General features: G+C 68.0%; 99 protein-coding genes (2 of these 99 running past the window's edge). 63 read left to right on the forward strand and 36 right to left on the reverse strand.

Going from position 1 to position 114,088, the window contains the following annotated elements:
* The 12 genes from fabF to nagZ all read left to right on the forward strand — a co-directional run.
* Positions 1 to 1,120: the 3' portion of a beta-ketoacyl-ACP synthase II gene (gene fabF, locus PFX98_RS13765; RefSeq protein ID WP_285231072.1), read on the forward strand. The gene continues 125 nt to the left of window position 1, outside the view; 1,120 of the gene's 1,245 nt are visible here — the last part of the coding sequence; the start codon falls outside the window, past its left edge; the stop codon is at positions 1,118 to 1,120.
* A gap of 89 nt (positions 1,121 to 1,209) precedes the next feature.
* Positions 1,210 to 1,593: a hypothetical protein gene (locus PFX98_RS13770; protein ID WP_285231073.1), complete on the forward strand. Its 384-nt coding sequence runs from the start codon at positions 1,210 to 1,212 to the stop codon at positions 1,591 to 1,593.
* A gap of 113 nt (positions 1,594 to 1,706) precedes the next feature.
* Positions 1,707 to 3,086: a DegQ family serine endoprotease gene (locus PFX98_RS13775; protein WP_285231074.1), complete on the forward strand. Its 1,380-nt coding sequence runs from the start codon at positions 1,707 to 1,709 to the stop codon at positions 3,084 to 3,086.
* 524 nt (positions 3,087 to 3,610) lie between these two features.
* Positions 3,611 to 5,419 carry a translation elongation factor 4 gene (gene lepA / locus PFX98_RS13780; RefSeq protein ID WP_285231075.1) on the forward strand — a complete coding sequence of 603 codons (1,809 nt, stop codon included), beginning with the start codon at positions 3,611 to 3,613 and terminating at the stop codon, positions 5,417 to 5,419.
* Positions 5,420 to 5,436: 17 nt separating this feature from the next.
* Complete coding sequence (gene lepB, locus PFX98_RS13785; RefSeq protein ID WP_285231076.1) at positions 5,437 to 6,411, forward strand: signal peptidase I; 975 nt, start codon at positions 5,437 to 5,439, stop codon at positions 6,409 to 6,411.
* A 41-nt stretch (positions 6,412 to 6,452) separates the two neighbouring features.
* The gene (locus PFX98_RS13790; RefSeq protein WP_285231077.1) at positions 6,453 to 6,806 is read left to right on the forward strand and encodes a DUF4845 domain-containing protein; all 354 of its coding nucleotides are present in this window, start codon (positions 6,453 to 6,455) and stop codon (positions 6,804 to 6,806) included.
* 8 nt (positions 6,807 to 6,814) lie between these two features.
* Positions 6,815 to 7,519, forward strand: a complete 705-nt coding sequence (gene rnc, locus PFX98_RS13795) for a ribonuclease III (protein WP_285231078.1) — start codon at positions 6,815 to 6,817, stop codon at positions 7,517 to 7,519.
* A gap of 48 nt (positions 7,520 to 7,567) precedes the next feature.
* Positions 7,568 to 8,494, forward strand: a complete 927-nt coding sequence (gene era, locus PFX98_RS13800; RefSeq protein ID WP_285231079.1) for a GTPase Era — start codon at positions 7,568 to 7,570, stop codon at positions 8,492 to 8,494.
* Positions 8,495 to 8,569: 75 nt separating this feature from the next.
* On the forward strand, positions 8,570 to 9,346 hold the full coding sequence (recO, locus tag PFX98_RS13805; RefSeq protein WP_285231080.1) for a DNA repair protein RecO: 777 nt from the start codon (positions 8,570 to 8,572) through the stop codon (positions 9,344 to 9,346).
* Positions 9,347 to 9,358: 12 nt separating this feature from the next.
* The gene (locus tag PFX98_RS13810) at positions 9,359 to 10,147 is read left to right on the forward strand and encodes a pyridoxine 5'-phosphate synthase (protein WP_285231081.1); all 789 of its coding nucleotides are present in this window, start codon (positions 9,359 to 9,361) and stop codon (positions 10,145 to 10,147) included.
* Entirely contained in the window at positions 10,144 to 10,539 is a 396-nt protein-coding gene (gene acpS / locus PFX98_RS13815; protein WP_285231082.1) for a holo-ACP synthase, read from the forward strand. Before PFX98_RS13810 ends, acpS begins: the two co-directional genes overlap by 4 nt.
* Before the next feature lie 27 nt (positions 10,540 to 10,566).
* Positions 10,567 to 11,625: a beta-N-acetylhexosaminidase gene (gene nagZ / locus PFX98_RS13820; protein ID WP_285231083.1), complete on the forward strand. Its 1,059-nt coding sequence runs from the start codon at positions 10,567 to 10,569 to the stop codon at positions 11,623 to 11,625.
* Between the two features lie 101 nt (positions 11,626 to 11,726).
* Here nagZ and PFX98_RS13825 read toward each other — a convergent pair whose 3' ends face one another.
* Positions 11,727 to 14,657 carry an Rne/Rng family ribonuclease gene (locus tag PFX98_RS13825; RefSeq protein ID WP_285231084.1) on the reverse strand — a complete coding sequence of 977 codons (2,931 nt, stop codon included), beginning with the start codon at positions 14,655 to 14,657 and terminating at the stop codon, positions 11,727 to 11,729.
* A gap of 834 nt (positions 14,658 to 15,491) precedes the next feature.
* Here PFX98_RS13825 and PFX98_RS13830 point away from each other — a divergent pair.
* Genes PFX98_RS13830 through PFX98_RS13845 form a run of 4 tightly spaced genes read left to right on the forward strand, consistent with a single transcriptional unit; the run spans position 15,492 to position 18,523 of the window.
* Complete coding sequence (locus PFX98_RS13830) at positions 15,492 to 16,445, forward strand: RluA family pseudouridine synthase (RefSeq protein WP_285231085.1); 954 nt, start codon at positions 15,492 to 15,494, stop codon at positions 16,443 to 16,445.
* The gene (locus tag PFX98_RS13835; protein WP_285231086.1) at positions 16,442 to 17,101 is read left to right on the forward strand and encodes an HAD-IA family hydrolase; all 660 of its coding nucleotides are present in this window, start codon (positions 16,442 to 16,444) and stop codon (positions 17,099 to 17,101) included. The genes PFX98_RS13830 and PFX98_RS13835 overlap by 4 nt, the downstream gene beginning before the upstream one ends.
* Complete coding sequence (locus tag PFX98_RS13840; protein WP_285231087.1) at positions 17,094 to 17,480, forward strand: Rieske (2Fe-2S) protein; 387 nt, start codon at positions 17,094 to 17,096, stop codon at positions 17,478 to 17,480. The genes PFX98_RS13835 and PFX98_RS13840 overlap by 8 nt, the downstream gene beginning before the upstream one ends.
* 5 nt (positions 17,481 to 17,485) lie before the next feature.
* A complete protein-coding gene (locus PFX98_RS13845; RefSeq protein WP_285231088.1) occupies positions 17,486 to 18,523 on the forward strand; it encodes a S49 family peptidase in 1,038 nt (345 codons plus the stop codon).
* A gap of 24 nt (positions 18,524 to 18,547) precedes the next feature.
* Here PFX98_RS13845 and PFX98_RS13850 read toward each other — a convergent pair whose 3' ends face one another.
* Positions 18,548 to 19,990 (reverse strand): aldehyde dehydrogenase family protein, encoded by a 1,443-nt coding sequence (locus tag PFX98_RS13850; protein WP_285231089.1) that lies wholly within the window; start codon positions 19,988 to 19,990, stop codon positions 18,548 to 18,550.
* A gap of 52 nt (positions 19,991 to 20,042) precedes the next feature.
* Positions 20,043 to 20,249, reverse strand: a complete 207-nt coding sequence (gene hemP, locus PFX98_RS13855; protein ID WP_285231090.1) for a hemin uptake protein HemP — start codon at positions 20,247 to 20,249, stop codon at positions 20,043 to 20,045.
* Positions 20,250 to 20,373: 124 nt separating this feature from the next.
* Between hemP and bfr the strand changes: the two genes are divergently transcribed.
* The 3 genes from bfr (at position 20,374) to PFX98_RS13870 (ending at position 21,530) form a co-directional block, all read left to right on the forward strand.
* Entirely contained in the window at positions 20,374 to 20,850 is a 477-nt protein-coding gene (gene bfr / locus PFX98_RS13860) for a bacterioferritin (RefSeq protein WP_285231091.1), read from the forward strand.
* 89 nt (positions 20,851 to 20,939) lie between these two features.
* Positions 20,940 to 21,149, forward strand: coding sequence for a (2Fe-2S)-binding protein (locus PFX98_RS13865; protein WP_285231092.1), 210 nt, complete (start codon positions 20,940 to 20,942; stop codon positions 21,147 to 21,149).
* A gap of 3 nt (positions 21,150 to 21,152) precedes the next feature.
* Complete coding sequence (locus PFX98_RS13870) at positions 21,153 to 21,530, forward strand: VOC family protein (RefSeq protein WP_285231093.1); 378 nt, start codon at positions 21,153 to 21,155, stop codon at positions 21,528 to 21,530.
* Here PFX98_RS13870 and PFX98_RS13875 read toward each other — a convergent pair.
* From PFX98_RS13875 to PFX98_RS13905, 7 genes are all read right to left on the reverse strand, one after another.
* Positions 21,527 to 22,750: a hypothetical protein gene (locus PFX98_RS13875; RefSeq protein ID WP_285231094.1), complete on the reverse strand. Its 1,224-nt coding sequence runs from the start codon at positions 22,748 to 22,750 to the stop codon at positions 21,527 to 21,529. The two genes, PFX98_RS13870 and PFX98_RS13875, sit on opposite strands and share 4 nt — an antisense overlap.
* A gap of 5 nt (positions 22,751 to 22,755) precedes the next feature.
* Positions 22,756 to 23,487: an outer membrane lipoprotein-sorting protein gene (locus PFX98_RS13880; protein WP_285231095.1), complete on the reverse strand. Its 732-nt coding sequence runs from the start codon at positions 23,485 to 23,487 to the stop codon at positions 22,756 to 22,758.
* A gap of 10 nt (positions 23,488 to 23,497) precedes the next feature.
* Positions 23,498 to 24,706: an ABC transporter permease gene (locus PFX98_RS13885; protein WP_285231096.1), complete on the reverse strand. Its 1,209-nt coding sequence runs from the start codon at positions 24,704 to 24,706 to the stop codon at positions 23,498 to 23,500.
* The gene (locus PFX98_RS13890; RefSeq protein ID WP_285231097.1) at positions 24,703 to 25,398 is read right to left on the reverse strand and encodes an ABC transporter ATP-binding protein; all 696 of its coding nucleotides are present in this window, start codon (positions 25,396 to 25,398) and stop codon (positions 24,703 to 24,705) included. Before PFX98_RS13890 ends, PFX98_RS13885 begins: the two co-directional genes overlap by 4 nt.
* Complete coding sequence (locus PFX98_RS13895; RefSeq protein WP_285231098.1) at positions 25,395 to 25,964, reverse strand: hypothetical protein; 570 nt, start codon at positions 25,962 to 25,964, stop codon at positions 25,395 to 25,397. The genes PFX98_RS13890 and PFX98_RS13895 overlap by 4 nt, the downstream gene beginning before the upstream one ends.
* Positions 25,965 to 26,129: 165 nt before the next feature.
* Positions 26,130 to 26,408 (reverse strand): hypothetical protein, encoded by a 279-nt coding sequence (locus PFX98_RS13900; RefSeq protein ID WP_285231099.1) that lies wholly within the window; start codon positions 26,406 to 26,408, stop codon positions 26,130 to 26,132.
* 64 nt (positions 26,409 to 26,472) lie between these two features.
* Positions 26,473 to 26,805, reverse strand: a complete 333-nt coding sequence (locus PFX98_RS13905) for a hypothetical protein (protein WP_285231100.1) — start codon at positions 26,803 to 26,805, stop codon at positions 26,473 to 26,475.
* Between the two features lie 186 nt (positions 26,806 to 26,991).
* Here PFX98_RS13905 and PFX98_RS13910 point away from each other — a divergent pair, with 186 nt between their 5' ends.
* The 3 genes from PFX98_RS13910 (at position 26,992) to PFX98_RS13920 (ending at position 30,901) form a co-directional block, all read left to right on the forward strand.
* On the forward strand, positions 26,992 to 28,617 hold the full coding sequence (locus PFX98_RS13910; protein ID WP_285231101.1) for a gamma-glutamyltransferase family protein: 1,626 nt from the start codon (positions 26,992 to 26,994) through the stop codon (positions 28,615 to 28,617).
* Positions 28,618 to 28,932: 315 nt separating this feature from the next.
* Positions 28,933 to 30,294 (forward strand): MFS transporter, encoded by a 1,362-nt coding sequence (locus tag PFX98_RS13915; protein WP_285231102.1) that lies wholly within the window; start codon positions 28,933 to 28,935, stop codon positions 30,292 to 30,294.
* Positions 30,295 to 30,322: 28 nt separating this feature from the next.
* Positions 30,323 to 30,901 (forward strand): GNAT family N-acetyltransferase, encoded by a 579-nt coding sequence (locus tag PFX98_RS13920; protein ID WP_285231103.1) that lies wholly within the window; start codon positions 30,323 to 30,325, stop codon positions 30,899 to 30,901.
* Positions 30,902 to 31,338: 437 nt separating this feature from the next.
* Here PFX98_RS13920 and ugpQ read toward each other — a convergent pair whose 3' ends face one another.
* Genes ugpQ through ugpB form a run of 5 tightly spaced genes read right to left on the reverse strand, consistent with a single transcriptional unit; the run spans position 31,339 to position 36,223 of the window.
* A complete protein-coding gene (gene ugpQ / locus PFX98_RS13925) occupies positions 31,339 to 32,079 on the reverse strand; it encodes a glycerophosphodiester phosphodiesterase (RefSeq protein ID WP_285231104.1) in 741 nt (246 codons plus the stop codon).
* On the reverse strand, positions 32,076 to 33,140 hold the full coding sequence (locus PFX98_RS13930; RefSeq protein ID WP_285231105.1) for a sn-glycerol-3-phosphate import ATP-binding protein UgpC: 1,065 nt from the start codon (positions 33,138 to 33,140) through the stop codon (positions 32,076 to 32,078). The genes ugpQ and PFX98_RS13930 overlap by 4 nt, the downstream gene beginning before the upstream one ends.
* A gap of 12 nt (positions 33,141 to 33,152) precedes the next feature.
* Positions 33,153 to 34,004, reverse strand: a complete 852-nt coding sequence (gene ugpE, locus PFX98_RS13935; RefSeq protein ID WP_285231106.1) for a sn-glycerol-3-phosphate ABC transporter permease UgpE — start codon at positions 34,002 to 34,004, stop codon at positions 33,153 to 33,155.
* 1 nt (position 34,005) lies between these two features.
* The gene (gene ugpA / locus PFX98_RS13940; protein WP_285235592.1) at positions 34,006 to 34,887 is read right to left on the reverse strand and encodes a sn-glycerol-3-phosphate ABC transporter permease UgpA; all 882 of its coding nucleotides are present in this window, start codon (positions 34,885 to 34,887) and stop codon (positions 34,006 to 34,008) included.
* Between the two features lie 28 nt (positions 34,888 to 34,915).
* Positions 34,916 to 36,223 (reverse strand): sn-glycerol-3-phosphate ABC transporter substrate-binding protein UgpB, encoded by a 1,308-nt coding sequence (gene ugpB, locus PFX98_RS13945; RefSeq protein ID WP_285231107.1) that lies wholly within the window; start codon positions 36,221 to 36,223, stop codon positions 34,916 to 34,918.
* A gap of 296 nt (positions 36,224 to 36,519) precedes the next feature.
* On the opposite strand from ugpB, the gene PFX98_RS13950 reads away from it, so the two are divergent.
* Positions 36,520 to 40,446, forward strand: a complete 3,927-nt coding sequence (locus PFX98_RS13950; RefSeq protein ID WP_425334605.1) for a DUF3683 domain-containing protein — start codon at positions 36,520 to 36,522, stop codon at positions 40,444 to 40,446.
* A gap of 6 nt (positions 40,447 to 40,452) precedes the next feature.
* Here the strand turns inward: PFX98_RS13950 and PFX98_RS13955 are convergent, their stop codons facing one another.
* Both PFX98_RS13955 and PFX98_RS13960 read right to left on the reverse strand, forming a co-directional pair.
* Positions 40,453 to 41,256 (reverse strand): substrate-binding periplasmic protein, encoded by an 804-nt coding sequence (locus PFX98_RS13955; protein ID WP_285231109.1) that lies wholly within the window; start codon positions 41,254 to 41,256, stop codon positions 40,453 to 40,455.
* Positions 41,253 to 42,224: a Bug family tripartite tricarboxylate transporter substrate binding protein gene (locus PFX98_RS13960; protein WP_285231110.1), complete on the reverse strand. Its 972-nt coding sequence runs from the start codon at positions 42,222 to 42,224 to the stop codon at positions 41,253 to 41,255. Before PFX98_RS13960 ends, PFX98_RS13955 begins: the two co-directional genes overlap by 4 nt.
* A gap of 65 nt (positions 42,225 to 42,289) precedes the next feature.
* Here PFX98_RS13960 and PFX98_RS13965 point away from each other — a divergent pair, with 65 nt between their 5' ends.
* The gene (locus PFX98_RS13965; RefSeq protein WP_285231111.1) at positions 42,290 to 42,733 is read left to right on the forward strand and encodes an HIT family protein; all 444 of its coding nucleotides are present in this window, start codon (positions 42,290 to 42,292) and stop codon (positions 42,731 to 42,733) included.
* Between the two features lie 27 nt (positions 42,734 to 42,760).
* Here PFX98_RS13965 and PFX98_RS13970 read toward each other — a convergent pair whose 3' ends face one another.
* Positions 42,761 to 44,806, reverse strand: a complete 2,046-nt coding sequence (locus tag PFX98_RS13970) for a M13 family metallopeptidase (protein WP_285231112.1) — start codon at positions 44,804 to 44,806, stop codon at positions 42,761 to 42,763.
* A gap of 99 nt (positions 44,807 to 44,905) precedes the next feature.
* Here PFX98_RS13970 and PFX98_RS13975 point away from each other — a divergent pair, with 99 nt between their 5' ends.
* The 15 genes from PFX98_RS13975 (at position 44,906) to PFX98_RS14045 (ending at position 60,217) form a co-directional block, all read left to right on the forward strand.
* Positions 44,906 to 45,331, forward strand: a complete 426-nt coding sequence (locus tag PFX98_RS13975; protein ID WP_285231113.1) for a gamma-butyrobetaine hydroxylase family protein — start codon at positions 44,906 to 44,908, stop codon at positions 45,329 to 45,331.
* Positions 45,332 to 45,352: 21 nt separating this feature from the next.
* Positions 45,353 to 46,084 (forward strand): bifunctional demethylmenaquinone methyltransferase/2-methoxy-6-polyprenyl-1,4-benzoquinol methylase UbiE, encoded by a 732-nt coding sequence (ubiE, locus tag PFX98_RS13980; protein WP_285231114.1) that lies wholly within the window; start codon positions 45,353 to 45,355, stop codon positions 46,082 to 46,084.
* A 343-nt stretch (positions 46,085 to 46,427) separates the two neighbouring features.
* Complete coding sequence (locus tag PFX98_RS13985) at positions 46,428 to 47,420, forward strand: EpsD family peptidyl-prolyl cis-trans isomerase (protein ID WP_285231115.1); 993 nt, start codon at positions 46,428 to 46,430, stop codon at positions 47,418 to 47,420.
* Positions 47,417 to 48,265: a polysaccharide export protein EpsE gene (epsE, locus tag PFX98_RS13990; protein WP_285231116.1), complete on the forward strand. Its 849-nt coding sequence runs from the start codon at positions 47,417 to 47,419 to the stop codon at positions 48,263 to 48,265. Before PFX98_RS13985 ends, epsE begins: the two co-directional genes overlap by 4 nt.
* A gap of 12 nt (positions 48,266 to 48,277) precedes the next feature.
* Positions 48,278 to 49,711 (forward strand): chain length determinant protein EpsF, encoded by a 1,434-nt coding sequence (epsF, locus tag PFX98_RS13995; RefSeq protein ID WP_285231117.1) that lies wholly within the window; start codon positions 48,278 to 48,280, stop codon positions 49,709 to 49,711.
* 35 nt (positions 49,712 to 49,746) lie between these two features.
* Positions 49,747 to 50,613 (forward strand): polysaccharide biosynthesis tyrosine autokinase, encoded by an 867-nt coding sequence (locus PFX98_RS14000; protein WP_285231118.1) that lies wholly within the window; start codon positions 49,747 to 49,749, stop codon positions 50,611 to 50,613.
* Positions 50,614 to 50,683: 70 nt separating this feature from the next.
* The gene (xrtB, locus tag PFX98_RS14005; protein ID WP_285231119.1) at positions 50,684 to 51,523 is read left to right on the forward strand and encodes an exosortase B; all 840 of its coding nucleotides are present in this window, start codon (positions 50,684 to 50,686) and stop codon (positions 51,521 to 51,523) included.
* A complete protein-coding gene (gene epsI, locus PFX98_RS14010; protein WP_285231120.1) occupies positions 51,520 to 52,209 on the forward strand; it encodes an exosortase-associated protein EpsI, B-type in 690 nt (229 codons plus the stop codon). The genes xrtB and epsI overlap by 4 nt, the downstream gene beginning before the upstream one ends.
* A 13-nt stretch (positions 52,210 to 52,222) precedes the next feature.
* Complete coding sequence (gene gmd, locus PFX98_RS14015) at positions 52,223 to 53,344, forward strand: GDP-mannose 4,6-dehydratase (RefSeq protein ID WP_285231121.1); 1,122 nt, start codon at positions 52,223 to 52,225, stop codon at positions 53,342 to 53,344.
* Between the two features lie 14 nt (positions 53,345 to 53,358).
* Positions 53,359 to 54,303 (forward strand): GDP-L-fucose synthase, encoded by a 945-nt coding sequence (gene fcl / locus PFX98_RS14020; RefSeq protein ID WP_285235593.1) that lies wholly within the window; start codon positions 53,359 to 53,361, stop codon positions 54,301 to 54,303.
* 10 nt (positions 54,304 to 54,313) lie between these two features.
* Entirely contained in the window at positions 54,314 to 55,828 is a 1,515-nt protein-coding gene (locus PFX98_RS14025; RefSeq protein WP_285231122.1) for a lipopolysaccharide biosynthesis protein, read from the forward strand.
* Complete coding sequence (locus tag PFX98_RS14030) at positions 55,829 to 57,244, forward strand: O-antigen ligase family protein (RefSeq protein WP_285231123.1); 1,416 nt, start codon at positions 55,829 to 55,831, stop codon at positions 57,242 to 57,244.
* Positions 57,245 to 57,253: 9 nt separating this feature from the next.
* On the forward strand, positions 57,254 to 58,171 hold the full coding sequence (locus tag PFX98_RS14035; protein WP_285231124.1) for a glycosyltransferase family 2 protein: 918 nt from the start codon (positions 57,254 to 57,256) through the stop codon (positions 58,169 to 58,171).
* 6 nt (positions 58,172 to 58,177) lie between these two features.
* Entirely contained in the window at positions 58,178 to 59,050 is an 873-nt protein-coding gene (locus PFX98_RS14040) for a glycosyltransferase family 2 protein (protein WP_285231125.1), read from the forward strand.
* Between the two features lie 42 nt (positions 59,051 to 59,092).
* A complete protein-coding gene (locus PFX98_RS14045; protein WP_285231126.1) occupies positions 59,093 to 60,217 on the forward strand; it encodes a glycosyltransferase family 4 protein in 1,125 nt (374 codons plus the stop codon).
* A 28-nt stretch (positions 60,218 to 60,245) separates the two neighbouring features.
* On the opposite strand, the gene PFX98_RS14050 is transcribed toward PFX98_RS14045, so the two are convergent.
* Positions 60,246 to 62,168 (reverse strand): heparinase II/III domain-containing protein, encoded by a 1,923-nt coding sequence (locus tag PFX98_RS14050; RefSeq protein WP_285231127.1) that lies wholly within the window; start codon positions 62,166 to 62,168, stop codon positions 60,246 to 60,248.
* Between PFX98_RS14050 and PFX98_RS14055 the strand changes: the two genes are divergently transcribed.
* Positions 62,158 to 62,592, forward strand: a complete 435-nt coding sequence (locus PFX98_RS14055; RefSeq protein ID WP_285231128.1) for a hypothetical protein — start codon at positions 62,158 to 62,160, stop codon at positions 62,590 to 62,592. The genes PFX98_RS14050 and PFX98_RS14055 overlap by 11 nt on opposite strands.
* Positions 62,593 to 62,744: 152 nt before the next feature.
* Here PFX98_RS14055 and PFX98_RS14060 read toward each other — a convergent pair whose 3' ends face one another.
* Both PFX98_RS14060 and wecB read right to left on the reverse strand, forming a co-directional pair.
* Entirely contained in the window at positions 62,745 to 63,539 is a 795-nt protein-coding gene (locus tag PFX98_RS14060; RefSeq protein ID WP_285231129.1) for a WecB/TagA/CpsF family glycosyltransferase, read from the reverse strand.
* Between the two features lie 12 nt (positions 63,540 to 63,551).
* On the reverse strand, positions 63,552 to 64,658 hold the full coding sequence (gene wecB, locus PFX98_RS14065) for a non-hydrolyzing UDP-N-acetylglucosamine 2-epimerase (RefSeq protein ID WP_285231130.1): 1,107 nt from the start codon (positions 64,656 to 64,658) through the stop codon (positions 63,552 to 63,554).
* Between the two features lie 220 nt (positions 64,659 to 64,878).
* Between wecB and PFX98_RS14070 the strand changes: the two genes are divergently transcribed.
* Together PFX98_RS14070 and PFX98_RS14075 are read left to right on the forward strand one after the other, a co-directional pair.
* Entirely contained in the window at positions 64,879 to 65,886 is a 1,008-nt protein-coding gene (locus PFX98_RS14070; RefSeq protein WP_285231131.1) for an NAD-dependent epimerase, read from the forward strand.
* 83 nt (positions 65,887 to 65,969) lie between these two features.
* Positions 65,970 to 67,316, forward strand: a complete 1,347-nt coding sequence (locus tag PFX98_RS14075) for a UDP-glucose dehydrogenase family protein (RefSeq protein WP_285231132.1) — start codon at positions 65,970 to 65,972, stop codon at positions 67,314 to 67,316.
* Here PFX98_RS14075 and rfbC read toward each other — a convergent pair.
* The 9 genes from rfbC to PFX98_RS14120 are packed head-to-tail and all read right to left on the reverse strand — an operon-like array spanning position 67,308 to position 77,122.
* Positions 67,308 to 67,859, reverse strand: a complete 552-nt coding sequence (gene rfbC, locus PFX98_RS14080) for a dTDP-4-dehydrorhamnose 3,5-epimerase (protein ID WP_285231133.1) — start codon at positions 67,857 to 67,859, stop codon at positions 67,308 to 67,310. The genes PFX98_RS14075 and rfbC overlap by 9 nt on opposite strands.
* Positions 67,856 to 68,740 (reverse strand): glucose-1-phosphate thymidylyltransferase RfbA, encoded by an 885-nt coding sequence (gene rfbA, locus PFX98_RS14085; RefSeq protein WP_285231134.1) that lies wholly within the window; start codon positions 68,738 to 68,740, stop codon positions 67,856 to 67,858. The genes rfbC and rfbA overlap by 4 nt, the downstream gene beginning before the upstream one ends.
* Before the next feature lie 11 nt (positions 68,741 to 68,751).
* Positions 68,752 to 69,633, reverse strand: a complete 882-nt coding sequence (gene rfbD / locus PFX98_RS14090; protein ID WP_285231135.1) for a dTDP-4-dehydrorhamnose reductase — start codon at positions 69,631 to 69,633, stop codon at positions 68,752 to 68,754.
* Position 69,634: 1 nt separating this feature from the next.
* Positions 69,635 to 70,693 carry a dTDP-glucose 4,6-dehydratase gene (gene rfbB, locus PFX98_RS14095; RefSeq protein WP_285231136.1) on the reverse strand — a complete coding sequence of 353 codons (1,059 nt, stop codon included), beginning with the start codon at positions 70,691 to 70,693 and terminating at the stop codon, positions 69,635 to 69,637.
* Positions 70,694 to 70,714: 21 nt separating this feature from the next.
* Positions 70,715 to 71,995, reverse strand: a complete 1,281-nt coding sequence (locus PFX98_RS14100; RefSeq protein ID WP_285231137.1) for a nucleotide sugar dehydrogenase — start codon at positions 71,993 to 71,995, stop codon at positions 70,715 to 70,717.
* Between the two features lie 38 nt (positions 71,996 to 72,033).
* Positions 72,034 to 73,485, reverse strand: a complete 1,452-nt coding sequence (locus PFX98_RS14105) for a mannose-1-phosphate guanylyltransferase/mannose-6-phosphate isomerase (RefSeq protein WP_285231138.1) — start codon at positions 73,483 to 73,485, stop codon at positions 72,034 to 72,036.
* Positions 73,482 to 74,501 (reverse strand): UDP-glucose 4-epimerase GalE, encoded by a 1,020-nt coding sequence (gene galE, locus PFX98_RS14110; protein WP_285231139.1) that lies wholly within the window; start codon positions 74,499 to 74,501, stop codon positions 73,482 to 73,484. Before galE ends, PFX98_RS14105 begins: the two co-directional genes overlap by 4 nt.
* Before the next feature lie 7 nt (positions 74,502 to 74,508).
* Positions 74,509 to 75,717, reverse strand: coding sequence for a hypothetical protein (locus tag PFX98_RS14115; protein ID WP_285231140.1), 1,209 nt, complete (start codon positions 75,715 to 75,717; stop codon positions 74,509 to 74,511).
* Positions 75,718 to 75,727: 10 nt separating this feature from the next.
* Positions 75,728 to 77,122 (reverse strand): undecaprenyl-phosphate glucose phosphotransferase, encoded by a 1,395-nt coding sequence (locus PFX98_RS14120; protein ID WP_285231141.1) that lies wholly within the window; start codon positions 77,120 to 77,122, stop codon positions 75,728 to 75,730.
* Between the two features lie 191 nt (positions 77,123 to 77,313).
* On the opposite strand from PFX98_RS14120, the gene PFX98_RS14125 reads away from it, so the two are divergent.
* The 8 genes from PFX98_RS14125 (at position 77,314) to PFX98_RS14160 (ending at position 86,869) form a co-directional block, all read left to right on the forward strand.
* Positions 77,314 to 77,847 (forward strand): hypothetical protein, encoded by a 534-nt coding sequence (locus PFX98_RS14125; RefSeq protein WP_285231142.1) that lies wholly within the window; start codon positions 77,314 to 77,316, stop codon positions 77,845 to 77,847.
* Positions 77,844 to 79,400: a ubiquinone biosynthesis regulatory protein kinase UbiB gene (gene ubiB, locus PFX98_RS14130; protein ID WP_285231143.1), complete on the forward strand. Its 1,557-nt coding sequence runs from the start codon at positions 77,844 to 77,846 to the stop codon at positions 79,398 to 79,400. Before PFX98_RS14125 ends, ubiB begins: the two co-directional genes overlap by 4 nt.
* A 100-nt stretch (positions 79,401 to 79,500) precedes the next feature.
* Positions 79,501 to 80,979 carry a high affinity choline transporter 1 gene (locus PFX98_RS14135; RefSeq protein ID WP_285231144.1) on the forward strand — a complete coding sequence of 493 codons (1,479 nt, stop codon included), beginning with the start codon at positions 79,501 to 79,503 and terminating at the stop codon, positions 80,977 to 80,979.
* A 32-nt stretch (positions 80,980 to 81,011) separates the two neighbouring features.
* Entirely contained in the window at positions 81,012 to 81,320 is a 309-nt protein-coding gene (locus PFX98_RS14140) for an FmdB family zinc ribbon protein (protein ID WP_285231145.1), read from the forward strand.
* 45 nt (positions 81,321 to 81,365) lie between these two features.
* Positions 81,366 to 82,022, forward strand: coding sequence for a DUF502 domain-containing protein (locus PFX98_RS14145; RefSeq protein ID WP_285231146.1), 657 nt, complete (start codon positions 81,366 to 81,368; stop codon positions 82,020 to 82,022).
* A 114-nt stretch (positions 82,023 to 82,136) separates the two neighbouring features.
* Positions 82,137 to 83,930 carry an aspartate--tRNA ligase gene (gene aspS, locus PFX98_RS14150; protein ID WP_285231147.1) on the forward strand — a complete coding sequence of 598 codons (1,794 nt, stop codon included), beginning with the start codon at positions 82,137 to 82,139 and terminating at the stop codon, positions 83,928 to 83,930.
* Between the two features lie 97 nt (positions 83,931 to 84,027).
* On the forward strand, positions 84,028 to 84,819 hold the full coding sequence (locus PFX98_RS14155) for a CsgG/HfaB family protein (protein ID WP_285235594.1): 792 nt from the start codon (positions 84,028 to 84,030) through the stop codon (positions 84,817 to 84,819).
* A 64-nt stretch (positions 84,820 to 84,883) separates the two neighbouring features.
* Entirely contained in the window at positions 84,884 to 86,869 is a 1,986-nt protein-coding gene (locus tag PFX98_RS14160) for a hypothetical protein (protein ID WP_285231148.1), read from the forward strand.
* 58 nt (positions 86,870 to 86,927) lie between these two features.
* Here PFX98_RS14160 and PFX98_RS14165 read toward each other — a convergent pair whose 3' ends face one another.
* Entirely contained in the window at positions 86,928 to 88,727 is a 1,800-nt protein-coding gene (locus PFX98_RS14165) for an amylo-alpha-1,6-glucosidase (RefSeq protein ID WP_285231149.1), read from the reverse strand.
* A 230-nt stretch (positions 88,728 to 88,957) separates the two neighbouring features.
* Complete coding sequence (locus tag PFX98_RS14170; RefSeq protein WP_285231150.1) at positions 88,958 to 89,995, reverse strand: AraC family transcriptional regulator; 1,038 nt, start codon at positions 89,993 to 89,995, stop codon at positions 88,958 to 88,960.
* Positions 89,996 to 90,134: 139 nt separating this feature from the next.
* On the opposite strand from PFX98_RS14170, the gene PFX98_RS14175 reads away from it, so the two are divergent.
* From PFX98_RS14175 to PFX98_RS14230, 12 genes are all read left to right on the forward strand, one after another.
* Entirely contained in the window at positions 90,135 to 91,064 is a 930-nt protein-coding gene (locus tag PFX98_RS14175) for a bile acid:sodium symporter family protein (RefSeq protein WP_285231151.1), read from the forward strand.
* Complete coding sequence (locus tag PFX98_RS14180) at positions 91,061 to 92,047, forward strand: SDR family oxidoreductase (RefSeq protein WP_285231152.1); 987 nt, start codon at positions 91,061 to 91,063, stop codon at positions 92,045 to 92,047. The genes PFX98_RS14175 and PFX98_RS14180 overlap by 4 nt, the downstream gene beginning before the upstream one ends.
* Entirely contained in the window at positions 92,044 to 92,850 is an 807-nt protein-coding gene (locus PFX98_RS14185; protein ID WP_285231153.1) for an SDR family oxidoreductase, read from the forward strand. The genes PFX98_RS14180 and PFX98_RS14185 overlap by 4 nt, the downstream gene beginning before the upstream one ends.
* 9 nt (positions 92,851 to 92,859) lie before the next feature.
* Positions 92,860 to 94,635, forward strand: coding sequence for a Vgb family protein (locus tag PFX98_RS14190; RefSeq protein WP_285231154.1), 1,776 nt, complete (start codon positions 92,860 to 92,862; stop codon positions 94,633 to 94,635).
* Complete coding sequence (locus PFX98_RS14195) at positions 94,632 to 95,822, forward strand: MFS transporter (protein ID WP_285231155.1); 1,191 nt, start codon at positions 94,632 to 94,634, stop codon at positions 95,820 to 95,822. Before PFX98_RS14190 ends, PFX98_RS14195 begins: the two co-directional genes overlap by 4 nt.
* Before the next feature lie 20 nt (positions 95,823 to 95,842).
* The gene (nudB, locus tag PFX98_RS14200) at positions 95,843 to 96,322 is read left to right on the forward strand and encodes a dihydroneopterin triphosphate diphosphatase (RefSeq protein WP_285231156.1); all 480 of its coding nucleotides are present in this window, start codon (positions 95,843 to 95,845) and stop codon (positions 96,320 to 96,322) included.
* Positions 96,319 to 97,134, forward strand: coding sequence for an endonuclease/exonuclease/phosphatase family protein (locus PFX98_RS14205; RefSeq protein WP_285231157.1), 816 nt, complete (start codon positions 96,319 to 96,321; stop codon positions 97,132 to 97,134). The genes nudB and PFX98_RS14205 overlap by 4 nt, the downstream gene beginning before the upstream one ends.
* Complete coding sequence (gene clsB / locus PFX98_RS14210) at positions 97,127 to 98,407, forward strand: cardiolipin synthase ClsB (RefSeq protein WP_285231158.1); 1,281 nt, start codon at positions 97,127 to 97,129, stop codon at positions 98,405 to 98,407. The genes PFX98_RS14205 and clsB overlap by 8 nt, the downstream gene beginning before the upstream one ends.
* 76 nt (positions 98,408 to 98,483) lie before the next feature.
* Positions 98,484 to 99,209, forward strand: coding sequence for an ABC transporter ATP-binding protein (locus PFX98_RS14215; protein ID WP_285231159.1), 726 nt, complete (start codon positions 98,484 to 98,486; stop codon positions 99,207 to 99,209).
* A 13-nt stretch (positions 99,210 to 99,222) separates the two neighbouring features.
* Positions 99,223 to 101,589, forward strand: coding sequence for an ABC transporter permease (locus PFX98_RS14220; protein WP_285231160.1), 2,367 nt, complete (start codon positions 99,223 to 99,225; stop codon positions 101,587 to 101,589).
* Between the two features lie 5 nt (positions 101,590 to 101,594).
* Positions 101,595 to 102,803, forward strand: a complete 1,209-nt coding sequence (locus PFX98_RS14225) for an efflux RND transporter periplasmic adaptor subunit (RefSeq protein ID WP_285231161.1) — start codon at positions 101,595 to 101,597, stop codon at positions 102,801 to 102,803.
* A gap of 101 nt (positions 102,804 to 102,904) precedes the next feature.
* Positions 102,905 to 103,402: a nuclear transport factor 2 family protein gene (locus PFX98_RS14230; RefSeq protein ID WP_285231162.1), complete on the forward strand. Its 498-nt coding sequence runs from the start codon at positions 102,905 to 102,907 to the stop codon at positions 103,400 to 103,402.
* Between the two features lies 1 nt (position 103,403).
* On the opposite strand, the gene PFX98_RS14235 is transcribed toward PFX98_RS14230, so the two are convergent.
* From PFX98_RS14235 to PFX98_RS14250, 4 genes are read right to left on the reverse strand one after another with little or no spacing between them, the layout of a single operon-like run.
* Positions 103,404 to 104,486, reverse strand: a complete 1,083-nt coding sequence (locus tag PFX98_RS14235; protein ID WP_285231163.1) for an ABC transporter substrate-binding protein — start codon at positions 104,484 to 104,486, stop codon at positions 103,404 to 103,406.
* 24 nt (positions 104,487 to 104,510) lie between these two features.
* On the reverse strand, positions 104,511 to 105,281 hold the full coding sequence (locus tag PFX98_RS14240; protein ID WP_285231164.1) for an ABC transporter ATP-binding protein: 771 nt from the start codon (positions 105,279 to 105,281) through the stop codon (positions 104,511 to 104,513).
* Between the two features lie 20 nt (positions 105,282 to 105,301).
* Entirely contained in the window at positions 105,302 to 106,081 is a 780-nt protein-coding gene (locus tag PFX98_RS14245) for an ABC transporter permease (RefSeq protein ID WP_425334606.1), read from the reverse strand.
* The gene (locus PFX98_RS14250; protein WP_285231165.1) at positions 106,078 to 107,034 is read right to left on the reverse strand and encodes an ABC transporter substrate-binding protein; all 957 of its coding nucleotides are present in this window, start codon (positions 107,032 to 107,034) and stop codon (positions 106,078 to 106,080) included. Before PFX98_RS14250 ends, PFX98_RS14245 begins: the two co-directional genes overlap by 4 nt.
* A 152-nt stretch (positions 107,035 to 107,186) precedes the next feature.
* Here PFX98_RS14250 and PFX98_RS14255 point away from each other — a divergent pair, with 152 nt between their 5' ends.
* On the forward strand, positions 107,187 to 114,088 hold the 5' portion of the coding sequence (locus PFX98_RS14255) for a GAF domain-containing protein (protein ID WP_285231166.1). It continues 886 nt past the right edge of the window; only the first 6,902 of its 7,788 coding nucleotides appear in the window; the start codon lies at positions 107,187 to 107,189; its stop codon lies off the right edge, out of view.

A 114,088-nucleotide genomic window follows, 5' to 3' on the forward strand; every position in this document is an offset into this window, starting at 1 on the left:
TGCCTCGGCCTATGCCTGCCAGTTCGCAGGCGAGGTCAAGGGCTTCGACGTGGCTGAATACATGTCCACCAAGGAAGCGCGGACCATGGACCGCTTCATCCACTACGGATTGGCGGCATCGATTCAGGCGGTGCAGGATGCGGGCTTGCCGACCGGCGACGCCCTCACCGAAGAGCAGGCCGAGCGCATCGGCGTGCTGGTTGGATCGGGCATCGGCGGCCTGCCGATGATCGAGGAAACGCATGCGGAGTTGACGGCGCGGGGTCCGCGCCGCATCTCTCCGTTCTTTGTGCCGGCCTCAATCATCAACATGATCTCGGGTCATGTGTCGATCAGGTTCGGTTTCCAGGGACCCAACCTGGGCATCGTCACGGCCTGCACCACCGGCTTGCACAGCATCGGTGAAGCCGGGCGGCTGATTGAATACGGCGATGTGGACGTGATGGTGGCCGGCGGTGCCGAGTCGACCGTCTCGCCGCTGGGCGTGGGCGGCTTTGCGGCCGCACGCGCGCTCTCCACGCGCAACGACGATCCCAAGACGGCCTCGCGCCCCTGGGACAAGGACCGCGACGGCTTCGTGCTGGGCGAGGGCGCCGGTGTGGTGGTGCTGGAAGAGTACGAGCACGCCAAGAAGCGCGGCGCCAAGATCTATTGCGAGCTGGTCGGTTTCGGCATGGGCGCGGATGCCTACCATATGACCGCTCCCAATGTGGACGGCCCCAAGCGCTCGATGCGCGCGGCGCTGCGCAATGCCGGGCTGAACCCCGACCAGGTCAACTACATGAATGCCCACGGCACCTCGACGCCGCTGGGTGACGTGAACGAAACCAATGCCATCAAGCTGGCCTTTGGCGACCACGCCAAGCAGCTGGTGGTCTCGTCCACCAAGTCCATGACCGGCCATCTGCTGGGTGGCGCGGGTGGCATCGAGTCGGTGTTCACGGTGCTGGCGGTGCGCGATCAGATCGCGCCGCCCACCATCAATCTCTTCAACCAGGATCCCGAGTGCGACCTGGACTACTGCGCCAACACCGCGCGGGAGATGAAGATCGAATATGCGGCCAAGAACAATTTCGGCTTCGGCGGCACCAACGGTACGCTGATCTTCAAGCGCATCTGAGGCCGTGGGCGATGCGGTCGGCCCTGCGCCATCCGCCCGCCTTCAGCGTCACGCTCAACCCAGATCCTGCTTGGCGGGCTCTGGGTTGCGTGCTTTCAGGGCTGGCTGTTGCGGGCCTGGTGGCGACGCTGCTGCAACACCTGACCCCGACCCTGGCTGCCTCGGTATTTGCCGCTGCGCTGCTGCTGGCGGCTGCCACCGCGGCCTGGCTGGCGCGCACCCTGGGCTGCCGGGACTACCGCTACCGCCTGCGCTGGGACGGGCAGGCCTGGTGGCTGGCCAGCGGCGAGCAGCCGGAATTGCCGGTACGCGTTAGTGTCGCGATGGATCTGGATCACTGGCTGCTGTTGCGGGCGCAGCGCCCCGGTTGGCGCCTCGCCTGGCGGCCGCTCTATCTGCCCCTGGCTGAGGTGGCGGCGCAAGCGCATTGGCCGGAACTGCGCGCCACGCTGTTCTCCGCCGGCCAGGCATGACTTCGGTGCACCGGGGGGTGAGTGCCGGCACAATCGGCCTACCAGTTTTTGCGAGGCCATGTGCCATGTTGCTCAGCCAGCCGGTCCGACGCTTTTTCCTTCTCCTGCCGCTGATGGCCGCCACCCTGCAGCTGCAGCCCGTGCAGGCGCAGACCGCGCCCGTCCAGCCGGCCTTGCCCGACTTCACCCAGCTGGTGGAGCGCGTGGGCCCGGCGGTCGTCAACATCCGCACCTCGGAGCGGCTCAAGGCCAACCCCAATATGCCGGAGCTGGACGAGCAGATGCTCGAGTTTCTGCGCCGCTTCGGCATCCCGGCGCCGAACCAGCGCCGCGGTGCGCCGCGCGGCGACGACGATCAACCGCAACGCCGCGGGGTCGGCTCCGGCTTTCTGATCAGCACCGACGGTTATGTGATGACGAATGCCCATGTGGTGGACGGTGCCGACGAGCTGCTGGTGACGCTGACCGACAAGCGCGAGTTCAAGGCCAAGCTGATCGGCACCGATGCCCGCACGGACGTGGCGGTGGTGAAGATCGAGGCCGCCGGCCTGCCGGCGGTGAAGCTCGGCGACGTCAGCAAGCTCAAGGTGGGCGAATGGGTGCTGGCCATCGGTTCGCCCTTTGGTTTCGACAACACCGTCACCGCCGGCATCGTCAGCGCCAAGGCACGCGACACCGGCGACTTCCTGCCCTTCATCCAGACTGATGTGGCCATCAACCCGGGCAACTCGGGCGGGCCGCTGCTGAATATGCGCGGCGAGGTGGTGGGCATCAACTCGCAGATCTACAGCCAGTCTGGCGGCTTCATGGGCATTTCCTTCGCGATCCCGATCGACGAGGCGCAGCGCGTGGCCGAGCAGCTGCGCAACGGTGGCCGCGTCATCCGTGGCCGCATCGGCGTCGACCCGGTGGATGTCAGCCGCGAGGTGGCCGAAGCCATCGGCCTTGGCAAGGCGACGGGGGCAATGGTGCGGCGTGTCGTCGAGGGCAGCCCGGCGGAGAAGGCCGGCGTGGAAGGCGGCGATGTGATCGTCAAGTTCGACGGCAGGGCGGTGGAGAAGGCTAGCGATCTGCGCCGCGTCGTCGGCGGTACCAAGCCCGGCAGCAAGGTCAGCCTGCAGGTATTCCGCCGCGGCGCTTACAAGGATCTGCCCATCGTCGTTGGCGAACTGGAGGACGAGAAGCCGCAGCGCGCCAGCGAGGCCGCCCCGAAAGTGGCGCCGGCCCTGGGCCTGACGGTGTCTGATCTGTCCGATGTACAGAAGCGCGAGCTGAAGCTCCGCGGCGGCGTGCGCGTGGATGCGGCCGAGGGCGCGGCAGCACGCGCGGGCCTGCGCGAGGGGGATCTGATTCTGGCCCTGGATAATGCCGAGATTGCCAGCGTCAAGCAGTTCCAGGCGGCCATTGCCAAGCTGGACAAGGCCAAGATCGTGAGCCTGCTGGTGCGGCGCGCCGATGCGGTGAATATCGTGCTGCTGAAGCCGGGGCGCTGAGTGCCGGCGTCCGAGTCTGGTGGCGGGTCTTTCCGTAATGTGGAAATTCAGCGCTGACGGCGGGGCTGGCGCGGCGGTTGCGGCAGGCCGGGTTGGGCCCGATCTGGCTTCACCGACTGCCTGAGACGGGCGATTGATTCATCGATCGGATAGAATCCTGGCCTTCCAGGGCCGCTTTGCACGCATCGGGACGGGACAATGCGGGCAGGCTCGGACCCCGCCTCAAACATCCACAGGAAATCCAGACGGAATTGTGGATAAGTTGTGCATAAGTTTGATGTTGGCGGCCCGCAACGACGGGAAATGCAGCAACGGTGCGGTTTCCAGGCGGGGGCTTTTGGCTACAATGAAGGCCCAACAAGCAGTTGCCATACGTTTTGTTGGAAGGCGCGTCACCGTTTCGACGTGCCTTTTTTTTATGTTCGGCACGGCCCTCCGGGCCTTCACATCGCTTCGCGATATGAGCCTTCCATGCAACGGCTTCGCCGTTGAAGATTCCGGCCGAACAGACCGCGATTGAGTCCATGAATCACATCCGCAATTTCTCCATCATCGCCCACATCGACCACGGCAAGAGCACGCTGGCGGATCGCATCATTCAGCGTTGCGGGGGGCTCTCTGATCGGGAGATGGAAGCGCAGGTGCTGGACTCGATGGACATCGAGCGCGAGCGCGGCATCACCATCAAGGCGCAGACCGCCGCGCTGCAGTACACCGCCAAGGACGGCAAGACCTACAACCTCAACCTCATCGACACACCCGGGCATGTGGACTTTTCGTATGAGGTGAGCCGCTCGCTCTCGGCCTGCGAGGGCGCCTTGCTGGTGGTGGACGCCAGCCAGGGCGTGGAGGCGCAGACGGTGGCGAACTGCTACACCGCGCTGGACCTCGGCGTCGAGGTGGTGCCGGTGCTCAACAAGATGGACCTGGCCTCGGCCGATCCGGAGAATGCCAAGGCCGAGATCGAGGACGTGATCGGCATCGATGCCACCGACGCCATTCCCTGCAGCGCCAAGACCGGCATGGGCATCGACGAGATCCTCGAGGCCGTGATCGCGCGCATGCCGCCGCCCAAGGGCGTGGTGGAGGCGCCGCTGCGCGCCATGATCATCGACTCCTGGTACGACGCCTATGTGGGCGTCGTGATGCTGGTGCGCGTGGTCGACGGCACCCTGAAGAAGGGCGAGCGCATCCGCATGATGGCCTCCAACGCCGTCTACCCCGCCGAGCACCTGGGCGTGTTCTCGCCCAAGTCCGAGCCGCGCGAGCAGCTGAATGCGGGCGAGGTGGGTTTCGTCATCGCCGGCATCAAGGAGCTGCAGGCCGCCAAGGTGGGCGACACCATCACGCTGGAAAAGAAGCTGCCCAACAACCTCGGCCCGGCCGAGGAGGCGCTGCCCGGCTTCAAGGAAATCCAGCCCCAGGTGTTCGCGGGCCTGTACCCGACCGAGGCGAGCGAGTACGACTCGCTGCGCGACGCGCTCGAGAAGCTCAAGCTCAACGACTCCTCGCTGCGCTACGAGCCCGAGGTCAGCCAGGCGCTGGGCTTCGGCTTCCGCTGCGGCTTCCTGGGCCTGCTGCACATGGAGATCGTGCAGGAGCGCCTGGAGCGCGAGTTCGACCAGGACCTGATCACCACCGCGCCCAGCGTGGTCTACCAGGTGGTGATCGGCGACGGCACGGTGATCGAGGTCGAGAACCCGTCCAAGATGCCGGAGCTGGGCCAGATCGCCGAGATCCGCGAGCCCATCGTCACCGTGCACCTCTACATGCCGCAGGACTACGTCGGCCCGGTGATGACCTTGGCCAACCTGAAGCGCGGCAGCCAGATCAATATGGCCTACCACGGCCGCCAGGTCATGCTCACCTACGAGATGCCGTTGGCCGAGATCGTGCTGGACTTCTTCGACAAGCTCAAGAGCGTGTCGCGCGGCTACGCCTCGATGGACTACGAGTTCAAGGAATACCGGGCCTCCGATGTGGTGAAGGTCGACATCCTCATCAACGGCGACCGGGTCGACGCGCTGTCCATCATCGTGCACCGCGCGCAGAGCCAGTACCGCGGCCGCGCGGTCGCCGCCAAGATGCGCGAGCAGATCCCGCGTCAGATGTATGACGTGGCGATCCAGGCGGCGATCGGCGCCAACATCATCGCGCGCGAGAACATCAAGGCGATGCGCAAGAACGTGCTGGCAAAATGCTATGGCGGCGACATCACCCGCAAACGCAAGCTGCTGGAAAAGCAGAAGGCGGGCAAGAAGCGCATGAAGCAGATCGGTACCGTCGAGGTGCCGCAGGAAGCCTTCCTCGCCATCCTCCAAGTCGACGATTGAACGAACCACAGGACTCCATGAGTGCGCTGACCGGAATTCTTTACGCTGTCCTGATCGCCTACCTGGGTGGCTGGTACACCGGCTACTGGAGCGGCAACTTTTCGCTGCTGCTCTTCATCCTGACCGCGGTGACGATGGCCTATTGGCTGGCGGAGCGCTTTCACTTCCAGCCGGCGCGCGAGCGCGCCGCGGCCGATCTGCTGGCCAGCGATACCAAACGCCGCGAGGCCCTGGCCGCGCAGGGCATTGCGCGTGTGGATGGCAATGTGGAGGGCGCGCGCGAGGAGATCCTGCGCCAGCCCTGGTGGCTGGACTGGACCGCCGGCCTGTTCCCGGTGATCCTGATCGTCTTTCTGCTGCGCTCCTTCCTGTTCGAGCCCTTCAAGATCCCCTCGGGATCGATGGTGCCGACCCTGCTGGTGGGCGACCTGATCCTGGTGAACAAGTTCCACTACGGCGTGCGCCTGCCGGTGATCAACAAGAAGATCATTGCCAACCACGACGTGGCGCGCGGCGACGTGATGGTGTTCCGCTACCCCGAGGACACCAGCATGGACTTCATCAAGCGCGTGGCTGCCGTCCCCGGCGACGAGGTCAGCTACCTGAACCAGCGCCTCTACATCAATGGCCAGCTGGTGCCGGTGCAGTCCCAGGGCGACTATTACGACGAAGACTCGATGCAATACCGCCAGCGCTTCAGCGAGAAGCTGGGCGAGAAGGAGCATCAGCTGCTGGTGAACACGCAGCGCCAGCCGCTGTTCCGCCCGGATCGCAAGGATGGGCCGTTCCCCTTCCAGGAGAATTGCAAGTACAGCCCCGAGGGCGTGACTTGCAAGGTGCCGGCCGGCCATTACTTCATGCTGGGCGACAACCGCGACAACTCGCGCGATTCGCGCTTCTGGGGCTTCGTGCCGGACGAGAACATTGTGGGCAAGGCCTTCTTTGTTTGGATGAATTTCGGTAATCTGAAACGCATTGGCTCCTTCAACTGAGCCGCATCAGCACAAGACGGGGGATGAGATCCATGAGGCCTATGCGCAGACACCAGCAGCGTGGTTTGAGCCTGCTCGGCTTGTTGTTCTGGGGAGCGTTGCTCGGCGTCACGGCCGTCGTGGGTCTGCGCGTCGTGCCCACGGTGATCGAGTTCTACACCATCCAGAGTGCGGTCGATCGCATCGCCAAGGGCAACCCGGCCACCGTGCCGCTGGCGCGCGCCGAGTTCGAGCGCATCAAGGAGGTCGAATACTCGATCACCAGCATTGACTCCAAGGATCTGGTGATCACCAAGGAAAACGACAAGGTGCTGATCAGCTTCGCCTATGCGAAGCAGGTGGAGCTTGGCGGCCCGGTCTCGCTGGTGATCAAGTACGAAGGACGTTCGCACTGAGCAAGCTCATGAAGACGCCGCTGGATTCCCTGCAGCAAAGGCTCGGCTATCAGTTTGCCGATCCGGGCCTGCTGGTGAGGGCGTTGACGCATCGCAGCTTTGGCGCCGATCACAACGAGCGCCTGGAGTTCCTGGGCGACGCGGTGCTGAGCCTGGCGGTTTCGAGCCTGCTGTACGCGCGTTTCGCGGGCTCCGACGAGGGCGACCTGACGCGCATACGCGCCCATCTGGTGCGCGAGGACAGCCTGCACCGCCTGGCCCTGGGCATAGGTCTGCCCGAGGTCTTGCGCATGAGCGAGGGCGAGGCGCGCGGCGGCGGCGCCCAGCGCCCCTCGATCCTGGCGGATGCCACCGAGGCCATCATTGGCGCGGCCTTTCTGGACGGTGGATACGCCGCCGCGCTCGAACTGGTGCGCGGCCTGCTGGGCGATCTGATCAATGGTTCGGTGAGCGACAACTGGGCCAAGGATGCCAAGACCGCGCTGCAGGAGTTGCTGCAATCGCGCCGTCTGGCGGTGCCCACCTACCGCATCACCGAGACCCGCGGCCAGGCACATGCCCAGACCTTTGCGGTCGAATGCGCGGTGCCGGCGCTGAATCTGGCCAAGAGCGGCGAGGGCCGCTCGCGGCGCGCCGCCGAGCAGGACGCGGCACGGCGTATGCTTGATGAATTGATGGCGCGTGACAAGCCCGGCACCGGCTTGCGCGACTGAGACCCTGACGACTCCTTTTTGCCTGGGGCGGCCACCAGCCGTCACACCATGAACAACATCACCAACACCCCCGAGTCCGAGCAGGGCGCGAGCCCGGCGCAACGCTGCGGGCTGATCGCCATCGTCGGCCGCCCCAATGTGGGCAAGTCGACCCTGCTGAACGCGCTCGTCGGCCAGAAGGTCAGCATCACCTCCAACAAGGCGCAGACCACCAGGCACCGCATCACCGGCGTGCGCACCGTCGACGAGGCCCAGTTCGTGTTCGTCGATACGCCCGGCTTCCAGACCAAGCACAACGCGGCCCTGAACCGCAATCTGAACCGCACCGTACATGGCGTGCTGTCCGATGTGGACCTGGTGCTGTTCGTGGTCGAGGCCGGCCGTTTCGGCCTGGACGACGCCAAGGTGCTGGCCCTGCTGCCCGATGACAAGCCGGTGGTGCTGATCGCCAACAAGCTCGATGCCGTGCATCGCCGCGCCGAGCTGGCGCCCTGGCTCAAGGGCATGCAGGAGCGCCGCAACTTCAGCGAGTTCGTGCCGCTCTCGGCCAAGAAGGAGGCCGACGTGCAGCGCCTCTTCAAGATCCTCAAGCCTTATCTGCCCGAGCAGGGCTGGTTCTACGACGAAGACGCGCTGACCGACCGCAGCGAGAAATTCCTCGCCAGCGAGATCATCCGCGAGAAGCTGTTCCGCCTCACCGGCGACGAGCTGCCCTACACCTCGACGGTGGTGATCGACAAATGGGAAGACGAGGGCGAGCTGCGCCGCATCTCCGCCTCCATCGTGGTCGAGCGCGATGCCCACAAGGGCATGGTGATCGGCCAGGGCGGCGAGTTGCTCAAGCGCATCGGTTCCGAATCGCGCCAGGAGCTCGAGCACCTGATGGACGGCCGCGTGTTCCTGGAACTGTGGGTCAAGGTGCGCTCCGGCTGGGCCGACAGCGAGGAACACCTGCGCTCCTACGGCTACGAGTGAGTTCGTGAGCCCCCCAGTCACTTCGCTCCTGCCCCCGAGGGGCGCCGCCCGGCTTGGGGCGGCCCGGCGCCGGGCATGAACGCACGTGCCACGCGTGCTCCCGCCGCGCAGCTGGCCTATGTGCTGCACCACTACGACTGGAGCGAATCCAGCCTGATCCTGGACCTGTTCACGCGCGAGCAGGGCCGGCTGGCGGTGGTGGCCAAGGGTGCCAAGAGGCCTTACTCGCAGCTGCGCGCCGTGCTGCTGCCCTTCCAGCGCATCCAGGTCAGCCTGTCCAAGCCCAGCAAGGGCGATGGCGGCCCCGAGGTGCAGACGCTGCGCGGCGCCGAATGGGCCAGCACCCACGCCATGCCGGCCGGTGCGGCGCTGTTCTCGGGCTACTACCTGAACGAGCTCTTGCTCAAGCTGCTGGCGCGCCAGGACCCGCACCCCCAGCTCTTCGATGCCTATGCCCAGACTCTGCCGCTGCTGCACGCCAGCGAGGATGCGCAGTCGCAGGCGGCCCTGCGCGCCTTCGAGCTGCGCCTGCTGAACGACAGCGGCCTCCTGCCTGATCTTAGCGTCGTCACGCCCACCCAGCTGCCGCTGGAGCTGGAGCGCAGCTATGTGCTGACGGCCGAGTCCGGTGTCGTGCCGCCCAGTCATGCGGGCGCGCACTTCAAGGGCGCCGAGCTGATACAGCTGCAGGCCGCCTTGCTGCATGGCAGCGTCGAAGCTCTGCAGCAGGCCTGCATGGGGGCGCTGCCCGCACTCAAGACGGCGCTGCGCGGCCTGCTTCACTATCATCTGGGCCACAAGCCCCTGCGCACGCGTGGCGTGATGCTGGATGTGCAGAAACTCCTCGCCTGAGTCGATCCGACCATGAACCCTTTGGTGGCCCCCGAGGCCTCGCGTCATCGCGACGCGCGCTGCGCCCTCTCCGTCAACGTCAACAAGGTGGCCCTGCTGCGCAATACCCGGCATCTGGGCATTCCCAGCGTGATGCGCGCCGCCGAGCTGTGCCTGCTGGCGGGCGCGCAGGGTATCACCGTGCATCCGCGCCCCGATGCCCGCCATATCCGCAGCGAGGATGTGCATGAGCTGGCCGCCCTGCTCAAGACCTGGCCCCAGGCCGAGTACAACATCGAGGGCAACCCGACGCAGAACCTGATGGATTTCGTGCGCGCGCTGCGTCCGCAGCAGGTCACTTTTGTGCCGGACAGCGAAGACCAGTTCACCTCCGACCATGGCTGGAACTTGCCCGCCGATATGGCGCGGCTGCGCCCGCTGATCGCCGAATGCAAGGCGCTGGGCGTGCGCGTGAGCCTGTTCATGGATCCGCTGCCGCTGGCCATGCCGCTGGTGGCCGAGCTTGGTGCGGACCGCATCGAGCTCTATACCGAGACCTATGCGAGCGCCTATGGCACACCGCGCCAGGCCGAGGTGCTGGCCGGCTTCACGGCCACCGCCAACGCGGCGCTGGCGGTGGGCCTGGGGATCAACGCCGGCCACGACCTGAGCCGCGACAACCTCACGACCTTTTTGCGCGAGGTGCCCGGTGTGCAGGAGGTCTCGATCGGCCATGCCCTGATCGCCGACGCGCTCGAACTGGGCTACACGGAAACGGTGCGCGAGTATCAGCGCGCCATTCAACGCGCTTACAGCCTGTGATCTACGGCATCGGCACCGACGTCTGCGACATCCGCCGCATCGCCGACACCCTGGCGCGCCGCGGCGAGCGTTTCGCCGAGAAGGTGCTCGGTCCGCACGAGCTGGAGGTCTTTCGCGCGCGCCGCGCCAAGGTCGAATCCCGCGGCATTGCCTACCTGGCCACGCGGTTCTCGGCCAAGGAGGCCTTCTCCAAGGCCATCGGACTGGGCATGCGCATGCCGATGAGCTGGCGTGCCTGCGAGATCGTCAAGGCGCCCAGCGGCAAGCCCGAGCTGCGGCTGCATGGTGCACTGGCGCAATGGTTCGAGGCCAAGGGCCTCAGGGCCCATGTCAGCGTCAGCGACGAGACCGACTACGCCACCGCCTTCGTGGTGGTGGAAACCAAGGAATGAACAAGAAATGAACAATCAATGAACGATATGCCGCACGCCCCCGTGGTGCTGGACATTGCCGGCACCCAGCTGAATGCCGACGACCGCCGCCGCCTGGCCCATCCGCTGGTGGGGGGCTTGATCCTGTTCGCGCGCAATTTCGAAAGCCGCGACCAGCTCACCGGGCTCACCGCCGAGATCAAGGCCATACGCCCCGACATCCTGATCGCCGTCGACCAGGAGGGCGGCCGCGTGCAGCGCTTCAAGACCGGCGGCTTCACCCATCTGCCGCCGGCACGCCGGCTTGGCGAGCTGTGGATGGAAGATGCGATGCAGGCCACGGCGGCCGCCACGGCCACCGGTTATGTGCTGGCCGCCGAGTTGCGCGCCTGCGGCGTGGACCTGAGCTTCGCGCCGGTGCTGGACCTGGACCATGGCGAGAGCAGCGTGATCGGTGACCGCAGCCTGCACCGCGATCCGCGCGTGGCGGCCCTGCTGGCCAAGAGCCTGGCCCATGGCCTGCTGCTGGCCGGCATGCACAGCTGCGGCAAGCATTTCCCGGGGCATGGCTTCGTCACGGCCGACAGCCATGTGGACGTGCCGGTGGACAAGCGCAGCCTCAAGGCCATCCTGGCCGAGGATGGCCAGCCCTTTGCCTGGCTGAGCCTGAGCCTGGCCGCGGTGATGCCGGCGCATGTGATCTATCCCAAGGTGGACAGCCGCCCGGCGGGCTTCAGCGCGCGCTGGCTGCAGGAGGTGCTGCGCGAGCGCCTGGGCTTTGGCGGCGCCATCTTCAGCGACGACCTGGGCATGCGCGGCGCGCGCGTGTTGGAAGGCCGCGAGATCGGCTACACCGAGGCCGCGCTGGCGGCCCTGCAGGCCGGTTGCGACATGGTGCTGCTGTGCAACCAGAGCCTGGTGGATGCCGGTGCCGCGCTGGACGAGTTGCTCGACGGCCTGGTGCAGGCGGCCGCGCGCGGCGACTGGCTGCAGGAGCCCGACAGCGAGTCGCGCCGGCTCGACCTGCTGCCGCAGACCGTGCCGCTGACCTGGGACGAGCTGATGCGCAATCCGCGCTACCTGGCCGCGGTGGAGCAGCTGGGCTGAGCCGCAAGACCTGACCCCGCCAAAAGAAAACGCCGCTGAGCGCAAGCCCAGCGGCGTTTTTGTCGTTGCGGGGCCGCGCGGGGCTTTAGCCCCGCCTGCCATCAGCGCTGCTCGAAGGGCAGGGTGATCTGTGCCAGATCCTTGCGCGTCTCCACCAGCACCAGCGGGCCTGCGTCGATCTCGACCAGAGGCGGGCGCTCGCGCGGCACATGCACGGGCTTGGGTTCGGCGGCAATCGCCTCCTGCACCACACGCACCTTGTCTGCGTCGGAATTGACCCATTGCAGGCCCGCGCCCTCGGCGATGGCTTGCAGATCGTTCACCGGCAGCTCGAAGGCCGGCACCACCGGCGCGGCGAGCGGCGCCACGGGTGCTGCGACCACCGGCGTTGCCGGGGCGGCGATCGCTGCGGGAGCGGGTGCCGGCGGCGGTGCGGCGGGTTCGGCCGGCGCGGCCAGTTCCATCTGCTGCGGTGCCTGGGCGGCCGGGCCCGGCTCGGCCATGCCTTCGGCCTGCGCCTCATCGGCCGCCATGCCTTCGCCGCGCTCGCGGCGGTTGCGGCCACCACGGCGGCGGCGGCCATCGCGGGCCTGGGGTTCACCGGCCTCGTCGGCAGCGGCGGGGGCCTCGGTGCCTTCGACGGCTTCGGCCGGCTCGGCAGCAGCGGCTTCGGCCTGCTCCTGGTTCAGCTCGGTGCCCTCGACGCCTTCGGCGGCGCGGTCATCGCGGTCGCGGCCACCACGGCGGCGGCGGCGGCGGCCCTGGCGCTCTTCGCTGCCGGCCTCGTTCGCTGCCAGGCCTTCGGGCAGTGTGTCCTGGAAGGCCGGGTTGTCGAGTTGCGCATCGCTGGGCTCGGCCTGCAGGGCCGCGCTGTCCACACGAGCTTCTTCGTTGCGCTGCGGGCGCTCGGCACGCTCGCCGCGCGGGCGACGGCCTTCGCCGCCACGCTCGCCGCGCTCGGCACGTTCCGTGCGCTCGGGGCGCTGCTCGCCAAGCGCCAACTCGGGCTTGTCGTTGCCGCGCTCATTGCGGCGGCCGGCGCGCTCCTGGCGCTCGGGGCGCTCGCCACGCTCCTGGCGCTCGCCGCGTTCGGCGCGCTGGCCGTCCTGCGGCTTGCCATCGGCGCGGGCCTCGCCGCGCTTGCTGCGCTCGCCACGTTCGGCGCGCTCGCCGCGTTCGCCACGACCACCGCGGTCGCCGCGATCACGGCGGCCATCGCGGCCACCTTCGCGCTTGCCGTCCTTGCGGCCTTCGGCAGCCGGCTTGGCTTCCACGGCCGGGGCCGGAGCCTCGGCCGGTGCAGCCACGAACAGCTTCTTGATCCAGCCGAAGAAGCCACCGCCGGCGGCCGGCGCGGCCACCGGTGCAGCCACGGGCTCCACCGCCACGGGCTTGGGCGCCGGTGCGGTGGGCATGGGTGCGGCGCCTTCGGGCATGATGCCCTTGACCACCGGCTCCTGCTTGCTCTTGCCCTTGTCGTCGCTGCCGCGGCGGGTGATGCCCACCTCGTCCTGCGGCTCTTCGATCATGGTGTAGCTGGCCTGCAGGTTTTCCAGGCGCGGATCGTCGTGGCGCAGGCGCTCGAGCTTGTAGTTGGGCGTCTCGAGATGCTTGTTGGGCACCAGCAGCACGGTGACGCGCTGCTTCAGCTCGATCTTGGTGATCTCGGTGCGCTTCTCGTTCAGCAGGAAGCTGGTCACTTCCACCGGCACCTGCACATGCACGGCGGCGGTGTTGTCCTTCATCGCTTCTTCCTGGACCATACGCAGGATCTGCAGCGCCGAGGACTCGGTGTCGCGGATGTGGCCGGTGCCATTGCAGCGCGGGCAGGTGACGTGGTTGCCTTCGCTCAGCGCCGGGCGCAGGCGCTGGCGCGAGAGCTCCAGCAGACCGAACTTGCTGATGGAGGCGAACTGCACGCGGGCGCGGTCGCTGCGCAGGGCGTCGCGCAGGCGCTGCTCCACCTCGCGGCGGTTCTTCGACTCTTCCATGTCGATGAAGTCGACCACGATCAGGCCGCCCAGATCGCGCAGACGCATCTGGCGCGCGATTTCGTCGGCGGCTTCCAGATTGGTGCGGGTGGCGGTTTCCTCGATGTCGCCGCCACGGGTGGCGCGCGCCGAGTTCACGTCCACCGAGACCAGGGCCTCGGTGTGGTCGATCACGATCGCGCCGCCCGAGGGCAGGTTGACGGTGCGGCTGTGCGCGGTCTCGATCTGGTGCTCGATCTGGAAACGGCTGAACAGCGGCGCGTCGTCGCGGTAGCGCTTCACGCGATGGCCCTGGTCGGGCATCACGTGGTTCATGAACTGGTGAGCCTGCTCGAACAGGTCGTCGGTATCGATGAGGATCTCACCGATGTCGGCGGTGAAGTAATCGCGGATGGCGCGGATCACCAGCGAGGATTCCTGGTAGATCAGGAAGGCGCCCTTGCCACCCTTGGACGCGTCGTCGATCGCGGTCCAGAGCTTGAGCATGTAGTTCAAGTCCCACTGCAGCTCGGCGGCGCTGCGGCCGATGCCGGCGGTGCGCGCGATCAGGCTCATGCCCTTGGGGTACTCGAGCTGGTCGAGGTTTTCCTTCAGCTCTTCGCGGTCCTCGCCCTCGATACGGCGGCTCACGCCACCGCCGCGCGGGTTGTTGGGCATCAAGACCAGGTAGCGGCCGGCCAGCGAGACGAAGGTGGTGAGCGCCGCACCCTTGTTGCCGCGCTCTTCCTTTTCCACCTGCACCAGCAGTTCCTGGCCTTCCTTGATGGCGTCCTGGATCTTGGCATTGCGCACATCCACGCCGTCGCGGAAGAACTGGCGCGAGATTTCCTTGAAGGGCAGGAAACCGTGGCGGTCTTCGCCGTAGTCCACGAAGCAGGCTTCGAGCGAGGGCTCGACCCGCGTCACCACGGCCTTGTAGATATTGCCCTTGCGCTGCTCGCGGCCTTCGATTTCGGTTTCGAAGTCCAGCAGTTTCTGGCCATCAACGATTGCGAGGCGCCGCTCTTCCGGCTGCGTCGCATTGATCAGCATACGTTTCATCAGTACTCCTCACGCACCCCAGGCCTTCCAGGCCATCAGGGCGCGCAGCATCACGACGTCCACTGGCTGTGACACCAGCGGGCGACCCATAAGCTGCACGAGAAACGCGGTGGAACCGAGGAAGGAATCGCCCTGGACTGCTGGAGATCTGCTTTGCTAAGCGATCAGCCCTGCAGCGTTGGCGCGTGCCCTCGGGTAGGCGGCGCGGCGAACTCCATCCCCGCTGCGCAGGCGTGCCATGACGCCTGCGGCCCGTTCGCGGCTGTCTGCGAGGGCCCGACCGGCATCAAACCGGGGCTGCGCTCGCGAGCGGCAAAGGGTGGGGGGATTGGTGGAGATCATCCGCGAGGAACTACCGAGTGCTGGCATGAGGCGCGCCGACTCTTGATCGGATCGCCTCACGCGATGAAAACCTTATTCGTGCCCGTCGTGGCCCCATACAGGCCACGCCAGGCGTGGTTCGAACTGCGTTGCTCTTCCGCACTGCAGCGCTGGCCGCCCGGTCACTTGGGGACAGGGCCCGCCCGCGTCGCAGACGCGTTGCATCACCGTTTGTGGATGCCTTGAAACCCCTGTTCGCACATGAGCTTCACGCATCCGCCTCTCTTGCGCCTTCGGCTTACCCCGGCTCAGGCCCGGGTAAAATCTGAAAAATCAAATACTTAGAGCGCAATCGTGGCAAGCAGCATTATACGGGCTAAAGGCCGCCCCAAGGTCGGGGGGGGCGCCCGCAGCGCGGCGCGCTCGCCAGCAAGGCCCGCCCAGCCCGTACCCGCGCCGAAACCGAGCGCGGCGGCGCCCGCGCCAGTAGCGGCACCGGCGCCGGCGCCGGCCGTGCGCCTGCTCACCATCGACGAAGCTTCGGAAGGCCAGCGCCTGGACAACTTCCTCTTGCGCGAGCTCAAGGGCGTACCCAAGACCCATGTCTATCGCGTCATCCGCGCCGGCGAGGTGCGCGTGAACAAGGGCCGGGCGCATGCCGATACGCGCCTGAACTTGGGCGATGTGGTGCGCGTGCCGCCGGTGCGCCTGCCCGAGCGCGTGGTGGACGAGGCCGCCAAGTTCGTGCCGGCCAAGGAATTTCCGATCGTGTTCGAGGACGAGCAGTTGATTGCCGTCAACAAGCCCGCCGGCGTGGCGGTGCATGGCGGCTCGGGCGTGAGCTTCGGTGTCATCGAGCAGCTGCGTCAGGCGCGGCCGCAGGCCAAGTTCCTGGAACTGGTGCACCGGCTCGACAAGGAGACCTCGGGCCTGCTGCTGATCGCCAAGAAGCGCAGTGCGCTCACCAAGCTGCAGGACCAGTTCCGCGAGCGTGAAACGGGCAAGACCTATGCGACGCTGGTGACGGGCGAGTGGGCGGCGAACAAGAAGGTCATCGATGTGGCGCTGCTGAAATTCACCGGCGCGGACGGTGAGCGCTGGGTGAGGGCGGTGACGAACTCGCACGATCCGCAGGCCGAGCAGGCCAAGCGCTCCGTCAGCCTGGTCAAGGTGGTCGAGCGTTTGCCGGGCCACAGCCTCTTGGACGTGACCATCAAGACCGGCCGCACCCATCAGATCCGCGTACACCTGGCGCATGAGGGTCACCCCATCGTGGGCGACCCCAAGTACGGTGACTTCGAGGCCAACCGCGCGATGGCGCGCGGCGCGCTGCGTTTCGACCGCATGTTTCTGCACGCCAAGCGCCTGCGCTTCATCCACCCCGCCAGCGGCGCGGAGATCGAGTTGCTGGCACCCTTGCCGCCTGAATGTGAGAACTTGATCGCGGCCCTGCGCGCGCAACCATGACACCCAAGCAGTTTGATTTGATCGTGTTCGACTGGGACGGCACCCTGTTCGACTCCACCGCCCTGATCACGCGCTGCATCCAGGCCGCGGCGCGCGACCTGGGGCTGCCCGTGCCGGAAGCCGCCGATGCCGCCTATGTGATCGGCCTGGGGCTCTACGACGCGCTGGCGCGCGTGGTGCCCGATCTGCCGCGCGAGCGCTATGCCGAGCTGGGCCAGCGTTATCGCCACCATTACTTCGCCGCCCAGCATGAGGTGGTGCTGTTCGAGGGCGTGCTTGAGCTGCTGGCGGCGCTGAAGGCGCGCCACCACTGGCTGGCCATCGCCACCGGCAAGAGCCGCCGGGGCCTGGACGAGGCACTGCAATCGGTGCAGCTGCAGGGTGTGTTCGACGGCAGCCGCACCGCCGACGAGACCGCCGGCAAGCCCGATCCGCGCATGCTGCACGAGCTGATGCGCGAGTTCGGCGCCGCGCCCGAACGCACCCTGATGATTGGCGACACCACCCACGATCTGCAGCTGGCCTTGAACGCCGGCGCCGCACGGCTTGGCGTCAGCTATGGCGCGCACGATCACGCCAGCTTCCATGCGTTTGAACCCCTGCACATCGCCCACGATGTGCCCGACCTGCAGCGCTGGCTGCTCGAACATGCCTGAGACCGACGACATCCAACCCATCCCCCTGTGCCCCTCGGCCGAGCTGCAGGAGCGCGGTCGCGCACACAGCTTCGACGTGCTGCAGTACCGCCAGCCGGCGCGCGCCTTTGCGCTGCGCTTCGAGGGCCAGGTGGTGGCCTATCTGAACCGCTGTGCCCATGTGCCCACCGAGATGGATTGGCAGGAGGGCGAGTTCCTCGACAGCGACAAGCAGTACATCATGTGCTCGATCCACGGCGCGGTCTACGACCCACTCTCCGGACGTTGCGTGACCGGCATGTGCGGCCGCATCGGACTGACCAAGATCGAGGTGCAGGAGCGCGAGGGCCAGGTCTATTGGTATCCTTCCCGCGACACCAAGCCGGCCTTTGAAGACTGAGCCCTATGAATCCCAATGATGAACTGCCGCGCCCCGTGCCGGATGCCACCGCCAATCCCGAGGACATCCTCAGCACGCTGGACGCGCCCAGCGCCGCCGCCGCGGCACGCCCGGCGGCGCCGAATGCCTACGAGAAGCTGCTGGAGCATTTCGCCACCGAGTACCTGAAGGACCGGCGCAGCGATCGGCGCTGGAAGACCTTCTACCGCGTGGCCTGGCTGGCCTTCTTCGTGTTCGTGGCCTGGAGCCTGTTCTCGCAGCGCCACCATGTGAGCTCGACCAATACGCCGCACACCGCCCTGGTGGAGGTGCGCGGCGAGATCGCGGCCGATACCGAGGCGAGCGCCGAGCTGCTGCTCTCAGCCATCAAGAACGCCTTCGAGGACCACGGCGCGCAGGCGGTGGTGCTGCGCATCAACTCGCCCGGCGGCAGCCCGGTGCAGGCCGGCATCGTCTATGACGAGATCAAGCGCCTCAAGGCCAAGCATGGCAAGAAGGTCTACGCCGTGGTGGAGGAGATGTGCGCCTCGGGCGCCTACTACATCGCCGCGGCCGCCGACGAGATCTATGTGGACAAGGCCTCCATGGTCGGCTCGATCGGCGTGCTGATGGACGGCTTCGGCTTTGTCGGCCTGATGGAGAAGCTGGGCGTCGAACGGCGCCTGCTCACCGCCGGTGAGAACAAGGGCATGCTGGACCCCTTCACGGCGCAGAACGCCAAGCAGCGCGCCTATGCCCAGGCCATGCTGGACCAGATCCACCAGCAGTTCATCACGGTGGTGAAGGAAGGCCGTGGCGCACGCCTGCACGAGACGCCCGAGATGTTCTCCGGCCTGTTCTGGAACGGCGAGGAGGCCGTCAAGATGGGCCTGGCCGACGAGTTCGGCAACCTCGACTACGTGGCGCGCGAGGTGGTCAAGGCCGAGGAAGTGATCGACTACACGCCGCGCGACAACGTCGCCGAACGCCTGGCCAAGCGCTTTGGCGCGGCCATGGGCGAGGGCGCGGTGAAGGCGGTGCGCAGCCTGGCACCGCTGCGCTGACCGGCGCCCTCAGCTGCAGCCTCCTCAGGGCTGCAGATAGCTGGTCTTGACGCTGGTGTAGAACTCGGCCGCGTAACTGCCCTGTTCGCGCGAGCCCATGCTGGAGCCCTTGCGGCCGCCGAAGGGCACGTGGTAGTCGACCCCGGCGGTGGGCAGGTTCACCATCACCATGCCGGCCTGGGCATGACGCTTGAAGTGGCTGGCATGCTTGAGCGAGCCGGTGCAGATGCCGCTGGCCAGGCCGAAGGGCGTGTCGTTGGCCAGTTCGAGGGCATGTTCGTAGTTCTCGGCCGGGATCAGGCTGGCCACCGGGCCGAAGATTTCCTCGCGGCAATGCTGCATGGCGTTGTCGCAGTCGGCGAACAGGGCCGGCTGCAGATAGTGGCCAGGCGCCTCCAGGCCGAGTGCCTCGCCGCCCGCCACCAGGCGCGCGCCCTCGGCGCGAGCGATGGCGATGTAACGCAGATCCTGGGCCAGCTGGCTTTCGTCCACCACCGGGCCAATCTGCGTGCCTGCGGCCAGCGCATGGCCCACGCGCAGCTCGCGCGTGGCCTGCGCCAGCGCCTCCAGCAGGCGCGGGTAGATGCCCTTGGTGACAATGATGCGCGAGGAGGCCGTGCAGCGCTGGCCGGTCGAATAGAAGGCGCCCTGCACGATGCAGTTCACCGCGGTGGCTAGGTCGGCATCGTCCAGCACGACTTGCGGGTTCTTGCCGCCCATCTCCAGCTGGAACTTGGCGCCGCGCATCACCGCGGCCTGGGCCACGCGCTGGCCGGTGCCCACCGAGCCGGTGAAGCTCAGCGCCTGCACGCGCGCATCGTTCAAGAGGGCCTGGCCCACCACGCTGCCGGGGCCCATCACCAGATTGAAGACGCCCTCGGGCAGGCCCGCGCGGCTGATGATCTCGGCCAGCGCCCAGGCCGAGCCCGGCACCAGTTCGGCCGGCTTGAACACCACCGTGTTGCCGAAGGCCAGGGCCGGCGCGATCTTCCAGGCGGGAATCGCTACGGGGAAATTCCACGGCGTGATCAGACCCACCACGCCCACCGGCTCGCGCGTGACCTCGATCTCCACCCCCGGCCGTACCGAGGCCAGCTTGTCACCACGCTGGCGCAGCGCCTCCTGGGCGAAGAACTTGAAGATCGCACCGGCGCGCGCCACCTCGCCCACGCCCTCGGGGCGGGTCTTGCCCTCCTCCCGGCTCAGCAACTCACCCAGCTCGTCCTTGCGGGCCAGGATCTCGCTGCCAATGCGGTCCAATGCGTCGGCGCGCTGTTGCGGGGTGGAGAGGCCCCAGGCGGGCGCAGCGGCGTGGGCGGCGGCGATCGCCAGCTCGGTCTGGGCGGTGTCGGCCTGGGCATAGCGGCCGATCTCGTCGCGCGTGTCCGAGGGGTTGATATTGGCGCGGCTGCTGGCGCCGGTCAGCCATTGACCGGCGATGAAATTGGCGTGCGGGGTCGGGGTCATCGGAGCTCCTTTTTGGGATATTGTAGATATATCTAATCGCCAGAGCCGAACGCTATTTGGTCAAAATCAGCTTGCCCAGCGAGGTCAGGCGCAGACGATAGACCTGATCGCCATGGGCGATCTCGAGTTCGCGCGCGTCGCCCAGCAACTGCCTGCTGCACAGGCGCCGCAAGGGCGGGGTAGTTGCATCCTTGGCGGGCGCGCCGCCGCCTTCTTCCGGGGCGAGGGGGCTTGGGCGGTGTTGCTTGACCTTGATCATGGCAAGCATGATAAATGCGAACCATTCGCAATAGTGAATTTGCCGGGCGCGGGTCAACCGGGAGACTTCCCGTCGCCGGCCGGGGCCCGCACAATCGGTGCCTGCCCGGTGCAAGGAGAGCGATATGAAAGGCGATGCCAAGGTCATCGAATACCTGAACGCCCAGCTGAAGAACGAGCTGACCGCGATCAACCAATACTTCCTGCATGCCCGCATCCTCAAGAGCTGGGGCTACGAGGGGCTGGCCAAGCATGAGTACCAGGAATCCATCGAAGAGATGAAGCATGCCGACAAGCTGATCGAGCGCATCCTGATGCTCGAAGGCCTGCCCAATCTGCAGGACCTGGGCAAGCTCCTCATCGGCGAGACGGCGGTGGAGGTGCTGCATTGCGACCTCAAGATCGAGATGGGCTCGCACCCCCTGCTCAAGGACGCCATCGCCTATTGCGAGAGCGTGCGCGACTATGTCTCGCGCGAGGTGCTCGAGGCCATCCTAAGCGACACCGAGGAGCATATCGACCATCTGGAAACCCAGATCGCGCTGGTGGGTCAGGTGGGCGAGCAGAACTGGCTGCAGAGCCAGCTTGGCAGCGCAAGCTGAGGGCGTGCAGGGGTTTTCAATCATGTATTGAGAACCGTTCGCATTTGCGATAGGATATGAGCCATTCGCCGCAGCTCCTGTCGCAAGCCATGATCATCTGTCTGTGCCACCGTGTTTCCGACCGCGATATCCGCCGGGCCGTGGATGCGGGCCTGCGCAATTTCGAGGTCTTGCAGGACGAGACCCGGCTGGCCTCGGGCTGCGGGAGTTGCCATGACTGCGCGCGTGCGGTGTTCGACGAGGCCCTGGAGCGGCAAGCCTGCCCCTGCGCCGCGGCACGCGAAGCCCAAGCGGCCTGAGCCATGAGCAGCGGCAAGGCACCCGAACTCGGACAGGTCGCGCAGACGGTCAGCAACGTCGATGCGGCGCTGGGCTTTTATCGCGACGCCCTGGGCCTGCCCTTTCTTTTTGCCGCCGGGCCCGAGCTGGCGTTCCTGCAGATGGGCAGCGTGCGGCTGATGCTCAGCACGCCCCAAAGGCATGGCGCGGTGGGTGCCAACTCGGTGTTGTATTTCCGCGTGGACGCGCTCGCAGAACGTTATGCCGAGCTGCTGGCGCGCGGCGCCCGCGCCGAGTCGGCCCCGCATCTGGTGGCGCGCATGCCCGACCACGAGCTCTGGATGGGCTTTGTGCGCGACCCCGACGGCAATCTCGTCGGCCTGATGGAAGAGCGCCGCTAGAACGACCAGCTGCTGGCCAGATAGGCCAGGCGGCGCTGTGGCAGCTGTGCGATCACGCTGGCAGCCGGCCCGCCCCAGCTGCGCAGGCCGGCGTCGATGCGCCAGCGATTGCCGGTCCAGGCCAGCGAGGCGGTGACGATGCGGCCGCCGTCCTCGGGCGTGTAAAGCAGGTCCAGCGCCGGTTGCCAGGCCTCGTGATCCCAGGCCAGGCGCACAAACACATTGCGGCGGCGCAGGCTGCTGTTGCCAAAGGCCTGGGCCTGCCAGGCCAGGTTGCCGGCCGCGGCACCCTGCAGCGGCGCCGGCAGCTGGCTGGCGATGGCCCTCAAGCCCCCGTTGAGGTTCGCCCAGTCGCGCCATTGCGCGGCGCTGAGCGCGTTGCCGTCCCACCAGGCCTCCGCCATCAGGCTGAGGCGGTTTTCGCCGGTCCAGCTGGCGCCAAGCAGGGCCTGCTGGCGCCGCCCCAGCGCTTCGACCTGCCACGGGGAGGCGGGCAACAGCGCGGCCGTGCCGTTCCGGTTGCGCCAGACCTCGTTGCGACGCGCGTAGCGCCAGGAGGCATGCAGCTCGATGCTGTCGCTGGCCACCCAGGCCGCGGCGGCCCCCAGGCTCTCATGGGTGTGCTCGCCCAGGCGTGCGAAGCCGTGCAGGTCCAGCGCGCCGCGGCGTTGGTAGACGCGCAAGGCCAGCGCCTGCTCGTCGCCGAAATGCGCCTGCTGCCTGGGCTCGGGGTTGACCCAGACCAGGCTCCAGGCCGTCTCGGCGCTGAAATACTCGGCCTGCAGCAAGGGCCGGCCGCGCGGCATGTTGGAGAGCAGGGTGCGGCGCTCTTCCTGCGCCACCACGTCGTTGGGCCGGAAGGCGTAGCCCACGTCCCAGGCGACGAGCTTGCGCCCGGCGCTGAATTGCCAGCCCAGGGCCTCGCCGGACAGGTAGAGCTCCTGCAGCGCCGCCGTGGAGCGCGGCGGCAGGCCGTCGAGGCGGCTGTGCTGCAGGCTCAGCGCCGCCGTCAGCGGGCCGGCCGAGGCGCGCAACTCCGCATCCAGCAAGGCGCCGCTGCCGGCTTGCGGGGCGGTGCCCGCCTGCAGCGCGTTCGCCGCGGCCAGCGGGCCTAGCGCGGCCGCACTGCGCTCCTGCCATTGGCCGCGCAGCTGACCAGTCAGTTCGGCACGCGCGCTGCCGGTCAGCAGGGCCAGCGCGAGCAGGGCGGATGGGATCACGGCCCTCATTCCAGACTCGGGCTGCGCGCCAGGAACATCGGGTTGAACCAGGCCTCGGGCACCTGCCGTGGCTTGCGTGCCAGGTAGCGCACATGGGTCAGCTTCTTGTTGCTGAGCGCATCCTGCAAGGCCATCTCCAGCACCATGGACTGGGCCTTGTCCAGCACGAAGCTCGCTTGCTTGGCGAGCTTCTCCGACTGCACATACAGCTCGGCCCGGAGCGGCTCGTGGCGCTGCTTGCCTACCCACAGCTCGATGCGCTGGTAGCTCACGCTCTTGCGCCTGGCCTTCAGGCTCAGGTGCAGGCAGGCGGCCTCGCCGCAACGCTCTTCGCCCAGCAGCTCGCCTTCGTAGTCCTCGGCCCAGGAGAGCGTGGCGATGTCGCCGGTGGAGGCGTCGCCCAGCAGCTTCTGCGTCGGCGTGATGCGCATGGGGCGCTGGCTGCCTGGCATCAGCAGCCAGAAGTCGTCGCCCAGCATCAGCACCTTCTGGCCCTTCTCGGCGGGGCTTTGCATCAGCACCAGCGAGCGGTGGCCGGGCTGGCTCAGCACCGTGTAGCGGCGCTCCTTCTCGATGCTGCCGTCGGCGTTCAACACCTCCACCTGGGTGTCGATCTGCTGCTGATCGGCGCCCGCGCGGTAGCGGTCGGCATCGCGCAGCAGCGCAGCCACATCGGCGGCCTGGGCTGTGCCAAGGCCCAGCGCAAGCGTCAGCAAAACTATGGTCTTTATCTTCATGGCCAATCCTTCAGGTATGGGCGAGGGCGTCGACGATGGGCTTGGCCACGGTCTTGCGGGCCACCGCGGCGGAGGCAAGCATGGCCAGGGTTAGCATCGCCAGCAGGGTGGCGGCATAGAGGCCCGCATCGATCGCCACCTGCAGCGGGTAGCCGCGCGAGTAGCCGGGGGGCGGCGGCATTTCCACCGGCAGCACATAGAGCAGCAGGCTCAAGCCCAGCGCCAGCAGGGCCCCCAGCAAGGCGCCGCCGCCGCCCAGCAGCATGCCCTCCAGCGCCAGGCTTTGCAGCAGCTGCGAGGGCAGGGTGCCGAGCGCGCGCAGGGTGCCGATCTCGCGGGTGCGTTCGATGATGGCCATGGCCATCGCGTTGCTGACCACGAACACCACGATCACGCCGATGATGACGCCCAGCGCGCCGAAGATGCGGTTGTAGAGCTGCTTCACGCTGCGGTAGAAGCTGGCCTGTTGCTCCCAGGTGCGTACTTCCAGCTGCGGCGCCAGCGCCTGCATGCGTGCCTGCGCGGCCGGCGTGCTTTCCATGCGATCGAGGAACACGCCCAGCGAGGAGACGCGCTGCGTCGCCAGCAGAGCCTGGGCGCTCGCCAGGTCCAGATAGAGCGAGCGCTTGTCCATCTCGGCGATGCCGGTGGAGAAGATGCCCACCACCTGCACATCGATCGCGTTCAGCGCGCCCTCGGTGGTGCTGGCCAGCAGCGTGAGCGCATCACCGGGCTTGGCCTTGAGGCTGCGCGCCAAGCCCTCGCCCAGCATCACCGCGCGCTGCTGGGTCGAGCTCAGCACCTGGCCGGCCCGGATCTGCAGGAACGGGCCCTTGATGGCGAACTCGGCGTCGGCGTCGATGCCGGCCGCCATCATCACGGTGGACTTCTCGCCGTTGGAGATCAGGCCGCTGAACTCGACGCGTGGCAGCACCTGGCGCACCTGCTCGTCGGCCAGCATCCGCGTGCGCAGCCGCTGCCAGTCGTCCAGGCCGTATTGCAGCGGGGTGTCCTCGTCCTTGTTGAACTGCGCCGGGCTGGCCACGACAAGATGGCCGGTGCCGCGCGCCGCCGCCTGGGCCAGGCTCTGGTAGGTGAAGATGGCAAAGCCGCCCGCCAGCAGGATGGCGGCCGTGCCCAGTGCGGCAATGCCCAAGGTGACGAGCGAACGCCGGCGGTTGCGCAGGCTGTTGAGCCAGGCGAATTTGAGCCACTTCATTGCAGGGTCTCCGTGGTCTTGCCGTCCAGCAGCGCCACCACGCGGTCGCAGCGGCGCGTCAGGCGGGCGTCGTGGGTGGCGATGATGAAGCTGGTGCCCTGGCCATGGGCCAGCTCGCGCATCAGGTCCACCATCGTCTCGGCGGTGTGTGAATCGAGGCTGGCGGTGGGCTCGTCGGCGATCACCAGCGCGGGCCGCTTCACCAGCGCACGCGCGATCGCCACGCGCTGGCGCTGGCCACCCGAGAGCGCGTCCGGCCGGTGCGCCGCATGCTCGTGCAGGCCCACCGCGCGCAGCGCCTCGGCCACCCGCGTGGCGCGCTCGCCGGCCGCCACGCCGGCGAGAAAGAGCGGGTAGTCGACGTTCTCCGCCACCGTCATCACCGGCACAAGGTTGAAGCTCTGGAACACGAAGCCGATGGCATCGCGGCGCAGCAGCGTGGCGGCGCGCTCGGCGCGCGCATCCACGGCGTGGCCGCGCAGCAAGACCTGGCCCTCATCGGGGCTGTCGATCAGGCCGCAGAGATTCAGCAAGGTGCTCTTGCCGCTGCCCGACGGGCCGGTGAGGGCCAGCAACTCGCCCGCCGGCACATCCAGGTCCACGCCCTGCAGGGCCGGAATCACATGCTCGCCGAGGCGGTAGGTCTTGCGCACGCCGCGCAAGCTCATGATGGGATCGCGGGTGGCGCTCATGGCTGCGCCGCCTTCGGCTCGGCGCCGGCCTGCTTGGCCGCACGCGCCCGCACCGCCGCCTGGAAGCCCGCCGGGCTGCTGGCGAACAGCGGGTCCTTGAGGATCTCCTGCAGCAGCAGGCTGCCGCGCGCGCCGCGGTTGAACATGCCGGGCAGCCCCAGAAAGGTGTTGGCGGCGACGAAGCGCGTCTCCAGGCTCACCGGCGTGCCGCGCACGCGCTGCTGCTCATGTTCCTTGCCGAGCAGGGCCAGGCCCTTGTCGATCTGCGCCAGCCCATCCTCCGCATAGCTCATCTTCTTCCAGGGCAGCAGGGTGGTGGTGGCGCGCAGCGAGGTGGCCGCGCCGGCATAGGCGCGCAGCAGCGGATGCGCGGGCTCGGCCTTGGAGAGCGTGGTGAAGCGCTCCGCCGATGCCTCGATCAGCTCGCTGTGGCCTTGGGTGGCCTGGTTGAATTGCTGGAAGGCCTCCTGGAACTCGGTCTCGCTCAAGGCGCGGGCCGGCCCATGCAGCAGGGCGAGCGTGGCGGCGAGGCTCAGCAGGGTGGTGATGGCTGGGTTGGGTCTCATGATGGCTGGTGGCTGAGTGAAAGTGCGCTCAGCCTAGGCAGCCAGGCCCGGGCGCCCCAGCGCGATGCGACCGGACCAAGCCGCGCGGCGCGAAGCGACGGTTTTGCGGCGCCAAAGAAAAGACCCGCCACCAGGGCGGGTCTCGCAAACGGGGGGCGAGTGGTCTTACTTCTTGGGCGCTTCGGTCTTGGCCGGCTCGGCCTTCACCGCGGGCTTGGCGGCGCTGGCTGCATGTGCTGCCTTGGCCTCGGCCTTGGCAGCGGAAGCGGCCGGGGTTGCGGGTGTGGCGGCGGTCGCTGGCGTGGCCGGCGTGGCGGCGGTTGCCGTGGCGGTGGCCGCCGGTGCCGGCATCTTGGCGGGGGCTGCGGCCGGGGCCGGCGTCTGGGCTTGGGCGACAGCGGCGCAAACAGTCAGCAGGCCGGCGATCAGGGTGGTCTTGTTCATGGTGTGTTCTCTTTCCGTCTGGTTCAGGATGTCAACAGGGCTTGAAGTCCGGGCGCGGCCCAGCTCAGGAGTTCTTGGCCGGCGCGTCTGCCTTGACGGCATCGGCCGCGGCTGGCTTTGCCGCGTGCTTCTTCGCATGCTTCTTGGCGTGCACGGCGGGCTTGGCGGCTTCGGCGGTGGTCGCAGCGGCGGTCTTCAACTCGGCCTTCAACTCGGTTTTGGCCTCGGCCTTCACCGCGGCGGGTGCCGTGGTGGCGGCGGGAGCCGCGGTCGTGGCCGCCGTCGCGGGCGTTGTGGTCGGCGCAGGAGTTGCCGTGGCTCCGGGGTTTTGCGCCATCGCCAGGCCGGTGGACAGGGCCAGCAGAGCAGGGATCAGGGCGGTCTTCAGAGCATTCATTTGGATCACTCCAGGGTTGTTGAACTTGCCACTCCACAACGAGGCCCTGACCCCGGCAGTTGACGTTAACCCTAGGCGTTGCAAAGCGTTACACCGCACACCCATCGCACGGTCCGCCTGGGGTCAGGTCTTGCCTGGCACGCCGATGAGGCAAGATGGCGCATCGTTCCATCCACCAGCAGTGCCATGAGCTCACACTTCAATTGGTCCGCCGGCTATCCCAGTCAGCGCAGCCCGCTGTTCGCGCGCAACGTGGTCTCCACCTCGCATCCGCTCGCCGCGCAGGCCGGTCTGCGCATGCTGGCCCAGGGGGGCAACGCGGTGGACGCGGCGATCGCGACCGCCGCCTGCATGACCCTGGTGGAGCCCTGCAGCAATGGCCTGGGCTCGGATGCCTTCTGCATCCTCTGGGATGGCAAGGAGCTGCACGGCCTGAACGCCTCGGGCACGGCGCCGGCGGCATGGACGCCCGAGTACTTCTTCAAGACCTATGGCGCCGATGCCAAGGTGCCGCCCAAACGCGGCTGGGGCGGCGTGACGGTGCCCGGCGCGGTGGCAGGCTGGGTGGCCTTGAGCGAGCGCTTTGGCAAGCTGCCCTTCGCCGACCTGATGGCACCGGCGATCGAGATTGCCGAGCGCGGCTATGCCGTGCCGGTGATCGTGCAGAGCAAATGGGCGATGGCCGCGGCCGTCGACGAGCTCACCCGTCAGCCCGGTTTTGCCCAGGCCTTTCTGCCACGCGGGCGCGCGCCCGCGGTGGGTGAGCTGTTCAAGTTCCCGGACGCGGCGCGCACGCTGCGCCTGATTGCGGCGAGCAAGGGCGAGGCCTTCTATCGCGGCGAGGTGGCGGCCGCCGTGGAAGCCTTTGCCAACGAGACCGGCGGCGCGATGACGGCGGCCGACTTCGCGGCCTACCGGCCCGAGTGGGTCAAGCCAATCTCGCAGGACTATGCCGGCCACACCCTGCACGAGATCCCGCCGAATGGCCAGGGCATCGCGGCGCTGATCGCGCTGGGCATCCTCAAGCACCTGGACCTGCCAGCGCATGCGGTGGACGGCGTGGCCTCGCAGCATCTGCAGATCGAGGCCATGAAGCTGGCCTTCGCCGATGTCTATCGCTATGTGGCCGATGCCAGCGCGATGCGGGTGACGGTGGAACAGCTGCTGGACCCCGGCTATCTTGCCGCGCGCGCCAAGCTCGTGCGCATGGACTTGGCGCAGGACTTCAAGGCCGGCAACCCGGTCAAGGGCGGCACCATCTACCTCACCGCCGCGGACGAGAGCGGCATGATGGTCAGCTTCATCCAGAGCAATTACATGGGCTTCGGCTCGGGCCTGGTCGTGCCCAGCTACGGGCTCTCGCTGCAGAACCGCGGCCATTGCTTCACGCTGGAGACGGGCCACGCGAACGTGGTGGCGCCCGGCAAGCGCCCCTTCCACACCATCATCCCCGCCTTCCTGACCAAGGACGGCCAGCCGGTGATGAGCTACGGCGTGATGGGCGGCAATATGCAGCCGCAAGGCCATATGCAGACCCTGGTGCGCATGCTGGACTATGGCCAGCAACCGCAGGCCGCCTGCGATGCGCCGCGCTGGCGCTTCAACGAGGGCCTGTCCATCAACGTCGAGCCGCACATGCCGCCGGTCACCATCGAGGGCCTGCGCGCGCTGGGCCACCAGATCGGCGACATCCACGACAGCTACCAGGACTTCGGCGCCGGCCAGTTCATCTGGCGCCTGGGTGATCCGGGCGTGGAGGGCTATGTGGCCGCCAGCGACCCGCGCCGGGATGGCGCCGCGGTGGGCTATTGAGCGCGCACGCCCAGCGCACCGCCCATACTTCTGGGACTTGCTGGGCGTCAAGCCGCGCTGCTACCATGCTCCGCAATCCCCTGCACTGAAACCCATGACCAAGCTGCTGGACCGCACCCGAACGCGCACACCCCGTGCCGGCGGCGTGCGCGCGCGCCGGTCTGGGCACTCGCCCGCGCCGCATTGATAGCAACAACGCGCGCCGCGTGGCCCGCCGGCTCCTGACGCCGGCTTCGCGTTTTCCGTACTTATGCCCGCTGCGCGGGCCCGGCGTAGCGCTCACAAGGCGCGGCGCCTGCTGTTGGAGTGATTCCCATGCAAACCCAGGCCATCTCCTGGTTTGACCGGCTCAGACTTGCGCTCACCCTGCCACCCGGGGATCTGCTGCGCGACATGGTCTACCGCCGGCTCTGGACTTCGATACTGATCAGCTCGCTGGGCGGGCAGATCACCATGCTGGCCCTGCCGCTCACCGCGGCGGTGCTGCTGCATGCCAGCCCCACGCAGATGGGCCTGCTCACCGCCATGGAGATCGTGCCCTTCGTGCTGTTCTCGCTGCCCGGCGGCGTGTGGCTGGACCGCGTGCGCAAGCTGCCGGTCTATGTGGTGGGCGAGTCCATCCTCGCGGTGGCGGTGGCCACCGTGCCGCTGGCCGCCTGGATGGGCTGGCTGTCGATGACCTGGCTGTATGCGGTGGGTCTGGTGCTGGGCACGGTCTACACCCTGGCCGGCAGCGCGGCGCAGATCGTGCTGACCCAGGTGGTCTCGCGCGACCGCCTGGTGGAGGCGCATGCCAAGAACTCGCTCGCCTCATCGGGCGCCGAGGTGGCCGGGCCCGGCATTGCCGGCCTGCTGATCAAGCTGCTGGGCGCGCCCATGGCGCTGGCGGCCGATGCGGTGCTGGTGCTGGTCTCGGCCACCATCCTGCGCGGCATCAAGGTGCAGGAAGAGGTGCACAAGACCAGCGGCGCGGATTTCTGGCGCGACCTCAAGGCTGGCGTGGCCTTTGTGCGCAACAGGCGCCTGCTCATCAGCCTGGCTTGCACGGTGGGTGGCTGGCAGCTTTTCAACAACGCCGCCCAGGTGGTGCAGATCCTGTTCGCCACCCGCGTGCTGGGGCTGTCGGCCCAGACCGTGGGCCTGAGCTATGTGGCACTGGGCGTGGGCACGGTGCTCACCAGCATATTCGGCCATCGCATCTCCAAGGCGATGGGGCCGGGCCCCTGCCTGATCCTGGGCCTGGCGGTGTGCGGCCTGGGCTGGCTGACGCTGGGGCTGGCGCCGGCCAATGAGCTGGGCATCGCGGCCTTTGCCTTCATGCTGTTTGCCTTTGGCGTCGGCGCGGTGCTGATCTTCATCAACTTCCTTTCGCTGCGCCAGGCGGTCACGCCCGGGCCGATGCTGGGCCGCATGACCAGCACGATGCGCTGGTTGATCCTGATCCCTGCCGGCCCCGGCGCCCTGATCGGCGGCTGGCTGGGCGAGTATGTGGACCTGCGCGCCGCGCTCTTGTTTGCCGGCCTGGGCGCGCTGGCGGTGGCTGCGGTGGCGCTGCGCGTGCCCGCCATCCGCGAGGTGCGCGAGCTGCCTAGCATCGATAGCGGCGAGCCTGAGCCCGCGCTGGGCGCCGAGGCCCAGCCGGGCCGCATCGACCCCGACTGGGCCCCCAGCAAGTGAAGACGAAGAATGATCGAACCCCTCCCGCATGACAACACCTGACCCCATCCTGATCAAGGTTCCCGAAGAGATCGTCACCGAGCGGCTGGTGCTGGCGGCGCCGCGCGCCGGCCTGGGCCAGGCCCTGGCGGCGGCCGTCACCGAATCGATCGAACACCTCAAGCCCTGGATGCCCTGGGCCCAGCTCGCGCCCACGGTGGAAGACAGCGAGGCGGTGATGCGCCGCATGCAGGCCGACTTCATCCTGCGCCGCGATCTGGTCTACCAGATCTACCGCAAGGGCGAGGATGGCCGCGCCGGCCGCCTGCTGGGCGGCACCGGCCTGCATCGGCTCGATTGGGAGGTGCGACGCTTCGAGATCGGCTACTGGATACGCAGCAGCGCACTCGGCCAGGGCTATGTGAGCGAGGCGGTACAGGCGCTCACGCGCATGGCCTTCGAGAGCCTGCGTGCACGTCGGGTCGAGATCCGCATGGATGACCTGAACTTGCGCAGTCGCGCGGTGGCCGAGCGTTGCGGCTATGAACTCGAGGGCGTGCTGCGCCAGGATGCGCTGACCGTGAACGGCGAGCCGCGCAATACCTGCGTGTACGCACGCATAGCGTAGGGCGGCTGGCGGCAAAGCCCTGGGCAGGTGGCCGCTGCGGCCCGGATGCGCAGGCCCTCGCGTCGCTCGGGCTCCCCTGCGGTGCTCGGCCCTCGCGGCCCGGCGCACAACTCACTGCGCTCACCTGCGGCTCGCTCCGTTCAGACAAGCTGCGCCAATCCAGTGCTTGAGGCGCGCGAGTACGCGCGCGGCCACAAGGTCCTGTGCTCCTCGGCAGCGCAAGAGGGCCACCGCAGCCACCCGCCCAGTGCTTTGCCAACACCGCTGCTTGTGCGCGCCCCTCATGCCACGGGCGTACTCCGAGTGCCTGCCGGCCTGGGTCGCGCGCGCAAAGACCTGATGCGGCACTTGGTGCGTGCTCGGTAAATCGGCGCTACCTCTGCGCTTCCGATCTTCCACGCTTGCACTTGAACTTCCGCTTGATGCCGTTTGCCGCCTCAGCCCACCGGCGAAAACTTGTCCACCGCGTCGGTGATGATGCCGTCCACGCCGTTGGCGCGCAGCCATCGGACGGCGGCCTCGTCGTTCACCGTGTAGACCAGCGCCCGCATGTCGGCCCCATGAATGCGCGCCACCGTGGCGGCGTCCATCAGGTTGTAGTTGCTGATCACCGCCTGGCAGCCCAGCGCCTGGGCTTCGTCCAGCCAGCCCGCGCGCAAGCCGTCCAGCAGCAGGCCGCGCGGCACCTCGGGGGCGCTCGCGCGTGCGCCACGCAAGGCCTCGGGCTGGAAGGAGCTGAACACCGGCAGGCTGGTCTGGCCGGCCCACAAACGCAGCACCTCGCGCCCCACCACCTCGCCGGTCTCGAACTCCTGACCGGGCGTGGGTTTGATCTCGATATTGAGCGCAAAGCGATTGGCGAGGATGAAGGCGGCCAGCGCCTCCAGGCTCATCAAGGGTTCACCGGCAAAGGCGCGGCTGTGCCAGCCGCCGGCGTCCAGGCGCGAGAGCTCGCTCCAGTCGCGTTCGGCGGCGCGGCCGCGCGCCGAGGTGGTGCGGTTCAGCGTGCTGTCGTGCAGCAGAAAGGGCACGCCGTCGCGGCTCAGCTTCACATCGCATTCGAAGGCGCGGTAGCCGTGCTGGGCGCCAAGGCGGAACGCAGCCAGGGTGTTCTCCGGCGCCAGCTTGCCGGCGCCGCGGTGCGCGATCCAGAAGGGCAGCGGGAGCGTTCTTTTCATACGCGTTGCGTGCTCTGGGCGTCGAACCAGTGCAGATGCTTGGCGCTCAGCTCCAGCATCAGCGTCTCGCCCACCGTGGGCGGCACGTGGGTGGCGTCGATGCGCAGGGTGAAGAGCTCGCTGCCCAGCCGCCCGTAGACCAGCCGCTCGGCGCCCAGCATCTCGATCATCTCCACCGTCAGCGGCCAGCCCTGACTGGCATTCCAATGGTCCAGGTGCTCGGGCCGCAGGCCCAGGATCAGCTCGCCATCGCGCGGCGCGGCGGCCGGCAGCGGCAGGCTGATGCCGCCAACGTGGAACATCGTGCCCTCGGCGCGGCCCTTCAGCAGATTCATCGGCGGCGAGCCGATGAAGCCGGCCACGAAGGTGCTGGCCGGTCGCGCATAGACCTCCTCGGGCGTGCCGATCTGCTCCATGCGGCCGCCGTTCATCACGATCATGCGCTGGGCCAGGGTCATGGCCTCCACCTGGTCGTGGGTCACAAACAGCGAGGTCACGCCCAGCTCGCGGTGCAGCTTCTGGATCTCCAGCCGGGTCTGGGCGCGCAGCTTGGCGTCGAGGTTGGAGAGCGGCTCGTCGAACAGGAACACCTGCGGGTTGCGCACGATGGCGCGGCCCATCGCCACGCGCTGGCGCTGGCCGCCCGAGAGCGCGCGCGGCTTGCGGTCCAGCAGCTGGCTGAGCTCCAGGATCTTGGCGGCCTTGTCGACGCGCGCCTTGATCTCGTCAACCGGCACCTTCTTGATCTTGAGCCCGTAGGCCATGTTGTCGAACACGCTCATATGCGGATAGAGCGCGTAGTTCTGGAACACCATGGCGATATCGCGGTCCGCCGGCTCGACCTGATTGACCACGCGCGGCCCGATCGCGATCTCGCCGCCCGAGATTTCCTCCAGCCCCGCCACCATGCGCAAGAGCGTGGACTTGCCGCAGCCCGAGGGCCCGACGATGACGATGAACTCGCCATCGGCGATCTCAGCATCCACGCCGTGGATGACCTGGTTGGCCTTGGGGCCGGTGCCGTAGCGCTTCACGACCTTGCGCAGGGAAATGCTTGCCATGTTCTTTTCTCTTTACTTCTCGGCGTCGACCAGGCCCTTGACGAACCATTTCTGCATCAGGATCACCACCAGCGCGGGCGGGATCATCGCCAGCATGGCGGTGGCCATGACGATGTTCCATTCGTTGGCCGCATCGCCGCCGGCGATCATGCGCTTGATGCCTATCACCACCGGGTACATGTTCTCCTCGGTGGTGACCAAGAGCGGCCAGAGGTACTGGTTCCAGCCGTAGATGAACTGGATCACGAACAGGGCGGCGATGCTGGTGCTGGACAGGGGCAGCAGCACGTCCTTGAAGAAGCGCATGGGCCCGGCGCCATCGATGCGCGCGGCCTCCACCAGCTCGTCGGGCACCGTCATAAAGAACTGGCGGAACAAAAAGGTGGCGGTGGCCGAGGCGATCAGCGGGATCGTCAGGCCGGCATAGCTGTTGAGCATCTTCAGGTCCGACACCACCTGGTAGGTGGGACCGATGCGCACCTCCACCGGCAGCATCAGGGTCACGAAGATGGCCCAGAAGAAGAAGCTCTTGAAGGGGAAGCGGAAGTAGACGATCGCAAAGGCCGAGAGCAGCGAGATGGCGATCTTGCCGATCGCGATGCCCAGCGCGCACATCAGGCTCACCCACATCATGCGGCCCACCGGCGCCTTCGAGTTCCCGCCGGTGGCGCTGCCCAAGAGCGCGTCGCGGTAGTTCTCCAGCAGGTGGCTGCCGGGCGTCATCGGCATGGGGGCCTGGACGATCTCCTGCGCCGTGTGGGTGCTGGCCACGAAGGTGATGTAGAGCGGGAAGGCGACGATCAGCACCCCCAGGATCAGCACCAGATGGGAGAGCAGGGTGAGGGCGGGGCGGCGTTCGATCATGTCAGTACTGCACCTTCTTCTCGACATAACGGAACTGCAGCACCGTCAGCGTGATGACGATGAACATCAGCACCACCGACTGCGCGGCCGAGCCGCCCAGGTCCATGGCCTTGAAGCCGTCGTAGTAGACCTTGTAGACCAGGATGGCGGTGTCCTTGCCGGGGCCGCCATGGGTGGCCGCGTCGATGATGCCGAAGGTGTCGAAGAAGGCGTAGACGACGTTGATCACCAGCAGGAAGAAGGTGGTGGGCGAGAGCAGCGGGAACACGATGGTCCAGAAGCGATGCCAGGGGCTGGCGCCATCGATGGCCGCGGCCTCGATGAGCGATTTCGGGATCGACTGCAGGCCCGCCAGGAAGAACAGGAAGTTGTAGGAGATCTGCTTCCACACCGCGGCCAGCACCACCAGGGCCATGGCATGGCGCGAGTTGAGCAGATGGTTCCACTCGAAGCCGAGCGCGCCCAGCGCGTACGAGACCACGCCGATGCTGGGCGCGAACATGAAGAGCCACAGCACGCCGGCAATCGCCGGCGCCACCGCATAGGGCCAGATCAGCAGCGTCTTGTAGACCGCCGCACCCTTCACCACCCGGTCCGCCATCACCGCCAGCAGCAGCGAGACGCTCAGCCCCAGCACCGCCACCAGGGCCGAGAACAGCGCGGTGGTCTGGAAGGACTCCAGATAGCTGGCGTCACCGAACAGCGCGCGGAAGTTCTCCAGCCCCACCCATTCGGTGGAGGTGCCGAAGGCGTCCTGCTGCTGCATCGATTGCAGCAGCGCCTGACCCGCCGGCCAGAAGAAGAACACGCTGATCACCACCAGCTGCGGCGCCAGCAGCAGCCAGGGCAACCAGGCGGATTTGAAGAGAACGCGTTTTTCCAGGGCCATGGCTCAGGTCTTGCTCAAGCGATCACAGCTTGGCCGTCTTTTGGAACTTTTCCAGTTGCTCGTTGCCGCGCTGGATGGCCGTGTCGATGCCTTCCTTGGGCGTCTTCTTGCCGGACCAGACGTTCTCCATCTCCTCGTCGATGATGGTGCGGATCTGCACGAAGTTGCCCAGGCGCACGCCACGCGACTTGTCGGTGGTCTTGCGGATCATCTGCGTCACCGCGACATCGGTGCCGGGGTTGGCCTTGTAGAAGCCGCTCTTCTCGGTCAGCTCGTAGGCGGCCTTGGTGACCGGCAGATAGCCGGTGCGCTTGTGGCTTTCCGAGGCCACCTCGGCCTTGGCCAGGTAGCTGAAGAAGGCCGCGATGCCCTTGTACTCGGCCGGCTTCTTGCCCGCCATCACCCACAGGCTGGCGCCGCCGATCACGGTGTTCTGCGGCGCGCCGGCCACATCGGGGTAATAGGGCAGGGGGGCGATGCCGCTGGCGAACTTGGCGTTCTTCTTGATGTTGGCGTAGAGGCCCGAGCTGCCGGTCAGCATCGCGCATTCGCCCGAGTAGAAGGTCGCGTCGCCGGTGTTGCCGCGGCCCTTGTAGACGAACAGGCCCTGCTTGGCCATGTTCGCCAGGTTCTCGATATGGCGCAGGTGCAGCGGGGTGTTGAAGGCCAGGCGCGTGTCGGTGCCGCCGAAGCCATTGTTCTTGGTGCTGAACTCGACGTTGTGCCAGGCCGAGAAGCTCTCGAACTGGGTCCAGCTCACCCAGGTGGTGGTGAAGGGGCACTTGTGGCCGCTGGCCTTGAGTTTGGCGGCCGCCAGGGCCACCTCGGGCCAGGTGCTGGGCGGCTTGTTGGGGTCCAGGCCGGCGGCCTTGAAGGCGTCCTTGTTGTAGTGGAAGACGGTGGTCGAGCTGTTGAAGGGCATCGACAGCATCTGGCCGCTGGGTGCCGTGTAATAGCCGGCCACCGCGGGCACATAGGCATTCGGGTCGAACTTGGCGTCGCCCATCTTCATCACCTCGCCCACCGGCACGATGGCGCCCTTGCTGGCCATCATGGTGGCGGTGCCGACCTCGAACACCTGCAGGATGTGCGGCGCATTGCCGGCACGGAAGGCGGCGATCGCGGCGGTCATCGATTCGTCGTAGCTGCCCTTGAAGGCCGGCACGATCTTGACGTCCTTCTGGCTGGCGTTGAATTCGCGGGCGAGGTCGTTGACCCAGTCACCCAGGGCCCCGCTCATCGAGTGCCACCATTGGATCTCGGTTTGTGCCTGTGCGCCGACGGACAGGCTGGCGATCAGGGCCGCGGCTGCGAGCTGATGTGCTTTCATGGACGTTGATGCTCCTCTCGAATGGGAAACCAGGCAGATTAGCCGCGCATTGTGACAGTTCACCAACTGGTAAATGTCATCCCGGGGTCAGTTCTTGCCCTGAATCAGAAGGCCGGCAAAGCGCCGGCGCGGGCCAAGGGTAATCGGGCTTGCGCGGGGCGTCCATGCTGCGCTGCGGTAGGATCAACGCCCTGCGCAGTCCGGGCTGCGGCGACTCGCTCCACGCCCTGCGCGCCACCCAGGCCACAAGCCAGCGGACCTTGCCTGCTCCTCGCTCTTTCCCTGCCCCCGCCGCCATGAATGCACCGCATCCCCTGATGCCCACAGAGTCCGCTGCTGCTGCCGCCGCGCACGAGGCCCCGCGCCTGCGCGAGATTCCCTACAACTACACCTCCTTTTCCGACCGCGAGATCGTCATCCGCCTGCTCGGCGCGCGCGCCTGGGAGCTGGCCAACTCGCTGCGCGACGAGCGCCAGACCGGCCGCTCCGCCCGCATGCTCTACGAGGTGCTGGGCGATATCTGGGTGGTGCAGCGCAACCCCTATCTGCAGGACGATCTGCTCGACAACCCCAAGCGGCGCCAGCAGCTGATCGATGCCCTGAAGCACCGCCTGCACGAGGTGGAGAAGCGCCGCAATCCGGCGCTGGACCCACAGCGCGACGCCTCGGTGGGCGAACTGCTGACGCTGGCCCAGGCCGCGGTGGCGCGCTTTGCCGCCCAGTTCGACGAGGTGGCCGAACTGCGCCGGCGTGCGACCAAGGTACTGGGCAAGCACACCGCCAAGGACAACATCAAGTACGACGGGCTTTCGCGCGTCTCGCATGTCACCGACGCCACCGACTGGCGCGTCGAGTACCCCTTCGTGGTGCTGACCCCCGACAGCGAGGCCGAGATGGCCCATCTGGTGAAGGGCTGCATCGAGCTGGGCCTGACCATCATCCCGCGCGGCGGCGGCACCGGCTATACCGGCGGCGCCGTGCCCCTGGTGTGGAAGAGCGCCGTCATCAACACCGAGAAGCTCGAGGCCCTGCGCGGCGTTGAGATGCTGGAGCTGCCCGGCGTGGGCCGGCCGGTGGCCACCATCTTCAGCGAGGCCGGGGTGGTGACGCAGCGCGTCTCCGACCTGGCCGAGCAGCATGGCTATGTGTTCGCGGTGGACCCCACCAGCGCCGAGGCCTCCTGCATCGGCGGCAATGTGGCGATGAACGCCGGCGGCAAGAAGGCCGTGCTGTGGGGCACGGCGCTGGACAATCTGGCCTCCTGGAAGATGGTCACGCCGGATGCCAAGTGGCTGGAGGTCATTCGCCTCAACCACAACCTGGGCAAGATCCACGACGTCGAGATGGCCAGCTTCGAGCTGCGCTATTTCGATGCCTCGGGCAAGAAGCTGGAGCGCAGCGAGCGCCTGGACATCCCCGGCCGCACCTTCCGCAAGGAGGGCCTGGGCAAGGACGTCACCGACAAATTCCTCGCCGGCCTGCCCGGCATCCAGAAGGAAGGCTGCGACGGCCTCATCACCAGCGCGCGCTGGATCGTGCACCGCATGCCCAAGCATGTGCGCACCGTCTGCCTGGAGTTCTTCGGCAACCCGAAGGACTGCGTGCCCTCCATCGTCGACATCAAGGACTACATGTTCTCGCTGGCCACCCAGGCGGGCGGCGCGAACACCGATGCCGAGGGTGCCGGCGCTACGCCGGTGCTGCTGGCGGGCCTGGAGCATCTGGACGACCGCTACCTGAAGGCGGTGGGCTATGCCACCAAGAGCAAGCGCGGCGGCCTGCCCAAGATGGTGCTGGTGGGCGACATCGTTGGCGACGACGAGGATGCGGTGGCGCGCGCCACCTCCGAGGTGGTGCGCCTGGCCAATGGCCGCAGCGGCGAGGGCTTTGTGGCCGTCTCGGCCGACGCGCGCAAGAAGTTCTGGCTCGATCGCAAGCGCACCGCGGCGATCTCCAAGCACACCAATGCCTTCAAGGTGAACGAGGACGTGGTGATCCCGCTGGAGCGCATGGGCGAGTACACCCTGGGCATCGAGCGCATCAATATCGAGCTAAGTCTGCGCAACAAGCTGGCCCTGGTGGAGGCCCTGCAGGCCTTCTTCACGCAAGGCAAGCTGCCGCTGGGCAAGAGCGACGACGCCAGCGAGATCCCCAGCGCCGAGCTGCTGGAAGACCGCGTGCAGCAGGCGCTGGCGCTGCTGAACGAAATCGGCCACCGCTGGACGCGCTGGAAGGACGAGCTGGATCTGCCGCGCCCGGAAGAGCGCAGCTACTTCGACCAGCTGCAAGACCACAGCCTGCGCGCCTCCTGGAAGACGCAGATCTTCAAGCCGCTGCAGGGCATCTTTGCCGGCGCGGCCTTCGAGGCCATCCTGGCCGAGTGCAAGCGCATCCATGGCGAGGTGCTGAAGGGCCGCGTCTGGGTGGCCCTGCACATGCATGCCGGCGACGGCAATGTGCACACCAACATCCCGGTCAACTCCGACAACTACCAGATGCTGCAGACCGCCCATGAGGCGGTGGCGCGCATCATGAAGCTGGCGCGTTCGCTGAACGGCGTGATCTCGGGCGAGCATGGCATCGGCATCACCAAGCTGGAGTTCCTCACCGACGAGGAGCTGGCGGGCTTTGCCGGCTACAAGCAGCGCGTCGACCCTGAGGGCCGCTTCAACAAGGGCAAGCTCTTGCGTGGCGGCACCGACTATGCCGACCTGACCAACGCCTACACGCCCAGCTTCGGGCTGATGGGCCACGAGTCGCTGATCATGCAGCAGAGCGACATCGGCGCCATCGCCGACAGCGTCAAGGACTGCCTGCGCTGCGGCAAGTGCAAGCCGGTGTGTGCCACCCATGTGCCGCGCGCCAACCTGCTCTACAGCCCGCGCAACAAGATCCTCGCCACCTCGCTGCTGGTGGAGGCCTTCCTCTACGAGGAGCAGACGCGCCGCGGCGTCTCGATCAAGCATTGGGAAGAGTTCGAGGATGTGGCCGACCACTGCACGGTCTGCCACAAATGCCTGAACCCCTGCCCGGTGAAGATCGACTTCGGCGACGTCACCATGAATATGCGCAATCTGCTGCGCAAGATGGGCCAGAAGACCTGGCGCCCCGGCAATGCCGCGGCCATGTTCATGCTCAACGCCACCAATCCCGAGACCATCAAGCTGGCGCGCACCGCCATGGTGGGCGTGGGCTTCAAGGCCCAGCGCCTGGCGCATGAGCTGCTGAAGGGCTTTGCCAAGAAGCAGACCGCCGCGCCGCGCGCCAGCGTGGGCGCCGCGCCGATCAAGGAGCAGGTGATCCACTTCATCAACAAGAAGCTGCCCGGCGGCCTGCCCAAGAAGACGGCGCGCGCGCTCTTGGACATCGAGGACAAGGACTACGTCCCCATCATCCGCAACCCGGCCAGCACCACGGCCGAGACCGAGGCGGTGTTCTACTTCCCCGGCTGCGGCTCCGAGCGCCTGTTCAGCCAGGTGGGCTTGGCCACCCAGGCGATGCTCTGGCATGCCGGCGTGCAGACCGTGCTGCCGCCCGGCTATCTGTGCTGCGGCTATCCGCAGCGCGGCTCGGGCCAGTTCGACCGCGCCGAGCAGATCATCACCGACAACCGCGTGCTGTTCCATCGCGTCGCCAACACGCTCAACTACCTGGACATCAAGACCGTGGTGGTGAGTTGCGGCACCTGCTACGACCAGCTGCAGGGCTACAAGTTCGAGGACATCTTCCCGGGCTGCCGCATCGTCGATATCCACGAGTTCCTGCTCGAGAAGGGCATCAAGCTCGACTCAACCCAGGCCTACCTCTACCACGACCCCTGCCACAGCCCGATGAAGCTGCAGGAGCCGATGAAGACGGTGAAAGCCCTGGTGGGCCCCGAGGTGGTGAAGAGCGAGCGCTGCTGCGGCGAGAGCGGCACGCTGGGCGTGACCCGCCCCGACATCTCCACCCAGGTGCGCTTCCGCAAGGAAGAGGAGCTGCGCAAGACCGAGACGATGTTGCGCGAGTCCGGCAAGGTGGCGGCGGCCGAGAACCTCAAGATCCTCACCAGCTGCCCGAGCTGCCTGCAGGGCCTGACCCGCTATGGCGGCGATCTGCAGAACGGCCTGCTGGAAGCCGACTACATCGTGGTCGAGATGGCCAACAAGATCCTGGGCGAGAGCTGGATGCCGGACTACGTGGCCAAGGCCAACAACGGCGGCATCGAGCGGGTGCTGGTCTAGCCCGGGCTAGGGCAGGGCGGCGGCAGCGGCTTCGGCACCGAGGTAGCGCTGCACGATGCGCTGCAGGCTGCCGTCGCGGCGCATCGCCTCGATGGTGCTGTTGTAGCGCTCCACGAAGCCCGGGTCGGTGCTGCGCATGCTGAAGGCGGTGGGGGCCGGTTCGTCCGACACCATCACCAGGGTCTTGAGCAGCTTGTCGCTCAGCTTCAGGCCCGCCAGCTCGAATTCGGCGGTCAGCTCGTCGGCAATCACGCCGTCGATGCGGCCGCGCTCCAGCATCTGCCACAGGCCGTGCCGATTGCTCACCTTGCTCACGCCGCGGGCAAACACCTCATCACGCATCAGGGCGGCGTAGTCGGGCCCGTAGACCACGCCGATCTGGGCGCCCAGCCTGAAGGGGCTGCCGCGCAGCTCGAGCAGGCTCTTGAAGGGCCAGCGCGCCGCGTCGGCGCGGCGTATGTAAAGCATATTGCGCGAGTGCAGCGCCGGCGTCGAGAACCAGGCATAGGCCTCGCGCTCGGGGCGCCTGAAGGCGCCGGCCAGCACATCCAGATCGCCATGCTCCAGCTCCACCAGGGCGCGCGCGAAGGGCATCTCCACCAGCTTCACGCCGCAGCCCATGCGGCGCAGCGCCTCGACGTTGATGTCGATCTGCACGCCGCCGATCGCGCCGTCGGGCAGGCGCATGGAGAAGGGCGGGTCGTCGTTCCAGCGCAGCTTCTTCTCGCAGGCCGGCGCGGCCGCCCGGGCCAGGCCGGCCAAGCCGGTCAGCGCGAGCAGCAGGGTGGCGGCGACGGCGCGTGGGTTCATTCCGCCGCCAGTTTGCGCTCCTTGATCAGCGCATGCCAGGTCTGGGTCTCGGCCTGCACGAAGCGCGCCAGCGCGGGGGCGTCGCTGGGCGCCAGCTCCAGGCCGAAGTCTTCCAGCTTGCTGCGCACCTCGGGCAGCTGGATCGCCTTCTGCATCTCGCTGGAGAGCCGCGTCACCGCCTCGGCCGGCGTGCCTTTGGGCACGAACAAGCCCTGCCAGGCCGCCACGTCCACGTTCTTCAGGCCCAGCTCCTCGAAGGTCGGCACGTCCGGCAGCTGCGGGATGCGCTTCTTCGTCAGCACTGCCAGCGGCTTGATCTTGCCGGCGCGGATATGCGGCAGGCCGGCGGCGGTGTCGAGGATGGCCATCGGCACCACGCCGGCCATCAGGTCCTGCACCGCGAAGGCGGTGCCGCGGTAGGGCACGTGCACGATGAAGCTCTTGCTGCGGTCCTTCACCAGTTCCATCGCCAGATGGTGCGGGCTGCCGATGCCGGGCGAGGCATAGCTGTAACGGCCCGGGTTGGCCTTCACCTCGTCCAGCCACTGCTTGCCGCTGCTGAAGCCGGCGCCCGGGTGCACGGTGAGGATGAGCGGGAACTTGGCCATCAGCCCCACCGGCGCCAGATCGGCCGGCGCATAGGGCAGCTTCTTGTACATGGCGCTGTTGAACACCAGCGCGCCGTTGTCGCCGCTGAGGATGGTGTAGCCATCGGCGGGCGCCTTGGCCGCGGCGTCGGTGCCTATCATGCCGCCGGCGCCGGGGCGGTTGTCGATCACCAGCGGCTGGCCCAGCTGCTTGCCGAGCTGGGGCGCGAGCTGGCGCGCCAAGAAGTCCGAGCCGCCGCCGGCCGGGTAGGCCACCACCCAGCGGATCGGCTTGGCCGGCCAGGTTTCGGCTTGGCTCGCATGACCGGCCAGCGCGGCCAGGGTGGAGATGGCGATGAGACAGACACGGCGAGCAAGCATCGATGCGTTCCTTCCACGGCAGGCGGCTACAGTCGCGGCATCTTAAGCCGCCCGGAACGCCTGCCATGAGCAACACCACCCACGCCTGCCCCCTGTGTGCCGAAGTTGGCGGCCTGCTCATCGTGGAGCGCCCGCAGTGGCGCGTGGTGCGCGTCGCCGACGCCGACTTCCCGGCCTTCTACCGCGTCATCTGGCAGCCGCATGTGGCCGAGTTCAGCGATCTCGACCTGGCGGCGCGCAGCGCCTGCATGGAGGTGGTCTACCGCATTGAGCAGGTGCTGCGCCAGGCGCTCGCGCCAGCCAAGCTGAACCTCGCCAGCCTGGGCAATATGGTGCCGCATCTGCACTGGCACGTGATCGCCCGCTTCGACTGGGACAGCCATTTCCCCAACCCGATCTGGGGCGAGCGCCAGCGCACGCTGGCCACGCCCGCCGAAGCCCGGCTGCCCCTGCCGCTGGCGCAGCTGGACGACCAGCTGCGCGCGGCGCTGCTGTTCACCACACGGTGATCGGGAGGGGCTCAGGCGGCGCCCCGCTCACCATACGGTGATCGGGTCGGTGCTCACCATGCCATCGCCCGGCTTGCAGTCGAAGGCCTTGGCGAAGGCCGGCGAGTTGGACATCGGGCCCAGCACGCGGAACTTACCGGGCGAGTGGCCGTCGGTGCGCAGCTGGTTGATGAGGAACTCGGTGCGCACCTTGCCGCGCCAGACGATGGCGTTGGAGAGGAAGAAGCGCTGCTCGGGCGTGTAGCCGTCGATCTTCTCGGTCTTGCCGCTGCGCTTGAGCGCCAGCTGCAGGCCCTCGTAGGCGATCGGCAGGCCCGACATGTCGGAGATGTTCTCTCCCAGGGTCAGCTGGCCATTGATGGCCATCTCGGGCAGCGGGCGGTAGCCGCCATACAGCGCCACCACGCGTTCGGCACGCGCCTTGTAGGCGGCGGCGTCCTCGGCGGTCCACCAGTCCTTGAGCCGGCCCTGGCCGTCGTACTGGCGGCCGCGGTCGTCGAAGTGGTGGGTGATCTCATGGCCGATCACCATGCCGATGCCGCCATAGTTCACCGCATCGTCGGCCTTGGCGTCGAAGAAGGGCGGCTGCAGGATGCCGGCCGGGAAGGTGATCTCGTTGAGGCCGCCCGCGAAGGCGTTGACGATGTGCGGGCTGGTGAACCAGCGCTTGCGGTTGGTCGGCTGGTCCAGCTCATTCATCTGGCGCTGCGTGGCCCAGGCATTGGCGCGCAGCAGATTGCCGGCGTAGTCGTCCTTGGCCAGGCTCAGGCCCTGGTAGTCGGGCCATTGCTCCGGCGCGCCGATCTTGGGCACCATCGCGTCCAGCTTCTCCAGCGCGCGCTGCTTGGTGGGCGCGCTCATCCAGCCCAGCTCGCTGATGCGGCGGCGCATCGCGCTCTTGATGTCGGCCACCAGCGCGAGCGCGCGCTGCTGCGCCTCGGCCGGGAAGGCCTTCTGCACGAACAGCTCGCCCAGCGCCTGGCCCAGCGGCGCGCCGCCGGTGCGCCCGCCGATCGCCAGGATCACCTCCTCGTTGCGCGGCGCGGGCGCCTTCAGGCCCAGGATGGTGGCGCCGTAGTAGTCGTAATGGGCCTGGGCAAAGGCCTTGGGCAGGCGGTCGGCGCTGGCATCCAGCAGGCGCAGGCGCAGGTAGTTGCGCCAGGTCGACGCGGGCGTGCCGGCCGCCAGCTGGCCGACGCGCTTGGCGAACTCGGGCTGGCTGACGATCAGGCGTTCCACCCCACCCTTGCGCGTGGGCGTGCCGGTAAGGCCGTTCAGATAGGCCAGCCAGTCGAAGCCCGGCGCGGCCGCGGCCAGCTCGGCCGGGCTCATGGGGTTGTAGCTGGCGCGCGGATCGCGCTGCTGGGCGCGCGGCTTGGTGGCCTCGGCCAGCGCGGTCTCCAGCGCCAGCACGGCGTCCAGCGCCGCCGCGTCCAGCGGCGTGCCGGCGGCGGCCATGATCGCCTGGGCATAGCGGCGGTAGGCGGTCTTGATGCGCTCGGCGCTCGCGCTGGTGGCGAAATAGTCGTCGCGGTCGGGCAGGCCCAGGCCGCCGGCGCCCAGGGTCAGCGCCTGGCGGGTGGGCTCCATCGGGTCGGCGCGCACAAAGCCGCCCAGCGGCGCCACCACCTGCACGCGCGCCAGCTCGGCCAATAGAACGGGCAACTGGGTCGGCAGCTGCTCGGGCGTCTGCAGGGCGTCGATGCGCTGCAGCAGCGGCTGCAGCGCGCCCAGGCCGCGCGCCTCGATGGCGGCCAGATCCATGCCGCTGCTGTAATAGGCGGCCAGCAGCGCCAGGCCCGGGCTGTTCTGCGCCTTGGCGTCCTGCACCAGCTCGGCCAGGGCCTTTTCCAGCAGCGCGTCGTTGGCGCGGCGCAGGTCATCGAAGCTGCCGATGCGTGGGCGATTGGCGGGCAATTCGGTGCGGGATTCCCACAGCCCGTTCACATGGCCATAGAAATCGCTGCAGGCCGGCACCTCGCTGGAGAGGCCTTTCAGGTCCAGCGCCTGGGCGCCAAGCGTGGGCAGGAAGGCCAGCAGCAGGCCGGCGACGAGAGGGGCGGGGCGAAGCATTTTGTGCATCTGGGGTTCTGGTCAGAGGAGAGCGGTGCGGGCACCCTAGACCAGATCGGGCTCGGCAACCAGAGGTGATGCCCCGGCTACACTGACGCCATGGCCGGCCTGAACCGCAACTCCCCCAAGCCCACCGAGCTCACCGTGCACCAGCAGTCGCGCGTGCTCGAGGTGGCGTTCGACGATGGCGCGCGCTTTCGCATCCCCTTCGAGCTGATGCGCGTATACAGCCCCTCGGCCGAGGTGAAGGGCCATGGCCCCGGCCAGGAGACCCTGCAGACCGGCAAGCGCCTGGTGGGCATTGATGCGCTGGAGCCGGTGGGCCATTACGCCGTGCAGCCGCGTTTTTCCGACGGCCACGACAGCGGCATCTTCTCCTGGGACTATCTATACGAGCTGGGCGCCAATGCCGCGCAGCTCTGGCGCGATTACGAGGCCCGCCTGGCTGCCGCCGGCGTGGATCGCGATGCGCCGATGCCTGGCAAGGCCGCCGCCCACGGCGGCAGCTGCGGCCATCACCATTGACGAATATTTGAAGGCCCCATCATGAGCAGCACCCATTTCGGCTTCCAGACCGTCGACGAGCGCGAGAAGGCCAGCCGCGTGCGCGGCGTGTTCGATTCCGTGGCCTCGCGCTACGACATCATGAACGACCTCATGTCCATGGGCATGCACCGCGCCTGGAAGGCCTACACCGTGGCGGTGGCCAACCTCAAGCCCGGTGAGCGCGCGCTCGACATCGCCGGCGGCACCGGCGACCTGGCAAAGGCCTTCGCCGCCAAGGTCGGCGAGACCGGCATGGTGGTGCACACCGACATCAACGAGGCGATGCTGCGCCAGGGCCGCGACCGCCTGCTCAACGAGGGCGTGGTGCTGCCCACCAACCTCTGCGATGCCGAGGCGCTGCCCTACAAGGACGCCAGCTTCGATCTCGTCAGCGTGGCCTTCGGCCTGCGCAATATGACCCACAAGGACAAGGCGCTGGCCGAGATGTGCCGCGTGCTCAAGCCGGGCGGGCGCCTGCTGGTGCTGGAGTTCTCCAAGGTGGCCGAGCCCTTGCAGAAGCCCTACGACTGGTACTCCTTCAAGATCCTGCCGCGCCTGGGCCAATGGATTGCCGGCGATGCCGAGAGCTACCGCTATCTGGCCGAGTCGATCCGCATGCACCCCGATCAGGCCACCCTCAAGGCCATGATGAAGACGGCCGGCTTCGGCCATGTGGACGTGCACAACCTTAGCGGCGGCATCGTCGCGCTGCACGCCGGCATCAAATGCTGACAGGCGCAGCTCCGAGGCCTGCCTCCTAGGGTTTCTTCCCCCCGCGTTTGAGCGCCAACGAGCCGCTCGCGTGCCCCAATTGGGGCTATGGTTTGCGCTATCCCTGCGCTGGCAGGGGGTCACGTCTTGCGCCTGCGGGCGAGCCGCCGCTTTTCGTAACGCGCTGACGCCTTAGGGGGGTCAACTGTCATTTCGCAAAGCTACACTCGCTGGCCGAAGACGGACCGGGTGCTGCCTGTGCTTGTGCGCGGGCGGCCGTGCAGGGTTGGGGAGAGCCGGGCACAGCGATGATCACTGTGATGTTGGTGGCTCTGGGTCCTTTGGAATACAGAAAGTCAAAGCAATGAACTTGATGATGAAGAAGCAGGGCGCGGCGAGTCTGCGCGTGGCCGTGATCGCAGCGGCCGCCCTCACGCTGGTGCTGGCCGGCTGCGGCGACAAGAAGGGCGGCGACAAGGCCTCCCAGACCGCCGCCAAGGTGAACAAGGAAGAGATCACCGTTCATCAAATCAACTTCGTGCTGCAGCGCCAGCAAGGCCTCAAGCCCGAGCAGGCCGAAGCCGCCTCGCGCCAGGTGCTGGAGCGCCTGATCGAGCAGGAGCTGGCGGTGCAGAAGGCACAGGACCTCAAGCTCGATCGCGACCCTCGCGTGGTGCAGCAGATTGAGGCCGCCAAGCGCGAGATCCTGGCCCGCGCCTATGTCGAGCGCACCGGTGAGGCGGTGGCCAAGCCCACCGCCGAAGAGATCGCCGCCTACTACAGCGCCAAGCCCGCGCTCTTCAAGGAGCGCCGCCTCTACAGCCTGCAGGAAATCGCCATCGAGGCCAAGCCCGATCAGCTCGAGACCCTGCGCAGCAAGCTGCAGGCCGCCAAGAACATGGGCGAGTTCGTCGAGTTCCTGAAGGCCAATGAATTCCGCTTCACCGGCAACCAGGCCGTGCGCGCCGCCGAGCAGCTGCCGCTCGCCAGCCTCGACCGCATCGCCGCGATGAAGGACGGCGACTCCGTCATCAGCCAGGGCCCCAACGGCCTGCAGGTGCTGTTCCTGGTGGGCTCGCGCAGCCAGCCGGTCGGCGAGGACCAGGCCCGCCCCGCGATCGAGCAGTTCCTCACCAACCAGCGCAAGAGCGAGCTGGTGCAGAAGGACATGAAGGCCCTGCGCGAGGCTGCCAAGATCGAGTACGTCGGCAAGTTTGCCGAGGGCGCGCCCGGCGCGGCCCCGGCTGCCGAGGCCACGCCGGCGGCCTCCGTCGCAGCGCCCGCACCCGCACCCGCACCGGCCGCCAGCGGCCTGGACGCCTCCGCCATCTCCAAGGGAATGGGCCTGAAGAAATGATCGCCAGCCACGTCAAGCACACGCAGCGCCTCGGCGCATGCCTCGCGCTGGTCGGCGCCTTGTCGACCGGCGTTTTTTCTGCCGGCAGCGCGCTCGCGCAGGCCGCCACCACCGCCACGGCCGAATATCGCCTGGGTTCCGGTGACGTGCTGCGCATCAGCGTCTACCAGAATCAAGACCTGACCCTCGAGACGCGCGTCTCCGAGGCCGGCGTGCTGACCTTCCCGCTGCTGGGCACCATCCGCATCGGCGGCCTCTCGGTCACCCAGGCCGAGGCGCTGATCGCCGACGGCCTGCGCAAGGGCAACTTCGTCAAGAACCCGCAGGTCACCATCGTGGTGCTGCAGGTCAAGGGCAACCAGGCCAGCGTGCTGGGCCAGGTGAACCGCCCCGGCCGGTACCCGCTGGAGCTGGCCGACACGCGCCTGACCGACCTGCTGGCCAATGCCGGTGGCGTGGCCGGCACCGGCGGCGAGACCCTGGTGCTGACCGGAACCCGCAACGGCCAGCCCTACCGCACCGAGATCGACCTGCCCGCCATCTTCGCCCCCGGCGGCCGCGGCCAGGACGTGGTGATCCAGAACGGCGACGTGCTGTGGGTCGACCGCGCCCCGATGGTCTACATCTACGGCGAGGTGCAGCGCCCCGGCCCGATGCGGCTGGAGCGCGGCATGACCCTGATGCAGAGCCTGGCCACCGGCGGCGGCATCAACCAGCGCGGCACCGAAAAGGGCATCCGCGTGCACCGCAAGGGCAGCGACGGCAAGGTCCAGGTCATTCAGCCGGCGATGGACGAGCAGCTGAAGGATGGTGACGTGGTGTACGTCAAAGAGAGCTTGTTCTAAGCCGAGGTCAGCATGACGTTTGCGCAATTCCTTTCGATTCTTCGTGCGCGCCTGAAGGTGCTGCTCGGCGTGTTTTTCGGTGTGGTGCTGGTCACCCTGGTGCTAAGCCTGGTCTGGCCCAAGAAGTACACCGCGGTGGCATCGGTGGTGATCGATGCCAAGCCGGACCCGCTCAGCGCGGTGCTCTACTCCGGCGGCCTGAACCCCAGCCTCATCGCGACCCAGATCGACGTGATCCAGAGCGACCGCGTGGCCTACAAGGTGGTGCGAAACCTGAAGCTGGCCGAGAACCCGCAGATCCGCGAGCAGTGGATGGAAGCCACCAGCGGCGAGGGCGCTATCGAGCAGTGGTTGAGCGACTCGTTCCAGAAGAGCCTGGACGTCAAGCCCTCGCGTGAATCGAACGTGGTCAGCATCGGCTACAAGGCGCCCGATCCGCGTTTTGCGGCGGGCCTTGCCAACGCCTTCGTGCAAGCCTATCTCGAAACCAATCTGGAGTTGCGCGTCGAGCCGGCGAAGCAGTACTCGACCTTCTTCGACAGTCGCTCCAAGGAGGCGCGCGACAGCCTGGAGAAGGCGCAGACCAGGTTGTCGGAGTTCCAGAAGGAGAAGGGCATCATCGCCACCGATGAGCGTCTGGACGTGGAGAACGCCCGCCTGAACGAACTGTCCACGCAGTTGGTGGGCTTGCAGGCGGTGGCCAGCGATTCCGGGAGCCGTCAGGCCGCCGCCAGGGGTGCTTCCGCCGAGCGCATGCAGGAGGTTCTCAGCAACGGCCTGGTTGCCAGCCTGAAGGCCGACCAGGCGCGCCTGGAAGCACGTCTCCAGGAGCTCAACGCCAAGCTGGGCGACCAGCATCCGCAAGTGCTGGAGGCCAAGGCCAATCTGGCCGAGTTGCGCCTGCGCGTCGACGCGGAGACGGCGAAGATCACCAGCAGCATCGGCCTGTCCAACAGCATCAACCAGCAGCGCGTCGGCGAGCTGCGCGCCGCCCTGGAGGCCCAGCGTTCCAAGGTGTTGCAGATGAAGGCCGTGCGCGACGAAGGCGCCGTGATCCAGCGCGACGTCGAGAACGCCCAGCGTACCTATGACCAGATCCTGCAGCGTCTGAACCAGACGACGCTGGAGAGCCAGGCGAATCAGAGCAATGTCAGCGTGCTCACGCAGGCCGTGCCGCCCACCGAGCCGACCTCGCCGAAGTTGCTGCTCAATATGATCATTGCGGTGTTTGGCGGCACCCTGCTGGGCGCCGGTGTGGTACTGGTGCTGGAACTGCTCGATCGCCGCGTACGCAACGTCGAAGACATCGTGCTGGCGTCGGGCCTGCCCATCGTGGGCGTGCTCCCCAAGCCCAATGCGCGCCGCCTGTTCGGCCGCGCCGCCAAAGCCAATCTGCTGCAGCAGCGCCTGCTGGGCCATCTGCCAAGCGCCGGGAAGGGTGCATGAACATGACACAGCTGCACGAAGAGGGAGTCAAGACCGTGAGCGCAAAACCGGCGGCGGCGAGCCTGCACGACCGATCCATCGGCGACATCATCCGCGATGCGCGCAATCTCTCGGCTGCCGAGGTCGAGAAGGTGTTGGCCTATCAGCGCGACAAGGGCTTGCGCTTTGGTGAGGCCGCCGTTGCGCTGGGCCTGGCCAGCGAGGACGACGTGCTCAGCGCCTTGGCGCAGCAGTTCCATTACCCCTTGGCCACGGCCGAGCGGCGCGTCTCCAGCCCGGAGCTGGTGACCTTGAACCAGCCCTTCTCGGTGCAGGCCGAGGCGATGCGTGCGATGCGCAGCCAGATCACCATGCGCTGGAACAACGACGCCACCCTGGCGCGCCACGGCTTGGCCGTGATCAGCCCGCAGACCGGTGATGGCAAGACCTTCTTCGCCGCCAATCTGGCGGTGGCCCTGGCGCAGTTGGGCGGCCGCACGCTGCTGGTCGACGCCGACCTGCGCGGCCCGCGCCAGCACGAGGTGTTCTGCATCCCCAACGCGGTGGGCCTGTCGACGGTCTTGTCCGGGCGCGCCGAGGGGCATGTCATCCAGGCCGTTGAGGGCGTGACCAGCCTGTTCGTGCTGCCGGGTGGCCCGATCCCACCCAACCCCTTGGAGCTGATCGAGCGGCCGGCCTTCGGCCTGCTGATGCGCGAGTTGTGCGCCAAGTTCGATCATGTGGTGGTCGACACCGCCGCGGGCAGCCTGGGTGCCGATGCCTGCATGGTGGCGGCACGCTGCGGTGCGGCCCTGGTGTTGACGCGCAAGGACGCCAGCAAGGTCGATGATCTGCAGGATCTGGTGGCCAGCCTGTCCGGCAGCTCGGTGCAACTGGTCGGCGCCATCCTCAACGAACACTGAATTGCGCGCTCCCCGTGAGTCGCTGTTGCATATGTCCGGAAAGAGCGACTCTGCCCTGATCCCTCGCGCGATGGATGTGCCGGCCCTTGTGCTGGTGCTTGCCGGCTTGCTGGTCATGTACGGCCCGGTGTACGTCGAGCTCAGTCGCACGATCTGGAGTTCGGACGAGCAGGGCCATGGCCCCATCATCTTTGCCGTCAGCCTGTGGCTGCTTTACGGCGCGCGCCACGAGTTGGCGGAGCTTCGGGTCAGCGCCGCGCCGATCAGCGGTTTCGCGCTGCTGCTTTTTTCGGCCCTGCTGTTCGCGGTGGGCAAGTCGCAGGACATCTGGATCTTCACCATCGGCTCGCAAATCGGCGTGCTCGGCGGCCTGGCCCTGCTGTTCAAGGGTTGGCAGGGTTTGAGGAAGATCTGGTTCCCGCTGTTCTTCCTGCTCTTCATGGTGCCCCTGCCCGAGGCCCTGGTGGCGGCCGTCACCGCGCCGCTGAAATCGGCGGTGTCGGCGGTGGCCAGCGCCCTGCTGTATCACCTCGGCTATCCGGTGGGTCGATCCGGCGTGACGCTGACGGTCGGGCAGTACCAGTTGCTGGTGGCCGACGCCTGCGCGGGCCTGAACTCGATGTTCACGCTCGAGGCGCTGGGCATGCTTTACATGAACCTGATGAAGTACACCTCGGTCGCGCGCAATGTGTCGCTGGCGGTGGCGCTGGTGCCCATCGCCTTCGTGGCGAATATCTGCCGCGTGATGATCCTGGTGCTGGTGACCTATTACTTTGGTGACGCGGCCGGCCAGGGCTTCGTGCATGGCTTTGCCGGCATGGTGCTGTTCATGCTGGCGCTGGGCTTCATGCTGGTGGTGGACAAGCTGCTGGGCTACTTCTTCAAGGCCGAGCGGGGGCAGGCGGCATGAAGCGCGTGCGTTGGCAGGCCCTGGCGGTGGCGGCTTTGCTGGTTTCGGCGTCCGTCGCCGGCCATGTGGCAAGGCCCACCATCCATCTGGCCGATCAGCAGGCCAAGCTGGATCTGGAGCAGCTGTTTCCCAAGAAGTTCGGTTCCTGGGCGGAAGACACCAGCATGCCGGTGGGCATCGTCTCACCGGACGTGCAGGCCAAGCTCAACGAGCTTTATGCGCAGGTGCTCAGCCGCACCTATGTGAACGAGCATGGCATGCGCATCATGCTTTCTGTGGCCTACGGCGGCGATCAATCGGACGCCACGCGCGCGCACCGGCCCGATGTCTGCTACCCGGCCCAGGGCTTCGACATCCTGTCGCGTCGCTACGATGCGGTTGCGCTGGATCATGCGCAGCTGCCGGTGCGCCGCATGGTGGCCAAGCTGGGTTCGCGCATCGAGCCGGTGACCTTCTGGTTTGCGGTGGGCGAGTACACCGCGGCGTCCGGGCAGGATCAGAAGCTGGCGCAGATGCGCTACGGCTTGCGCGGCATCATCCCCGACGGCATGCTGGTGCGCGTCTCCAGCATCGGTGCCGACGAAACGGCGGCCTTCGCGGTGCAGGACCGCTTCATCGCCGAATTGAAGGCCGGCATGGCCCCTGGCCTGGCGCCGCGGGTCTATGGCAGCAAGTTGACACATTGAATGGGAGTTCGCCGTGGAAGATAAGAAAGTCGCACTGATCACGGGTGTGACCGGGCAGGATGGCGCCTACCTGGCCGAGCTGCTGCTGAACAAGGGCTACGAGGTGCATGGCATCAAGCGCCGCGCCTCCTCGTTCAACACCGACCGCATCGACCACCTCTACCAGGATCCGCATGTCGACCACCAGAGCTTCAAGCTCCACTATGGCGACCTGACCGACAGCACCAACCTGATCCGCATCATCCAGCAGGTGCAGCCCGACGAGATCTACAACCTCGCCGCCATGAGCCATGTGGCGGTGAGCTTCGAGACGCCCGAGTACACCGCCAATGCCGATGGCATCGGCACGCTGCGCATCCTGGAGGCGATCCGCATCCTCGGCCTGGAGAAGAAGACGCGCTTCTACCAGGCCAGCACCAGCGAGCTCTACGGCCTGGTGCAGGAAACCCCGCAGAAGGAGACCACACCCTTCTACCCGCGCAGCCCCTACGCGGTGGCCAAGCTGTATGCCTACTGGATCACGGTGAACTACCGCGAGGCCTACGGCATGTATGCCTGCAACGGCATCCTCTTCAATCACGAGAGCCCGATCCGCGGCGAGACCTTCGTGACGCGCAAGATCACGCGCGCCATCGCGCGCATCGCGCTGGGCCTGCAGGACTGCCTCTACCTCGGCAATATGAGCGCGCTGCGCGATTGGGGGCATGCGCGCGACTACGTCGAGATGCAATGGCTGATGCTGCAGCAGCAGCAGCCCGAGGACTTCGTCATCGCCACCGGCGTGCAATACAGCGTGCGCCAGTTCGTTGAGTTCGCCGCCGCCGAGCTGGGCATCACGGTCGCCTTCGAGGGCGAGGGCGCGGCCGAGATCGGCCGCGTGGCGGCGGTGACGGGCGACAAGGCCAAGTGCAAGGTGGGTGAGGTGATCGTCAAGGTCGACCCGCGCTACTTCCGCCCCACCGAGGTCGAGACCCTGCTGGGCGACCCCAGCAAGGCCAAGGAAAAGCTGGGCTGGACGCCCAAGACCACGCTGCGCGAGCTGGTGAGCGAGATGGTGCTGGCCGACTACACCGCCGCGCGCCGCGACAGCCTCGTCAAGCTCGCCGGCTTCCAGGCCTACGACTACAACGAGTGAGCGCGGCCGTGCAGATGCAAGCAGACAGCAAGAGCGCCAAGATCTTCGTCACCGGCCATCGCGGCATGGTGGGCTCGGCCCTGGTGCGCCGGCTGCAGCGCGGCGGCTACACCAACATCGTCACCGCCGGTCGCACCGAGCTGGACCTGCTGGATCAACGCGCCGTGCAGGCCTGGCTGGCGCGCGAGCAGCCCGACTACATCTTCATTGCGGCGGCCAAGGTGGGAGGCATCCAGGCCAACAACGTCTACCGTGCCGACTTCCTGTATCAGAACCTCATGATCGAGGCCAATCTGATCCATGGCGCGCACCTAGCCGGCGTACAGCGCCTGATGTTCCTCGGCTCCAGCTGCATCTACCCCAAGCTGGCGCCGCAGCCGCTGCGGGAAGACTATCTGCTGACCGGCCCGCTGGAGCCCACCAACGAGCCCTACGCGATCGCCAAGATCGCCGGCATCAAGCTCTGCGAGGCCTACAACGCCCAGTACGGCCGCCAGTACATCAGCGTGATGCCCACCAATCTCTACGGGCCCAACGACAACTACGACCTCGCCAGCAGCCATGTGCTGCCGGCGCTGATACGCAAGGCCCATGAGGCCAAGCTGCGTGGCGACAGCGAATACGTGGTCTGGGGCAGCGGCACGCCGATGCGCGAGTTCCTCTACGTGGATGATCTGGCCGATGCCTGCGTGTTCCTCGCCGAGCGTGGCTACGACGGCCCGCTCGTCAACATCGGCACCGGCACCGACGTGAGCATCCGCGAGCTGGCCGAGACCACCATGGCGGTGATCGGCTTCGCCGGCCGCATCGTCTTCGATGCCAGCAAGCCCGACGGCACGCCGCGCAAGCTGATGGATGTCTCGCGCCTCACGGGGCTGGGCTGGACGGCCAGCACGCCGCTGCGCGCGGGCATTGCACTGGCCTATCAGGATTTCCTGGCACGCCGAGCACCGGCCTGAGCGGCAGACAATGGCGCAAAGCCTGGGTTCCAAAGCACTGGCGGCCGTGTCCTGGGGCGCCGGTGGCGCGCTCGTGCGCATGCTGCTGCAGATCGGCACCCAGGTGGTGCTGGCGCGCCTGCTGGGCCCTACCGAGTATGGCCTGTTCGCCATCGGCGCCATCGTGGTCAGCTTCAGCGGTTTCTTCTCCGACGTCGGCCTGGCATACGGGTTGATACAGAAGAAGGAGGTCAGCCCGGTGGACGTGCGCTTCGTCTTCACCTGGCAGCTCATCCTCGGCAGCCTGGTGACGGGCCTGATCTGGTGGGCGGCCGAGCCGATTGCCGGCTTCTTTGGCGATGTGCGTGCGGCCGGCGTGGTGCGCGCGCTTGCACCCGTGTGCCTGCTCAACGCCCTGGCCGCGCCATCGCTGAACCTGCTCAAGCGGGGCCTGGACTTCAAGCGCATTCAGCTCGCGCAACTGGTCGGCTATGTGCTGGGCTATCTCTGTGTGGGCATCCCGATGGCGTTGGTGAACCCGCATGTGCAGGCGCTGATCGCGGCCTGGTTGGTGCAGACCCTGGTCAGCGGGCTGATCCTCTACGCCGGGCCGCGGCATGCCTTGCGCCCCAAGCTCTGGTACGAGCAGGCGCGCGCGCAAAGCGCCTACGGGGCCACCGTGTTTGCGACCAACATCCTCAACTGGGCCATCAACAACACCGACCGCGTCTTCATCGGTCGCCTGTTTCCGGCCCGCGAGATCGGCCTCTACGCCACCACCTACAACATGCTTTACAACCCCACCAGCACGCTGCTGGGCGTGTTGCAACCGGTGTTCTTCTCGGCATCGGCGCGCATGGCCGAACGTGAGGAGGACGGCAGGGCAAGCATCGCACAGGGCTTCGCCGCGCTGGTGGCGGCGATCGCCTGTTTCGTCCTGCCGCTGTTTGCCATGCTGGCAGCCATGGCGCCCACCTTCATCCTGGTGCTCTACGGCAGCAAATGGGCCGGCGCCGCCGAGGTCTGCCGGCCCCTCGCATTGGCCATGCCGCTGTTCCTGATCTGGGGCATGGCCACGCCCATGCTCTGGACGGGCGGCAAGGCCGGCCGCGAATTCCGCGTGCAATTGCCGGTCGCGCTGCTGTGGGCGCTCGGCTGCTGGATGCTGGCGCCGCTGGGCATTGCCGCGCTGGCTTGGGGCGTGCTGGGCCTGTTCGCCGTGCGCTGCACGGTGGTGGTGATGTCGGCTCAACGCATGATGGGCATTTCGCTGCCGGCGCTATGGGAGGCGCTGCGCGGCGGCCTGCTGCTGACGGCGCTGATGGTCTTGCTGGCGCTGGCCGCCGAGGCGCTGTTGGCCGGCTTGCCCGCCCTGCTGCGCCTGCTGCTCGCTGCCGGCGCCGGCCTTGCCCTGTACTTGTGCGCAATCCGCCTGGCGCCCTGGATAATTCCACCCGCGCTGCAACGCGTGCTCGAGCAGGTCCTGCGCAAGCTGCCTGCATCAATTTCAACGCGATTGGCGTTTCTCGCCGGCATGAGGGTCTGAATGACAAGCGCTGATCTGCTGAGCTTCCTGATCTTTGGCGGCATCGCCCTGGCCCTGGCGATGGGCCTGGTGCTGGCGCAGGCGGCGGTGTTTTCCGCCGAGCAACATCATGGCCGATGGGTCACACCGCTGCTCCCCGTGCTGATGCTGCTGGCCATCTGCGTGGCCACGGCCACCTCGGGGCGCAAGCTCGGCCTGACCGATTTCGATGCCGACCTGCAAAGCGGCGTGGGGGGCGGCGGCGGCAGCGTGTTGCGCCTGTTTACCGCAACGCTGCTGGCCCTCAGCATTGCGCGCGCGTTCGGCCACCTGCGCCGCCGACAGCCAAATCCATCGAGGCCGGCGGCCACCGCGCTGATGTTCAGCTTCATGGCCTTCTTCGTCTCGGGCACCGTCCTGAGCAGCGCCTTCGGCAGCCACCCGGCCTTTGTGCACAACATGTTCTACGCGCCGGCGTTGTTCATCGCCGTCTACATCGGCCGCGACGAATGCCCTGACACCCTGGTGCGGCTGCTCAAATACGGCCTGCTGGGCATGCTGCTGCTGAGCCTGGCCCTGGTGGCGGTGAAGCCCGATCTGGTGCTGGAGCGGCCCTATCTGCGTAGCTGGGTGCCGGGACTGAATTTCCGCTTCTGGGGGCTGGGCTCGCATGCCAACAGCATCGGTCCGCTCGCCCTGCTGCTGATGCTGCTGGAGTACCTGCTGCCGGGCCGCCGCCTGCTGCTGCGTGCGCTGACCTGGCTGGTGGCGCTGGTGGTGCTGGTGCTCGCGCAGTCCAAGACCGCCTGGGCCATCTCGGGCCTGCTGGTGGCCGTGCTGGCCTGGTACCGCTGGTCGCGCGATGAGCAGGGGCGCATGCGCGTGGGCTTCCTGCTGACGGTCATCTTCATGGGCGTCTTCGTATGCGCCGCCTTGTTGCTGCTGGATACCGACCGGCTGCTCGCCAAGATCCTCTACAGCCGGGTTGGCAGCGACCTGTCCACGCTCACCGGCCGCGCCGCGATCTGGCAGGCGGCCATCGCCGCCTGGGAGGCCAACCCCCTGTTCGGCTACGGCCCCGAGGCCTGGGGCCCCGCGCACCGCGCCAGCATCGGCATGCTCTACGCCTTCAGCGCGCACAACCAGTTCTTCCAGTCGCTCAGCACGGCGGGCGGCGTGGGTGCGGCCTGCTTCGTTGTCTACTTCCTCTGCCTGGGCTGGTGTGCCTGGCGCGCCGCACCCGCTAGCAAGGGTGTCTCGCTGGCGCTGTTCCTGTTTGTCGCGGCGCGCTGCGTCACCGAGGCGCCGCTGTCCATTCATACGCTGTTCAACGCCGACACCTTGACGCATCTGGTGCTGTTTCGCCTGGTCTTGATCAACCCGGGCAGCAAGAAGCCCGCGCCGCAGCCCGCGGCGCTCCGCTTTGCCGCCGCTTAGCGTGCCCGCATGCAAGCGCCGGATTTTTCGATCGTCGTACCGCTCTACAACAAGCAGGCCTTTGTTGCGCAGGCACTCGACTCGATTGCCGCTCAGGACGCGCGGCACAGCCGTGAGGTCATCGTGGTGGACGATGGGTCGACCGACCAGGGCGCCGAGCTGGTGCGTGAGCTCGCCCTGCCGGGCGTGCGTCTGGTCCGGCAGGCCAATGCCGGCGTCTCGGCGGCCCGCAACCGGGGCTTCTCGGAGGCGCGCGGTCGTCTGGTCTGCTTTCTCGATGCCGACGACCAGTACTGCCCCGGCTTCCTCGACGCGATTGCCGCCCTGGAGCGCAACTTCCCCACGGCACGGGCCTATGCCGCCGGCTATTGGGACGTATGGCCCGACGGGCAGCGGCGCGCGCATCTCTACGACCCCGGCTTGCCGGCCGAGCCTTGCTTCCTGGTCCCTGATTTCTACGCGCGCTGGGCGCGCGGCCCCTTCCTTTCGACCATCAGCATTGCGGTGCAACGACAGTTCGTGATCGAGCAGGGCCTGCAGTTTCCGGTGGGCGAGAAATTAGGCGAAGACCAGGACATGTGGTTTCGCCTGGCCGAGCGCACACCCTTGGCCTATTGCAACGCACCGCTGGCCGAGTACAGGCAGGCGGTGGCAAACAGTGCCACCGCCGCCAGCCCGGTACAGCAGGTGCTGCCCTGCTACGAACGCCTGGCCGGGCGATTGCAAGCCGGCGAGGTCCCCACGCAGATGCGCGCAGGTGCGCGCAGACTGCTGGCCTCGCATTTGATCAATGTGGCGCGTGCGCTGAGCGCAGCGGGCCAGGGCGCGCATGCGCGCGCAATGCTGCTGCGCCCGGAGGCGCGGGCCAACCTGACCTATTGGTTGCGCAGCCTGCCCGGCGTGCTGCTGGCGACCGGCAGGGGCTGATACCTCATGCCGGCGCTCTCCTTGATATTGGCCACCGTGGGTCGGACCACCGATCTGGATAGGTGCCTGGATGCACTGGCCGCGCAAACAAGCAAGGACTTCGAAGTACTGGTCATTGATCAGAACCGCGATGCCCGCCTGCTGCCCCACGTCGCACGTGCTCAGGCGGCGGGGCTGGATGTGCGCCATCACCGCATGGACCGAGCCAGCCTGTCCGGCGCGCGCAATCTGGGCCTGACCGAGGCGCGGGGCCTATATGTGGCCTTCCCTGACGACGACTGTTGGTATGAGCCGGACACCGTTGAGCAAGTGCTATCGGCATTTGCCGCATCGCCCGAATTGGGTGGGCTCAGCATCAATTGGGTCGAGCAGAGTGCAGCGCTTGGCGAGGCGACCTCCGGGAGCGAGCTCAACCTGGCCGCATGGCGCGCTTATCGGGGCGGGGAGGCCAGCTCGATTTCGCTGTTTCTGCGCGCCGAGCTGGCCAGGCAGTTGCAAGGCTTTGACGAGCGCCTGGGCGTAGGGCAGTGGTTCGGCGCGGCCGAAGAGATTGATCTGGTGCTGCGCGCGCTTGGCACGGGCGCGCGTGTTGCGCGCCTCCGCGAGGCCCGGGTTCATCACGCCTATGGCAGGCAGGCCGCCATCCCTGCGCGCAGGCTATGGGTCTCGTCCCTGGCCAGAGCGCGAGGGACCGGGGCCGTCTATGCCAAGCATCGTCTTTCCGCTTGGGTCGTGGCACGTGGCCTCGTCGCGCCGGTGCTCAAGGCTGTGCTTCGGCTCAACTGGCAGGCATGCGTGGTTGGACTGGCGACCAGCCTTGGCAGACTGCAGGGCATGCGCGCCTGGCGCCGCGCGGAGCGCAAGCATCATCTGGGTTAGGCGTTGCTGGGCTGTTGGCAGGCATTTGGGGAGTTGGGCTGAATGAAGGTCGCTTTTGTTTTTGATTACGTCATGCACTATCACCGTGCGACCTTGCAAGCCATCGAGTCGCGCGTCAGGGATCTCGGCGGGCAATTCACTTTGTACACGGCGCGCCACGCGCAAGCGGGTACGGGCCGTGCGCCCCTCACCACGGCGGTTGTTGGCGACCAGCGGTTCTACACCCTGGCCGAGAAATATGTAGGCAGCTATGCCCTGCGCCACCAGCAAGGGCTGGTTGAGCAACTCGAGCAGCAACGGCCGGACATCATCGTCACGATGTGCCATTCGGGCACCTGGTCCGAATGGCTGATTGCCAAGAACAAGCGCAAATGGGGTAGTCGTCTGCTGGCATGGCAATGCGGCTACGAGTACAACCCGGGGCTTCTCAAGCGCAGCGTGCTGGCTGCGTTCATTCCCCGTTTCGACATGCATCTGTGCTACCACTCGAACGCGAAGCGCTACGCCATCGCCCATGGCGCCAGGCCCGAGCAGACGCTGGTGATGCACAACACGATCGACGAAGGGGCGATCGTCGCTGGCGACAAGCTCGAGGCGCGCCGGAGCCTGGAACAACGCCACCCCCAGTTGGCGGGCAAACGTCTCGTGCTTTACGTTGGTGCGGTGCTGGAAGAGAAGAACCTCGATCGGGTTTTCGAGGCGCTTGCACGGCTCAAGGACGAGCGCAACTTCTTCCTGCTGGTTGGCGACGGCCCCTATCTCGCCACGCTCAAGCAGCGCTACGCGCAACGCAGCGACTGGCTGGCCGCGGGGCGGGTGGTCGACGGTGTTGGCAGCTATTTCGACGCGGCCGATGTCTTCGTGCTGCCCGGCACCGGTGGCCTGGCCATCAACGAGGCCATGGCCCATCGGCTTGCCGTCGTCTCAGGCTACGCCGATGGCAGCGCCGACGATCTGGTACAGGACGGGGTCACGGGCTTCCGCCTGCAAGGCGACTCGGTGGAAGAGCTGGCGCACCGGCTTGGGCAACTGCTCGACGACCCAGGCCTGGCCAGAAGCATGGGCGACGCCGGCGAGCAGCGCATTCGCGGCGATCTGTCGTTCGAGCGCTTCATAGACCGCGTGATGCAGGGCTTGCTGACACAGGCGAAACCGGCGCGTCAATGATTTCGCGCAGCCGGCGGCGAGGGCCAGCCTAGTTGCTCGGACGAATCTCGCTGCTGAAGTTGGCGCTGGTGCCCACGGTTTCGAAATACAGCACATTGCGCTTGGTCGGCAGCGGCGTGGTGGGCGCCTTGCCGATGTAGACCCGTTGGCTGCCGGGGCCGCTGACGCTCAGCGTGTAGGTCTTGCTGCCGCATGTGAGCTGGGCCTGCCAGCTGCCGCCGGCCGTCCACATGGCCAGATCGGTCCAGTAGCTCAGACCGATGGCGCTGGGCAGGGGCGTGGTGGCGCTGGGGTTGAGCCCGCTCAGCGGCGCAATCTGGCAGGCACTGTGGAAGGCCAGACCCAGCCGCTTGGCGCTGGGTAGCAGGCCGGCCTGCAGGCTGCTGAGTGCAATGCTGGTCTGCTCGGCAAAGCCGCTGCTGGTGACGCGGTAGCCGCGGCTCACGCTGGCGCCGGGCCGGTAGTTGGCCTGCTTGGCCACGAGGCGGTTCTCGGTGGCCGAAAAGCTGCTCACCTCGCCCTTGTTCCAGCTCACCTGACCAAGCCCGTCTATCAGCACCACATTGTTGGCCGGGCCGCGGCTGAAGTAGTCGGTGTGGAAGGGCGAGGTATAGCTCACCGTGCCGGAGTCCGTGCTGATCTGCGTATTGCCTTCATACAACTCGTAGGTCAACGCTTCTTCCTGCGCGTGATTGGCCGCGGCCTGACCGTAATGGACAAACGCCTGCCAGGTGCCTGACTTGAGTACGGCCATGCGTATGGCCGGGAAGTTGCGGGTGTAGACGGCGGGCAACTGCGGTGCGGTCAGGCTGCTCGAGGCGGGTGGGTCCAGCAGGGATTCCCAGGTGCGCCAGCGGCTGGCCAGATCGACGCCGTAGTAGGTGGGCAGGACGCGGAACAGCTTCCAGTGGACGGCCGGCGTGGCCACCGGCAGCCGGGCCGCACTGTCGCTGGGGTTGGGCAGCATGTTGTCGGCGAAGCGGTAATCGAATGCCGCCAGCAGCAGCCGTAGCGTGTAATCGCGTTCGGCGCTGAAGCGCGAACTCTGCCCCTCCAGGGAGGCGCCCACCAGCAGCTTGGAGAGCGCGTCCACCACATAGTCGTTGTAGGCGAAGGTGCCCTCGATCCAGAGGTTGTCGGCGGTCACACCGTTCTTCAGCACGGCCAGCATGCCTTGGCTGCTGTTCTGCGCATAGTCGAGCAGGCTGCTGTTCTTGTAACGGACGCCGATGCCGGCCATCGCGGCGTAATGCCACAGGCTGATGTTGGTCATCGGCGATGTGACGGTCTTGAGGTTTTCCGCCATGGGCAGGAAGAGGCCGTCGCGCCAGGCCGCGTTGCGTGCGGTGCCGCCATAGCCCTCCAGCAGGCGGGCCGCATCGACCAGGGTAAAGCTGTCGTAGGCCTCGTCGAGGCCATGTCGGTACATCTGGCCACGGCCGTTGAAGGTGCGCACCGGCCAGGTCTTGTAATTCTTGGCGTAGAAGTCCAGCTGCTTGGCGGCCCATTCGCCGTATTTGGTTTCGCCGGTGAGGCGATAGATGCGTGCTGCCATCTGGGTGCGCGCGATGTTGTAGCCGCGCACATAGGCGACCCAGGCTTCGTAGAACTTCTGTTCGCCCGTGCCCGCGATCTTGGTGGGTTCAGGGCTGTCGGGCGTCCAGGTCACGAGGGCGCCCGTCTTGGGGTCCAGGTAGTTCTGCACCCAGCCACCCACCATGTCGGCACGTTCACGGCTTCTTGCGGACCAGTTGTCCACATCGGTCTTCTGTGCCTTGAGCCAGGTGGCGATATCGGCAGAGGTCTTGAGCTTGGCCGCCAGCGTCGTCCAGTCTTCCTTCGCCTCGCGGATGCCGTAGAACACGCCGGCGGCCGGCAATGCCAGGGACTTCGACGAGGACGCCGTGGTCGTGAGGCCGTCGCCGCTGGAGACCGGCGCGGTGGCGGTCAATTCGGTCTGGGTCCAGATCGTGCTGCCCGCCGCAGCGACGTCTGCCGAAGCGAGGATGCCGCTGTTCGTGGCCGACCCGACCACGGCCGTTGCCGTGGACTTCGTGCTGATGGATGTGCTTCCCGTTGCGGCGGCCTGGGTCTTTGCCGTCGGACGCGGGCTGGTCGCGGTGAGGGGTGTTGTCGCCGCCGCAGCGGGCGTGGCGCTCACGCTGGCCGATGCCGCCGCTGATGCCGCGGCCTCCGGCGCACTGGCGGCACTAGGCGCCGCCGCTCCGGCGCCACTCGCGGCGGCGTCTAGGGCTACCGTGCTGGGTGTGTTGCTGGCGAGCCCCTGCTCCGGTTTGGCCTGCTCGGTGCCACCGCCACAAGCCTGCAGCAGGCTGCAGGCGCTGAGGAACAAGATCAGGCTGGAGGCGCGATAGCGATCGGACGGCATGGCAGTGGCGGCTCTGGCTGAGTCGAAGCAAGTGATGCCGCTATTTTCGGCCTCCTTGGCCAAGCCGGCGGCTAAATGTTTGGGGGCATGCGCGCGCTTGGCCACATGGCGGCGTGCAGATTCCTCGAATCTGGCCGCCTAGCGCCGGCGCGTTACGAGATGCTTCAGGACCTGTGCAATGAAGATGCTGTTGCCCACCAGGTAGCGCTTCCACAGCCGACCCGGCTCCTGGCTGAGGCGGAACAGCCATTCAAGCCCGTTGCGCTGCATCCATTGTGGTGCGTGGCTCTTGGTGCCCGCGATCAGCGCAAAGGCGAAACCCACGCCCAGCGCGATGGGCTTGAGATGCGGCTGCTGCGCAAGCATCCAGGACTCCTGCTTAGGGCATCCCAGCCCCACGAAGACCAGGCCCGCACCACTTTGGTTGATCTGTTCGGTGATTTCGGCATCGAACGGCGGCTCAGCGGGCAGCATCGGCGGTGACACCGCGCCGGCGATCTTCAGCTCGGGAAACTGCGCCAGCAGATTGGCCCGCATCAGCTCCAGCTCCTGGGGCGTGCCGCCATACAGAAACACCGAAACGCCCTCGGCCGCCGCGCGCCTGCAGAGTTCCAGGGTCAGGCGAGGGCCGTTCACGCGCTCGGCGAAGGCCATGCCGTTCAGGTGTTTCAAGGCCCAGACCAGGGGCATGCCGTCGGTGACGACCCAGCGCGCCTTGGCCATGGCGCCGGCAAGCCCGGGCATGCTCAGCGCGCGTGTCACCATGTCGACGTTGGCGACGCAGACGATGCCGCCGGACCGGGCCGCTGCATCCCGCATGATGGCGTTGACGGCAGCCGTAAAACTGCCGCCGAAGAGCCGTATGCCAAAGAGCGAGGTTTCGACGAGCTCGGCTCGGCCCTGGCTCAGCGGCTCGCTAACGTGGGAATTCAAGGTCTTGAACCCTCAGGCCTTGAGCTTCTCGGCCAGGATCTGCACCGTGCGCTCTGCCGCCTTGCCATCCCACAGCAGCGGTCGGCGGCCCTTCTTGCCGTTGCCGGCAATCGCCTCGAGTGCGTACTTGATGACGTTGGCAGGGTCGGTGCCGGCCAGCACGTTGCTGCCTTCATCGACGGTGACGGGGCGCTCGGTGTTCTCGCGGATGGTGACGCAGGGCACGCCCAGGGCGGTGGTTTCCTCCTGCAGGCCGCCGCTGTCGGTGAGTACGACCACGGCGTCCTTCCAGAGGTGCAGAAAGCTCATATAGGCCTGCGGGCCCATCAGGGTGACGCCCGGGCCCAGGTCGATGCCGAACTTCTCGATATTGGCGCGCGTGCGCGGATGCACCGGGAACACCAGCGGCAGTTCCTGGCCGACGCGGCGCAGCACCGTGGCCACGTTCTCCAGCGCCGCGGCGCTGTCCACATTGCTGGGGCGGTGCAGGGTCACCACGCCGTAGCGGGGGTGGCTGCGCTTGTAGGCGTCGCTCTCCAGGCCCGAGGTGTCCTGGCTCTTGAGCTTCTCGGCCTGGTAGAGCACGTTGTCGACCATCACATGGCCCACGTCCCAGACGGCGCTCATGTCCTTGCCCTCTTGCTGCAGATGGCGGTAGCCGCTGGGCTCGGTGACGAAGAACCAGTCGCTGATGGAATCGGTGACCAGGCGGTTGATCTCCTCGGGCATGGACATGTCGCCGCTGCGCAGGCCAGCCTCCACATGGGCCACCGGGATGCCGGCCTTCTTGGCCACGATGGAGCAGGCCAGCGTCGAGTTCACATCGCCCACCACCAGGCAGGCCTGCGGCTTCTCGGCCGCCACCAGCTGCTCGTAGGCCAGCATGATCTTGCCGGTCTGCTCGGCGTGGCTGCCGCCGCCGCAACCCAGGCGCACGTCGGGCGCGGGGATGCCCAGCTCCTCGAAGAACACCTCGTTCATGTCGCGGTCGTAATGCTGGCCGGTGTGCACGATCTTCCAGGCCAGCCGTCCGTCGGCCTGCAGCGCGCGCACGATGGGCGCAATCTTCATGAAGTTGGGGCGTGCGCCGGCGATCAGGTGGATGCAGGGTTTGGACATGGAGGCGATCTCTGTGCTTGCGTGCGAAGTCAGCGCGCGATTCTAGGTGGCGGGCCGGCGCCGGGCGTCGCCGGAACAGGCGTCGATGTGAGCAGATGTGGGCTTGGTCACGCCTGTCCCCTGAATGGGGTGGATGCCGGGCGGCACGCCGGTAGCCTGAGCGAGAATACGCGCCGGCCTGCGATGTACGAACGGCCGCATCAGATTCTGAGGGGATTGCGTGAAAGTACTCGTTACCGGCGCTGCCGGCTTCATCGGCATGCATGTCAGCCAGATCCTGCTCGCGCGTGGCGATGAGGTGGTGGGCCTGGACAATCTGAACGACTATTACGACCCCCAGCTGAAGCGGGACCGGCTGGCGCGCCTGACGCCCAAACCTGGCTTCCGCTTCGTCAAGCTCGACGTGGCCGACCGCGCCGGCATGGAAGCGCTGTTCGCGGCCGAGAAGTTCGACCGCGTGGTGCACCTGGCGGCCCAGGCCGGGGTGCGCTACTCGATCGAGAATCCGCACGCCTATATCGAGAGCAATATCGTCGGCTTCACCAACATCCTGGAAGGCTGCCGCCACCATGGGGTGCAGCACCTGGCCTACGCGTCGAGCTCCAGCGTCTACGGCGGCAACACGCTGATGCCCTTCAGCGAGCACCACAGCGTCGACCATCCGGTGAGCCTGTACGCGGCCACCAAGAAGGCCAATGAGCTGATGGCGCATACCTACAGCCATCTCTACCGCCTGCCCACCACCGGGCTGCGCTTCTTCACCGTCTATGGCCCCTGGGGCCGGCCGGACATGGCGCTGTTCCTGTTCACCAAGGCGATCCTGGAGGGCCGCCCCATCAATGTGTTCAACCACGGCAAGATGGTGCGCGACTTCACCTATATCGACGACATCGCCGAGGGTGTGGTGCGCGTGCTGGACCGCGTGGCCACGCCGGACGCCGACTACGACTCCGACAAGAGCGACCCGGCGCGCTCCAATGCGCCCTACCGCGTCTTCAACATCGGCAACCACGACCCGATCGAGCTGATGGGCTTCATCGAGGCGATCGAGCAGGCCTGCGGCCGCGAGGCGGTGAAGAACTTCATGCCGCTGCAGGACGGCGATGTGCCGGCCACCCATGCCGACGTGGAAGAGCTGGCCGCCTGGACGGGCTTCCGCCCCGCCATGCCCGTGCCCGAGGGCGTGGGCCGCTTCGTGGCCTGGTATCGCGAGTACTACAAAACCTGAGCCTGGCTTTTCCCGGGTTTCTTGTCACGCCGGGCTGTTAGATTGCTGAAGCTGCCAGGTGGCAGCGTGAGGGATCACCGGCGATGAAGGTCACAACGATAGGCACGGGCTATGTGGGCTTGGTGACGGGCGCCTGCCTGGCCGAGATGGGCAACCATGTGGTGTGCCTGGACACCAACTCCGACAAGATCCGCATCCTCAACGAGGGCGAGATCCCCATCCATGAGCCCGGCCTGGCCGAGGTGGTGCGCCGCAATGTGGCGAGCGGCCGCCTGCAGTTCACCACCAATGTGGACGCGGCGGTGGACCATGGCACCATCCTCTTCATCGCGGTGGGCACGCCGCCCGGCGAGGATGGCTCGGCCGACATGCAATATGTGCAGGCGGCGGCGCGCAGCATTGGCGCGCGCATGACCGACTACAAGCTGGTGGTGGACAAGAGCACCGTGCCGGTGGGTACCGCCGACGCGGTGCGCAACGCCATCGAGGGCGAACTGGCGCGCCGTGGCGTGGCGCTGGAGTTTTCGGTGGTCTCCAACCCCGAGTTCCTGAAAGAGGGCGCGGCGGTGGAGGACTTCATGAAGCCCGACCGCATCATCGTGGGCTCGGACGACGAGCGCGCCACGCTGTTGATGCGCGCCCTGTACTCGCCCTTCAACCGCAACCGCGACCGCCTGGTGGTGATGGATCTGCGCAGCGCCGAACTCACCAAGTACGCGGCCAACGCGATGCTGGCCACGCGCATCAGCTTCATGAACGAGATGGCGCTGCTGGCCGAGCAGGTGGGCGCCGACATCGAATGGGTGCGCCGCGGCATCGGCAGCGATCCGCGCATCGGGCATGACTTTCTCTACTCGGGCGCCGGCTATGGCGGCTCCTGCTTCCCCAAGGACGTGAAGGCCTTGATACGCACGGCCGAAGCGGCCGGCAGCGGCATGCGCGTGCTGCGCGCGGTGGACGAGGCCAACGAGCGCCAGAAACTGGTGCTGGTGGACAAGGTGGTGCAGCGCTTTGGCGATGACCTGCGCGGCCGCCATTTCGCGCTCTGGGGTTTGGCCTTCAAGCCCAATACCGATGATCTGCGCGAGGCACCCAGCCGTGTGGTGATTGCCGAACTGCTGCGCCGCGGCGCCACCATCTGCGCCTACGACCCGGTGGCCATGGCCGAGGCGCAGAAGGCGCTGGCTGGCCTGGAAGGCCTGGGCTACGCCGCCTCCGCCAACGCCGCGCTGGAGGGCGCGGATGCGCTGGTGATCGTGACGGAATGGAAGGAGTTCCGCACCCCGGACTTCGAGTTCATCAAGAGCGCGCTCAAGCAGCCGGTGGTGTTCGACGGCCGCAACCTCTACGAGCCGCCGCTGATGCAAGCACTCGGCATCGAGCATTGGGGCATCGGGCGCGGCACGCGCGCGCCCGGCGCGTCAGTCTAGGCTGCCGACTTCGGCCAGCAGGGGGGCGGCCGCGTCCTTTTCGGCCAGCGTGAAGGGCTCGCCGATATTCGGCCAGGCGATGCCCAGTTGCGGGTCGTCCCAGCGCACCACGCCTTCGCACTCGGGGGCGTAGTAATCGGTGGTCTTGTAGAGGAAGTCGGCCGATTCGCTCAGCACCACGAAGCCATGGGCGAAGCCGGGCGGGATCCAGAACTGGCGTTGATTCTGTTCGCTCAGCTCACGGCCTTCCCACTGGCCATAGGTCGGGCTGCCGGTGCGCAGATCCACCGCGACATCGAACACATTGCCGCGTATGCAGCGCACCAGCTTGCCCTGCGCATGGGGCTTGCGCTGGAAATGCAGGCCGCGCAGCACGCCGCGACGCGAGCGCGAATGGTTGTCCTGTACAAAATTGACTGGTGTGCCGATGGCCTGCTCGAACGCGCGCTGGTTCCAGCTCTCATAGAAGAAGCCGCGCGTGTCGCCGTAGACCTTGGGTGCGACTTCAAACAAGCCCGGCAGGCGCGTGGGTACCAGTTTCATGAGGGCTCTCCGACCAGGGCCTGCAGATAGCGACCGTATTGGGTCTTGGAAAGTGGGGCGGCCAGGCGCAGCAACTGCTCGGTATTGATCCAACCTTGCCGATAGGCAATCTCTTCGGGGCAGGCCACTTTCAGGCCCTGGCGGCGCTCGAGCGTGGCGATGAACTGCCCGGCCTCGAGAAGACTGTCGTGGGTGCCGGTGTCCAGCCAGGCATAGCCGCGACCCATGATGGATACCTGCAGCTGTCCCATCGCGAGGTACAGGGCATTGAGGTCGGTGATCTCCAGTTCACCACGCGCGCTGGGCTTGAGGTCCTTGGCCAGATCGCAGACCTGGGTGTCATAGAAGTACAGGCCTGTCACCGCATAGTTGCTCTTGGGGTTCTTGGGCTTTTCTTCGATGGACTGGGCGCGGTAGGCGTTGTCGAAACTCACCACGCCATAGCGCTCGGGATCGGTGACGTGATAGGCAAACACCGATGCGCCATGCTCGCGGGCATCGGCTCGTTGCAGGATCTGCGGCAGGTCGTTGCCGTAGAAGATGTTGTCGCCAAGCACCAGGCTGGAGGGGTGTGCGCCGACGAAGTCGCGTCCGATCAGAAAGGCCTGTGCCAAGCCATCCGGGCTTGGTTGTACCGCGTACTGGATGGACATGCCCCATTGGCTGCCGTCGCCCAGCAACTGGCTGAAGCGCGGCGTGTCCTGGGGCGTGGAGATCAGCAGGACCTCGCGGATGCCGGCCAGCATCAGCGTGCTGAGCGGGTAATAGACCATGGGCTTGTCATACACCGGCAGCAGTTGCTTGCTCATGGCCAGCGTGGCTGGGTGCAGCCGGGTGCCGGAGCCGCCGGCGAGGATGATGCCTTTGCGTTGCAATGTCATGGCCGATGCCTTCAGAGAATTTCCGTGAGCATACGCTCGACGCCCTGCTGCCAAGGTGGCAGAAAAAGGCCGAAAGCACCCGTCAGCTTGCGCGTGGACAGGCGTGAGTTCAAGGGCCGCCGCGCCGGCGTGGGGTAGTCACTGGTGGGGATGGCGAGCACCTGATCGGGCGCCACCCGCAAGGCCTGACCCCGCGCGCGCGCGAACTCGATCACATGGCGTGCATAGGTGTGCCAGCTGGTCTCGCCCGCGGCCACCGCGTGATAGACGCCGCCCAGCGCGGGCTCGGCGAGCGTGGCGCGGATCATGTGGGCGCTCAGGTCGGCGAGCAGATCGGCGCCGGTGGGCGCACCGATCTGGTCGGCGATCACCTTCAGCTGTTCGCGTTCGGCGGCCAGCCGCAACATGGTCTTGGCGAAATTGCCGCCGCGCGCCGCGTAGACCCAGCTGGTGCGCAGGATCAGGTGTGCGCAGCCGCTGGCGCGAATCGCCTGCTCACCGGCCAGCTTGCTGCGGCCGTAGGCGCTCAGCGGCGCGGTGGGCGCGTCCTCACTGCGCGGCGCCTCGCCGCTGCCGTCGAACACATAGTCGCTGCTGTAGTGCAGCAGCAGCGCGCCGCTGGCGTGCGCGAGGCCGGCCAGCAGGGCGGGGGCCGTGGCGTTGATCTGCTCGGCCAGGGCGGGCTCGCTCTCGGCCTTGTCGACGGCGGTATAGGCGGCGGCATTCACGATCACCTGCGGCGCATGGGCGCGCACCGTGGCGGCCAGGGCCGCGCCGTCGGCGAGGTCGCCGCCGTCATGGCGGTCGAGCGCGACCAGCTCACCCAGGGGGGCAAGGGCACGCTGCAGTTCCCAGCCGACTTGCCCGTTCTTGCCGAGCAAGAGGATCTTCATCTCAGTTCCCGTATTGCTTGGAGACCCAGTCGCGATAGGCGCCGCTCTGCACCCGCGCCACCCATTCCGGGTTGGCGAGGTACCACTGCACCGTCTTGCGTATGCCCGACGCAAAGGTCTCGGCCGGCCGCCAGCCCAGCTCGCGCTCGATCTTGCGCGCGTCGATGGCGTAGCGGCGGTCGTGGCCGGGGCGATCTTTCACATAGCTGATGAGGCGGGCATAGGGGCCGGCGGGGTCGGGCCGGAACTCGTCGAGCAGGGCGCACACGGTGTTGACGATGTCGATATTCGCCATCTCGTTCCAGCCACCGATGTTGTAGGTCTCGCCCAGTCGGCCGCCGGCCAGCACCGCGCGGATGGCGCTGGCGTGGTCGCTGACGTAGAGCCAGTCGCGGATCTGCTGGCCGTCGCCATACACCGGCAGCGGCTTGCCGGCCAGCGCATTGACGATCATCAGCGGGATCAGCTTCTCGGGGAAGTGGAACGGGCCGTAGTTGTTGGAGCAGTTGGTGGTGACCACCGGCAGCCCGTAGGTGTGGTGCCAGGCGCGCACCAGATGGTCGCTGGCGGCCTTGCTGGCCGAGTAGGGGCTGTTGGGCTCGTAGGCATTCGTCTCGGCAAAGGGCGGGTCCTCGGCTTGCAGCGAGCCGTAGACCTCGTCGGTCGAGACATGGTGGAAGCGGAAGGCCGCCTTGGCATCAGCATCGAGCGTGCCCCAGTAGCCGCGCGCCGCTTCCAGCAGGGTGTAGGTACCCTCGATATTGGTGCGCATGAAGGCGCCGGGGCCGCTGATCGAGCGGTCCACATGGCTTTCGGCGGCGAAATGGATCAGCGCGCGCGGCCGCTGCTCGGCCAGCAGGCGGTCCACCAGGGCACGATCGCAGATATCGCCCTGCACGAACAGATGGCGTGCGTCGCCTTGCAGGCTGGCCAGGTTCTCCAGATTGCCGGCGTAGGTGAGGGCGTCCAGGGTGACGACCTTCTCGTCACTCTGGGCCAGCCAGTCCAGCACGAAGTTGCTGCCGATGAAACCGGCCCCGCCGGTGACGAGAATGGTCATGCTGGATTGGCCTTGATCGGATTACAGGCGCCAGAGCTTGAGCCCGGCGGCCTGGATCGCCTTGGCGTCGAAGGCGGCCTTGACGTCGATGAAGGCACCGCCCTTGATGAGCTTGCGGCCGATGTCGTCGATCGACAGGGCCTTGTATTCTTTGTGCGCCACGGCGGCGACGATGGCGTCTGCGCGTGGCAGCTCGTCCCAGCTGACGGTGCGCACGCCGTACTCGTGCTGGGCCTCGTCGGGGTCGGCGGCCGGGTCGGTGACGGTGACCTCCACGCCATAGCTCTGCAGCTCATGGATGATGTCGATCACCTTGGAGTTGCGCAGGTCGGCGCAGTCTTCCTTGAAGGTCAGGCCCAGCACATTGACCTTGGCCCCCTTGATATAGCTGCCGGCGGCGATCATGTGCTTGATGGTCTGCTCGGCGATGAACTTGCCCATGCCGTCGTTGATGCGGCGGCCGGCCAGGATCACCTGCGGGTGGTAGCCCAGCATGTCGGCCTTGTGGGTCAGGTAATAGGGGTCCACGCCGATGCAATGGCCGCCCACCAGGCCCGGCTTGAACTTGAGGAAGTTCCACTTGGTGCCAGCGGCCTCCAGCACCTCGGAGGTGTCCAGGCCGATCTTGTCGAAGATGATGGAGAGTTCGTTCATCAGCGCGATGTTCAGGTCGCGCTGGGTGTTCTCGATCACCTTGGCGGCCTCGGCCGTCTTGATGCTGGAGGCGCGGTGCACGCCCGGGATGATGATGCGCTCGTAGACCTTGGCCACCGCATCCAGGGTTTCGGGCGTGTCACCCGAGACGATCTTGAGGATCTTGGTGAGCGTGTGTTCCTTGTCGCCCGGGTTGATACGCTCGGGGCTGTAGCCGACGAAGAAGTCTTTCTTCCACTTCAGGCCCGACTCGCGCTCCAGTACCGGGATGCACACCTCTTCGGTGGCGCCGGGGTAGACGGTGCTCTCGTACACCACGATGGCGCCCTTCTTCATATGCCGACCCACGCTGGTGCTGGAACCGATGAGGGGCTTGAAGTCGGGGATATGGGCCTCGTCCACCGGCGTGGGCACGGCAACGATGATGACGTCAGCCTCGGCCAGGCATTTGGGATCGCTGGAGTATTCGGCGAAGGTAGCCGCCTTGACCTCCTCGTCCGTGAGTTCGCGCGAGGGGTCGGTGCCGGCCTGGCACTTGGCCACCTTGTCGACGGCGATGTCGAAGCCGATCGTGCGGCTCTGCTTGCCGAACTCGATCACCAGAGGCAAGCCCACATATCCCAAACCAACGACGGCAATCACGCTCACGATCAATCTCCAAAAAAGCAGTTCAAGGTTGGCCCGGCTCAGCCGCGACCGTAGCTGTCTTCATATCGGACGATATCGTCCTCGCCCAGATAGGAGCCCGACTGGACCTCGATGATTTCCAGCGGTACTTTTCCCGGATTGGCCAGGCGGTGCACCTGGCCCAGGGGAATGTAGGTGCTTTGATTCTCGCTGAGCAAGAGGACCTGCTCGCCGTTGGTGATCTCGGCCGTGCCGGATACCACGATCCAATGCTCGGCGCGATGGTGGTGCTTCTGCAGGCTCAGCGAGGCACCGGGCTTGACCATGATGCGCTTGACCTGGAAGCGCGCGCCCATGTCGATGCTGTCGTACCAGCCCCAGGGTCGGTGCACCTTGCGGTGCAGGGTCTGCTCGCCGCGCTTCTCGCGGCCGAGCTGGGCCACGATGTTCTTCACGTCCTGGCTCTTGCTGCGCTCGGCCACCAGCACCGCATCGGGGGTCTCGACGATGACGATGTCGTCCAGCCCCACCGCGGCCACCAGCCGGCTGGTGGCATGCACCAGGGTGTTGTGGCTGTCGGAGATGATGGTGTCGCCGCGGCTGGCATTGCCCTGGGCGTCCTTCTCGGCCACCTGCCACACAGCCTCCCAGGCGCCCAGGTCGTTCCAGCCGGCGTCCAGCTCCACCATGCGCAGCACGAAATCGCTGCCGGGGCAGCGCTCCATCACCGCATAGTCGACCGACTCGGCCGGCACCTGCGTGAACAGCGCCTTGTCGGGGCGCACGAACAGGCCATCGACCTGGCGTGCCGCGTACGCGGCTCGGGTGGCCGCGGCGATGTCGGGGCGGAAACGCTGCAGCGCCTTCATCCAGGCGCTGGCGCGCAGCACGAACATGCCGCTGTTCCAGTAATAGCCGCCTGCGGCCAGATAGCCCGCCGCGGTGGCGGCGTCGGGCTTCTCGACAAAGGCCTCGACGTTGAGTCCGCACGCGTCACTGCTGCTGCGGATATAGCCGTAGCCGGTCTCGGGGCGGTCGGGGGTGATGCCCAGGATCACGATAGCGCCGTCGGCCGCGGCGCGCACGGCGGCCTGCAGCGCGGCGGTGAAGGCCGGGTCGTTGGTGACGGTCTGGTCGGCGGGCGTCACCACCAGCACCGGATCCGCGCCGCCGTCCGCACCTTCCTCCAGCGCCTGCAGGGCCGCCAGGGTCAGCGCCGGCGCGGTGTTGCGACCGGCCGGCTCCAGCAGCACGGCGCCCGGCGTGGCCGAGGTCTCGCGCAGCTGGTCCAGCACCATGAAGCGGTGCTCCTCGTTGCCCACCACCAGGGTCGGCGCGACGGCGATGTCCGCCGCAGCCAGGCCCGCGAGGCGCTCGGCGGCCTGCTGGAACAGGCTGCTATTGCCCGCCAGCACCAGGAATTGCTTGGGATAGCCGGCGCGCGACAGCGGCCACAGCCGCGTGCCGCTGCCGCCGGCCATGATGACGGGCTGTACCTGGATGATGCTCATGCTTCAAATCCCTGCGGGTTCATGCGCTGCCAGCGCCAGCTGTCCTCGCACATGCGTTGCAGATCGTGCCGGGCCACCCAGCCCAGGCGCTCTTGCGCCAGGCTGGGGTCGGCATAGTTGGCCGCCGCGTCACCGGGGCGGCGCGCCACGATGGCATAGGGGATGGGTCTGCCGCTGGCCTGCTCGTAGGCGCGCACCAGTTCCAGCACGCTGTAGCCGCGCCCGGTGCCCAGGTTGACGGTGATGGATTCACGCCCGCCCAGCAGGAAGCGCAGCGCCGCTACATGGCCCTCGGCCAGGTCGACCACATGGATGTAGTCGCGCACGCCGGTGCCGTCGGGGGTGGCGTAATCGCCGCCGAACACCTGCACGCGTTCGCGCCGGCCCACCGCCACCTGGGCCACATAAGGCATCAGATTGTTGGGGATGCCGCGCGGGTCTTCGCCGATCAGGCCGCTCTCGTGCGCGCCCACCGGGTTGAAGTAGCGCAGGGCGGCGGTCTGCCACTGCGGATCGGCGGCGCCCAGGTCGCGCAGGATGGTCTCGCCCATCAGCTTGGTGGCGCCGTAGGGGTTGATGGCCGAGAGCGGCGCATCCTCGCGCAGCGGCAGGCTCTCGGGCATGCCGTAGACGGTGGCGCTGGAGCTGAACACGATGCGGCTGCAGCCATGACGGCGCATCGCCTCGAGGGTGCCGAGCAGGCCGCCGACGTTGTTGCGGTAATAGGCCAGCGGCTGCTCGGCGGACTCGCCCACCGCCTTGAAGGCGGCGAAATGCACCACCGCGTCGGGCCGGTGGCGGGCGAACACCGCCTCGAGCGCGGTGGCGTCGTTGACGTCGGCACGTTCGAACAGCGGCGCCTGGCCGCTCAGGCGCGCCAGGCGCTCCAACACCTTGGGCGAGCTGTTGCTGAAATTGTCGAGGCCGACCACGCGATAGCCGGCGGCCAGCAAGGCCAGCCAGGTGTGCGAGGCGATGTAACCGGTGGCGCCGGTGAGCAGAACGGTGGCGGACATGGGGGGCTTACCTGATCACGGCCTGGCCGTAGCAGCCGTAGGTGTTGGCGCTGTAGGCGTAGAACGCGGTGGTGCTGCTGCGACCCGAGTGACTGATCTGGCAGCCCAGCTCCAGGCCGCGCGAGTAGATCCAGCGTGCGCCCAGGTTGTAGGCGCGGTCGCGGTCGTTGTTGCTGCTCTGGAAGAAGCTGTCGGAGCGGTCGGTGTCGCTCACGCTCAAACCCGCATCCAGCAGCAGCTTGCTGCTGAGTTCGTAGCTGCTGTTGAGCTGCAGCACCTTGGTGATGCGGTTGTAGTCGGTGTTGAAGTTGGCAAAGCCGAGGTAATAGGTGTCCAGGCCCGAGTCGCGCGAGAGCCGGGTGCTGAACGACCACTTGGCCGTGGGCTGCCATTGCCACACCACCATGCCGGTGACGCCGCTGAAATCGCGCAGATTCGAGAGGCTGTGGCTGGAGCGGCTGGCGCTCAGCCGGGCATCGAGCTTGCTGGCGCCGCTGGCCTCCCAGCCGGCGGTGAGGTCGATGTCATTGCGCGTGAACTCGTCCGGCGTGACGACGTTGCCCTGCACCAGGTAGCGCGGGTTCTTGCCCTTGGTGTGGCGTGCTGCCAGGCCCAGCCGTACCGGGCTGCTGGGCCGCCATACCAGGCCCAGCGACGCGGCATCCTCGCGGTAGTTCAGGCGCGTGTACTCGATTGCACTGAACTCGCGCTGGCGGTGCGTCAGCACCGCCTCCAGCGTCAGCTTGGTCACCAGGCCCAGGCGTGCGATGCCCTGCAGCTGGCTGTTGTCCTCGGTGTTTTTCTTGAAGATGGGCGTGATGCCGCTGCCGATGTTGTAGTCGGCCAGCGAGCGTTTCTTGCTGGCGCTGAGGGTGCCCGAGAGCCGCTCGACGCTGGCCCAGTCCAGGCCCAGCTTGGCGGCGTAGGCAATGTTGTTGAGCTCGTTGTTGCGACGGTAGCGGTTGGCCTGCACCGACACATCACCGAACAGGCGCTGGCGGCCCAGGCGCTGGTCCAGCCCGGCCAGCAGGCTGGCATTGCCGACCTCGTCGCTGTTGGCGGCATTGCTCTGCCGGTAGATATTGGAGACGTGGTAAAGCCCCAGCGAGCCGCCGAGGTAATAGGGGCTGGTCTCGGCCTGCGCCGCGCCGGCCATCGTCAGCAGCAGTGCAAGGCACGGGGTCAGGTTTTGCCGCAGCGCGATCTTGGTGGTCATGGCGGGGTCGTCAGTATGCATTTCGGTCGAACAGCATGAGCTTGGCGGTGCGCACGATGATTTGCAGGTCCAGGCCCAGCGACCAGTTGCGCAGGTATTCCAGATCGTATTCGACGCGCGCCTTCATCTTGTCGATGGTGTCGGTCTCGCCGCGCAGGCCGTTCACCTGGGCCCAGCCAGTGATGCCGGGCTTGACCTTGTGGCGCACCATATAGGCCTTGATGAGCTTGCGGTATTCCTCGTTGTGCGCCACCGCATGCGGGCGCGGCCCGACGATGCTCATGCGCCCCTGCAGCACATTGATGAACTGCGGCAGCTCATCCAGCGAGGTGCGGCGGATGAAGGCGCCGAAGCGGGTGATGCGCGGGTCGTCCTTGGTGGCCTGCCTGACCACCGGGCCGTTGTCCTGGCTGCGCATGGAGCGGAACTTGTAGACGATGATCTCCTCGCCATCCAGGCCGTTGCGGCGTTGCTTGAAGATCACCGGCCCGGGCGAGCTGAGCTTCACGCCGATCGCGATCGCCAGCAGGATGGGCGAGATCAGCACCAGGATCAGGCCGGCCAGCACCACGTCGCTGGCGCGCTTGACGAGTTCGTTGATGCCGGTGAAGGGGGTTTCGCAAATGCCCACCACGGGCACGCCGTTCATGTCCTGCAGGCGGCCCTGGATGATGCTGATACCGAACACGTCGGGCACGAAGAACAGCGAGGCGGTGGTGCCCTGGACCTGCTCCAGCAGCTGCACGATGCGCGGCTGCGAGCCCAGCGGCAGGGTGATGTAGACCTCGCGCACATTGTTTTTGCGCACATAGTCGCTCAGCTCGCTGAGCATGCCCACCAGCTGCGGGCTGGCGTCGGGGTGCAGGCGCTCGTCCTGGCGGTCATCGAAGAAGCCCAGCAGCTCGACGCCGCCATGCGGCCCGGCGGCCAGGGCCTTGGCCACCTTGGCGCCCAACGGCCCGGCACCCACGATCACCGCGCTGCGCCGCGAGCTCGGGTGCGAGGCCTGCCAGAGCAGCAGGCGGCGGCCGATCAGGATGGCCAGCAGCTGCGCCAACGGCGTGATGATGCCCCACCACATCAGCACCTTGTCTTCGAAGTAGTGCAGGCTGTTGGTGGCGTAGCCGAACATGCCGAGGATCAGCAGCAGGGTGATCCAGGAGCCCAGCACGTCCAGCGTGGCGCTGACCGGGTGCTCGGCGAAGCGGTTGCGGCCCGGGAAGGTGAGGGCGAACACCAGCAGGCACAGCGTGTAGGTGGAACGCAGTACCGGCTCGTCGAAATAGTCGTTCACCAGGAAGAAGCACAGCACGATCAGGCTGGGCTCCAGGAAGGCGGCGATCAATGACTGGACCGATTGCGGTGCGCTGTAGAAGGTTCTCTTGTAGCTGCGGTCCTCGAACATCTCGGCGTGGCCCCCGGTGCCTTTTGTTTGCTTCTGTCGTCGATGGTGGTGCTGCGCGGCACGCAATGGGTGCCGTCAGTCCAGCCCCCTTGTCTGGACATGAGCGCGGATTCTCTCTCAATTAGCCGGCGCTCCCGGGCGGGGTCCCCCCCTAAGTCGAGGCGGGGTGAGGCCCTGTCTACAATCCGCGCATGCTGAACGATTGGTCAAGACTCTGGGCACCGGCGGTGCAGGATCGCATCACCTTGTTGCTCAACCATGTCATTTCGCGGGAAAGCCACGCGATGGCGCGGCTGCAGCCGCAGGCCGGCAAGTCGGTGCTGGTGCATCTGCGCGGCTGGCCCGGGCTGCTGCCGGCCGCCCCCGACCTGGCCCTGCAGGTCACGCCCGCCGGCCTGTGGGAGCGGCTCGACGCCGCGCCGGCTGACGCGCTGCGCATCGAGATCGACGCCGCCAACCCTGCCGCGCTGGCCTTTGGCGCGCTCACCGGCGCCAAGCCCGACGTGCAGATCCAGGGGGACGCTGCCTTTGCCGCCGAGATGAACTGGCTGATGGAAAACCTGCGCTGGGACCTCGAGGATGAGCTCGCCCAGCTGGTTGGCCCGGCGCCCGCGCATCAGCTTGCGCGCTGGGGCGGGGCGATCGCCCAGGCCTTTGGCAAGTTCGCCAAGTTTGCCGATGGGGCCCGCAACGCGGCCATGTCAGGTGGCCGCGGGCCGGCATGAGGTACTTCGCCCGCCTGCTGGTCATCGGCTGGACCATCTTCCGTTTCGGTCTGGACGAAATGGCCCTCTCGGGCCTGAGCGGGCGGCGCTTCCGCTGGCTGCGCCGGCTGATTTCGGTGGGCCGCAGCTGGCAGCAGCCGCGCGGCGTGCGCCTGCGCCTGGCGCTGGAGCGGCTGGGGCCGATCTTCGTCAAGTTCGGCCAGGTGCTCTCCACCCGCCGCGACCTGGTGCCCGGCGACATCGTCGAGGAACTGGCCCGCTTGCAGGACGATGTGCCGCCGTTCCCGGCCGAGACCTCGCGCGCCCTGGTGGAAAAGGCCTTCGGGCGCCGGATTGAAGAGCTGTTCGGCAGCTTCGAGGCCGAGCCGGTGGCCAGCGCCTCGATCGCCCAGGTGCATTTCGCTACCCTGAAGGACGGCCGCGAGGTCGCGGTGAAGGTGCTGCGCCCCGGCATGCTGGACGTGATCGAGGACGACCTGGCCCTGCTGCGTACCATCGCCGGCTGGGTCGAGCGCCTCAGCGCCGATGGCCGGCGTCTCAAGCCGCGCGAGGTGGTGGCCGAGTTCGACACCTATCTGCACGACGAGCTCGACCTGGTGCGCGAGGCCGCCAACGCGGCCCAGCTGCGCCGCAATATGGATGGCCTGAACCTGGTGATGGTGCCCGTGATGATGTGGGACCTGTGCACCAGCGAGGTGATCGTGATGGAACGCATGAGCGGCGTGCCCATCAGCCAGGTGCAGCGCCTGAGGGACGCCGGGGTGGACATCCCCAAGCTGGCGCGCGACGGCGTCACCATCTTCTTCACCCAGGTGTTCCGCGACGGCTTCTTCCACGCCGACATGCACCCCGGCAACATCCAGGTGAGCCTGGCGCCCGCCACCTTCGGCCGCTATATCGCGCTGGACTTCGGCATCATCGGCACGCTCACCGAGGTGGACAAGGAATACCTGGCGCAGAACTTCATCGCCTTCTTCCAGCGCGACTACAAGCGCGTGGCCGAGCTGCACATCGAATCCGGCTGGGTGCCCGCGGGCACCCGTGTGGACGAGCTCGAGAGCGCGGTGCGGGCGGTCTGCGAGCCGCATTTCGACCGGCCGCTGAAGGACATCTCGCTGGGCCAGGTGCTGATGCGCCTGTTCCAGACCTCGCGCCGCTTCAACGTCGAGATCCAGCCGCAGCTGGTGCTGCTGCAGAAGACCCTGCTGAACGTGGAGGGCCTGGGCCGCCAGCTCGACCCCGAGCTGGATCTCTGGGCCACCGCCAAGCCCTTCCTGGAGCGCTGGATGAACGAGCAGGTGGGCTGGCGCGCCCTGGTGCACCAGCTCAAGAAGGAGGCGCCGCGCTATGCCCAGCTCTTCCCCGAGCTGCCGCGCCTGCTGCACGACGCGCTCAAGCGCCAGGCCTCGCCGCACGATGGCCGCGCCATCCAGGCGCTGATCCAGGAGCAGCGCCGCACCAACCGGCTGCTGCAGGCGCTGCTCTATGGTGCGGTGGGCTTCACCCTGGGGCTGCTGGCGGCCAATGTGCTGATGCGCGTGCATTGGTTCTGATTGGAGAGGGCTCTCAGACAAGCCCGCATGGCCCGCGGCTTGCGTTGCGCTGATAATCCGGCGCGCTTTCCTTTGCCGGGCCCTGCCCGAGACGCTTGCCATGAACACCACGCTGATTGTCTTTGTCGTGCTCTACCTGCTGGGGACCCTGGGCCTGGGGGTCTGGGCCGGCACCCGCATCAAGAACACCAGTGACTTCGCCATCGCCGGCCGCAGCCTGCCGCTGATCATGGTGATCACCACCACCTTCGCCACCTGGTTCGGTGCCGAGACGGTGATGGGCATCCCGGCCAAGTTCGTGCAGGGCGGCCTGAATTCCATCGTCGAGGACCCCTTCGGCGCCGGCACCTGCCTGATCCTGGTGGGCGCCTTCTTCGCCACCAAGCTGTACCGGCAGAACCTGCTGACCATCGGCGACTTCTACCGCCAGCGCTTCGGCAAGGGCGTCGAGGTGTTCTGCTCCAGCGCCATCATCCTCAGCTACCTGGGCTGGGTGGCGGCGCAGATCACCGCCCTCGGCCTGGTGTTCTCGGTGCTGACCAATGGCGCGATGAGCGAGACCGCCGGCATGATCGTCGGCACCCTGGCGGTGCTGATCTATGTGGTGATCGGCGGCTTCCTGGCGGTGGCCTGGACCGACTTCATCCAGATGATCGTGCTGGTGATCGGCCTGTCGGTGATCGCGGTGTTCTCGGCCGACCTGGCCGGTGGTGCCGACAAGGTGTTCGCGATGGCGCAGAGCAAGGAGCTGTTCAGGTTCCTGCCCGAGCCCAGCTTCACCGAGATCGCCATGTTCGTCGGCGCCGGCGTCACCATGATGCTGGGCAGCATTCCGCAGCAGGACGTGTTCCAGCGCGTCATGTCGGCCAAGGACGAGAAGACCGCCCGCAACGGCGCCATGATCGGCGGCATCAGCTACATCCTGTTCGCCGCCGTGCCCATGTTCATCGTCGCCAGTGCGGTGGTGGTAATGGGCCAGCAGGCCCTGGACGTGGCGCGCGACGATTACCAGAAGCTGCTGCCCCTGTTCGTGCTGAGCAAGATGCCGCTGATCATGCAGATCCTGTTCTTCGGTGCGCTGCTCTCGGCCATCAAGAGCACCTCCTCGGCCACGCTGCTGGCGCCCTCGACCAGCTTCGTCGAGAACATCCTGAAGAATCTGCGCCCGCACATGGGCGACCGCCAGCAGCTGCTGGCGATGCGCCTGACCATCATCGTGTTCGCCGCCCTGGTGCTGGCCTATGCGATCGCGATGCAGGGCACCTCGATCTATGAGTTGGTGTCCTCGGCCTACCAGGTCACCCTGGTGGGGGCCTTCGTGCCGCTGGTGATGGGCTTGTACTGGCAGCGCGCCACCACCCAGGGGGCGATCTTCTCGCTGGTGGGCGGCATTGCGGTCTGGATCGCCTTCCTGCCCCAGGTCAGCAGCCTGGGCGAGGGCTTCCCGGGGCAGCTGGCCGGCCTGCTGGTGGCGATCGTGGCGATGGTGCTGGGCTCGCTGGCCCCGCAGTGGCTGAAGAACCGCCGCGAGCACAAGCACCATGTCGCGGGGCTGGCGAACGAGGCCTCGCCCCTATAATTCGCGTTTCCTATCAATAGCTTAGACCCCTCATGCCGATCTACGCCTACCGCTGCAGTACCTGCGGTCACGCCAAAGACGTGCTGCAAAAGCTGTCTGATGCCCCGCTGAGCACCTGCCCCGCCTGCGGGGCCGAGAGCTTCAGCAAGCAAGTCACCGCCGCCGGCTTCCAGCTCAAGGGCTCGGGCTGGTACGCCACCGATTTCAAGGGTGGCAGCGCCGGCACGGCCGCGCCCGCCACCGCGGCAGGCGGCGCCGCTGCCGCCGCTGCGCCCGCGGCCGACGCTGCGCCGGCCGCGGCCTCGTCCACGCCTTGCGGGGGCTCCTGCGCCTGCCATTGACATGACCCGCCGCGGGCCGCGAGGCCGGGCCGCACAAGGAACCCAGTGAGAAAGTACATCATCGCCGGCCTGCTCGTCTGGCTACCGCTTGCCATCACCATCTGGGTGTTGCATCAGGTGCTGGGCGTCGTCAACGGCGTGTTCGACTCGCTGCTGGGTGCCCTCAAGGTGGTCTCGCCCAGTTCGCTGCACGACGGCATCTCCAGCCTCAGCGACGTGCCGGGCCTGGGCCTGGTGATCCTGGTGGGCGGCCTGCTGCTCACCGGCATGTTCGTGGCGAACATCTTCGGCCAGTGGTGGCTCAGGCAATGGGACAAGCTGATGTCCAGCATCCCCATCGTCAAGAGCATCTACAGCTCGGTCAAGCAGGTCTCGGACACCCTGTTCTCCAGCAGCGGCAACGCCTTTCGCGAGGCGGTGCTGGTGCAGTACCCGCGCGAGGGCAGCTGGACCATCGCCTTCGTCACCGGCTCGCCCAGCGGCGAGGTGGCGCAGCATTTCCCCGAGGAGCATGTGAGCCTGTACGTGCCCACCACGCCGAACCCGACCTCGGGCTTCTTCCTGATGATGCCGCGCACCAGCATCCGCTCGCTGGACATGAGCGTGGACGAGGCGCTCAAGTACATCATCTCGATGGGGGTGGTGGCGCCGAATACCGGCCATGCGGCAGCCGCCCCGACCGAACGAAATCTACCGGGTTGATCGCCCCGGCCGGCGTTCAACCCTGAGGGCAGCCTGCCCGACCAGAGCCACCAGACAAGACCTGACCCCGCTGCGCAAGAGGCGCAGCGCACCCAAGAATTCGGAGAAAACGATATGCGTACCTGCTATGCCGGCCAAGTCAGCGAGAAGCTGCTCGACCAGACCGTGACCCTGATGGGCTGGGCCCATCGCCGCCGCGACCATGGCGGCGTGATCTTCATCGACCTGCGCGACCGCGAGGGCCTGGTGCAGGTGGTCTGCGACCCCGACCGCGCCGAGATGTTCAAGGTGGCGGAAGACGTGCGCAACGAGTTCTGCCTGAAGATCGTCGGCAAGGTGCGCGCGCGCCCGGCCGGCACCGAGAACGCCAACCTCACCAGCGGCAAGATCGAGATCCTCTGCCATGAGCTGGAAGTGCTGAACCCCTCGGTGACGCCCCCGTTCCAGCTGGACGACGAGAACCTCTCCGAGACCACGCGCCTCACGCACCGCGTGCTGGACCTGCGCCGCCCCTACATGCAGAACAACCTGATGCTGCGCTACCGCGTGGCGATGGAGGCGCGCAAGTTCCTGGACGAGCATGGCTTCATCGACATCGAGACGCCCATGCTCACCAAGAGCACGCCCGAGGGCGCGCGCGACTACCTGGTGCCCAGCCGTGTGCACGACGGCACCTTCTTCGCGCTGCCGCAATCGCCCCAGCTCTTCAAGCAGCTGCTGATGGTGGCCGGCTACGACCGCTACTACCAGATCACCAAGTGCTTCCGCGACGAAGACCTGCGCGCCGATCGCCAGCCCGAATTCACCCAGATCGATATCGAAACGAGCTTCCTCACCGAGCAGGAAATCCGTGACATGTTCGAGGGCATGATCCGCCACGTCTTCATGAAGGCGCTGAACGTGGACCTGGGCGCCTACCCGGTGATGAAGTACGCGGACGCGATGCACCGCTTCGGCTCCGACAAGCCGGACCTGCGCGTCAAGCTCGAGTTCACCGAACTCACCGATGCGATGGGCGATGTTGACTTCAAGGTCTTCTCCACCCCCGCCACCACCCCCGGTGGCCGCGTGGTCGCCCTGCGCGTGCCGGGCGGCGCGGCCATGAGCCGCGGCGAGATCGACAGCTACACCGAGTTCGTGAAGATTTACGGTGCCAAGGGCCTGGCCTGGATCAAGGTCAATGAAGTGGCCAAGGGCCGCGAAGGCCTGCAGTCGCCCATCGTCAAGAACCTGCACGACAAGGCCGTGGCCGACATCCTGGCGCGCACCGGCGCGCAGGACGGCGACCTGCTGTTCTTCGGTGCCGACAAGGCCAAGGTGGTGAACGATGCCATCGGCGCGCTGCGCCTGAAGGTGGGCCACAGCGAATTCGGCAAGAGCCATGGCCTGTTCGAAGACCGTTGGGCACCGCTGTGGGTGGTGGACTTCCCGATGTTCGAGCACGACGAAGAGAACGACCGCTGGGCGGCCGTGCACCACCCGTTCACCGCGCCCAAGGACGGTCACGAGGACCTGATGGTCACCGACCCGGGCAAGTGCATCGCCAAGGCCTACGACATGGTGCTGAACGGCTGGGAGCTGGGTGGCGGCTCGATCCGTATCCACCGCGCCGAGGTGCAGAGCAAGGTGTTCGACGCGCTCAAGATCAGCAAGGAAGATGCCCAGGTCAAGTTCGGCTTCCTGCTGGACGCGCTGCAGTACGGCGCGCCCCCGCACGGCGGCCTGGCCTTCGGCCTGGATCGCCTGGTGACGCTGATGACCAAGGCCGACTCGATCCGCGACGTGATCGCCTTCCCCAAGACCCAGCGCGCGCAATGCCTGCTGACCGGCGCACCCTCGTATGTGGACGAGAAGCAGCTGCGCGAGCTGCACATCCGCCTGCGCAATGCGGGTGCCGCAGCGGCCTGATTGGGCGCGTGCAAGCAAGTCTTCGCAGGGGCCGCAACAGCGGCCCTTTTTCTTTCGCGTGTGACAAAACGTTTCTCAGGGAGAGAACAAGATGATGATGCGCAATACCGTTCTGCTGGCCGCCTTGGCCGTGGTGCTCGCCGGCTGCGGCAAGCAGGGAGCCCAGTTGGGGCAGGGGGGCTCGGTGGTGAGCGGTTCGGCCGGTCCGGCGGGGGCCCAGTCCGCCGCACGCGAGCTGCAGAAATGCGAGGCGCCGGTGGCCACCCTGGCCCTGGTGGAGAACCCCAACGGCTACACCATGGCAGGCGGCTATGCCCTGCCCAGCTCGCCGCTGCCGCTGGTGCGCCTGCTGGCCCAGCAGAGCGGCTGCTTCCGGGTGGTGGACCGCGCCGCCGGCCTCAAGGCCGTGATCAAGGAGCAGGAGCTCAAGGATGCCGGCGTGCTGCGCCAGCAGGGCAGCACGGTGGCTAAGGGCAAGGGTTACGAGGCTCAATACAGCCTCACCCCCAGCCTGACCTTCTCAGAGCAGGATGCCGGCCGCCAGCTGGGCGGCATCATGGCGTCCATCCCGGTGCTCAACAAGCTGGTGGGCGCGGCCGAGCATGTCAAGCTCAAGGAGGCGCAGGTGGCGCTGCTGCTGACCGACAACGAGACCACCGAACAAGTGGCCGCAGCGACCGGTTCGGTGCAGGTTACCGATCTGGGCATGGGCGGCATGATGCTGGGCAAGCTGGGCGGCGCCGCCGGCGCTGGCTGGAGCAATAGCAATGAAGGCAAGGTGATCGCCGCCGCATTTCTCGATGCCCACAACCACCTAGTGACCCAGCTGCGCATGTTGCAGGCCAAAGAGCTGCCGACGCCGGTTGCCACCAAGCCAGGCAAGAGCTGACCCCGACAGACCGGGCGCTGCAACTCGCTATGCTTGCGCCTCCATTCAAGAGGACGCTACGAGCATGAGCAAGAAGGGCCAAGGCACGGCTGGCGGCACGACGGAGCGGCTGCGCTGGGAGCGTGCGCTGATGCGCCATCCGCGCCTGGCCCTGCCGCGCCTGCGTGCCGGCATGAAGGCGACCGATCCGGCCCGGGCGCGTGCCGCCCTGCTGGGCGCCTTCTTCGTGCTGGAGCGCTGGGGCCGCGCCGCCGAGCTGCAGGGCGAGCTGCAGGCCGAACTGCAGACCCTCAGGCGCGAGGTGGAGCGCCAGCGCTCGCTCAGCGAGGCGGCCGAACTCAGCGAGGCCCTGGGCCGCCTGCATTACCAGCGCGGCGACTATGTGCAGGCCTGCCAGGCCTGGAGCGAAACGCTCGACTGGGCCGAGGACGATTCGCGCCCCGCCTGCCTGGCGCGCATCGGCCTGGCGCACCTGTGCTATGCGTTGGGCGACTGGGCGCGTGGCGGCCGCGTGCTGGACCAGGCCGAGCTGCACTACGCCAGGCTGGCGCAAGACCCCTATCTGCGCGCCAAGATCGCGCTCAACCGCGCCGCCTCGCTGCGCGCCACCCAGGGCCCGCAGGCCGCACGCGTGGTGCTGGACGAAGCCCTGGCCGCCGCCCGCGAGGCCGGCCATGCCGACTACCAGGCCGAGGCGATCTGGCACCAGGCGCGCTGCGCGCGCGACAGCGGAGATGCCGCGCAGGCGCTCAGGCTCGCCGACCAGGCCCTGGTCTCGGCGCAGCGCTGCGGTTACCGCTGGCTGCATGCCCAGGCCGCGCTGCTGCTGTGCGAACTCACCAGCGGCGAAACGGCGCTGGGCTGGGCCGGCCAGGCCCTGAGCCTGGCCGAGGCTCTGCAGTCGCGCCATCTGCAGGCGGCGGCCCATGGCCGGCTGGCCGACCTGATGCGCGAGCAGGGCGAGCTGGGCCCCAGCTGGCATCACCTGCAGCAGCGCCAGCGCCTCGAATCCACCCTCGACCAGGGCCAGCTGCCGACCCAGCTGGAGGCACTGGCCCGCTTCGATACCGATCCGCATGGCGCCGATGCGCTGCTGCTCTCGCTGGCCGGCCAGAGCTGGCCGCTCGATGATGTGGCCGAGTTCGAGCGTCAGTGGCGGGCGCTGCTGCCGCGCCTGGTGGAGGCGCTGGGCCTGAGCGGGATCGACCTGCAGTGGGAGCGGCTGAGTGAACGGCAGGGTGAACGGCCGGGTCAGCGCGCCGCCGCGCCGGCCGCGCCGGACGCCGCCCGGCTTGAGCTGAGCCTGCGCCTGGCGACCAAGCAGATCGGCCGCCTGCTACTGTGGCGGCCCGCGGGCGCCAGCTGGTCGCGTGCCGACAGCAACCGGGCCAACCGGCTGGCGAGCTGGCTGGAGGGGCTGCTGGGGCGCCTGGAGCAGAGCCTGCAGCGCGCCGAGACCCAGGCCGCCGAGCATGCCGAACTGCTGGGCCTGGACCGCCTGCTGGCCGCGCAGCTCGATGCCTGGGGTCGGCAGCTGAGCCAGGCCGACGCGCCCCTGCAGCTGATCGCGCCGCCGCTGGTGCAACAAATGGCGGCGCTGGCGCAATACCGGCGCGACGCGCAGGACCAGCAGGTCTGCGACTTTGTGCTGGCGAGCGAATTGGCCCAGCTGCAGGCCGTCTACGCGCCGCTGCTGCAGGCCCAGGGCTGCGAGCTGCGCTGCGAGGTGGCGCCGGGCCTGAGCCTCAAGCACCCGCGCGCGCAATGCCTGCGCCTGCTGAGCGAGCTGATCGCGCTGGCGCTGGCGCGCGGTGCGCGCCGGCTCAGCCTGGAGGCTGAACCGCATGGCAGCGACCAGCTCTTGCGCCTGCGCTGTTGCGACGGTCTGGCCACGCCCAGAGCCGGGCTGGAGCTGTTGCAACTGCAGGCGCGCCGCCTGGGCGGCACCTGCCAGACACGCCCCTGGGGCCTGGAAATTTCGTTGCCAACGCAGGGCCTCAGCGCGCCCGTACCTGCACCGGCGCGGAGGGGGCGCAAGCGGGATCGCTAGGTACTTGTCCGGTACGACAGTCGATGGCCCACGACACCCTTGGTGCCGGGTTCACCGATCACCGTCCGAAGCCCGCGAATGTCTCGTGCATCAAGAGCAGGTCGACGGCCGCGGTCCAGGCAAACGCCTTGTTGCAAAGCGGTGCACCCGAGAGCGCGTCGTAGTTCTCATAGAAGCCATCGGCTCGTTCGATCATGCCGATAAAGCGCCGGGCGATGTCGCGCGCCAGTTCGGGACGGCCACCGCGACGCAGTCCGTCGATGAGCAGATAGGTGGTGGGTGCCCAGATCGGACCACGCCAGTAGCCATCGGACGCATATCGGGGGCTCGCGGGCGCTTCGGTGGCCAGCCCATAGGGCGTGAGGAAGCGCCGCGCCAGCTCATCCGCCAGCTGCTCGAACACAGGCTTGTCCAGCCGCTCGCCCAGCACCAGGGGCATGAAGGGCAGCAGGCTGTCGCTGGTGGTGGTGGCCTGCGTATCCTCCACTCTCAGCACGAAGCGATCGCCGTGCCAGAGTTGGCGCATCAACCGGGCTTGGTGCTCATCGGCGCGACGGAACCAACCCTGCGCCTCATCTGCACGCCCCAGTTGCTCGGCGATACGCGCCAAGGCGCGCATCTGCAGCACCAGATAGGCCTGCAGATCGGGCGACTCATAACGAAGCTTCGGGTCGCCCAAGGCGGTGGCGTTGTCCCAGCCACTTTCCCAGCCGCTGTTTTCGCCGCCATAGGCCGGAAGGCCATTGCGGTTGGCATCGCGCTGCGCAAACCAGAACTCTGTCCAGCGCACCAGCGGCGCATACACACGCTCCAGCTGCGGCCGGCTGAAGCGATGGCGCTCCATCAGCTTCAGCAAGGCCCAGCCATGAATCGGCGGCTTGGTGGCGCCACGGTAGATCTCGTCGGGCAGCATGCGGTCAGGCAACTGGCCCCGCGCGTCCATATTGGCAAACGGGATCATGAATTCGTCCAGCGCCGCGTCCAGCTGCGTGAGCCCGAGCGCCAGGGCGACGAAGGCATGGTCCCAGGGCCATTCCGAATTCATGTAGGCCTTGGACTCCAGCACGGCCTGCGTAACGAACACATCGTCTTGCGGCGCGTGCAAGTTCCACAACGTCCACCACGCCGCTTCGGCCGTTCGTTGGTTGGCCGGGCTGACAGCGGGCATGTGCGCACGCCAGTCCGCCCAGTCGCGTGCAACGGCAGCCATATCAGCGGCAGGGCGCACGTCGAGGGGGGCGGGCACCACGCCCCGAGCCATGCGGATCGCTACGCGTAGCCGGCCCTGCACGGGGCGGACGCGCCAATGCCCATCCACCTGCACCAGCGTGCCGGACAGCACCTGTACCCGGCAGGCCCATCCTTCCGAATCAACGGCAAGCTCGTCGCCGTGATCGCCGTGCACCGTATGCAGGGCGAGATCGGTGCGCGCCGGTGCCAGCTGAAGCTCAAAGCCGCGGCCGTCGATCACCGAGTCCAGCGGCCCCAGCAAGTAGACCTGGGCGGATGCGTCACCACCGGCGCCTGCCTGCACACTCAGGTGGCTGGGTTGCGCCGTGAAGGCCACCGGACGCGCCAAGCCGGCGGGCAGAAAGCCCAGATCCAGCCAGTCACCCCGCAGGTTGTACATGCGTGCGAAGTAGTAGCGCAGCGTGCCCTGCGCGGCGGTCGGGAACAGGGTCACCCAGGAGCCGCGGCGGCTGAAGTAGTTGTGGCGCAGATCGATCTTGAGAGGCTCGTCCTCCGGAACGACGGCCGCTGCCTTGGTGGCTGTGTTCAGCGCAGTGGCGGGGCTTGGGTGCACCAGCAGCAATGCGGCCGCCAGCAGGGCAGCGTGGATGAATCGGCTCGTGAACATGGGGTTCTGCTTCCGGAGGGCAGCGGCCGGGACGGCCATCACGGGCGGCATGATAGATAGGCCAGGGGCCAGCAAGTTCGGCGCTCGCTATGAAAATACTCGGACTTGCTATCTCCAAATGGCAAGCCTCGCCGCCTGTCTTTGCCCCGGCGCGACCAGGGTTGGAAGACAAGGCGTGGATCCGCCGCGGGTCGAGTCCGGCGCTGCCGGCAAGGAAGTTGGGAGCGCCACTAGCCCTTGCGCCTGGCCGCGCTGGGCGTCAGCCCGGTCCAGCGCTTGAAGGCGGCGCGGAAGTTGGCCGCCTCGCTATAGCCCAGGGAGGCGGCGATCTCGTCGTTGCTGAGCTGGGTCTGGCGCAGATAGTCCAGCGCCAGCTGGCAGCGCACCTTGTCCAGCACCTGCTGGAAGGCATTGCCCTCCTCGGCGAGCTGGCGCCGCAGCGTGCGCGAGCTGATCTGCCATGCCGCCGCCACGTCCTCGATGCCGGGAAAACGCCCCGGCGCCTGCAGCAGCAGGGCGATCAGGCGGCTGGTGACGCCGCGCGCCTGCTGGAACTCGGCCAGCAGGCGCTCGCAGGTCTCGCGCGCCACCAGGGCGGTGGCCGGGTTGCCCTGGGCCGGCACATGCTCGAGCCAGCTGGCGTCGAACAGCAGCTCGCAGCGGCCGTTTGCGCCGAATTCGGCCGGGCAGCCCAGCAGCTCGGCATAACGGGCCGCATGGGCGGGTGCCGGGTAGGGCAGGCAGACGACGCGCGGCCGCAAGTCGGTGCCCAGCACATCGCGGTGCAGGGCCAGCTGGGTGCCCAGCTGCCACTCCAGCACGAAGCGGTAGAGCGGCGAGCCTTCGCCGAGCCGGTAGGCGTCGCTGAACTGCCAGGCCACCTGCGCGCCGCGCTCGGCGAATTCCATGCCCACCAGCGGGGCGGTGAGGGCGCGGTACTTCATCGCCATCGCCACCGCCTCGCGCGCCGTCGGGCTGCTCAAGAGCGCATAGCCATAAAGGCCGAACTGGGTGATGCGCGCCGCCAGGCCGGCGCGCAGCGCCACATCGGCCTGGGGCGAGAGGCGCAGCGCATTGGCGCACACGCTCAGCAGCTGCTGGGCGCTGACGCGCAGCTCGGCGCGCTGGAAATCGGCGCGCTGCAGGCCGGTGCCGGCCAGCGCGGCCTCCGCCGGCACGCCCAGGCCCAGCAGGATGTCCACCAGGGCCTGCAGCTTGTGCGGCCGGTGGATGCGCTCGTCGAGCAAGGGAAAGTCTGGATGCTGCATGTGGGGCAAAGTGTAGCCAGCTGTCCGGATTTCACCCGTTTGTGGCGTTTGCAACCTCGGCAAAGCGGGCGCCAGCCCCAACAATCGCCGCTCTACAGGCCCCGCAGAGGGCCTGCATCCGAACCCGGAGACAAAAAGCATGCTCGCTGCCAACCCGCAAGCCATCGATCTGGTGCGGCTGAACTTCAACCCGCAGGCCCAGTTGGCCCTCAGCCTGGTGCTGGCGCTGGTGATGTTCGGCATCGCGCTGGACCTGCATCTGGACGACTTCAAGCAGGCGCTGGCCAGGCCGCGCGCGCTCGCGATCGGCATGCTCAGCCACCACCTGCTGTTCCCGGCGGCCACCTTCGCGATGATCCAGCTGCTGGAGCCGGCGCCCTCGATCGGCCTGGGCATGCTGCTGGTCTCGTCCTGCCCGGCCGGCCATATCTCCAACTTCTTCACCCACCGGGCGCATGGCAACGCGGCGCTGTCGGTCTCGATCAGCACGCTCTCGACCCTGGGCGCGATCGTGATGACGCCGCTCAACGTGACGTTCTGGGCCTCCCGGGACCCGGCGCTGGCGGCGCTGCTGCGCAGCTTCTCGCTGGAGCCGCTGCGCATGCTGCTGGAGGTGGGCCTGCTGCTGGGCCTGCCGCTGGCCGCCGGCCTCGCGGTGCAGGCGCGCTCGCCCGCGCTGGCGCAGCGCCTGCATGGGCCGATGAAGCGCTTCTCGATGCTGGTGTTCCTGGCCTTCGTGGTGGGCGCGCTGGCGCTCAACTGGGCCATCTTCATGGAATGGGGCCGCTACGTGGTGCTGCTGGTGCTGGCCCACAACGCCATGGCCCTGGCCGGCGGCTATGGCTTCGGCCGGCTCGCGCGCCTGCCCGAGCGCGACTGCCGTGCCGTCGCCTTCGAGACCGGCATCCAGAACTCCGGCCTGGGCCTGGTGCTGATCTTCAACTTCTTCGGCGGCCTGGGCGGCATGGCCATCATCACCGCCTGGTGGGGCATCTGGCATATCGCCGCGGGCATGGGGCTGTCGAGCTTCTGGCTCTGGCGCGATGGCCGCAAGGAGGTGGCAGCATGACGTCGAGAGTGCTTGTCACCGGCAGCGGTGGCTATCTGGGCCGGCAGCTGGTGGAGGCGCTGGCGGCCTCCAGCGAGCGGCCCGAGCTGATCGTGGCCATGGACCTGCGCGAGCCGCCGTCCGCGCAGCGCCTGCCCGGCGTGGTCTATGCCCAGGGCGACATTCGCAGCGCCGATCTGCAGGCGCTGATGCAGCAGCACCGGATCGACCAGGTGGTGCATCTGGCCGCCATCGTCACGCCGCCCAAGGGCAGCGATCGGCAGCTCGAGTACGAGGTCGATGTGCTCGGCACCCGGCGCCTGCTGGAGGCCTGCGTGGCCAGCGGCGTGACCCAGGTGGTGATCTCGTCCTCGGGCGCGGCCTATGGCTATCACGCCGACAACCCGGCCTGGCTGAAGGAAAGCGACCCGGTGCGCGGCAACGAGGAATTCGCCTATGCCTGGCACAAGCGCCTGGTGGAGGAGATGCTGGCCGACTACCGGCAGCGCCATCCGGCGCTCCAGCAGACCGTGCTGCGCGTCGGCACCATCCTGGGCGAGCGCGTCAACAACCAGATCACGGCGCTGTTCGAGAAGCCGCGCATCCTGGTGCTGCGCGGCGCCGCCAGCCCCTTCGTCTTCATCTGGGACCAGGACGTGGTGGGCATCATCCAGCATGCGCTGCGCACCCGCCAGGCCGGCATCTTCAATGTGGCCGGCGATGGCGCGCTGGGCCTGCGCGAGCTGGCCGCGCGCATGGGCAAGCCCTGCCTGGTGCTGCCGCCGCTGCTGCTGCAGATCGGGCTGGCGATCGGCCACAAGCTGGGCCTGACGCGCTACGGCCCCGAGCAATTGCGCTTCCTGCGCTACCGCCCGGTGCTGGACAACCAGCGCCTCAAGACCGAGCTGGGCTATCGGCCGCGCAAGAGCTCGGCCGAGGTGTTCGAACTCTGGTGGGCGAGCCGCCAGCGCGCGCCCGCGGCCGGGCCCGAGGCTGCGCCATGAGGGCGGACTGGCACGAGCAGGTGGCCGTGGTCACTGGCGCGGCGGGCGGCCTGGGCGCGGCGCTCGCCCGGCGCCTGGCCGCGGCCGGCGCGCGCGTGGCCCTGCTGGACCGCGATGGCGCCGCCGCCGAGCAGCTGGCGGCCGAGCTGCGCCGCGCCGGCCTGCAGGCCCAGGCCTGGGCCTGCGACATCAGCGAGCAGCCCCAGGTGCAGCAGGTCTTCGCCCAGCTGGAAGGGCAGTGGGGCGGGGTGACGCTGCTGATCAACAACGCTGGCATCGCCGCCCGTGCGCTGGCGCGCGATTGCCGCGCCGAGGTGGTGCGGCGCGTCATGGCGGTGAACTATTTCGGCGCCGTGCATTGCACCGAGGCGGCGCTGCCCGCGCTGCTGGCCGCGCGCGGCCGCATCGTCGTGATCAGCAGCGTGGCGGGCTTCTCGCCGCTGATCGGCCGCAGCGCCTATGCCGCCAGCAAGCATGCGCTGCATGGCTTCTTCGACAGCCTGCGCAGCGAGCTGCAGGGCACGGGCGTCGCGGTGACCCTGGTCTGCCCCAGCTTCATCGCCACCGGCATCGAGGCCGCGGCGCTGGGCGGCGACGGCAGGCCGCTGGCGCGCCGGCGCGATGTCAGCGGCGGCCTGGCCAGCGCCGACGCGGTGGCCGCAAGCATCCTGCACGCCGCCGCCCGGCGCCAGCGCCTGCTGCTGCCGAGCGCGACGGCGCGCGCCGCCTACCTGCTGAGCCGGCTCGCGCCGGCGCTTTACGAAACCCTGATGCGCCGCCGCGTCGGCGCCGAGTTCTCCTGAGGAGCTGCGATGAAGAACTCCCTCCGGGCGCTGACCCTGCTGCTGGCCTTGCCGGCGACGGCCGCCACGCTGCAAGTGCAGGACGAAAAGACCGGCCAGCCCCTGGCCACGGTGATGCTGCGCGTCTTTCCGCTCAAGGCCCCGGCCCTGCCCAGCAGCGACGGCGGCTACCCGCCACCCGGCCAGCCCTTCCAGGTCTGGCGCGAGCACACCGTGTTCAGCGATGCCCAGGGTCGTGCCGAGCTGCCCGATGAGCAGGCCGGCGCGCCCCAGCAGCTGCGCCTGCGCAAGCCCGGCTATCAAGACCTGACCCTGCCGCTCGCGCAAGTGAAGAATGGCGTGCTGCGCCTGCAGCGCGAGACCGACCCGCTGCGCCTGGCCGAGGCCCGGCCGGCGAACGCCTGGCTGGCCGCGCTCGACTTGGGCGACCAGGCGCGCCGCCTGCACTTCCAGACCCAGTGCACCTTCTGCCATCAGCAGGGCAATGCCTTCCTGCGCCGCGAGCGCAGCGAGCAGGAATGGAGCGAGGCGATCCAGCGCATGATGCGCTACGGCTCGCGCCTGTCCAGCGAGGACCAGAAGGCCCTGCCGGCCATCCTGGCCAAGGGCTACCAGGCGCTGCGCGAGCATCCCGAGCGCGTCGGCGCCACCGCGCCCTGGGCCCCCGAGCTGGCCCAGGCCCGCATCAGCGAATGGCCGGTGGGCGACGCGATGTCGCAGGCCCACGATGTGCTGCTGGCGCGCGACGGCACCCTCTACGTGGCCGACAACATCCAGGACCGGCTCTGGGCGCTCGACCCCAGGAGCGGCCGCATGACGGTCTACAAGATCCCGCACCTGCCCGGCGACGAGCCCGGCGGTCTGCTGAGCGCGCGCCTGCGCGAGTTCCCGCGCCACGATTCGACCTCCAACGCGCATTCGCTGGCCGAGTCGCCGCGCGACGGCCATCTCTTCATCACCCCCTCGGCGCAGCGCCGCATCGTCGAATTCGACCCCGCCAAGGGCGATTTCCGCCTGCACGAGATCGGCGGCGGCTTCTATCCGCACACCATCCGCATCGACGCACAGGACCGCGTCTGGTTCACCCTGGCCCTGTCCAACCAGGTGGGCATGCTGGACCGCAGCAGCGGCCAGTTCAAGCGCTACGACCTGCCGGCGCGCGGCTTCGGCGAGCGCATGACCACCCGGTACATCGGCGCGCTCTACTGGCTGATGCGCCATGGCCTGCCGCTCACCAACTGGCTCAAGGTGGACCGCGCCGGCACCGGCACGCCCTTGCCCTATGGCATCGAGGTGACGCCCGACGGCCGCGTCTGGTTCGCGCGCCTGCACACCGACGAGATCGGCGTGATCGATCCCCGCACCGACGAGGTGCGCATGATCGCCACCCCCTTCAAGGGCCCGCGCCGGCTGCGCGCCGACGCCCAGGGGCGGCTCTGGATCGCCGCCTTCCCCGAGTCGGCGGTGGTCTGCTACGACCCCGCCAGCGGCCGCTTCACGCGCTATGACTTGCCGGTGCTGCCCAAGGGCAGCGACACGCCCTACTCGCTGAACGTGGACAAGGCGCGCGGCGTGGTGTGGGTGAACGGCAACCAGTCCGATTCGCTCTATGCGCTGGAGATCGCCAGCGGCCGCTGGACCCAGTACCCGCTGCCGCGCCGCGTCGCCTTCACCCGCGATGTCGAGATCGCGCCGGATGGCAGCGTCTACACCTCGACCTCCAGCTTCCCGAGCTGGCATGTGGAAGATGGCCAGCCCACGCTGATCCATCTGCAGCCGCGATGAAAGAAGACAGCAAGGCCCGGCCCTGGTTCCTGGCCTCCTGCCTCTGCGCCTTCACGGCCGGGCACATGATCAACTACAGCGTGATCCTGTTCGCGCAGGACATGCTGGGCTCGGCCTGGCTCTCCGGCCTGGGCCTGGGCCTGTGCTTCGGCCCGCCCTTGCTGCTGGGCTGGTTTGCCGGTGTGCTGTGCGACCGGCTCGCGCCCGGGCGCGTGATCCAGGCCGCGCAGGGCGTGTTTGCGCTGGCGGCGGCGGCGCTCTGGTTCACCCAGCAGCGCGGCACGGCGGGTGCGCCCACCTTGCTGCTGGCCGCCGCCTGCGCCGGCGTGGCCTGGAGCTTTGCCTCGCCGGCGCGCATGGCGGCGCTGGCGCAGATCGTGCCGGCGGCACAGCTCAAGGGCAGTTCGGTGCTGTTCAATGTGTTCGTGATGCTGGGCTTCGGCCTCGGGCCCCTGATGATCGCCCTGCTCAAGCGCGCCGGCGGCTGGCGGCTGGTGGTGCAGGGCATCGTCGTGCTGGTGGCGCTGGCCTCGGTGCTGCTGCTGCCGGTACGCACGCGGCGCGGCAGTCAGCACCGGCAGTCGGTCGCGGCCGAGGTACGCGAGGGTCTGGCGGCGGTACGCGGCCGGCCGCTCTTGCTGCAGCTGATGCTGGTGGCGATGGCGGGCTACCTGGCGATGGGGCCGATGCAGGTGCTGCTGCCCAAGCTGGCCACCGCCCAGCTGGGCCTGGCGGAGTTGCAGCGCGGCCTGCTGCTGGGCAGCCTGGCGCTCTCGCTGATCCTGGGCGGTGTGCTGGCCATGGTGCTCGGCCCGCGTGTGCGGCATGGCGCGGCCATCTTCGCGGCCACGCTGGGCGCGGGAGCCGCCCTGGCCCTGCTGGGCAGTGCCCATGACGTGGGCCCGGCCCTGGCCCTGCTGGCCGCGGTGGGCATGCTGGGCGGCATGGGCTTGAGCCTGATCGTGGCCGGCATCCAGGCCGAGGCGCCGTTGGCGGTGCGCGGCCGCGTGCTGAGCATGTACACCATCATCTCCCAGGTGGTGCCGGCCGCCTCGGGCGTGCTGGCCGGCGCGCTGGTGCAGGGCTTTGGCGTGAGCGTGGCGCTGTGGGTGTGCGGCGGCACCCTGGTGGCGCTGATGCTGATCAATCTCATGTGGATGCGGGCGCTGCGAACGCAGCGCAGTTGAAGCTCGCTATGCTTGGGGGCATGCAAGCCGCCGAGACCTTTTCCAAGCCCTACAAGATCCCCGAATCGGTGCTGGTGGTGATCCATACGCCCGATCTGCAGGTGCTGATGATGGAGCGCGCCGACCGGCCCGGTTACTGGCAATGCGTGACCGGCTCGCTCGACACGCCCGACGAGCCGCTAGCCCAGACCGCGCGCCGCGAGGTGGCCGAGGAGACCGGCATCGCCGCCGGCGTCTTGCGCGACTGGGGCCTGGCCAATGTCTACGAGATCTACCCGGTCTGGCGCCATCGCTATGCGCCGGGGGTGACGCACAACACCGAGCATGTGTTCGGCCTCACCGTGCCGGCCGGCACCAAGGTGCGCCTGGCCCCGCGCGAGCATCTGCAATACCGCTGGCTGCCCTGGCGCGAGGCGGCGGACCTGTGCTTCTCGCCCTCCAACGCCGAGGCGGTGCTGCAGCTGCCGCGCTTCCTGGCGCAGCAAGAGGAGGGCACATGAGAGCGGGCTTTCGCGCCTCCTCACTGGGGCTGCATAGCAGCCATAGCGCCTTCGCCAGCCAGCGCCTGCGCATCGCCACCTACAACATCCACAAGGGCGTGCGCGGCGTCGGCCCCGGCAAGCGCCTGGAGATCCACAACCTGGGCCTGGGCATCGAGGCGCTGGACGCCGATCTGGTGTTCCTGCAGGAAGTGCGCCATTTCCACCACCGCGAGGCGCGCCAGTTCGAGCGCACCTGGTTCGGCTGGCCCGAGCAGGGCCAGGCCGAGTTCCTCGCGCCCGAAGGCTATGAGGTGGCCTACCGCACCAATGCCGTCACCAAGCATGGCGAGCATGGCAATGCCCTGCTGTCGCGCTGGCCGATCGGCGACGTGGGCCACCACGACGTCTCGGACCATCGCTTCGAGCAGCGCGGCCTGCTGCATGTGCCGGTGACCTGGCAGGGCCACGAGATCCACACCGTGGTGGCGCATCTGGGGCTCATGCACAGCAGCCGGGTGCGCCAGGTGCAGCGCCTGGCCGAGTTCATCGCCGCCCATGTGCCGGCCGGCGCACGCCTGGCGGTGGCGGGCGACTTCAACGACTGGGGCGAGCGCCTGGATGCGCCGATGCGCGACTGCGGCCTGGCGCGCGCCGCGCCACCCAGCGGCAAGGCAAGACCTGCCACCTTCCCCTCGCGCGTGCCGGTGTTCTCGCTCGACCGCATCTACACCCGCGGGCTGGAATGCCTCAGCATGCAGGTGCCGCGCGGCAATGCCTGGGCGCGCATGTCCGACCATCTGCCCCTGGTGGCGGAGTTCGAACTTGGCTGAGGCCGAGAACCTGCCGCACCTGCTTTCCTGGCACAGCGTGCCCAGGCCCGATTACGTGGGCGGCAACGAGGTGCGCCTGCTGCGCGGCGGCGACGAGTTGTTCCCGGCCCAGGCCGCGGCGATCGCCGCCGCCCACCACGAGGTCTGGCTGGGCACCTATATCTTTCACCACGACAGTGCCGGCCAGGCCCTGCTGGCGCAGCTGAAGGCGGTGGCCGCGCGCGGCGTGCGCGTGCGCGTGGTGGTGGACGGCTTCGGCTCCAAGGCCAGCCTGCCCTGGCTGCAGCGCGAGCTGGCCGGCTCGCATGTGGCGCTGGCGATCTTTCGCCCCATCGACCGCTGGTGGCGCTGGTTCCAGCCCGGGCAGCTGCGCCGCCTGCACCAGAAGCTCTGCGTGGTGGATGGCGAGGTCGGCTTCGTCGGCGGCATCAACATCATCGACGACCGCATGGACCTCAACCATGGCGCCACCGAGCTGCCGCGGCTGGACTATGCGGTGGGCCTGCGCGGCCCGCTGGTGCAGCCGATGGAGCAGGCGCTGCGCGCGGTCTGGACGCGCGCCTGGCTGGGGCGCGATTTCGGCGAGGAGCTGCTGGCCCTGGTGCGCAGCCCGATGCCGGTGGCGCGCCTGCGCCGCCTGGTGAACCGGCTGCGCATGCCGCGGCTGCGACGTGGCGAGCAGACCCTGCAAGACCTGCCCCCGGTGTGCGCCGCCTTCGTGCTGCGCGACAACCTGCGCCAGCGCCGCACCATCGAGCGCGCCTATGTGGAGGCGATCCGCGCCGCCAATGAGAGCGTGGACCTGATCACGCCCTACTTCTACCCCGGCCATGCCTTCCGCCGCGCGCTGCGCGATGCGGCGCGCCGCGGCGTGCGCGTGCGCCTGCTGCTGCAGGGCAAGGTGGACTACCGCATCGCCGCGATGGCCGCGCATGCCCTCTACGCCGAGCTGCTGGGGCAGGGCGTGCAGGTGTTCGAGTACCTGCCGGCCTTTCTGCATGCCAAGGTGGGCGTGGTGGACGAACATTGGGCCACCGTCGGCAGCTCCAACATCGACCCGCTCTCGCTGCTGCTGAACCTGGAGGCGAACGTGATCGTCGCCGACGCCGATTTCGCGCGCAGCGTGGCGCAGGAGTTCGAGGCCGCGCTGGCGGTCTCGCGCCAGGTCGCCGCCGCCGACGACACCGGCCTGCGCGGCGTGCTGCGGCGCGGGCTGGTGGCCTGGGTCGCGTATGTGTATTTGCGCGTGGCGGGGTCGACCGGCCGCTACTAGAGCGGGCGGTCGGGCCGCTACTGAGGCTTGATGTCGATCAATGCCGCCGAGGCGGGCAGGCGCGAGGCTAACAGGCATGAGTGAAACAGCGACCCAGGCCAGCCCGGTGTTCGAGGCCCGGGCCCTCAGCAAGACCTATGGCGAGGGCGAGACCGCCGTGCACGCGCTGCGCGGCGTGGATCTGGCGGTGCGGCGCGGCGAGTTCATCGTGCTGCTGGGCGCCTCGGGCAGCGGCAAGAGCACGCTCTTGAACATCCTCGGCGGCCTGGACATCCCCAGCAGCGGCACGCTGCGCTTTGCCGAGCACCAGCTCAGCGGCGCCAGCGAGGCCGAGCTGACGCGCTACCGGCGCGAGCATGTGGGCTTCGTGTTCCAGTTCTACAACCTCATCCCCAGCCTGACGGTGCGCGAGAACGTGGCCCTGGTCACCGACATCGCTAGCGCGCCGATGGCGGTGGACGAGGCCATCGGCCTGGTGGGCCTGGCCGCAAGAGCCGATCACTTCCCGGCCCAGCTCTCGGGCGGCGAGCAGCAGCGCGTGGCGATCGCGCGCGCCATCGTCAAGCGCCCGGACGTGCTGCTGTGCGACGAGCCCACCGGCGCGCTCGACTACCAGACCGGCAAGTTGGTGCTGGAGGTGATCGCGCGCATCAACCAGGAGCTCGGCACCACCGCCGTCGTGATCACCCACAACGCCGCCATCGCCGGCATGGCGGACCGGGTGATCTATCTGAGCGACGGGGCGATCCAGCGCATCGAGACGAATGCGCACAAGCTCACGCCCTCGGAGCTGCAGTGGTGATGAGACCCCAGCCATGAGAGCGCTCGACCGCAAGCTGCTGCGCGACCTGCGCAGCCTCTGGAGCCAGGTGCTCACCATCGCCCTGGTGGTGGCCAGCGGCATGGGCGGCTTCATCGCCTGCCTCTCGGCGGTGGACTCGCTGGCGCTGGCGCGCGACGACTTCTATGCCGAGGGCCGCTTTGCCGATGTGTTTGCCAGCGTCAAGCGCGCGCCGCTGGCGCTGCAGGAACGGCTGGCGGCGCTGCCCGGCGTGGCCCAGGTCGACACGCGCGTGGACCAGCTGGTGCGGCTGGAGCTGCCCGGCGTGGTGGACCCGGTGCTGGGCCAGCTGATCGGCCTGGACGCGCGCAAGCCGGCGCGGCTCAACCGCGTGTTCGTCAAGAGCGGCCGTCTGCCCTCCGCCGATGCCACCGGCAGCCCGCTCGTCGAGGTGGCGCTCTCGGCCGCCTTTGCCGAGGCGCGCGGCCTGGCCCCCGGCGCGCGCCTGTCGGCGCTGGTGAACGGCCGGCGGCGCGAGCTGCTGGTGGTGGGCACGGCGCTCAGCCCCGAGTTCATCTTCGCCGGCCTGGGTGGCATGCCGGACATGCGCGGCTTCGGCATCGTCTGGATGGACCACGAGCTGCTGGCCTCGGCCTACGACATGCGCGGCGCCTTCAACCGCGTGGCGCTCAAGCTTGCGCCCGGCGCCGAGCCGGCGGTGGCGATGGCGGCGCTGCAGCCGGTGCTGGCGCCCTATGGAGGACGCGAGGCCTATGGCCGCGAGGACCAGAGCTCGCACGCCATGCTGAGCAACGAGATCAAGGAGCAGCGCGTGCTCGGCACGGTGGCACCGGTGATCTTCCTGGGCGTGGCGGCCTTTTTGCTGAACGTGGTGGTGTCGCGCCTGGTGACCACGCAGCGCGAGCAGGTGGCCGCGCTCAAGGCCCTGGGCTACCCCAACCGCAGCATCGCCGCGCATTACCTCAAGCTGGTGCTCGTGATCATGCTGCTGGGGCTGACGCTGGGCGTGCTGCTGGGCGACTGGCTGGGCAGCATGCTCACCGGGCTGTATGTCGAGTTCTTCAAGTTCCGCCATTTCCAGCATGTGCTGGATGTGCGGCTGCTGCTGTGGAGCGGCGGCTTCTCGCTGCTGATGGCGGTGCTGGGCACGCTCAACGCGATTGCCGCCACGGTGCGGCTGGCGCCGGCCGAGGCGATGCGGCCGGCCGCGCCGGGGCGCTACCGGCCCGCCATCGTCGAGCGCCTGCCCTGGCTGCGCGCCGGCGTGTCGCTGCGCATGATCCTGCGCCAGATGGAGCGCCGCCCCTGGCGCACCCTGCTGTCCATCGTCGGCGTGGCGGTGGCGGTGGGCATCGTGGTGCTGGGCAACTTCTTCCGCGATGCGATCGATTTCGTCGTCGACTCGCAGTTCAACGCCAGCATGCGCAGCGATGTGATCGTCTGGATGAGCGAGGCCGGCCCCGACAGCGCGCGCCTCGAGCTGCAGCGCCTGCCGGGTGTGCTGGCGGTGGAATCGGGGCGCGACGTGGCGGTGCGCTTCCTGCACGGCGCGCGCAGCGAGCGCGGCGCCCTGCAGGGCCTGGCCGCCGCACCGCAGGCGCGCCGCATCGTCGACGTGGACGGCCGCGCCAGCCTGCCCAGCGCGAGCGGCCTGGTGATGACCGACCGCCTGGCCGACAAGCTGGGCCTGCGCCCCGGCGACCCGGTGCTGGTGGAGCTGCTGGAGGGGCGGCCGCGCCGCCTGGAGCTGCCGCTGGAGACGACGGTGCGCGAGATGATGGGGCTGAACGCCTATATCGAGCGGCGCGCGCTCAACCACCTGCTCGACGAGGGCGATGTGAGCTCGCAGTTCGCCCTCGTCGTCGAGCGCGGCCGCGAGGCCGAGACCCTGCGGGCGCTGCGCGCCCTGCCCAGGGTGGTGGGCGCCTTCAGCAAGGCCACGGTGCTGCGCAATATGCAGGATGTGAGCGCGCGCAATGTGCGCATCATGAGCACCATCCTCACCGCCTTTGCCAGCGTCATCGCGGTGGGCGTGGTCTACAACAATGCCCGCATCGCGCTGGCCGAGCGTGCCTGGGAGCTGGCCTCGCTGCGCGTGCTGGGCTTCACGCGTGCTGAGGTCTCGGGCCTGCTGCTGGGCGAGATGGCACTGAGCATGGCGCTGGCCCTGCCGCTGGGCATGGGCCTGGGCTGGCTGCTCACGCATGGCCTGGTGGAGGCGCTGAAGAACGACCAGTTCCTGTTTCCGGTGGTGATACAGCCGCGCACCTATGCGCTGGCCTGCCTGGCGGTGCTGCTGGCGGGCGTGGCCAGCGCGCTGGTGGTGCGCCGCCGCATCGACCGCCTCGACATGGTGGCGGCTTTGAAGACAAGGGAATGAGCGAGATGCAAACCAAGAACAAATGGCTGATGGGTGGCGCGGCGTCGGCCCTGCTGCTGGTGCTGGCCTGGGCCTTTGCGCCGCGGCCGCAGGCGGTGGAGATCGCCAGCGCGCAGGCCGGGCGCTTCGAGCTCGGCATCGAGGAGGACGCCAAGACGCGCGTGCAGGAACGCTACCTGGTCTCGGCGCCGCTGGCCGGCCGCTGGCTGCGCCCGCAGCTGAAGGAGGGCGACGCGGTGCAGGCCGGCGCGGTGCTGGGCGTGCTGCAGCCGACGCTGGCCGCGCTCACCGACGCGCGCAGCCGCGCCGAGCTGGCGGCGCGCGCCGAGGCCGCCAGCGATGCGGTGCATGCCGCCACCGCGCGCCTGGCCGCCGTCGGCATCGCCCAGGCCCAGGCGCAGCAGGAGTTGTCGCGCAGCGAGGCGCTGGCGCGCCAGGGCTATCTGAGCGCCGCCCGGCGCGACAGCGATGCGCTGGCCCTGCAGGCCGCGCAGCAGAACCTCAAGGCGGCGCAGTCCGAGCTGAAGATCGCCCAGCACGAGGCGGCGCAGGCGCGCGCCGCATTGGGCGTCTATGGCGGCGCCGGTGGCGCGGGCGCTGCCGGCAACGGCTTTGTGCTGCGCGCCCCGGTGGCGGGCCAGGTCCTGCGCGTGCAGCAGCCCAGCGAGGGCGTGGTGGCGCTGGGCGCGCCGCTGCTGGAGCTGGGCGACACGGCCCAGCTGGAGGTGGTGGCCGAGCTGCTCAGCACCGATGCGCTGGCGGTGCGGCCGGGCCAGCCGGTGCAGATCGAGCGCTGGGGCGGCCCCGCCGTGCTCAAGGGCCAGGTCTTGCGGGTCGAGCCGGGCGCCTTCACCAAGGTCTCGGCCCTGGGCGTGGAGGAACAGCGCGTGCGCGTGCTGGTCAAGCTGCTGAGCCCGCCGGCCGAGCGCCAGCAGCTCGGCGACGGCTACCGCGTGGGCGTGCGCATCCTCACGCGCAGCGCCGAGGGCGCCCTGCTGGTGCCGGTGAGCGCGGTGTTCCCGCTGCCGCGCGCCGCGGCCGGCCGCCATGCGGTGTTCCGCGTCGAGGGCGGCCGCGCCCGGCTCACCGAGGTCAAGCTGGAGGCGCGCAATGGCGCGGTGGCCTGGGTGACCGGCGGCCTCGATGCGGGCAGCCAGGTGGTCAGTTATCCGCCGCAGGACCTGCAGGATGGGGCCAGGGTCAAGCCGCGTTAGGCGTGTTTGAGGGCCGGATTTCCCGGCTTGGTCGCAGCGCCGGTGACGGCCGCTTTGCGCTTTCCTAGACTCGCGCCCAGCTTTCACCCCAGGAGATGCTCTTGAACGCACTGACGCGCTGCTGCTGGCTGGTCCTCATGGTCTGCCAGCTCGCCTTCTTTTCCACCGCAGCCACCGCCGCGCCGCGCGACGGCGAACTGGCCGGGCTGGCCGCAGCCGTGGATGCGCAGTGGAATGCCCGCGACGCCGCCGCGTTGAGCGCCTTCTACGCCGCCGACGCCACCCTGAGCCTGGGCCGCGATGGGCCGCGCCTGGCGGGGCGCGCGCAGATCCAGGCCTACTTCGAGCAATCGCTGGCGCGCGTGGCCAAGGACCTGAGCCACCGCACCGTGCTGCGCCGGGTCGAGCCACTGGACGGCCAGACCTATCTGACCGACAACGCGATCTATGTGGAGCGGCCCGGCGCCAACGGCGCGACCGAGGTGGTGGGCGAGTTCTTCACCCTCACCATCGTGCGGCCGGCCGCCAGCGGCTGGGAGATCGTGGCGGTGCGAGCCGTGCCGCTGAGCCGCACGCCGGCGCGCGCCGCCGCGGGCTGACTCAGCGCAGCAGCACATCGACCCCGAACTGGTATTGCTTGAGTTTGGGGTTGAGATGCTTGCTGTGGGGCCGGAAATCCAGGCCCCGGATGCCCTTGCCGAAGCGCGCCAGATAGCGCTCGGCGCTGCGCGCATCGAAGAGCATGAACATGGACTGCTCCAGCTCCAGGCCCTCGTCGGCGAAGTCGCGGCCGTGGTGGTGGTCGTAAAGCATCAGCAAGGCCCAGGCGCCGCACATGAAATGGCCGCCGGCCAACGCGCTGAGGCGGCCGTCGATGCGGGCCTGCATGGCCTCGGCCGAGGTGTTGATGCCCGAGTACAGCAAGTCGCGGCCCGGCATGCGGCCCTCCTGCTGGGCCAGCTCTATGGCGCCAAAGGCCATCTGGTCGCTGCCGGCCCAGACCAGGCGGGCCTGCGGGCGCCGCTGCAGCAGGCCGTGCATCAGCTCGGCCGCCTGCTCGCGCTTCCAGTCGGCGAAGGCCAGTTCGTCCAGCACCGCCTGGGGGGCCTCGGCCACCGCGCGGCGCATGCCCTCGTTGCGCGCGATCGAGACCGGGGTGGAGCGGTCGCCGGCGATGGCCAGCAGGTGCACGCGGCCGTCCTCGGCGCGCAGGCCCTGCTTGAGGCCCTGCACGATCAGGGCCTTGGCGGTCAGGTAGCCGGCCTCGACGGCGTGCGGCTCCAGGCTGCCCAGCAACAGCGGCAGGCCCTGGCGCGGCGCCCATTGCGCGCGCTCCTGCGGCAGCAGGCCGCTGAAGGCGGCAAAGCTCTTGATGCCCACGCCGCCCAGGGTTTGCGCGTTGGCGACCAGGGTGCCCTTCTCGTTCACCAGGATCACGTAGTCGGGGCGCTGCAGGGCCGGGCGGGCCGCGATCTCGCGCGCCAGCTGCAGGGCACGCGCCGGCTCGCGCTCGGCGTACAGGACCTCCAGCTGCAGCTGCAGGCTTTGCGCCGCCGCCTGCATGGCCTGGGTGGCCGCCACCCAGAAGGCCTCGTCGCTGCGGCCCGGGTTGATGAAGGCGATGCTGAGCGCCGCGGCGTGTTGGGCGCAGCAGAGCAGGAGCAGGGCGAGCAGGCGCGGCATGGTCAGCCCATTGTCCGCCTCAACTCAGAGCATGGCCGCCGCCAGCACCTCGCTGCGCAAAGCCTCGGTGAGTTCGCGCTTGAGGGCCGAGAAGGCCGCGCTGGTCTTGACGGCGTAGTGGCGCGGGTGCGGCAGGTCCACCGGCAGCTCCAGCTTGATGCGGCCCGGCCGCGCGCTCATCACCGCGACGCGCGAGCCCATGAAGATGGCCTCGTCGATGTCGTGGGTCACGAACAGCACGGTCTTCTTCTCGCGCTCCCAGATGCCGAGCAGCAGCTCCTGCATCAGCTCGCGGGTCTGGTGGTCGAGGGCGCCGAAGGGCTCGTCCATCAGGAGCATGCGCGGCTCGTTGGCGAGCGCGCGCGCCAGCGCGGTGCGCTGCTGCATGCCGCCGCTGAGCTGCTTGGGGTAATGCTGGCTGAACTTCTGCAGCCCCACCTTGGCCAGCCAGGCCTGGGCCTGCTCGACCTGCTGCTTGCGCGGCAGGCCGCGCTCGCGCAGGCCGAAGGCGACGTTGTCCAGCACCGTCAGCCAGGGGAACAGGGTGTAGCTCTGGAACACCATGCCGCGGTCGGCGCCGGGGCCGTTGACCGGCTGGCCGTCCAGCAAGACCTGACCCTGGCTGGCCTGGTCCAGGCCGGCGACGATGCGCAAGAGCGTGCTCTTGCCGCAGCCCGAGGGGCCCAGGATGGTGAGGAAGTCGTTCTCCGCCACGGCCAGGTCGGTGGCCTGCAGGGCCAGGGTGTGCTGGCTGCCGCTGGTGAAGGTGCGCGCGACGCCGCGTATGGAAAGCATGGAAGAACTCACCGCCGCACCTACCTTCCGAGCTGGGCCCAGGGGAACAGGGCGCGGTTCATGGCCTTGAAGGCGAAGTCGCTGACCAGGCCGATCAGGCCGATCACGATGATGCCGAAGATGATTTGGTCGGTGGCCAGCAGGGCCTGGCTGTCGGTGATCATGTGGCCGATGCCGCTGGAAGCACCGATCAGCTCGGCCACGATCACATAGGTCCAGGCCCAGCCCAGCACCATGCGCAGGGTTTCGGCAATCTCGGGCGCGGCGCCAGGGATCAGCACGCGGCGTATCAGGCCGGCATCGCCCACGCCCAGGGTGTAGGCGGCCTCCACCAGATCGCGCCGGGTGTTGCCCACCGTCACCGCGATCATCAGGGTGAGCTGGAAGAAGCTGCCGATGAAGATCACCGCCAGCTTCTGCGCCTCGCCGATGCCGGCCCAGAGGATCAGCAGCGGGATGAAGGCCGAGGCCGGCAGGTAGCGGGCAAAGGAGACAAAGGGCTCGAAGAAGGCCTCCACCGGCTTGTAGGTGCCCATCAGCACGCCCAGCGGCAGGGCCAGCGCGGCGGCGATCAGGAAGCCGCCCAGCACGCGCCACACCGTCATGCCGATGTCGGTGGCGAAACCCATCTGCGTCAGCAGGGTCCAGCCCGAGACCAGCATGGTCAGCGGGTCGGCCAGAAAGGTCTTGGAGACCAGGCCGCCGAAGGTGGCGGCGGCCCAGACGGCGGTGAAGAGCACGAAGAAGGCCAGCCCCAGCGCCAGCTTGGCACCCGGGCCGACCGGCACCAGCGGCTTCATTTGGCGCCGATGAAGCGCGTGTCCGCCAGCCGGGCGAGGTCGGGCATGGCCTTGATGATGCCCAGCTCCATCAGCAGCACGGCCGCCTCCTTGCTGAAGCGCAGATGCTCCTCGGCGAAGAATTTCTGGTTCGCCGCCTTGTCCTGCCAGCGCAGGTAGGCGGCGCTCTTCTCGAAGGCCTCGCCGGCCTGCTTGACGTCGGCGCCCATGATCTCGAAGCTCTTCTTGGGCTCGGCCTTGATCAGCGCGAGGGCCTCGAAATAGCCGTCGGCCAGGGCCTGCGCGGCCTTGGGGTGCTCGGCCAGGAACTTGGGCGTGCAGCCGAAGGTGTCCATCACCACCGGGTAGTCCAGCGTGGTGGCGATGATCTTGCCGGCCTCGGGCTTGGCGCGCACGCCGCTCAGGTAGGGCTCGTAGGTCATGCCGGCGTCGATGTCGGCATTGCCGGCGATGAAGGCATTGGCGGCGGCCTGCGGCTCCAGGTTCACCACCTTGACGTCCTTCACCGACAGGCCGTTCTGTTTGAGCATCCAGGCCAGCGTGAAGTAGGGCGCGGTGCCGGGCGCGCTGGCGGCCACGGTCTTGCCCTTCAGGTCGGCGATCCTGGCGATGCCGGGCTTCACCACCATGCCGTCGGCGCCATAGCTCTTGTCGAGCTGAAAGATCTGCGTGGTGGCCACGCCGTTGGCGTTCCAGACCACCCAGGTCTCCACCGTGGTGGCGGCGCATTGCACATCGCCGGAGGCGATCGCCAGGTGGCGGTCCTTCTGCGGGATCTTCTTGATGCTCACGTCCAGGCCCAGCTTCTTGTAGATGCCGGCCTCCTTGGCCAGGGTCAGCGGGGCGAAGCCGGTCCAGCCCGAGATGCCCACGGCCACCTTGGTTTCCTGGGCCTGGGCCAGCATGCAGCAGGCGCCGGCCATCAGGGCCAGCAGCAGTTTCTTGTTGGGCATGACGAATTCCTCCGGGTCGAAAGCCACATGATGGCGGCTGTCACCACAACAGGTGTCAGGTTTTGCCCTGACCCCGGGATAGCCCGGCGCCCGTACCGCCGGCCCGGGCCTAGACTCGGGCCTCAATCGTCGCGACCGGAGTGCCGTCCACGATGTCCGCAGCCTTGCCAGCCAGCGCCCGCAGCAAGCCCGCCCGGCCCAGCCGTCGCGGCGCGGCCGTGCCGGCAGGATGGAACAGTGCCGCCGAGCTGGCCTGGAGCGGGCGCCATGAGGAGGCACGCGCCGCCTGCGGCGAGGCGCTGGCGGACGCCCGGCTGCCCCTGGCGCAGCGCGTGGCCCTGCTGGCGCTGCGCAGCGAATCCGCGGTGGCGCTGGGGCGCTTCGACGCCGCGCTCAGCGATGCCGAGACCCTGCTGACCCTGGTGCCTGGCGCCGAGCATGCGGCCGCACAGGCGCAGGGCTATGCCGCGATGGCGATGGCGCTGATGCGGCGCGGCCGCCTGCAGGAGGCGCTGGCGGTGGCCACGCTGGCGCTCGAGCGCGCCGAGCGCTGCGGCCAGCCGGCGCTGCGCGCGCTGGCGCTCACGCGCTTGGGCGAGGCGCAGTTCCGCGTGCGCCAGGGCCGCATGGGCGTGCCCAGCGGGGAGCAGGCGGCGGCGCTCTATGCGCGCCTGGGCGATGCCTCGGGCCAGGCGCGCGCGCTCTGGATCGTCGCCAACGCGCAGATGAATCTGGGCCATCCGGCCCAGGCGCGCACGGCGGCCGAGCAGGCGCTGGCGCTGGCGCGCCAGAGCGGCGACGAGTTCGCGCTCGGCAATGCGCTCAATCTGCTCGCCTTCATGCAGGCCGATCTCTCGGCGGTGCTGCAGGGCTTCCGGCAGGCCGAGGCGGCCTTCCAGCGCGCCGGCTATGTGGAGCGCTGCGCGCTGGTGCGCTCCAACATCGCCAACGCCTATGTGGAGCTGGGCCTGTACCGCCATGCCCTGCAGCTGCGCCAGGCGAATGCGCGCCTGCAGCGCGAGCTGGGCGCGCTGGCCGGCCTGGCCAACACCCTGGCCTCGCTGGCCGATATCGCCATCCAGCTGGGCGACTACGCCGCCGCCGAGGCCGCGCGTGCCGACTATGTGGCGCTGCTGCAGCTCTATGCCGACCCGATCGGCGGCTATATGGCGGCCAGCCTGGGCGGCGAGCTGGCGCTGGCGCAGGGCCACAGCGCGCTGGCGGTGCGCGAGTTCCGCGCCGCCCAGCGGGCCGCCCTGGCGGGCAGCGATCCGGCCATGCAGATGGCGGCGCACGACGGCCTGGCCAAGGCCCTGCTGGCCGATGGCCAGGCGGCTGCGGCGCTGCGTGCCAGCAGCCGTGGCATCGCCCTGCACCGCGGTCAGGGCTTGAGCAAGCTCGACTTCGTGCAGCGCCAGCATCTGTGGTGGCATCACAGCCAGGCGCTGGCCGCGCTGGGCCGCGGCGAGCAGGCCTGGGCCGCGCTGCAGCAGGCCTATGTGTTCCTGCTCGACGGCGTGCGCGAGCTGCGCGACGAGGGCCTGCGCCGCAGCTACCTCAACAAGGTGCTCGGCAACCGCGAGCTGGTGCACGCCTGGCTGGCCGAGGCGGCGCAGCGTGGCCTGGCCGAGGCCGAGCGCGAGGGCTATCTGCACCTGCCCAGCCTGCCGGTGGAGCCCTTCAAGCGCCTGGTGGACAGCGGCCTGCGCCTCAACGAGCTGCGCAGCGCAGCCGAGCTGCAGGAGTTCCTCATCAACGAGCTCACCCAGCTGACCGGCGCCGAGCGCGTGATGCTGGTGCTGGAGGGTGGCGGCGCGCTGGAGATCGCCGGCGCCATGCTGCCGCGCGGCGAGTCGGCGGCGGCCCTGCTGCAGGCGGTGACGCCCTGGCTGCAGGAGGCACGCCGCAGCCGCAGCGTCAGCCTGCGCCACGGCCCGCCCGGTGCCGCGCCGCTGGCGCAGCGCAGCTGCCTGGTGGCGCCGCTGGTGGCGCAGCGCCGCGTGCTGGGCCATGTCTATGCCGACATCGAGGGCGTCTTCGGGCGCTTTGCCGATGCCGATCGCGACCTGCTGGCCCTGCTCGCCGCCCAGGCCGCGGTGGCGCTGGACAACGCGCGCTGGGGCGAGGGCCTGGAGGCCAAGGTGGCCGAGCGCACCGCGGCGCTGGCGGCCGCCAAGGCCCAGGCCGAGCAGCGCGCCCATGAGTTATCCATCATCAACGCGATCCAGCAGGGCATCGCCGATTCGCAGGACTTCCAGGCCAGCGTCGACCTGGTGGGCGACCAGCTGCGCGAGGTGCTGCGCTCGGGCGATATCGGCATCCATTGGTACGACGCCGCCGCCGGCCTGATGCGCCCGCTCTATGTCTACGAGCATGGCGAGCGCCTGCAGTCCAGCGCCTATGTGCCCAACCCCGGCGGGGCCTGGGAGCAGATCCGGCGCACCCGCAAGCCGCTCATCTATCACAGCCGGCGCGACTACGCCTACGCCGCCCTGCTGGATGGCAGCGATGCCGAGCTCAGTGGTGCCTTCATCCCCATCATTGCCGGCGAGCATCTGCTGGGCGTGATCGTGCTGATGGACTTCCAGCGCGAGCATGCCTTCGGCACCGACGAGATCCGCCTCGTCGAGACCATCTCGGCCAGCCTTGGGGTGGCGCTGGAGAACGCGCGCCTGTTCGACGAGACCCAGCGCCTCTTCAAGGAAAGCGAGCAGCGTGCCGCCGAGCTGGCCATCATCAACAGCGTGCAGGCGGCGCTGGCGGCCGAGCTGAACATACAGGGCATCTACGACGCCGTGGGCGACAAGGTGCGCGAGATCTTCGACGGCCGCGATGTCGGCATCCGCGTCTTCGATGCCAGCACCGGCCTGGAGCATTACCCCTACACCTACGAGGACGGGCGGCGGCTCGTGATCGTCTCCGAGCCCATGGAGGAACGCGGCTTCAGCGCCGCGATACGGCGCAGCCGCAGCAGCCTGGTGATCAACGAGCAGATGGACATGGCGCGAGCGCGCTACGGCAGCTATGTGCTGCCGGGCACGCGCAGCACCAAGTCGGCCGTCTATGTGCCGCTGGTGTCGGGCGAGCAGGTGCGCGGCGTCATCACCCTGGTCGACCTGGAGCGCGAGCAGGCCTTCAGCGAATCGGATGTGCGCCTGCTGCAGACCCTGGCCAACAGCATGAGCGTGGCGCTGGAGAACGCGCGCCTGTTCGACGAGACCCAGCGCCTCTTGAAGGAGACCGAGCAGCGCAACGCCGAGCTGGCGGTGATCAACAGCATCCAGCAGGGCATGGCGGGCTCGCTGGACTTCCAGGCCATCGTCGAGCTGGTGGGCGACAAGCTGCGCGAGGTGCTGCACAGCGAGGACATCGGCATCCGCTGGCTGGACCATGGCACGCGCAGCGTGCACTTCCTCTACGAGATCGAGCATGGCCAGCGCCTGGAGATTCCGACGCGCAAGCACGAACCGGGCGCCCGCTGGGACGAGCTCAGTACGCGGCGCGAGCCCAAGATCCTCAACAGCGTGGCCGAGCAGGTGGCGGCCGGTGTCAAGGCGATCCCTGGCACCGACCAGGCCCTCAGCATGCTGCAGGTGCCCATCGTCGGCAGCGACCGCGTGCTGGGCCGCATCGTGATGGAGAACCACGAGTGCGAGCAGGCCTTTGGCATGCCCGAGGTGCGCCTGCTCACCACCGTGGCCGCCACCATGGGCGTGGCGCTGGAGAACGCGCGCCTGTTCGACGAGACCCAGCGCCTCTTGAAGGAGACCGAGCAGCGCAATGCCGAGCTGGCGGTGATCAACAGCATCCAGCGCGGCATTGCCGGCTCGCTGGACTTCCAGGGCATCGTCGAGCTGGTGGGCGTCAAGCTCGGCGAGATCCTGGCCTGCCCCAGCGTCGGCGTACGCTGGTTCGACCATGAGCGGCGTGCCGTGCTGCACCTGTACGAGACCGAGCATGGCCAGCGCCTGACGCTGCCGCCGCGCGAACTGGCCCATGAACCCGAGCTGTGGCGCAAGCAGGTCGAGCAGCGTGAACCGGTGGTCTACGGCTCGGTGCCGGAGCAAGTCGTGGCAGGCACCGGTGCGATACCGGGCACCGATCAGGCCAAGTCCATCGCCAAGGTGCCCATCGTCAGCGGCGAGCTGGCGCTGGGCTCCATCGTGGCGGAGGATCATGAGCGCGAGCATGCCTATGGCGCGGCCGAGGTGCGGCTGCTGCAGACCATTGCCGCCGCCCTGGGCATGGCCTTGCAGAGCGCGCAGCGCTTCGATCAGACCCAGCGCCTGCTCAAGGAGACCGAGCAGCGCAATGCCGAGCTGGCGGTGATCAACAGCATCCAGCAGGGCATGGCGGGCTCGCTGGACTTCCAGGGCATCGTCGAGATGGTCGGTGACAAGCTGCGCGAGGTGCTCAAGACCGAGGACATCGGCATCCGCTGGCTCGATCACGCCGGCCAGACCGTGCACCATCTCTACGAGTACGAGCATGGTGTGCGCCTGCAGATCCCGCCGCAGCCGCTGGCGAGCGGGCCGGTGATGAGCCGGCTGATGAGCACGCGGCTGCCGGTGGTTACCAACAGCCCGGCCGAGAAGCTGGCGCTGGGCATACGCGCGCTGCCGGGCACCGACTCCAGCCTCTCGTCCATCCACCTGCCCATCGTCGGCGGCGATGTGCTGCTGGGCTCGATGGTGCTGGAGGATTTTTCGCGCGAGCAGGCCTATGGCGAATCGGAGCTGCGCCTTCTGCAGACGGTGGCCTCGGCGATGGGCGTGGCGCTGCAGAGTGCGCGCCTGTTCGACGAGACCCAGCGCCTGCTCAAGGAGACCGAGCAGCGCAATGCCGAGCTGGCGGTGATCAACAGCATCCAGCAGGGCATGGCGGGTTCGCTGGACTTTCAGGGCATCGTCGACCTGGTGGGCGACAAGTTGCGCGAGGTGCTGCACACGGAAAACCTGGGCATCGTCTGGTACGACGCGGCCAGCGATCACCTGCACAGCCTCTATGTCTACGAGCACAACCAGCGCCTGCATGTGCCGCCGGCCGCGCCGAACCCTCAGGGCAGCTGGGCCAGGCTGGTCGCCACGCGCCAACCGGTGGTGCTCAACACCACCGCCGAGATGGAGGCCGCCGGCATTACGCTGATGCCCGGCACCGACCAGGCGCTGTCGGTGCTGAAGGTGCCGGTGATCGTGGGCGACCAGGTGCTGGGCATCATCGACACCGAGGACCACCAGCGCGAGCATGCCTATGGCGCGGCCGAGGTGCGCCTGCTGCAGACGATTGCCTCATCGATGGGGGTGGCACTGGAGAACGCGCGCCTGTTCGACGAAACGCAGCGCCTGCTGAAGGAGACCGACGATCGCGCCGCCGAGCTGGCGGTGATCAACGGCGTGCAGCAAGGCCTGGCCAACAAGCTCGATGCCGACTCGATCTACGAGCTGGTGGGCGAGAAGCTGCGCGAGCTGTTCGATTCGCAGAGCATCAGCATCGCCAGCCTGGACATGCAGGCGAACCGCCGCCACTACCACTACATGCTGGAGCGCGGCCGGCGCTTCGAGGTGCCCGACGGGCCGATCTCGGCGCTGGGCCTGCACCTGGTGGCGAGCGGCCGCCCGCTGCTGATCAATGACGACAAGACCGCGCGCCTGGCCGCGCTGGGCATTGTCAGCAGCACCCTGCCGGGCACGGCCGAGACGCTCAGCCTGGTGCGCGTGCCGATCCTGTCCGGCGAGCGCGTGGTGGGCGTGATCGGGCTCGACAACGTCGATCGCGAGAACGCCTTCAGCGCCGCCGATGTGCGCCTGCTCACCACCCTGGCCGGCAGCATGAGCGTGGCGCTGGAGAGCGCGCGCCTGTTCGAACAGACCCAGCAGCGCGCCGACGAGCTCGCCACCGTCAACGCGCTGGGCCAGGCGCTCACCAGCACCATTGACCTGGATGAACTGATTCACACCGTGGGTGAAAAGATGCGCGTCACCTTCGCCGCGGACATCGCCTACATCGCCTTGCTCGACCAGGCCGCCGGCCTGATCCGCTTCCCCTATATGCATGGCGAGCAACTGGATCAGCAGGCGATGGGCGAGGGCCTGACCGGCAAGATCATCGAATCCGGCCAGCCGCTGCTGCTGAACGAGGACGTCGATGCCGCCGCCGACGCCCTGGGCGCCGAGCAGCTCGGCGAACGGGCCGCCAGCTATCTGGGCGTGCCGATCCGCGTGGGTGAGCGCGCGATCGGCGTGCTGAGCGTGCAGAGCACCGCCCGTGAGGGCCGCTTCACCGCGGCCGATCAGAACCTGCTCAGCACCTTGGCGTCCGGCGTCGGCGTGGCGATCCGCAATGCCCAGCTGTTTGCCGAGGCCAGGGAGGCGCGCGCCGCGGCCGAGGGCGCCAACGAGGCCAAGAGTGCCTTCCTGGCGACCATGAGCCATGAGATCCGCACGCCCATGAACGCGGTCATCGGCATGAGCGGCCTGCTGCTGGACACGCCGCTGAACGCCGAGCAGCGCGACTACGCGGCCACCATTCGCGACAGCGGCGACGCCCTGCTGACCATCATCAACGACATCCTGGACTTCTCCAAGATCGAGGCCGGGCGCATGGACATCGAGGCCCATCCCTTCGATCTGCGCGACTGCGTGGAATCGGCGCTGGACCTGGTGGGCGCACGCGCGGCCGAGAAGCAGCTCGACCTGGCCTATGTGTTCGAGGACGATCTGCCGGCCGTCGTGAACGGCGATGTGACGCGGCTGCGCCAGGTGCTGCTCAACCTGCTCAGCAATGCGGTCAAGTTCACCGACAACCAGGACGGCCGCGGCGAGGTGGTGCTGAGCCTGGCCATGCAGGCGCAGGGGCAGCTGCACTTCTGCGTGCGCGACACCGGCATCGGCCTGAGCCCGCAGGGCATGAGCCGCCTGTTCCAGAGCTTCAGCCAGGCCGACAGCTCGACCACGCGCAAATACGGCGGCACCGGCCTGGGCCTGGCGATCAGCCGGCGCCTGGTGGAGCTGATGGGCGGCCGCATGTGGGCCGAGAGCGCCGGCGTGGGCGCGGG

Origin of the sequence: Paucibacter sediminis (genome assembly GCF_030254645.1) — a bacterium.
Classification (GTDB): domain Bacteria; phylum Pseudomonadota; class Gammaproteobacteria; order Burkholderiales; family Burkholderiaceae_C; genus Paucibacter_B; species Paucibacter_B sediminis.

Coding starts and splice junctions, on each gene's coding strand:
- PFX98_RS13775 (WP_285231074.1), top strand. CDS start 1,707: ATGGCCGCCACCCTGCAGCTGCAGCCCGTGCAGGCGCAGACCGCGCCC.
- lepA (WP_285231075.1), top strand. CDS start 3,611: ATGAATCACATCCGCAATTTCTCCATCATCGCCCACATCGACCACGGC.
- lepB (WP_285231076.1), top strand. CDS start 5,437: ATGAGTGCGCTGACCGGAATTCTTTACGCTGTCCTGATCGCCTACCTG.
- PFX98_RS13790 (WP_285231077.1), top strand. CDS start 6,453: ATGCGCAGACACCAGCAGCGTGGTTTGAGCCTGCTCGGCTTGTTGTTC.
- rnc (WP_285231078.1), top strand. CDS start 6,815: ATGAAGACGCCGCTGGATTCCCTGCAGCAAAGGCTCGGCTATCAGTTT.
- era (WP_285231079.1), top strand. CDS start 7,568: ATGAACAACATCACCAACACCCCCGAGTCCGAGCAGGGCGCGAGCCCG.
- recO (WP_285231080.1), top strand. CDS start 8,570: ATGAACGCACGTGCCACGCGTGCTCCCGCCGCGCAGCTGGCCTATGTG.
- PFX98_RS13810 (WP_285231081.1), top strand. CDS start 9,359: ATGAACCCTTTGGTGGCCCCCGAGGCCTCGCGTCATCGCGACGCGCGC.
- nagZ (WP_285231083.1), top strand. CDS start 10,567: ATGCCGCACGCCCCCGTGGTGCTGGACATTGCCGGCACCCAGCTGAAT.
- PFX98_RS13825 (WP_285231084.1), bottom strand. CDS start 14,657: ATGAAACGTATGCTGATCAATGCGACGCAGCCGGAAGAGCGGCGCCTC.
- PFX98_RS13835 (WP_285231086.1), top strand. CDS start 16,442: ATGACACCCAAGCAGTTTGATTTGATCGTGTTCGACTGGGACGGCACC.
- PFX98_RS13840 (WP_285231087.1), top strand. CDS start 17,094: ATGCCTGAGACCGACGACATCCAACCCATCCCCCTGTGCCCCTCGGCC.
- PFX98_RS13845 (WP_285231088.1), top strand. CDS start 17,486: ATGAATCCCAATGATGAACTGCCGCGCCCCGTGCCGGATGCCACCGCC.
- PFX98_RS13850 (WP_285231089.1), bottom strand. CDS start 19,990: ATGACCCCGACCCCGCACGCCAATTTCATCGCCGGTCAATGGCTGACC.
- hemP (WP_285231090.1), bottom strand. CDS start 20,249: ATGATCAAGGTCAAGCAACACCGCCCAAGCCCCCTCGCCCCGGAAGAA.
- bfr (WP_285231091.1), top strand. CDS start 20,374: ATGAAAGGCGATGCCAAGGTCATCGAATACCTGAACGCCCAGCTGAAG.
- PFX98_RS13865 (WP_285231092.1), top strand. CDS start 20,940: ATGATCATCTGTCTGTGCCACCGTGTTTCCGACCGCGATATCCGCCGG.
- PFX98_RS13870 (WP_285231093.1), top strand. CDS start 21,153: ATGAGCAGCGGCAAGGCACCCGAACTCGGACAGGTCGCGCAGACGGTC.
- PFX98_RS13880 (WP_285231095.1), bottom strand. CDS start 23,487: ATGAAGATAAAGACCATAGTTTTGCTGACGCTTGCGCTGGGCCTTGGC.
- PFX98_RS13885 (WP_285231096.1), bottom strand. CDS start 24,706: ATGAAGTGGCTCAAATTCGCCTGGCTCAACAGCCTGCGCAACCGCCGG.
- PFX98_RS13890 (WP_285231097.1), bottom strand. CDS start 25,398: ATGAGCGCCACCCGCGATCCCATCATGAGCTTGCGCGGCGTGCGCAAG.
- PFX98_RS13895 (WP_285231098.1), bottom strand. CDS start 25,964: ATGAGACCCAACCCAGCCATCACCACCCTGCTGAGCCTCGCCGCCACG.
- PFX98_RS13900 (WP_285231099.1), bottom strand. CDS start 26,408: ATGAACAAGACCACCCTGATCGCCGGCCTGCTGACTGTTTGCGCCGCT.
- PFX98_RS13905 (WP_285231100.1), bottom strand. CDS start 26,805: ATGAATGCTCTGAAGACCGCCCTGATCCCTGCTCTGCTGGCCCTGTCC.
- PFX98_RS13910 (WP_285231101.1), top strand. CDS start 26,992: ATGAGCTCACACTTCAATTGGTCCGCCGGCTATCCCAGTCAGCGCAGC.
- PFX98_RS13915 (WP_285231102.1), top strand. CDS start 28,933: ATGCAAACCCAGGCCATCTCCTGGTTTGACCGGCTCAGACTTGCGCTC.
- PFX98_RS13920 (WP_285231103.1), top strand. CDS start 30,323: ATGACAACACCTGACCCCATCCTGATCAAGGTTCCCGAAGAGATCGTC.
- ugpQ (WP_285231104.1), bottom strand. CDS start 32,079: ATGAAAAGAACGCTCCCGCTGCCCTTCTGGATCGCGCACCGCGGCGCC.
- PFX98_RS13930 (WP_285231105.1), bottom strand. CDS start 33,140: ATGGCAAGCATTTCCCTGCGCAAGGTCGTGAAGCGCTACGGCACCGGC.
- ugpE (WP_285231106.1), bottom strand. CDS start 34,004: ATGATCGAACGCCGCCCCGCCCTCACCCTGCTCTCCCATCTGGTGCTG.
- ugpB (WP_285231107.1), bottom strand. CDS start 36,223: ATGAAAGCACATCAGCTCGCAGCCGCGGCCCTGATCGCCAGCCTGTCC.
- PFX98_RS13950 (WP_425334605.1), top strand. CDS start 36,520: ATGAATGCACCGCATCCCCTGATGCCCACAGAGTCCGCTGCTGCTGCC.
- PFX98_RS13955 (WP_285231109.1), bottom strand. CDS start 41,256: ATGAACCCACGCGCCGTCGCCGCCACCCTGCTGCTCGCGCTGACCGGC.
- PFX98_RS13960 (WP_285231110.1), bottom strand. CDS start 42,224: ATGCTTGCTCGCCGTGTCTGTCTCATCGCCATCTCCACCCTGGCCGCG.
- PFX98_RS13965 (WP_285231111.1), top strand. CDS start 42,290: ATGAGCAACACCACCCACGCCTGCCCCCTGTGTGCCGAAGTTGGCGGC.
- PFX98_RS13970 (WP_285231112.1), bottom strand. CDS start 44,806: ATGCTTCGCCCCGCCCCTCTCGTCGCCGGCCTGCTGCTGGCCTTCCTG.
- PFX98_RS13975 (WP_285231113.1), top strand. CDS start 44,906: ATGGCCGGCCTGAACCGCAACTCCCCCAAGCCCACCGAGCTCACCGTG.
- ubiE (WP_285231114.1), top strand. CDS start 45,353: ATGAGCAGCACCCATTTCGGCTTCCAGACCGTCGACGAGCGCGAGAAG.
- PFX98_RS13985 (WP_285231115.1), top strand. CDS start 46,428: ATGAACTTGATGATGAAGAAGCAGGGCGCGGCGAGTCTGCGCGTGGCC.
- epsE (WP_285231116.1), top strand. CDS start 47,417: ATGATCGCCAGCCACGTCAAGCACACGCAGCGCCTCGGCGCATGCCTC.
- epsF (WP_285231117.1), top strand. CDS start 48,278: ATGACGTTTGCGCAATTCCTTTCGATTCTTCGTGCGCGCCTGAAGGTG.
- xrtB (WP_285231119.1), top strand. CDS start 50,684: ATGGATGTGCCGGCCCTTGTGCTGGTGCTTGCCGGCTTGCTGGTCATG.
- epsI (WP_285231120.1), top strand. CDS start 51,520: ATGAAGCGCGTGCGTTGGCAGGCCCTGGCGGTGGCGGCTTTGCTGGTT.
- fcl (WP_285235593.1), top strand. CDS start 53,359: ATGCAAGCAGACAGCAAGAGCGCCAAGATCTTCGTCACCGGCCATCGC.
- PFX98_RS14025 (WP_285231122.1), top strand. CDS start 54,314: ATGGCGCAAAGCCTGGGTTCCAAAGCACTGGCGGCCGTGTCCTGGGGC.
- PFX98_RS14030 (WP_285231123.1), top strand. CDS start 55,829: ATGACAAGCGCTGATCTGCTGAGCTTCCTGATCTTTGGCGGCATCGCC.
- PFX98_RS14035 (WP_285231124.1), top strand. CDS start 57,254: ATGCAAGCGCCGGATTTTTCGATCGTCGTACCGCTCTACAACAAGCAG.
- PFX98_RS14040 (WP_285231125.1), top strand. CDS start 58,178: ATGCCGGCGCTCTCCTTGATATTGGCCACCGTGGGTCGGACCACCGAT.
- PFX98_RS14045 (WP_285231126.1), top strand. CDS start 59,093: ATGAAGGTCGCTTTTGTTTTTGATTACGTCATGCACTATCACCGTGCG.
- wecB (WP_285231130.1), bottom strand. CDS start 64,658: ATGTCCAAACCCTGCATCCACCTGATCGCCGGCGCACGCCCCAACTTC.
- PFX98_RS14075 (WP_285231132.1), top strand. CDS start 65,970: ATGAAGGTCACAACGATAGGCACGGGCTATGTGGGCTTGGTGACGGGC.
- rfbC (WP_285231133.1), bottom strand. CDS start 67,859: ATGAAACTGGTACCCACGCGCCTGCCGGGCTTGTTTGAAGTCGCACCC.
- rfbA (WP_285231134.1), bottom strand. CDS start 68,740: ATGACATTGCAACGCAAAGGCATCATCCTCGCCGGCGGCTCCGGCACC.
- rfbD (WP_285231135.1), bottom strand. CDS start 69,633: ATGAAGATCCTCTTGCTCGGCAAGAACGGGCAAGTCGGCTGGGAACTG.
- rfbB (WP_285231136.1), bottom strand. CDS start 70,693: ATGACCATTCTCGTCACCGGCGGGGCCGGTTTCATCGGCAGCAACTTC.
- PFX98_RS14105 (WP_285231138.1), bottom strand. CDS start 73,485: ATGAGCATCATCCAGGTACAGCCCGTCATCATGGCCGGCGGCAGCGGC.
- galE (WP_285231139.1), bottom strand. CDS start 74,501: ATGTCCGCCACCGTTCTGCTCACCGGCGCCACCGGTTACATCGCCTCG.
- PFX98_RS14115 (WP_285231140.1), bottom strand. CDS start 75,717: ATGACCACCAAGATCGCGCTGCGGCAAAACCTGACCCCGTGCCTTGCA.
- PFX98_RS14120 (WP_285231141.1), bottom strand. CDS start 77,122: ATGTTCGAGGACCGCAGCTACAAGAGAACCTTCTACAGCGCACCGCAA.
- PFX98_RS14125 (WP_285231142.1), top strand. CDS start 77,314: ATGCTGAACGATTGGTCAAGACTCTGGGCACCGGCGGTGCAGGATCGC.
- ubiB (WP_285231143.1), top strand. CDS start 77,844: ATGAGGTACTTCGCCCGCCTGCTGGTCATCGGCTGGACCATCTTCCGT.
- PFX98_RS14135 (WP_285231144.1), top strand. CDS start 79,501: ATGAACACCACGCTGATTGTCTTTGTCGTGCTCTACCTGCTGGGGACC.
- PFX98_RS14140 (WP_285231145.1), top strand. CDS start 81,012: ATGCCGATCTACGCCTACCGCTGCAGTACCTGCGGTCACGCCAAAGAC.
- aspS (WP_285231147.1), top strand. CDS start 82,137: ATGCGTACCTGCTATGCCGGCCAAGTCAGCGAGAAGCTGCTCGACCAG.
- PFX98_RS14155 (WP_285235594.1), top strand. CDS start 84,028: ATGCGCAATACCGTTCTGCTGGCCGCCTTGGCCGTGGTGCTCGCCGGC.
- PFX98_RS14160 (WP_285231148.1), top strand. CDS start 84,884: ATGAGCAAGAAGGGCCAAGGCACGGCTGGCGGCACGACGGAGCGGCTG.
- PFX98_RS14165 (WP_285231149.1), bottom strand. CDS start 88,727: ATGTTCACGAGCCGATTCATCCACGCTGCCCTGCTGGCGGCCGCATTG.
- PFX98_RS14170 (WP_285231150.1), bottom strand. CDS start 89,995: ATGCAGCATCCAGACTTTCCCTTGCTCGACGAGCGCATCCACCGGCCG.
- PFX98_RS14175 (WP_285231151.1), top strand. CDS start 90,135: ATGCTCGCTGCCAACCCGCAAGCCATCGATCTGGTGCGGCTGAACTTC.
- PFX98_RS14180 (WP_285231152.1), top strand. CDS start 91,061: ATGACGTCGAGAGTGCTTGTCACCGGCAGCGGTGGCTATCTGGGCCGG.
- PFX98_RS14185 (WP_285231153.1), top strand. CDS start 92,044: ATGAGGGCGGACTGGCACGAGCAGGTGGCCGTGGTCACTGGCGCGGCG.
- PFX98_RS14190 (WP_285231154.1), top strand. CDS start 92,860: ATGAAGAACTCCCTCCGGGCGCTGACCCTGCTGCTGGCCTTGCCGGCG.
- PFX98_RS14195 (WP_285231155.1), top strand. CDS start 94,632: ATGAAAGAAGACAGCAAGGCCCGGCCCTGGTTCCTGGCCTCCTGCCTC.
- nudB (WP_285231156.1), top strand. CDS start 95,843: ATGCAAGCCGCCGAGACCTTTTCCAAGCCCTACAAGATCCCCGAATCG.
- PFX98_RS14205 (WP_285231157.1), top strand. CDS start 96,319: ATGAGAGCGGGCTTTCGCGCCTCCTCACTGGGGCTGCATAGCAGCCAT.
- PFX98_RS14215 (WP_285231159.1), top strand. CDS start 98,484: ATGAGTGAAACAGCGACCCAGGCCAGCCCGGTGTTCGAGGCCCGGGCC.
- PFX98_RS14220 (WP_285231160.1), top strand. CDS start 99,223: ATGAGAGCGCTCGACCGCAAGCTGCTGCGCGACCTGCGCAGCCTCTGG.
- PFX98_RS14225 (WP_285231161.1), top strand. CDS start 101,595: ATGCAAACCAAGAACAAATGGCTGATGGGTGGCGCGGCGTCGGCCCTG.
- PFX98_RS14235 (WP_285231163.1), bottom strand. CDS start 104,486: ATGCCGCGCCTGCTCGCCCTGCTCCTGCTCTGCTGCGCCCAACACGCC.
- PFX98_RS14240 (WP_285231164.1), bottom strand. CDS start 105,281: ATGCTTTCCATACGCGGCGTCGCGCGCACCTTCACCAGCGGCAGCCAG.
- PFX98_RS14245 (WP_425334606.1), bottom strand. CDS start 106,081: ATGAAGCCGCTGGTGCCGGTCGGCCCGGGTGCCAAGCTGGCGCTGGGG.
- PFX98_RS14250 (WP_285231165.1), bottom strand. CDS start 107,034: ATGCCCAACAAGAAACTGCTGCTGGCCCTGATGGCCGGCGCCTGCTGC.